The following is a 101,045-nucleotide window of genomic DNA, read 5'->3' as shown; positions in this document are numbered from 1 at the left end:
CGGCGCGGGACGGCCCCTGCGCGGGACGGCCCGGCCGGGAGCGCCGCCGCCCCCGGCTTACCCCAGCCCGGGGATCCGCGCGCCGAGGGGGAAGGCGGCGGCTACCAGCACCGCGGACGCGGCCAGCTCCGCGAGGTCGAGGACCGAGACCCGCAGGTACGCCAACCGCAGCGTGAGCCCGGCCCGGTTCGAGGCACCGTAGGTGAAGCCGCGGGTCTCCAGGGCCTCGACGGTGGTGCGCACGTTCTTCGCGGTGTTGAGCATGATCGGGGAGAACGCGGTGACGGCGAGGACGCACCACTGCCCCGCCACCCGCCAGCCGGGCAGGCCGGGCCGGTCCACCGGCGCGTGCCGCAACCGCTGGCCCCCGAACACCGTCACGTACTCGTCCACCAGGATCGGCAGCATGCGGTACCCGTAGCTGACCCCGAAGGCGAGCGGCTCGGGGGCGCGTAACCACAGGAGCGCGTCGGAGAGTTTCACCGGGTCCAGCGACACGAACGCGGCCATCGAGGCCATCGACACGGCGCCGAGCTTGCCCCCGACCACCGCCACCAAGTCGTCCCGCTCGACCGGGAGGTCGACGTTGCGGAGGGTGTCGCGGTCGGTGCACGGGTAGCGGAAGGACAGGTCCTTGACGCGGATCACGGGCTGCGCCGTCGCGCGGCAGGCGTCGGCCGCGGAGGGCACGGCGTCGGCCGTGGCGGGCGCCGGCGCGGTGGCGGTGATCGGGGGAACGGTCTGCATCAGGGTCTCCGGGAGGGATCGGCGCTCAGGCGCGGTCCGCCGGCTCCCGCGCGGACTGCTGCGAGCGGCGGAAGAGGAGGATCGCGAGTCCGAGCGCCACGCCGATCGCGACGAGGGAGACGACGATGGACCAGTCGCCGAAGCGGTCGATGAAGTCGAGCTCGAAGGCGCCGGCGGAGATGTCGAAGGCCTCGAGGAAGGCGAAGCCGAAGCTCGCCACGGACAGCAGCAGCGCGAAGCCGACGAAGACGCCGGTGGCGGGGGCCTGACCGAGGATCGGCTCGCCAGGGAAGCGGGGACGCATGCCCATGAGCGGCTCGATCTTGCCGTGCAGGGCCGGGATCAGCCACACGGCGGGGATCGATTCCCCCCAGAGTGCGGGGGTTACGAGCGCGTAGGCCGGCAGATCGGGGCGGGAGAGGCCGACGAGGCGACGGTCCGGGCGGCGCGGGAGAGTCCGCACGGCGCGGAGACGTCGCCCCGTGTGACCTGCGCCCGGTCGGTTCGCGCGGGCCCAGGGTCTCGGGTACGCTGTCCACTGCTCTTGATGAGCGCTGGAGGATTCGCCTAGCGGCCTATGGCGCACGCCTGGAACGCGTGTTGGGTGCAAGCCCTCGGGGGTTCAAATCCCCCATCCTCCGCCAGCGGCGAAGGCCCCTCACCTGCGGTGGGGGGCCTTCCTCCTTTCCCGAACCGCCCCCAGGAGCATCGTGCTGATCATCGACGCCACCCCCGCCCACCTCGAGGCCATCACCGCGATCCACAATCACGCGGTCGAGCACACCACCGCGATCTGGGACGAGGACCCGGTGGACGTGGAGGATCGCGCCCGCTGGATGAGCGATCGACAGGCGGCGGGATTCCCCGTGCTGGTGGCGGTCGACGAGGCCGGCGAGGTTCTCGGCTTCGGCAGCTACGGCACCTGGCGCACCCGCTCGGGCTACCGCCGCACCGTCGAGCACTCCGTGTACGTGCGGGAGGACCAGCGGGGCAAGGGCCTCGGGCGTGCCCTGCTCACGAACTTGATCGAGCACGCGCGCGCGGCCGGGATCCACGTGATGGTCGCGGGCATCGAAGCCGGCAACGTCGACTCGATCCGTCTCCATGAACGGTCGGGATTCGTTCTGGAAGGCACGATGCCTCAGGTCGGCGAGAAGTTCGGGCGCTGGTTGGACCTCAGCTTCCTGCTGCTCAGGCTCGACGACGCCCCGAACCCGCCCACCCGCGCCTGACACCCGCCCGGGCACGGCGCAAGCCAGTCCGGTGTCCGGGGGATCACCTGCGGTCCCGCCCGACGACAAACCCCGCACACCCGGGGGAGTGATCGACGTATTCCCCCTAAGTGCAGGGTTTCCGCGCGGCGGCGAAGTGTCCGGTGGCAGGAGCGGTGAGGCGGCGGGGTGATGGTGGCCCGGGAGAGGGTCCGCAGGGGCGAGCGGCGGTGGCCCGGGAGCGGATCCGCGGGGGCGAGCGGCGCGACGGGGTACCGGGTCGCGGAGGGTGCCGGGACGTGGAGGGCACCGGGTCGCGAGGTCTCGACCTCGTATCACTTCCCCGGGACGCTCCCGTGCGCGAAAAGTCCCGGTTAGTCTGCGGTGGCACGCGGCCACGACGACGCAGGGGGAGCACGTGACGAATCCGGGATGGGGCGGGGACGGCTCCGATGCGCAGCACGGGCAGGGCGGTTCGGGCCCGGACCCGTGGGCACAGCCGCCGCAGGGGCAGCAGCCGGGCGAGGGGCAGCAGGCTCCTCAGGCTCCGCCGTACGGGCAAGGCCCGCAGCACGGCGGCGGCGCGCAGGGAGGATGGGGGCCGACGGGCGCTCCCGCCCAGCCCTCCCCCGGATACGGCCAGCAGCACTCCCCGGGGTACGGCAGTCCGGCGGCACCCGGCGGCTACGGCCCGGGCACTCCCGGCGGCTACGGCCAGAGCGCGCCCGGCGGTTTCGGCAGCCCCGCCGCACCGGACGGCTACGGCCCCTCCGGACCCGGCAGCTTCGGCCCCTCCGGCCCGGGCGGCCCCGGCGGCTACGGACCCACCGGCCCCACCGGCCCCACCGGTCAGCAGCCGCCGTCGAAGCGGACGTGGCCGCTCCTCGTCGGCGCCATCGCCTGCATCGGCGCGCTGGTCCTCGCCGTGGCGGGAGGCATCGGCTTCCTCGCCCTGAACAACCGCGGCGGCGGGGACCCCACGGCGCAGGTGACCACCGCCACCTCGGACGCCACCACCGAGGACCCGTCGACCGATCCGACCACCGAGGAGACCTCGGACTTCGAGGTCATCCCCGCCTACGACCGCCCGCCGGGCACGCCCGAGGAACTCGCGGCGATCCTCGCGGACAACCCGCTGACCGGAGGGGAGCTCCCCGACATCGGCACCTGCGAGCTCCCGCCCACGCCGCCGGACGCCACCGCCGAGCAGCTCCAGGCGGTGCTGGACGCGAGCGCGGGCTGCCTGAACCAGGTGTGGTCCTCGGCGAGCTCCGACCGCGGTCTGCCGTGGCGGAACCCGACGGTGACCGTCTACGAGTACCCGACGCTGCCGAACTCGTCGTGCTCCGACAACCCGGACAACTTCGGGGCGGACTTCGCGACGGTCTGCAACCTGGACACCGCGATCTACTGGCCGCTCGGCTACGGCACCGGCACCGCGTTCACCGACGAGAACCAGGTCGCCCAGGCCTACCTGTGGGACCTCTCGTACTCGTACACGAACACCCTCATGTGGAACAGCTCGCTGACCGTGTACTACGTGACGATGATGAACCAGTTCCAGGACTCCGGGGACTCGGCGGCGTACGACGAGGCGTTCATCCGCTGGGACCTCCAACGCAGCTGCCTGACCACCGCCGCGCTCGGCCAGCTGCCGGCGGCCGCCCAGCCCAGCGGCGCCTTCCGCGACGGTCTGCTCGACGAGGCGACCTGGCCCGAGCAGGGCGACCGCCCCGTGACCCCGTCGACCCGCGTGCTGTGGCTGCGCAACGGTCTGGAGTCCGGCGGGGACCTCTCGGCATGCAACACCTGGGTCGCGCCCGTCGAGCAGGTGACCTGACCGGCTGACGCTCCCCGGCCGCCCCCGAGGCCGCGGCCGTCCCCCGAGGCCGTGGCCGTCCCGGGCGGGCGCGGCCCGATTCGCCGGACGCCCCCGCCCCACCGCCCGCCGGGCAGTCCGCTCAGCCGAGCGTCGCGGGCCGCTCCCAGGCCTCGCCGCGCACGTGCTCGTCGAGGAAGCCGACGAAGGTCTCGTACCAGACCTGCGCGTTGCCACGGCCCAGGATCCAGTGGCCCTCGTCGGGGAAGTACAGGTAGCGATGCCGCGTGCGGCCCTCGGCGTCGCGCGGCGTCGCGGAGAAGCGGTGCAGGTCGTACCAGAGGGCGTGCCCCTGCGCGATCGGGACGCGGTAGTCCTTGTCGCCGTGGATGACGAGCATCGGCACCACGATCTCGCGCACGGACGCGCTGGGATCGTGCTCCGGGTTCTGCCGACGCATCGGCGGCTCCCAGCCGGAGTTGTCGGTGGTGCGGCCCATCGTCTCCGTGTCCCACAGGGAAGCGTGGGTGACGATGCAGCGGAAGCGGTCCCCGGTGTGCCCGGCGACCCAGTTCGCCATGTATCCCCCGTAGGAGCCGCCGGCGAAGGCGGTCGCGCCCTCGTCGATGTCGTCGCGGGCGATCGCCTGGTCGGTCAGCGCCATGATGTCGGTGAACGGGGCGCCGCCCAGCTCGTGCTGGCCGCGGTCGATCATCGCCTGGCCGTAGCCGGTGGAGATCGCGGGATCGGGCAGCAGCACGGCGTATCCGGCGGCGACGAAGGGGTTCGGGTTCCAGCGGTAGGTCCACGCGTTCCAGGAGCCCCACGGACCGCCGTGGGCGAAGACGACGAGCGGGTGCGGGCCGTGCCCGTCGGGCAGGCGCAGCCAGGCGCGCAGCGTCGTGCCGTCCTCGGCGGTCGCGGTGACCTCGGTGAGGGAGCCGGTCTGCTCGACCTCGTCGGCCGGGTTCGGCAGGCGGGAGAGGCGACCGTCCGACAGGTCGACGGCGACGGGATACGGGGCGCAGGCGACGGAGGAGGCCGAGGCGATGAGGCGGCCGCCGGCGACGGAGAGGTCCGCGAAGGACAGCTCCTGATCGGGCCCACCGACGACCCGGCGCGGGGCCGGGTCGGTGAGGGCGCCGATCCAGAGCGAACCGCGCCCCTGGTCGTCGGAGGCCGCGGCGAGGGTCTCCCCGTCGACCCACACCGGGTCGACCCAGTGGTCGAGCTCGGGCCAGACGGGGACGGTGGTGCCGGTGGCGAGGTCGAGCAGCTCGACCGCGGAGCTCATGGTCTGGGTCTCGGTCCAGATGCGATGGCGGGAGATCAGCGCGCGGGTGCCGTCGGGGCTGAACGCGCCGGGTCCGTACTCGATCTCGGCGGTGGGCTCGCGCAGCAGGTGGGGCGGCTGCTCGCCGCGCAGGTCGAGCAGGTGCAGGTGGCCGGAGGCGAGGATCTCGCCGTGCGAGTCGGACATCGAGACGAGCGCACGGGCGCCCTGGCGATCGACGGTCCAGGAGGTCAGGCGTCCGGCCGGCATCGCGAGGTGGCGGAAGTGCAGCACCTGCGCGGCGGGGGCGTCGTCGTCGGCCGACGGGTCCGGCTCGGCGGTGGACGATCCGGCCGACGGGTCCGCGGCGGCGGGTTCGCTCGCGGCTCCGGCCGACGGGTGCGGGGCGGCTCCGGCCGACGGCCCGGGCGTCGCCTCGGCGGTCGCGAGGTCCGCCGGCAGCTCGGCGACGGCGAGGACGGTGCGCGCCGGGCCGAGGTCGTGATCCCAGTAGCGGGTGGGGAAGCCGTCATGGAGGGCGGCGCTGACCTTGGCGTCCTTGCGGGCCCGGCCCAGCTCGACGTGCTCGGCCTCGTCGGCCGCCTGCGAGTGGACGGCTAGCTCGGCGATCAGCAGGTTCCCGGCGAGGTGCAGCGCGCCGAAGCCGCCGGGACGCGCCGCGAGCTGGCGGGCCTCGCCGCGCGGGGGCAGGCCCCACAGCTGGGCGTCCTCGGACTCCTCGCCGTCCTCCCCGATCCGCTTCGCGGTGAAGTACACGGTGCCGTCCTCCGCGGCGGCGACCGCACCGATCGAGGAGGCGCCGCGCGTCAGGGGCAGCACCCGCTCGTCCTCGAGCTCGACGAGCGAGGTGACGTAGGCAGTGCCCTTCGCGTCGGGACGGGAGACGGTCGCGAGGATCCTCCCGCCCTCCGTGGTCTCGAGCCGTCCCAGTCGGGCGGCGTCCAGCAGGGCCTCGATGCTCGCGTGTGTCATGGCGCACCATCCTGCCACCCCCGTCGGACCGAGGGTTGCGCTCCCGGGGGATCGTCATGCCTCCGCGATACTCCGACGGACCGGAGCGTCCTGACACCTGTCCGCTGCCGCCTCAGCTGACGGCCGCAGGACTGGTGCGTGGTCAGTGACTGGCGCGTAGCGTTCGGGTACGGAGATATAGCCGTACTGCAACGCCAGACGCCAGTACTCGACTGCACCGTCACGTCGCGGTGTGGAGCAGGAGAATCTCCGGGGTCGCCTGCTGTGGGCGACCTGCCCCGCCGCGAGAAGAGCCGAGGCAGTCCTCGGGATCGCGTTCTCCGCAGCAGCTCGCTCACGTCCTCCTCCAGCTCGACGAGCCGCTCGGCCTCAGCGGTCGCAGTCTCGGGACGGTGCCCCCCGCCAGTCCTTGCCCCCCAGTCCTTGCCCGCCGGATCCGGTTCCCGGGCGTCCCCGGAGCGATCCCGAGCTGCTCGCCCACGCGACAGAACACCCGAGCGGCCGCCGTCACACCGGCTTGCGCTCCCGCGAGACGATAGTTTAAAGTTGAAGCATCTTCCGAGACAGACCGGACAGACCGAGGAGCCTCGCCATGCAGTTCGGAATCTTCACCATCGCCGACATCACCCCGGACCCCACCACCGGGAAGGTGCCCACCGAGAACGAGCGTCTGCACTCGATGATCGAGCAGGGCAAGCTCGCCGAGCAGGTGGGCCTGGATGTCTTCGCGATCGGCGAGCACCACAACCCGCCCTTCGTCACCTCTTCGCCCACCACCACGCTCGCCTACCTCGGCGCGCAGACCGAGCGGATCATCCTCTCCACCGCGACCACGCTGATCACCACCAACGACCCGGTGAAGATCGCCGAGGACTACGCGATGCTGCAGCACCTCACCGGCGGCCGCGTCGACCTGGTGATGGGCCGCGGCAACACCGGGCCGGTCTACCCCTGGTTCGGGCAGGACATCCGCAAGGGCATCGAGCTCGCGATCGAGAACTACGACCTGCTGCGCCGCCTGTGGACCGAGGACGTCGTGGACTGGGAGGGTCAGTTCCGCACCCCGCTGCAGCAGTTCACCGCCACCCCGCGTCCGCTGGACGGCGTCGCGCCCTTCGTGTGGCACGGCTCGATCCGCTCCCCGCAGATCGCCGAGCAGGCCGCGTACTACGGCGACGGCTTCCTGCACAACAACATCTTCTGGCCCATGAGCCACACGAAGCAGATGGTGCAGCTGTACCGCGAGCGCTACGAGCACTACGGCCACGGCAAGGCCCACCAGGCCTACGTCGGCCTCGGCGGCCAGGCGTTCATGCGCAAGAACAGCCAGGACGCGTGGAACGAGTTCCGGCCCTACTTCGACAACGCCCCGGTCTACGGCGGCGGCCCCTCGATGGAGGACTTCACCCGCGCCACCCCGCTCACCGTCGGCTCCCCCGAGCAGGTCGTGGAGCGCTACCTGACCATGGCCGACCACGTCGGCGACTACCAGCGCCAGATGTTCCTCATGGACCACGCGGGTCTGCCGCAGAAGACGGTCCTCGAGCAGATCGAGCTGCTGGGCACCGAGGTCGTCCCCGTGCTGCGCCGCGAGCTCGAGGCTCGTAAGCCCGCCGACGTCCCCGAGGCGCCCACCCACGCGAACCGGGTCGCCGCCGCCGAGGCGGAGCGCGGCGCCTTCGACGACGCCTACAAGTTCGAGACCGGCGACAACTGGACCGGCCTGCGTGCCGAGGACGCGAAGGCGGCGAAGTGATGACGGCTCACACCGCGACCTTCCGGATCCTGGCCCTCTCCTCCGGGCTCTCCACCCCCAGCTCCACCCGCATGCTCGCCGACCAGCTGACCCGCGAGACTGCCGCCGCCCTCGGCGCCGACGGGACGCAGGTCGAAGTGAGCACCGTGGAGCTGCGCGAGTACGCCTACGACCTCACCGATGCGCTGCTGACCCGCTTCCCGAGCGAGCGCCTCGCGTTGGTGATCGAGCAGGTCCGGGCGGCGGACGCGGTCATCGCGGTCACGCCGATCTTCAACGCTGGCCCGGCTGGCCTGTTCAAGACGTTCATCGACGCACTCGACATCGCGCTGTGGAAGGACAAGCCGGTGTTGCTCGGCGCGACCGCCGGCACCCCCCGGCACTCCCTCGCGATCGACTACGCGCTCCGGCCGATGTTCGGCTATCTGAAGGCGGATCTGGTACCGACCTCGGTGTTCGCGGCGTCGGCCGACTTCGGCGCCGACACCGAGCACCAGGCCGACGAGCAGCCGCTCGCCGTGCGAGTGCGCCGGGCCGTGGCCGAGCTCGCGACGATGCTGCAGGTCCGCCGCAGGGTCGCCGCGGGTGCCGACACCGGAGGTGACGGCGCGGGCGCGCAGCCGGCCGACGGCGACGCCGGTGCCGACTCCACCCCGGCCGACGGCGGCTCCGTCCCGACGGGCGAGCCCGCCCGCCCCGCGCTCGACGCCGAGTTCTCGGACTTCGTGCCGATGGGCCAGCTGCTGCGCCGCGGCTGAGCTCATCGGCCCGCTGCCCCCCTGATCCCCTGCCGGCCGCGTCCCTCCTCGGGGCCGGGGCGTGACCGGCAGGACCCCCGGGACTCCCTGGGCAACCGGTCCCGTCGGCCGTAGGCTGAGCGCCCTCGAGCCCCCAGGAGGGAACCCATGAAGTACATGCTGATCATGCGTGCCACCGATGCCGCGCTGCAGGCGTCCCAGGAGATCGACTTCGAGGAGGTCGTCAACGCCATGGGCGCCTTCAACGAGGCGCTGATCGAGGCGGGGGCGATGGTCGCCGGCGAAGGTCTCGCCGACGCCGCCGACGAGGCGAACTTCCTCGTCGACTTCTCGCAGACCCCGCCCGCGGTCACCACGGGCCCCTACGGCACCACCGAATCGCGCTTCGACGGCTGGTGGATCATCCAGGTCGCGGACCGTGCCGAGGCCGAGCAGTGGGCGACCCGCTGCCCGCTCGGCCCCGGGACCACCCTCGAGGTGCGCCGCATCCACGCCGACGAAGAGATCGCGGCCCTGGTCTCCGAGGACAACGAGTACGTGGCCAAGGAGAAGGTCTGGCGCGCCGAGGAGGAGCAGCGCCGCCAGGGCGGCGCCTGAGGCAGCCTCCGGGCGGGCGCCTGAGCGACGTGCCCCTCCCGCCAGCGACGCCTCCGCACCCGCAGCGGCGGCGCTCAGGACGCGGCTACCGGCTCCTCGACGAGCGCGGGTCGACGCCGCAGCGTGAGCAGACCGGCTGCCGCGGCGAGCACGGCGCAGCCGGTGGTGATCACGCCCAGCGGCAGGATGCTCAGCGAGCCGGCGATGCCGACGAAGGGCGCCGAGATCGCGCCGAAGCCGAAGCGCGCGGTGCCCAGGATCGACCCGGCGGTGCCCGCCATCTGCGGGTACTCCCGCAGCGCGAGGGTCGTGCCGGCCGGGGAGGCCAGCTGCGCGCCGCACGCGAGCAGGAACAGCGAGGCGACGACGGCGGCGAGCGGCATCGGCGCGAGACCCGCGAGTAACAGCCCCAGCGCGCCGAGGCCGCTCACGCCGATCCCCGCGAACAGGGCGCCGTGGACGCTCCAGCGCTCGGCGAGGCGCCCACCCGTCCAGCCGCCGAGGACCGCGCCGGTCGAGTTCAGGGCGAAGGCTGCCGCGTAGCCCTGCGGGGACAGACCGTAGATCTCCTGGAGCACGAAGGTGGAGCCCGCGAGATAGGCGAAGATCGCGGCGTAGACGAAGCCCTGCGTGAGGACGGCGCCGACGAAGACGCGGTCGGCGATCAGGACCCGCAGGTCGGCGCCGGTGCGCCCGAGCCCGCCGCTTCTGCGCCGCTCGGGCGGCAAGGTCTCGGTGAACAGGGTCGCCGAGAGGATCAGCAGCACCACGCCGACGACGGCGAGGAAGCCGAACAGCCCGCGCCAGTCGAAGAAGACGTTCAGCAGCCCGCCGATCAGGGGGCCGACGATCGCGGCGGTGGGGCCGGCGACGGCGAGTCGGCCGTAGAAGCGGATCAGCTCGCGGCCGTCGAAGAGGTCGCGGCCCGCGGCCTGGGCGATGACCACGCCGACCCCGCCGGCGAGGCCCTGCACGTAGCGGGCCGCGATCAGCAGCTCGATGCTCGGGCTCAGCGCGCAGAGGGTCGAGAAGACGACATAGGCGGCGACGCCGAGGAGCAGGATGCGGCGGCGTCCGTACTGGTCGGAAGCGGGTCCGGCGAGCAGCTGGCCGGAGGCGAGGCCGAGCAGGCAGGCGGTCACCGTCAACTGGGCGACGGACGTGACGGCGCCGAGCTCGGCGGTGAGGGCCGGGAGCGCGGGCAGGTAGAGGTCCATCGAGATGGGGCCGAAGACGGTCAGCAGCAGGAGGATCCAGGGCAGGACCTTCGGGATGACCGGGGTGGTGGGCGCGGGGAGCGTGGTGGTCACGGCGGGGCGGTTCTTCCTCGGGGGAATGCAGGGCGGGGCGGTGGGGAACGCAGGGAGGGGAGGCGGGAGATGCAGAGCGGGGAGGCGGGAGATGCAGAGCGGGGAGGCGGGAGATGCAGAGCGCGCGGTGGCGGGAGACGGGAGGTCCTCAGTCCACCATCGGCAGGTGGCACGAGCCAGTCCCTCCCAGGGCACCCCAGGACCGGGCACCCCTCGGAGCGGCATCGCCGGACCGCGCACCGCGACGCCACCCCTGGGCTACGCTCGGTGCAATCGCTTTCCACCGACCGGATCCGGAGCTCCGCCCCGGTATTGCGTCGCCGCCTCGAACGGAGGGATCCCCATGATCCGCGCCGGGCTCTGCTCCGTCACCTTCCGCCCGCTGCCGCCCGAGCAGATCGTCGACCTGACCGTCGGCGCGGGCCTGTCCCGCATCGAATGGGCGGGGGACGTGCACGTGCCGCCGGGCGACCCGGGGCGTGCCGGGGAGGTCCGCGCGCTCACCGAGAATGCCCTCCTCGACGTCGCCTCCTACGGCTCCTACCTGCGCTTCGAGGGCGAGGAGGAGCGGGTGCGGGCCGACGGGGAGGCGGTGCTCGCCTCGGCGGTCGCGCTCGGCGCCCCGCGGATCCGGGTCTGGGCGGGCAGCCAGGGATCGGCCGACGTCGCGCCCGAGGAGCGGGCCCGGATCGCCGCTCGCGTGCGCGCCTTCGCGGACCGGGCCGGGGAGGCCGGGGTGGAGGTCGGCCTCGAGTTCCACGGCCGCACCCTGACCGACGAGATCGGCTCGACCCTCGCCCTGCTGGACGAGGTGGGCCGGGAGAACGTGCTCTCGTACTGGCAGCCGCACCAGGACATGCCGGATGCGGACGCCCTCGCGACGCTCCGCGCGACACTCCCCCACGCCTCGACGATCCACGTCTTCTCCTGGTGGCCGGGCTCCGAGCGCCTCCCCCTCGTCGACCGGGGCGAGCTGTGGGAGCAGGCCTTCCAGATCCTCGCCGCGGAGGGTTCGCCCCGTGACGCCCTGCTCGAGTTCGTGCCGGGGGACGACCCCGGGGTGCTCGCCCGCGAGGCGGAGACCCTGCGCGGCCTGATCGCCGCCGGGAAGCGCCGGGCGGCGTCGGCCGCTCCCGAGGAACCGGCCCGATGAGGACGCTGCTGGCCCTGCCCGCCGGCCTGCAGCACCGCATGTTCTCCCTCGGGCAGCTCGAGGAGCTGGCCCGTCTGGTGGAGATCGACACCGAGCGCACCGCGCCGGACCTCACCGCCGTCCCCGACGCGGAGCTCGCGACCGTCGAGGTGCTGGTGACCGGCTGGGGCTCTCCCGCCGTCGACGCCGCGACCCTCGACCGGCTGCCGGCCCTGCGCGCGATCGTGCACACCGCCGGGACCGTCCGCTTCGCCGTCACCGACGCCGTGTGGGAGCGCGGCGGGATCACCGTCACCTCCGCGACCGAAGCGAACGCGGTGCCCGTCGCCGAGTACGCGCTCGCCCACATCCTGCTCGCCGGCAAGCGGGCCCGCGCCCAGGAGGCTCGCTACCGGCGCCGGCGACGCCCCGAGCACGCCGCCGCCTCCGATCCCGGGATCGGGAACCACGGTGCGGTGGTCGGGCTCGTCGGCGCCTCCCGCATCGGCGCGCTGGTCGCCGAGCACCTGCGGCGCTTCGACGTCGAGGTGCTGATCACCGACCCGTACGTCGGCGCGGAGCGGATCGCCGAGCTCGGCGCGACGAAGGTCGAGCCCGAGGAACTGTACGCCCGCAGCGACGTGGTGAGCCTGCACGCCCCGGATCTCCCCTCGACCCGCGGCATGGTCAGCCGGGAGCTGCTCGCGCGGATGCGGGACGGCACCACCTTCGTCAACACCGCTCGGCCCGCCCTCGTGGACCTCGACGCCCTGCGCGACGAGGTGGTCGCGGGACGGCTCGCCGCCGTGCTCGACGTGCACGACGACCTCGCCGCGGACGACCCGCTGTGGGACGCGCCGCTCGCGACGATCACCCCGCACATCGCCGGCTCCCTCGGCAACGAACTGCACCGTCTCGGCGGCGCCGCGCTCGAGGAGATCCGGCGGCTCGCGGCCGGGGAACCGGCCCGCTGGCCCGTGGATCCGAATCGGAGGGATCTCACGGCCTGAGCGAGCCTCCCGGCCTGCTCCGGGAGCACCCGCCTCGTTAAGCTGACCGGGCGGGACAGCGTTTCCCACCCCACCCCGCAGGACCTGCAGAAGGAGACCCGATGCCCGCCGTGCGCCTCAGCGACGTCGCCCAGGATGCCGGGGTCTCCCTGGCAACCGCCTCGCGGGTGCTCAACGGCTCCGCCCGGGTGCCCGGCAAGGCCGTCGCCGACAAGGTCCGCGCCTCCGCGGACAAGCTCGGCTACGTCCCCAACGCCCAGGCCCAGGCCCTCGCCCGCTCCCGCTCGGGACTCATCGGCCTCGTGGTCCACGACATCGCCGACCCGTACTTCGCGACCATCGCCCGCGAGGTGCAGCAGCAGGTCTTCGCCTCGCAGTCGCAGGTGCTGCTCACCCAGACCGACCGCGTGATCGACACCGAGATCCGCGCCCTGCGCGCCCTCATCGCCCAGCAGGTCGACGCCCTCGTGCTGGTCGGCTCGCACCGCTACGGCACCGAGGCCGATGCCGCGATCAGCACCCTGCTGCAGGGCTTCGAGCGCAACGGCGGGAAGGTCGTCGGGCTCGGGCAGTCCCTCGGCGTGGGCCGCACGATCGTCCTCGACAACGCCGCGGCCGCGCATGAGCTCGCGACCTCGCTGATCGTCGAGGGTCACCAGCGTTTCGCCGTGGTCGAGGGCATCGCCGGGATCCCGTCGGCCGGCGACCGCACCGGCGGCTTCGTCGCCGCGCTCACCGAGGCCGGGATCGAGCCGGAGCTGAGCTGCGCCGCGGAGCTGACCCGCGACGGCGGGCACGTGCTCGCGGCCCGGCTCGAGGAGCATCTCGCCGGTCCGGGCGCCGACGATCCGCGGCCGCTGTGCGTCTTCGCGCCGGCCGACGTGATGGCCCTCGGCACGCTCGGCGAGCTGCGTCGGCGCAGGATCGACGTGCCCGGCCGGGTCGCGGTCGCCGGTTTCGGCGGGGTGCCCGGGGCGGCCGACGCGCACCCGACCCTCACCACGATCGCGCTGCCGCTCGCGGAGATGGCGCGCCAGGCCGCGGAGTGGGTGCTCGAGTCCGTCCCCGGCCGGGGCGCCGACGTCGTCGGGTCCGACGACGCGGCGGGGGCTCCGTCGTCCGGCGACGACGAGCCGGCTGCCGGGGCGGGCGATGCGCGCGAGGTGCACCTGCGCGGCGACGTGGTGCTCGGCGAGTCCACGGCGCTGACCGGCCTCGCCTGAGCCGGTCCCGCCCTCGCGCGGAGCGGCCGGGGTCGCTCCCGTCGGAGCGGCCCCGGCCGTCGGCGTCAGAGCGCGTTGACGCGGTCCAGGAACTCCTGGATCTGCTCGCGGGAGAACCCGCCGAAGCCGGTGAGCCGGCCGACGGGGATCTGCTCGAACATCTTGGTCATCTCCGGGTCCTGGAAGAACGGGAGGTGCCCGACGAAGTCCTGCAGCGCCTCGGCGCCGCCGGGGATCGCGGCCAGCTCGAGCGGGGTGGTGGCGAAGGACGCCTCGATCCGCGGCTCGGTGCCGGCGAGCTCGGCCTCGGCCTCCAGGCGCAGGTCGCGGCTGGACGCACCGATCGCCACGCGGTAGGTGCCGCCCTCGACAGCCCACTGACCGGCGCGGACGTCCCAGTACTGCAGCTCCGCTTCCGGCATCTCCACGGTGACGCGGGCGGACTCGCCGGGGGCGAGGGTGACGTCGGCGAAGCCCTTCAGCTCGCGCGGGGCGCGGGCGATGGAGCTGCCGGGGACGGAGACGTAGGCCTGGACCACCTCGCGGCCCTCGCGGGAGCCGGTGTTGCTGACGGTCAGCTCGGCGACGAGGCCGCCGTCGCGTGCGGTGACGGCGAGGTCGGCGTACTCGAAGGTGGTGTAGCTGAGGCCGTGACCGAAGGGGAAGGCGACCTCGGTGCCGCGGGCGTCGAGCCCGCGGTAGCCGACGAAGAGGCCCTCGCCGTAGGTGACGCGGCCGTGCTCCCCCGGGAAGTAAGGCGTGGCCGGGACGTCCTCGAGGCGCAGCGGGATGGTCTCGGCGAGCTTGCCGGAGGGGGCGACGCGGCCGAAGAGGACGTCCGCGGTGGCCTCGCCGCCGGCCTGGCCGAGCAGCCAGGCCTCGAGCACCGCGGGGGCGCTGCGCAGCGTCTCGGAGAGGCGGATCGCGGAGCCGTTGGAGAGGACCACGACGGTGCGCGGGTTCGCGGCGAGCACCTCCTCGAGCAGCCGCTCCTGGGCGGCCGGCAGCTCCATGTCGGTGCGGTCGTAGCCCTCGGACTCGACGTCCTCGCCGAGCCCCAGGAAGAGCACGACGGTGCCCGCGGCGCGGGCGACCTCGACGGCCTCGGCACGCAGGACGTCGTCGTCGGCCGCGCTCTCCGCGCCGCCGGGGACGAAGCCGCGCGCGAAGGGGACCTCGCCGGCGGTCTCGCGGATCGCGTCGAGCGCGGTGGAGAGGCGGTGGGCGTTCACGTGCGAGGAGCCGGCGCCCTGGTAGCGCGGAGTCCGGGCGAAGTCGCCGATGACGGCGAGGCCACCATCCGCAGCAGCGACCTCGGGGTCGAGCGGCAGCAGCTGGTCCTCGTTGCGCAGCAGCACGATCGCGCGGCGGGCGGCCTCGAGTGCGACCTGGTGGTGGGCGTCGACGTCGTAGGTGGCGCCCTCGGACCGGACCGCGGCGGACTTCCGCAGCAGCTCGACCACCTTGGTCGCGGCGCGGTCCACGTGCGCGGGGTCGATCTCGCCGGCCTCGAGGGCGGCGGCGAGGGCCTGCTCGGCGCCGGGGTCGGCGGGCATCTGCAGGTCCAGGCCCGCGGCGACGGCGGCGGGGCGGTCCACGACGGCGCCCCAGTCGGAGACGACCAGGCCCTCGAAACCCCACTGCTCACGGAGCACCTCGGAAAGCAGGAAGGGGTTCTGGGAGACGAGGGTGCCGAGCACCGAGTTGTAGGAGCACATGATCGTCCACGGCTGGGCGCGGGTGACGACGGCGCGGAAGGCGCGCAGGTAGATCTCGTGCAGGGTGCGCTCGTCGACGGAGACGTCGACGCGCATGCGGTCGGTCTCCTGGTTGTTCAGCGCGAAGTGCTTCACGGAGGTGCCGACGCCGCGGTCCTGCATGCCGTTCACGTAGGCGACGGCCATCTCGCCCGCGAGGTGGGGGTCCTCGGAGAAATACTCGAAGTTGCGGCCGCACAGGGGCGAGCGCTTGATGTTCATGCCGGGGCCGAGCATGACGGAGACGCCCTCGGCGATGGCCTCCTCGGCGATCGCGGCGGCGACGGCGGCGGCGGTCTCGCGGCTCCACGAGGCGGAAAGGCCCACGGCCGGCGGGAAGCAGGTGGCGGGGACCGAGTCGTGCAGGCCCAGGTGGTCGGCGTCGGCCTTCTGGGTGCGCAGGCCGTGCGGGCCGTCGCTGGTCATGACGGCCTCGAGGCCGAGGCTCGGTGCGCCGTGGGTATACCAGAAGTCCGCGCCGCCGGTCAGCGCCACCTTCTCGGCGGCGGGCAGGGCGGCGACCTCGTCGCTGCCGCGCAGGAGCGGATGGGTGGGCGCGGTGGTGGCGTGATCCGGGGTGGTGGTGGCGTGGTCCGGGGTGGCGGCGTGGTCCGGGGTGGTCATGGCGAGCTCCTCTGCGTGCTCAAACGGGATGGCGAAAACTTACACGAGTAACCGGCTCGGGGGCGAGGACGTCGGACCCGAGTTCGGGCCGGCGCACGGGCCGTGCCGCCGCCGACGGGACGCGGGTGATGCGATCTGCACATATACGCACCTCGCATCACCGAGCGCCAGGCTGCACCCCACTCCACCCCACCCACACTCGCACCCATCCCCCTCCCCCACCCCACCCGCACCCATCCCTCTTCCCCGCCACCGCTCGCTCCACTAAGGTGAGGCTCACCTGATCGATCGGAGACTCTGTGACAGCCACCCCGTCAGCGCCGCCGCGCGCCAGCTCCCCCAAGCGCGGCCTGACCGGCGCGCTCCTCAAGGCCTGGGGCGGCTCCGACCTGCGCCTGACCGTGCTGGACCGCGAGGACGTCGCGGCCGACTTCGTCCGCCTGCGCGTCGACCTGGACGGACTGCTCGGTCGTGATGACGTCTATCCCACCTACTGGTTGCGCTTGTGGTTCACCACGCCCGCCGGCCGCGGCCATCAGCGGGCCTACACCCTCGTCGACCCCGATCCGGAGGCTGGGACGGCGGGGATCGAGTTCTTCCTCCACGACGGCGTCGCCTCCGATTGGGCGCGCGTCGCCCGGACGGGCGACACGATCGATGCGACCGTCCTCAACGGGAAGGACCCCGTCGCCGACTCCCCCGCGCACCTGCTGCTGGTCGGCGACGGCTGCTCGTACCCGGCGATCGCCGACACCCTGCGCCGCCGCCCCGAGATCCCGGCGACCGTGCTGCTCGAGCACGGGAGCCCCGCGGAGGAGGAGTGGGCGCTGCTGCCCGAGGAGCGCGAGGGACTCAAGCTCCGCCGGCTGCCCGCCGACGGGTCGATCGTCGAGGCCGCACTCGACGCCGCGACCGTGGCCCCGGCCGGCACCCGTGCCGTCGTCGCCCTCGAGGGCGCGCCGACCCGGGCGCTCTCGTCGGCCCTGCGCAGACAGCTGGGCTGGTCGAAGGAGCAGGTCCACGCCCTCGCGTACTGGAAGAAGCGCTAGGCCCCGTCGCGAGCCCTACCCCTCGCGGCGGGCCACGGTCCGGAAGCCGGCGTTGCCCATCGAGGAGTCGGGGGTGTTCTGCGAGCGCGCGGAGTTGCGGTAGCGGTTGCAGTAGGAGAGGTGGCAGAGGTAGCTGCCGCCGCGGAGGACCCGCGCCTGACCGTCCTCGGGGCCCGTCGGGTCGACGACATCCCCGCGCAGGCCGGGCCGACGGTAGGCGGCGGGGTGGAACCAGTCCTCGCACCACTCCCACACATTGCCGACCATCTGCCACAGTCCGTAGCCGTTGGGTGCGAAGGAGCGTCCGGGGGCGGTGGTGAGATAGCCGTCCTCGAGGGTGTTCTCCCGCGGGAAGTCGCCCTGGAAGATGTTGGCGCGCCAGCCGCCCGCGTCGACCTCGGCGTCGCCCCAGGGGTACTTCGCCCCCTCGATGCCTCCGCGGGCGGCGTACTCCCATTCAGCCTCCGTGGGCAGGCGGCGACCCGCCCAGGCGCAGTAGGCCTGGGCGTCGTTCCAGCTCATGTGCACGACGGGATGATCATCGAGCCCGTCGAGGTCGGAGCGCCGTCCACCGGGGTGGCGCCAGTCGGCGCCGCGCACGCCGGCCCACCAGGGCGTGCCGGAGGCCGGGCCCAAGAGGTCCTCGGGCGGAGCGGCGATCGCGAGGTGGAAGACGGCCGAGAACCCGAAGGACTCCGCCTCGGTGACGTACCCGGTGTCCTCGACGAAGCGGGCGAAGGCGTCGTTGGTGACGGTCGTGGCGTCGACCTCGAGGGCGCTGATCGACACCTCGTGACGCGGCACCTCGCCATCGGCCCGGTTCCGATCCCCGGAGGAGTCGCCCATGGTGAAGGTGCCTGCGGGCACGACGACCTGCTCGATCGGATGGCGACCGGTCTCGGCCGACGGGGACGGGCGAGGTGAGGGGACGGCGAGGTCGGGCAGCAGCTGCTCCCGGCTCGGGGTGCCGCAGCCGCATCCGCATCCGCATCCGTTGGTCATCGAGGAGTCTCCTGTCGCCGGTGGTCCCGGCTGGGCCGTGCGTCCCCGGGCCGAGGGCTCCATCCTCCCTCGCCCGGGCCCCGGCGCGGGAGCGCGTGTCGCCCGAGCGAGGCCGGGCAAGACGGCGCGCGTCGCCGTCGGGGGGCGCATGTGGGGGTCGGGACGCGGGTGATGCGAGGTGCGGATATGTGCAGCTCGCATCACCTGCGTCCCGCTGCCCCGGCTCACGCGTGCGGCAGGACCAGCTGTTCGAAGCGCTCGGCGATGATCCGCAGCGCGTCGTCGACGGGGGTGGCCCAGACATCCTCGTGGAAGATCTCCACCTCGATGTCGCCCGTGTACCCGGCGGCGGAGATCTTCGAGGTGATCGACGGGAAGTCGATGTAGCCGTCGCCCATGTAGCCGCGGGAGTTCAGCGGCTCCGCGGCCAGCGGCAGGTTCCAGTCGCACACCTGGTAGCTGAACAGGCGGCCCGCCGCGGCGGCGCGCTCGATCGCCCGCTCGAGGTACGGATCCCACCACACGTGATAGGTGTCCACGACGACCCCGACGGCGGGGCTGCCGGAGGCCTCGGCCATGTCGAGCGCCTGGTCGATCGTGGAGAGCACGGCACGATCGGCGGCGAACATCGGGTGCAGCGGCTCGAGCGACAGCGTCACCCCGCGCTCCTCCGCGTACGGCGCGAGCTGCGCGATCGCCTCGGTGACGCGGGAGCGAGCGCCGACGATGTCCTTGTCGGCCCGGTCCACCCCGCCGACGACGAGCACCAGCGTGGGCGCGCCGAGTCCGGCGGCCTCGTCGATCGCCCGACGGTTGTCGTCGAGCGCCGCGGCGCGGTCCGCGTCCGCGGAGGCGGTGAGGAAGCCGCCGCGACACAGGGTGCTGACCCGCAGGCCGGCATCGTCGACACGTCGGCGGAGGGCGTCGAGCCCCACCTCGGCGACGTCCTGCCGCCACAGGCCCACGGCGTCGATCCCGTGAGACGCGGTGGCCTCGAGGAACTCCTGCACCGGGGTGGTGCGGCAGGTCCAACGGTTGATCGACAGGCGCGGGGTGCCGTGCCCGATCCGCTCGGAGGGCGGGACGTTCATCGGGTGCCTCCCGCGATCTCGTAACCGTTCAGGCGGAGCATCCCGTGCCAGCGCTCGGCGGCGAGCGCCGGGTCCTCGAGATTGCCGGTCGCGGCGGCGAGCTCGATGGTGCGGGAAAGATGCGGCAGGCTGCGCGCCGAGTGCATGCCACCGATCATGGTGAACGCCCGCTGGTGGCCGTTGAGCCAGGCCATGAAGGCGACCCCGGTCTTGTAGTGGTACGTCGGGGCGGAGAAGACGTGGCGCGCCAGCTCCTCCGAGGCGTCGAGGATGCGGCGGGCCTCGTCGGCGTCGCCCGCGTCGAGCGCCTGCACCGCGGCGGAGGCGGCGGGGGCGGTGACCGCGAAGGCGCCGAGCAGCGCGTCGGAGTACGCGCCTCGCACCCTGCCCCCGTCGGCCGGCGTGCCGGTGCCGTCGCCGACGATGAGGTGCGAGAAGTGGAAGTCGTCGCCGGTGAACATCGTGACGCCCTCGGGCAGCCGCTCGCGCACCGCGACCTCGGCGGCATCGTCGAGCAGGCTCATCTTCACGCCGCGGATCCGGGAGGGGTCCTCGCCGATGATGCGCAGCAGGGTCTCGGAGGCCGCGGCGGTGTCGGACGAGCCGAAGTAGCCCTCGAGGTTCGGGTCGAAGGCGGTGCCGAGCCAGTGGAGGACCACGGGCTCGCTCGCCGTGGCCAGCACGCGGCGGTAGACATCCTCGTAGTCGGCGGCGGAGCGGGCCGCGCGGGCGAGGTGGCGGGAGGCCATGAGCACCGCCCCGGCACCGGTCGCCTCGGTCGCGGCGAGCTGCTCGGTGTAGGCGTCGACGATCTGATCGAGGCTCAATTCGGCCTCGGCCCGCTGGTCGGTGGAGACGCCGGCGACGACGAGGTCGCGGACCTGCGCCCCCTCCGGGAAGACGGCCGCGATCTCCGGATCGGCGAGCGCGGCGCGGGCGGCGTCGGCGCTGCGGGCGATCAGCTCGCGGGTCGCGGCGGCGTCGAGGCCCATGTTGCGCTGGGCGGTGTCCATCGCGTCGGCGACCCCGAGGCCCCGACGCCACATGGTGCGGCGGAAGGCGAGGGTGGCATCCCAGTCGATGTCCGCCGGGGCGCCGGGGGTGTTGTCCCCGTGGACCTGCGGGGTCACGTGCACGGCGGCGAACACCGTGCGGGAGCGCAGCGGCGCCGTCGGGGGCGGGAAGGCGGCGGCCTGGCCGAGGTCGACCTCGCGCAGCGAGCCGTCCTCGTCGAGGAGCGTGAGTCGGAGCTGATCCGGCGTCGCGGTCATCGGGCTCACGCCTCGGTGAGCGGGTCGAGGCTGATGCGGCGGCCCTCGGCGGCGGAGCGCAGCCCCGTCTCGGCCAGCCGCACGCCGCGCGCACCGGCGAGCAGGTCGAAGGGGTAGGGGCGGCCCTCGACGTAGTGGCGCAGGAAGTCCTCCCACTGCACCTTGAAGCCGTTGTCGTAGCCGTCGGGGCCCTGGTTGTCGGGGACCTCGATCCAGTCGGCGCGGTAGTCGTGGGGGTCGCGGACGTCCGGGTTCCAGACCGGCTTGGGCGTCGCCTCGCGCGGCTGGATGCGGGCGCCGTGCAGGCCGACGACGGCGGAGCCCTTCGTGCCGTCGACCTGGAACTCGACCAGCTCGTCGCGGTGCACGCGCACGTCCCAGCTGGAGTTCATCTGCACGACCGTGCCGCCCTCGAGGCGGAAGACGCCGTAGGCGGCGTCGTCGGCCGTGGCGGTGTACGCCTCGCCCTTCTCGTCCCAGCGGGTGCCGATGTGGGTCGCGGTCTGGGCGTAGACGTCCTCGATGCGACCGAAGAGGTCTTCGATGACGTAGTTCCAGTGGGGGAACATGTCGGCGACGATGCCGCCGCCGTCCTCGCTGCGGTAGTTCCAGGAGGGGCGCTGGGCGGTCTGCCAGTCGCCCTCGTAGACCCAGTAGCCGAACTCGCCGCGCACGGAGAGGATCTCGCCGAAGAAGCCGGAGTCGATGAGGCGGCGCAGCTTGAGCAGGCCGGGGAGGTAGAGCTTGTCGTGGACGACGCCGGAGACGGTGCCCGCCGCCTTCGCGAGGCGGGCCAGCTCGAGGGCCTCCTCGAAGGTCTCGGCGGTGGGCTTCTCGGTGTAGATCGCCTTGCCGGCGGCGATCGCCTTCTTGAGGTTCTCCACGCGCAGGTTCGTGACCAGGGCGTCGAAGTAGACCTCGTAGTCCGCGTCGTCGAGCGCCGCGTCGACGTCGGTGGTCCAGTTGTCCAGGCCGTGCTTCTCCGCGACGCCGCGCAGCTTCTCCTCGTTGCGGCCGACGAGCAGCAGCTCGGGCAGGAGGCGGTCGCCATCGGCGAGCAGGACGCCGCCCTGCTCGCGGATCGCGAGGAGCGAGCGGACGAGATGCTGGCGATAGCCCATCCGCCCGGTGGCGCCGTTGACGATGATGCCGATGCTACGAGTGGCCATGGAGAACTCCTGGAGGTCGAGGTCGCGAGGTCATGTTCGCGGGGTCGTGGACATGAGGTCGTGGTCGTGGACCCGGGGAGTGCCCGGGCCGGGGGCGAAGGGGTTCGCGGAGAGGACGGTCCTCGGTGATCGTCCGTCACCCCAAAGGGCAACCGCTTTCCTGGGGATCAGTCAATCACGTCCCTGCCGACGGGGCAAGCACTTTCCCTCGGTCGACCCCTCGACGCCGACGGGCCTCACACATAGGATGAATCTCAAGAGATCGGCGCGACCGCCACTCTCGTCGCACCGGCTGCCGCGCCACCCGGTCTGCCCGTCGGCGCCACATCACTACCCTCCTTTCCTCCACTCTCCTCGGGAGATACTCCATGGCATCTTGCACGGACATCCGTCGATCCCGTCCCGCCGACCGCTGGCTCGAAGCCCTCCCTCTCGGCAATGGTCGGATAGGTGTGATGGTCTGGGGCGATCCGACGGCGCCCCGCTTCAGCCTCAACGAGTCGACGCTGTGGTCAGGGTCTCCCACGACCACCGAGCGCTGGTACACCAGCGCCGAGGACGCGGAGGCCGCGCGCTTGCGAGCCTGGGAGCTGTTCCGCCGGGGAGAGGTGCGCGCGGCGCAGGAGGCGCTCGAGGAGCTCGGGGCCGCCTGGTCGCAGGCATACCAGCCCGTCGGAGAGCTCGTGGTGCGCCTCGACGGCGCCGCGACTCCACCGCCGGCCGACTACGAGCGCGTGCTCGACCTCGCGCGGGCCGAGCACGTCGTGCGCGCGAGCGGTGCGGAGCACCTCACCCTGGTGAGCCTCGCCGACGAGGTGCTGGTCCATGCCATGCCCTGCCCGGCGGGCGTCGCGGTGGCGCTCGAGCTCACCTCCCCGCTCGTCGAGGAGCGTCAGAGCGCCGACGACGACGGGCTCACGGTGGTGCTGCGCGCCCCGTCGGACGGCGTCCCCACCCGCCACGCGGAGCTGGCTGAGCTCGCCTGGGACGAAGAGGGCGCGAGCCGCGCCGTCGTCGTCGTGCGCACCAGTCGCGAGAACGGACGCCTGCTGGTCACCTGCGCGATCGGGACCACCTGGCAGGGGCTCGGGCAGCAGCCGGACCGCGACCTGGAGGAGGTGCTCGCCGCAACGACCGCGCAGGCGGAGCAGGCCCTCGCGCAGGGCGAGGCCGAGCTGCGACGCCGCCACCGCGAGACCCCGCTGCCCGGCATCGACGAGGTGTCGCTCGAGCTCGACGGCTCGGAGTCCGCGCAGCTGCTCGCCACCATGGTCGCCTACGGCCGGCACCTGCTCGCCTCGTCCTCGCGGGCCGGCCTGCCGCCGGCGAACCTGCAGGGGATCTGGAACGACCGGGTGCTCGCGCCGTGGAACTCGAACTACACCGTGAACATCAACCTCGAGATGAACCACTGGGCGGCGGGCGTCGCCCACGTGCCCGGAGCGGCCGAGGCGCTCGACGGCTACACGGCGATGCTGCGCCACGCGGGACAGGAGACGGCTCGCCGGCTGTACGGAGCGCGCGGCTGGACCGTGCACCACAACTCCGATCCCTGGGGGTACACCGATCCGGTGTCCGGGGACCCGAAGTGGGCGACCTGGCCGATGGGCGGACTGTGGCTCGAGCGCGAGCTGGACTCGATCGCCTCCTTCAGCGGCGAGGACCCCGTGCTGATCGCCGAGCGCCGCTTCCCCGCCCTGCGGGAGGCGGCGGCGTTCGCGCTCGACCTGCTGCACGAGGCGGAGGACGGCACGCTGGTCACCTTCCCCTCCACCTCCCCCGAGAACGAGTGGCTCACCGAGGGCGGCGAGGCGGTCGCGCTCACCGCGGGCGGCGGGATGGACCGCTGGCTGCTGCACGACGTGCTCGGATCGCTGGTGGCCTCGGCGGAGCTGCTGGGCCGGAGCGAGGACGAGGTGGTGCGGGAGGCAGCCGCGGCGCTCCCGAGGATCCCCGGCCCCCGCCTCGGCGCCGACGGCCGCGTCCTCGAATGGCACCTCGACGGGGTCGGCGAGGTGGAGCCGACCCACCGGCACGTCTCCCACCTGGGCTTCGAGTACCCCGGCGCGACCCCGCAGCCGCCGGAGGTGTCGGCCGCGGTGGTCGCGTCGATGGAGGCGCGCGGCGACGAGGCGACCGGTTGGTCTCTGGCCTGGAAGACGGCGCTGTGGGCTCGGCTGCACCGGGCGGACAAGGTCCAGGATCTGCTCGAGCTGTTCCTGCGCCCCGCCGAGCTGCCTGACGGCTCCGAGCGCAGCGGGCTGTACCCGAACCTGTTCTCCGCGCATCCGCCGTTCCAGATCGACGGCAACATCGGCATCGTCGCCGCGATCGCGGAGTGCCTCGTGCAGAGCCACCGCGGCGAGATCGAGCTGCTCCCCGCCGCGGCCCCGATCCTGGCCACCGGGTCCGTGCGCGGACTCCGCGCCCGCCCCGGTGTCGCCGTGGACATGACCTGGGAGGACGGCACCGTCACCGCGCTCACGCTGCGCGCCGTCGGCCCGGGGGCGCTGGGGCTCCACCGAGTGCGCCACGGGGAGCTGCGGGCCACCGTCGAGCTGCGGGACGAAGCGCCCGTGACGGTGACACTGCACAAGGCGGGGTGACCCCCGGGGCCGCCCCGCCCGGCCGTCGTCCGCTGCGCCGACGAGCCGGGCCGGCCGGGCGCCCTCAGCCGAGAAGCGCGAGCAGTCGCTCGACGGACTCCTCCCCGCGGAACGAGTGACCACCGGGGGTGACCACGAGCGTCGGGGGCTCGGCACGCTGCGCCTCCCAGACGTGCGCGAGGCCGGCATGGGCCGCGCGGGTCGCGGCGATCGGGAAGATCGGGTCCTCCTCCCCCGCCTCGAGGACCAGCGGTCGCGGCGCGATCAGCGCGGCGATGTCCGCCATCTCGAGGTCCGGGAGGAGCCCCGGGATGATGTTGCAGGGGCAGTGGCGGATCGCGGCGATGCTCGCGGCGAAGGACGAGAAGTAGTTCGCGACCAGGGCTCCTGCCAACTCGGGCACCGCCGCGGTGAGAAGCAGCGCGACCGCTCCCCCGCCGGATCCGCCCGCGACGGCGACCCGCTCCGGATCCACGCCGGGCAGGGCACGCAGCGCGTCGGCGGTGGCGGCGGCATCGGCGACACGCTGACCCATCACGGGCCGGCCGTGGAGGAGGAAGCGGGCCGCGTCGATGCCGCACGAGCTGTCGCCCGGGCCGGCCGGCTCGAGGTCGGGGCGGGCGGATTCCGTGCGGCGCCGCCCGAACGAGAGCATCTCGGGGGCCAGCACCGTCACGCCGCGGGCGACGAGCTTGTGCGCGAGCCGGTCGTGGTACTCGTCGGCCGGATCCTCCGCAACGAGCCCATCGATGCCGGGGCCGTGGCCCGCGACGAGCACCACCGCCGCGCCGGTCGCCCGCTCCGGGGCGGGGCGCAGCAGGAAGGCGGGGATCTCGTCGCCCGAGCCGGTGCGCACCGTGACCAGCAGCGGACCGTCGTCCTCGCGCGCGGGCGGGTCGACGAGGCGCCCGGTGGTGGACGGGGCGGGGAGGCCGGAGGCCACGAGGGCGGCCGCGGAGCCGGTGGCCGGGCGGGCGGGGCCGTCGAGGCCGAGGAGGGTGCGGAGCCGGCCGCGCCCCTCCTCGGTGCCGGCGTGGGGGCTGCGGGAACGGGCGTTGTCCATGAGCGACAGTCTTCCTCGATTCGGCCCGGAGCGGCGGTGAGCAGGCGGCGGGAGATGGTCGGCATGATCTTCCCCGATCCCTGCGCGCTCCCGGCCCGGAATCTCCGCAGAGTGGGGGGAATCCGGGCCGGATAACCCCCGAAGTGCGGAGGTTTGCGGTGGTGATCGGACGGGACTCGGGGATCCGGGGGTCGGGCCGGTCGGACGGGGCGACGGGGGCCGACGGGGCGCGGCCGGCAGGAGGCACCTCTCGCCGGTCAGCCCTTCACGGAGCCGATCATCGCGCCCTTGACGAAGTAGCGCTGGACGAAGGGGTAGACGGCGAGCATCGGCAGCGTGGCCACGGCGATGACCGCCATCTTCACGGACTGCGCCGGGGGCACCACGTCGACGACGGTCGCGTCGGCATTCATGCCGCTCGAGACGATCACCACCTGGCGCAGCAGCACCTGGATCGGCCACTTGCTCGAGTCGTTGATGTAGAGGACGGCGCCCATGTAGGTGTTCCAGTAGGTCACCGCGTAGAAGAGGCCGATCGTCGCGATCGACGCCATTGACAGGGGCAGCACCACCCGCAGGAACACGCCGATCTCGGAGCAGCCGTCGATGCGCGCCGCCTCCTCGAGGGAGTCGGGGATGCCCTGGAAGAAGTTCCGCATGATCACGAGGTTGAAGGCGTTCACCGTCGCGGGCAGGATCAGCGACCACAGCGAGTCCAGCAGCCCCAGCTTGGAGACGACGATGAAGGTGGGGATCATGCCGCCGCTGAACAGCATCGTGAAGATGACCAGGAAGTTGATGGAGCGGCGGCCCAGCAGGTACGGCTTCGCGAGGGCGTAGGCCATCATCGCCGTCACCACGAGGCTGAGGAAGGTGCCCACCACGGTCACGAAGACCGAGACGCCCATGGCCCGGAAGATCGTGGGGGTGGAGAGGATGTACTGCCATGCGGCGAGCGTCCACTCCTTCGGGATCAGCACGAAGTTGCTGGTCGCGAGCTCGCCGGGGGTGGCGAAGGAGCTGCCGATGACGTGGATGAACGGGATCAGGCACATGAGCGCGAAGCCGGTCAGCAGCAAGATGTTCACCGCGTTGAAGATCCTCTCGCCGGTGCTGCGGCGGCGCAGCTTGGGCTTGCGCGCCACGAGCTTCGCGGGCTCGACCTGATCCGGCGTGGCGGACGGCGTCGGGACGGGGGTGACGGTCATCGGGGGCTCCCCTCGGGCAGGGGCCGCAGCGCGAACAGCGCCGCGGCGGCGAAGAACAGGAAGGCGACGGGGTAGAGGATCAGCTGGCTGCCCAGCAGGCAGACGCCGCCGGCGGCGAGGAACCACCAGCCGGGGGCGCGACGGGCGGGGCGGGCACGGTGATGGGCGATGCCGCCGGCGGCCAGCAGCAGGAGGACCACGAGGGACATTCCGAGCCAGGCGGCGAGGGTGTCGCCGAGGACCCGCGCCTCCTCGCCGCTGAGTCCCGAGCCCTCGCCCACGAGCGCCGGCATGACGACGGCCTCGAAGGTCTGCTGGTCGATGCGGTTCATGACCAGGGTGAACCCGCCGTGGGCGATGAGCGCGGCGACCATACCCAGCCCCACGAGAGTCATCTCGACGGGCCGGCGCACGCGCCGTGCGGGTCCGGCCGACGGCGTGGTTCCGGCCGACGGGGCACGACGCACTCCGCGGCGGCGGCTCTCGGTCATGGTCATCGCTCCGTCACCTCGCCGACCACACCGGTGCAGTCCTCAGCGAGGAGAAGCGGCCCGCCGGCCCCGCGCACCCGCACCCGAGTGAGCAGCGCGCCGCGCACCCCGCCCAGGCGCAGCCCCTCGCGGGTGACGGGGACGAGACCGTCGGCCATCTCGGGGACACCGGGGCGGGGGTCCTCCGCGAAGGTGACCGAGAGGTCCTCGATCGAGAGGTCCTCGATCGGCGACTCGGGCAGCCCGAAGAGATGGCCGGCGCTCGCATGGACCCGGGTCGCGGTCAGATGCGCGAGGTGCAGACCGCGGATCGCCGGGGTCCCGGGACCGACGGGGCGGGCCGAGCGGTCGCCGACCAGCTCCGTCTTCCCCTCCGGGCCGCAGTGGTAGAAGGAGTTGATGGTGATCGGGCAGGTCACGTCGTCCATGACGATGCCGGTGACGCGCAGGTTCTCGATCAGCCCGCCGCGGCCACGCCGGGTCTTCACGCGGATCCCGCGGTCGGTGCCCTGGAAGACGCACGCGGAGATGACGACGTTGCGCACGCCGCCGGCCATCTCGCTGCCGATCACCACGCCGCCGTGGCCGTGGACCATGGTGCAGCCGGTGACGGTGATGTTCTCGCAGGGCACCCGGGCGGCGGTCGCCTGGGTGCCGGCTTTGATGGCGATGCAGTCGTCGCCCACGTCGATGTGGCAGCCGCTGATGTGCACGTCGCGGCAGGACTCGGGGTTGATGCCGTCGGTGTTCGGGGAGTCCGCGGGATTAAGGATCCGCAGCCCGGCGACGGTCACCTGCTCGCACAGCGAGGGGTGGACGGTCCACGCCGGGGAGTCGCGCAGGGTCACGTCGCGGAGAGTCACGCGGCGGCACTCGTGGAGACCGATCAGGGTCGGCCGGGGATGCTCGAGGGTGCCGTCGTGCTGGCGGTCCCACCAGGGGGCGCCGCCGCCGTCGATCGTGCCGAGCCCGGTGATCGCCACGTCCTCCTCCCCATGGGCGTACAGGCAGGGCGAGTGCACGAGGCCGGTCGCGCCCTCCCAGCGCGCCTCGACCACCGGATACAGCGCGGGATCGGGCACGAAGCGCAGCACGGCTCCGGCTTCCAGGTGCAGCTCGACCCGTGAGCGGAGGCGGAGCGCCCCGGTGCGGTGCTCGCCGGCGGGCACCACCACCCGGCCGCCGCCGCGCGCGGCGGCGTCGTCGATCTCCCGCTGCAGGGTGGCGGTGGCGGGGGCGAGAGCGTCGAGGTCGGCGAGCTCCCGGGGAGGGCTGAGGGTCACGGGTCGTGCCTTTCGGGCGAAGGTGGAGGGGGCGCCGGAGGGGCGCTGCGCCGGTGGGTCCCGGCGGGGCGCGCGGCCGACGGGGGCCGCGCGCCCCGCAGAGGGGGACCGATCAGTTCACGGCCTCGTAGGCCTCGGTGTACTCGGCGATGATGTCGTCGAGGCCCTGCGAACGGGCGGCCTCGATCGCGGCCTCGTAGTCGGCCATCGAGGTCTGGCCGACCATGAAGGTGTTGTACGAGTCGTTGAGCGCCTTCTCGATCGTCGACCACTGCGTGTCGTAGGTCGCCGAGGTGAGGGACTGCGCCGGGTTGGTCACCACGTACTCGTCGTTCTCGGCCATCTTCTCGTTGGCCTCGTTGACGTACGGGTTCGTCGACTTGTAGATCTCCACCTGGTCCGACGGACGCGAGCTCGAGTACGGCTGGACCTGCTGCTCCCACAGCGGCTGGTCGATGATGTTGACCGCGCCGTCGGCGTCGATCTCGTAGTGGGTACCCTCGATGCCGTTGGTCATCAGCTGGAAGGCGGGCTCGTCGAGCAGCTTGTCGATGAGGGTCAGCGCCCGCTTGACGTCGTCCTCCCCCTTGAGCGACTGGGTGTTGAAGGCCATCAGCCCGCCCATGCCGCCCGACGTGTCGGAGACGATGCGGCGCGACACGTCGCCGTAGGTCATGTCGTTGACCAGGGCCCACTGCACCTCGGTGTCCGGGTTGATCGACTCCGCGAGGGACATGTAGTTCTTCGCCTCGAACAGGCCCGTCACCACGATCCCGCCCTTGTCCTGGGCGATGGCCTGCTGCTGGTTCTGCTTCTGGACGGTCACGAACTCCTGGTTGATCAGCTTCCGCTCGAACGCGCCGCGGTACCACTCCATCGCCTCCTTCCACGGCTCCGTGGTGCAGGCCGGGACGATCTTGCCGGCGTCGTCGAGCTGGAACTTGTCGCCCGCGCCGAAGTAGCCAGCGAGGGAGCGGAACCCGACGGCGAAGCTCTCCTGGCGGTCGATGAAGCCGGTGACCTGGGCGCCGGTGCCGGTGGGGTCGCCGTCGACGAAGGCCTGGGCGACCTCGAGCAGGTCGTCGAGGGTGTGCGGCACCTCGAGTCCGAGGCGGTCCAGCCAGTCCTGCCGGACCAGCACGCCGTAGCGGGCGAGCGGCTTCTGGAAGGGGACGCCGTAGAGGGTGCCGTCGAGGCGTGCGGACTCGATGATCGTGGGGTTGATCGCCGCGAGGTTCGGGAACTCGGCCAGGAACGGCTCGACGTCCCAGAACATGCCGGACTTCAGCGGCTCGCGCACCGCTGCCATGCCCTGGTTGAGGGTGTTGATGTCCGCGAGGGACCCGGAGGCGAGCGCCGCGTTGATCTTCTCCTCCTTCGAGGCGTCCGGCACCCACTGGTACTCGAAGTCGACGCCGCTGTGCTCCTTGAGGGCGGCCATGATCGGACCGGCGGCGTCCGGGGTGGTGGGCGTGTGCAGCATCGACATCCAGGTGAGGGTGCCGCCCCCGCCGGACTCGCCGCCCGAGCCGCCGCCGCTCGAGCTGCCGCAGGAGGCGAGGGCACCGGCGCCGGCGAGGCCGGCCGCCGCGAGGGGCAGGGACTTGAGGAGGGTTCTGCGCTGGATCATGAGAGGTCCTTTCATCGTCGAAAAGAAGAGGTCGTGGTGATGGAGGGAGTGGTCGGTCAGGTCTGGAGGTCAGGGACCGCAGAGGCGTCGACGCCCCGAGAGGTCATGCGAGGTGGCCTTCCGTGAGGGGCTGGGATTCGGTTCCGGCCTCGGCGTTCCGGTCGAGGTCGGTGAGGACGGGGCGCAGGATCAGGGCGACGGCGAGGAACGGGAGCACCGCGCCGAGCAAGGGGAACAGGGCGACGGCAAAGCGGAGTATGACCACCTCGGCGAGCGCGACGGCGAGGGCGCCGATGATCGTCCAGTGCAACGAGCCGACGCCGAGCAGCAGCGCACCGCCGATCTGCCGGGGCAGGCCGCGCAGCTCCGTCGCGGCCATGACGAAGAAGACGTAGGCGCCGATGATCAGGAGCACCGCGAGGGCCAGGTGGTTCGCGGCCCGCAGGTACCAGTCGTCGAGGCTCAGGAGGTTCACGCCGATCACCACGCCCACGCCGGAGAGCACCAGGCCCATTCCGATCGAGGCGCCGAGGCGCTCGCGGGCGTCGCGCAGGAAGGTGCGCACGGTGGGCGGGGTGCGGCCGTGGCGGAACCAGCCGTCGAGGTACTTCGCGAGCGCGTAGCTCGCGGGGCCGACGCCGAGCACGCCCAGGCCGAGGAGCGTCACCGCGGTCCACAGCAGGTTCAGCAGGATCAGGCGCCAGAACCCGCCGAGCCAGCGGTTCAGCGTCGCGAACGACTCGAAGGAGAAGAACATCGGTCACCTCCTGACGGCGGCGGCCGTCAGTACACGCCTTCCTCGCCGAGCTTCTTGGCCAGGGAGTTCGCGCCGATCACGAGGATCAGCCCCACGAGGCCCTTGAAGAGGCCCACGGCGGTGGCGAAGCTGAGCTGCCCGTTCTGGATGCCGGCGGTGTAGACGTAGGTGTCGAAGATTTCGCCCACCTCGCGGTTCATCGAGTTCAGCAGCAGGAACATGTGCTCGAAGCCGAGCTCGAGGAAGTCGCCGATCGAGAGGATGAACAGCACGATGATGGTGGCGCGGATGGCGGGCAGGGTGATGTGCCAGGTCTGCTTCCATCGGTTCGCGCCGTCGATCTCGGCGGCCTCGTAGAGGCTCATGTCGACCGCGGTCAGCGCGGCGAGGTAGACGATCGTGCCCCAGCCGGCAGTGCGCCAGATGTGCTGGAAGACGTACATCGGCCGCAACCAGTCCGGATCGGTGAGGAAGCCGATGGGCTCGCCGCCGAGGGCGACGATGAGGTTGTTGATCGCGCCGCCGTCGGTCGTGAGCATGACGTAGAAGATCGACACCACGATCACCCAGGACATGAAGTGCGGGATGTAGATGATCGTCTGCACGCTGCGCTGGAACAGCTTGCTGCGCAGCTCGTTGAGCATCAGCGCAAGGATGATCGGCACCGGGAACGAGATCAGCATCAGCAGGATCGACAGCACCAGGGTGTTCCGCATGAGCATGAAGAACGTGTCCTCGGTGAACAGCCGCACAAAGTGCTCGAAGCCCACCCACGGGCTGCCCATGATGCCCAGGAACGGCTTGTAGTCCTGGAACGAGATGATCAGCCCACCCATCGGCAGGTACTTGAACACCAGGAAGTACACGATGCCGGGCAGCGCCATCAGGTACAGGGTTCGATAGCGCCAGATCTTCTGCGCCAGCGACGACCTCCGCCGCTGCACCGGGGGTCGACCCGAATCGTCCGCGGATTGGGTCTGTGCACCCGCCGCCGCTGCGGTCCGGGTGTCGATCACGGGGTCAGCCACCATGGATGAACCTCTGCTCCTCATCGAGAGTCGGGCGAGAAACCGTTCCCTGGGAAACCGGTTCCTCGCGTTCGCCACAGTCTGGAGGTGACCCCTGCTGCTGTCAACGGTTTCTGCCGGATCTCTTCCGTCGCGATCGGACTTCCCACGCGGAGATCGCACATCATCACAGGTCAGACGTAGGTCACGAAGAGGTCTCGGCAGACGCCGGGCCTGCGCCGCACCGTCGAGGCGGCCTCCTTCCCGACTCCGAGTCCTCCTGCTACGGTGTGCGATCAAGTCCTGAGAAACCGGTTCATCGTTTCTCGCGTTCCTCGACCGGGACGTTCCGGTTTCCCGCGTCCCGGCGCCTCGCGGTCCCGTCGTCCCGGGTCATCCCCGTCCTGCGTTCCTCACCCAGCTCAGCCCAGGAGTCCCCGTGGAGCATCGTTCGAATCCCGTCCTCGACGCGGACTGGCCCGATCCCGACGCGATCCGCGTGGGCGACGAAATCTGGATGATCGCCTCGAGCTTCAACCGCGCGCCCGGCCTGCCGGTGCTGCGCTCGCGGGACCTCGTGGACTGGGAGCACGTCACCAACGCGCTGCCCGCGGTGGTGCCGGAGGACCACTACGCCCTGCCCCGTCGCGGCAGCGGGGTCTGGGCGCCGTCGCTGCGCGAGCACGCGGGCACCTTCTACCTCGTCTATCCGGATCCGGACCACGGCATCTTCGTGCTCACCGCCCCGCATCCGTCGGGCCCCTGGAGCGCGCCGCACCTGCTGCTGGCCGGCCACGGCCTCATCGACCCCTGCCCGCTCTGGGACGAGGACGGCCGCGCGTATCTCGTGCACGGCTGGGCGAAGTCCCGCGCGCGGGTGAAGAACCTGCTCAGTGTGCTCGAGGTGACCGAGGACCTGACCGCCGCCCTCTCCCCCACCCGCACGGTCATCGACGGCGACGCGATCCCCGGCATGGTCACCCTCGAGGGGCCGAAGGCCTACCGCCGTGACGGCTGGTACTGGATCTACGCCCCCGCCGGCGGCGTCGCCGAGGGCTACCAGGTGGTTTTCCGCTCGCGCGACATCCACGGCCCCTACGAGCACCGGATCGTGCTCGAGCAGGGGTCCTCCTCCGTGAACGGTCCGCACCAGGGGGCGCTCGTCGACGACGCCGACGGGAACCTGTGGTTCCTCCACTTCCAGGACCGCGGCGTGTTCGGTCGCGTCACCCACCTGCAGCCCGTCACCGTCGACGACGAGGGCTGGCCCCATATGGGTGAGCCGATCGACGCGGTGCGCGGGCGACCTGTCGACGTCGTCCCCGCCCTCGGCGCGACCGCCGTCGGTCCCGACCTCGACTCCCCCGTCGGCCCCCAGCCCACCTGGTCGGAGCCGCAGCGCTCGGACGACTTCACCACCCCCGAGCTCGCCCCGCGCTGGCACTGGCAGGCGAACCCGCAGACCGACTGGCACCGCACCGGCGACGGCGGTCTCGACCTCGCGCTCGCCCCCAGCCCCCGGGGCGACCTCAGGGACCTCGGCGCGATCCTCGGCCAGCAGCTCCCCGGCCAGCCCTCGACCTGGTCGACCCGACTCACCCTGCCCGCGCCCGCCGGCGCGGCGGAACCCGCCCCGTCTGCCGCGACGGCGCCGACAGCAGCGCCGTCGGCCGCCCCCGCACCATCCGAGCGCGCCGGGATCGTGGTTCTCGGCCACGCCTACGCGTGGGCCGGGCTGCGCCGCGACGCGGAGGGGGTCGCGCTGGTCTCCGGCACGATGGCCGTCGACGCCGCCGCGGAGGAGGTGCAGGTCCACCGCCTGCTCACCGCAGATCCGGGCACCGAGGTCGCTGTCGGCCTCCAGCTCGACGCCGCCGCCGACGGCCGCATCACCTTCACCGCTCACCTCGGCGACGAGCGCCTGCCGCTGCTCGAGGGATGGCCGGCCGTCGAGGGGCACTGGATCGGCGCGGAGGTGGGCCTGTTCGCCACCGCCCTCGGCATGGTGCACCATCGTCTCGAGGATCGCCGCGCCCGCTTCGGGCCGGTGGTCGTGCGACGTGGCGGACGGGAGATCTGATGGTGCGAGGACGTGGCGGGCCCACGATCACGCAGGTGGCCGAGGCTGCCGGCGTCTCTCGGGCGACCGTGTCCCGGGTGCTGAACGAGCACCCCTCCGTCGACCCCCTCATCGGGGCGCGCGTGCGGGAGGCGGCGAAGCGCCTGCAGTACCGGCCGAACGTGATCGCGCGCCATCTCTCCACCGGTCGCACCCGGACGATCGCGCTGATCATCCCCGACCTCGGGAACCCGATGTACCAGTCGCTGCTGCGCGGCATCTCGCGCGCCGCCGAGGCCGACGGGTACAGCGTGCTGGTCGCGGAGGCCGGCTCCCCCGACACCGAGGCGACGCTCGCCCGCGATGCGCGCCGCCAGTGCGACGCGATCATGCTGGTCTCCCCGCGCATGGACGACCTCAGCCTCGAGGAGGTCATCGACCAGGCGGATCCCGTCGTTGTCCTGAACCGTCGGCCGCTGAACCCGCGCACCGGGGTCGTCGCGATCGACTACGCGAGCGGCATGCGGCAGCTCGTGGAGCACCTCCACGACCTCGGGCACCGCGACCTGGTCTACGTGGCCGGGCCTCCGCGCAGCGCCGCCCACCGCGAGCGCCTCGCGGCTCTGCACGCGCTCACCGGCGAGGATCCCTCGTTCACGCTGCAGGTGCTGCCCGGCGGGGCGACGATGTCCGCCGGCTACGAGGCGGCGGAGGCAGTGCTCGCCTCGGGGGCGACCGCGGCGCTGGCCTTCAACGACCTGGTCGCCTTCGGCCTGCAGTCCCGGCTCAACGAGTTCGGGGTGGGCGTCCCGCAGGACGTCTCGGTGACCGGCTTCGACGGCATCGAGCTGTCGCGCTTCGCCGTCCCGCGGCTGACCACTGTCGGCCAGGAGCAGCTCGACGCGGGATCGGTCGCCTGGTCCCTGCTGCGCGCCCGCCTCGACGACGCCGACGGCCGGGCCGGCTCCGGCGTGACCGTCCTCGAGCCTCTGCTGCAGGTCGGCGACAGCACCGGTCGCGTGCCGCCCTCCCGGGTGCCGATCGCCCCCGGCGGCGGCGCTGAGGAGTCGCCGCGCCTCGAGGATCTCGCGAATACTCCCTTCGGCTGGGTCAAGGAGGGCCGCGACTGGACCCTCCTCGCGAGCGGGACCCTCCTGGCCGTGGCCGCCTCAGGCCGTTCCATGCCGCCCGTGCACAGCCCGCGGCCGCATCTACATCCGGTGCGCAGCCTCGCGGGCCGCGCCATGACGGTCACCAATCCCAGCGACCATCGGCATCACTTCGGGCTCTCGCTGACGGTGCCCGACGCCAACGGCACCACCTACTGGGGCGGGCGCACCTACGTCGAGGGCCGCGGATCGACGCTGCTGTCCAACCACGGTGTGCAGGAGTCCCTCGAGGAGTCCGTGGACCGCTCCGGCCACGAGCTCACTTCGCGCGTGCAGTGGCGGGCGCACGACGGCGGCGACCTGCTCCGCGAGCAGCGTCGCCTGGGCACCTACCTGCTGCCCGGCCCGCGCGGCTGGGGGCTGCGCTGGCGGAGCCGGCTCCGGCCCGGCGACGGCCCGGTGACCTTCACCAGCCCCGCGAACCGGGGTCGGCTCGGCGCGGGCTACGGCGGGCTGTTCTGGCGGCTGCCGGACGCCGACGAGGTGCGCGTGCTCGTGGAGGGCGGTCGCGGGGAGGCGATGGCCCACGGCTCCCGCAGTCCCTTCGTCATCGTCCAGCGCCGTCACGGCAACGCCTGGAGCAGCCTGGTGATGGTGCAGGACGAGGAGGCGCAGGGACGCCTCGACCCCTGGTTCGTGCGGGCCTCGGACTACCTCGGCGTGGGCACCAGCCTCGCCTGGGACGCCCCGCGCCGGCTGGACCGCGGGGAGCAGCTGGACGTCGTCATGCGCACCGCCGTCCTCGACCATCCGGTGATCAGCGACGAGGTGCCCGAGCTGCTCGCGGCGATCGCCGCGGCGGAGGGCCCGGCTGCTGCCTTCGACTGACCGGTCCTGCCCCCGATCCGCCCCGAGCCGACCCCTCGTCGGCCCCTACCCGCTGCCCGCTGCCCGTGCGAAGGAGCACCATGACCATCGGCCCCACCCCGTCCCTGGCCCGCGTCGGACGCCGCGCCGGGACCCTGCCCTCGGTGTCCCTCGCCCTCGCCGACCCCGCGGTGCGGGAGATCGTGATCGAGCCCGGCGAGTACGTCGAGCAGATCGTGATCGCGCCGCGCGAGGCGCCGCTGCTGATCCGCTCGGCGACGGGCCGCGCCGCGGACGTGCGGATTGTCTTCGGCCTCCACCAAGGGGCACGGGACCGCACCGGCCTGCCGTACGTGCAGGACTGCGCGACGCTCACCGTCGACGCCGACCGCGTCACCCTCCGCGATCTCACCGTCGAGAACTCCTTCGACAAGCGCCTCCACCCCGACTGGCCGGACACCCAGGCGATCGCTCTGCGCACCCGCGGCGACCGGATCCTCGTCGAGCGCTGCCACCTGCTGGGCCAGCAGGACACGGTGCTGCTGGACGCCCCCGGCTGGGCCTCGGTGCGACGCGTCCACCTGCGGGACTGCCTCATCCAGGGCGACGTCGACTTCCTCTACGGACGGGCGACGGCCCTCGTCGAGAGCGGAGAGATCCGCAGCGTCGGCCCCGGATACCTGCTCGCCCCGTCCACGGCCCGGGAGAACCCGCGCGGGATCCTCGTGCACGGCGCACGGCTCACTGCGTCCGACGGGGTCGCGCCGGGGAGCGTCCGTCTCGGGCGCCCGTGGCATCCGGGCGGGAAGCCCGACGCGATCGGGCAGGCGATCGTGAGCGCCTGCACGATCGGCCCGCACGTGGCGACCGAGCCGTGGAGCGAGATGGGCGGCTTCGCCTGGGAAGATGCGCGCCTCGCCGAGCACGGCAACGACTGGGGCGCGCGGACCAGCACCGGCCCGCAGCTGCCCGACGCGCCCGATCCCGCGACCTGGCTCGACCTCCCCGCCCCTGCCGGCGGGAATCCGCGGGTGATCGTGCTGTCCGACTCGACGGCGAGCGAGTACGGACCCGAGCGGGCGCCGCGGGAGGGCTGGGGCATGCGGCTCGGCGCGGCCACCGGGCTGACGGTGCTCAACCGGGCGGTGTCCGGCCGCAGCTCGGTCAGCTTCCTCGCCGAGGGCCATCTCGATCGGGCGCTCGAGGAACTGCGCGCCGGGGACCTGGTGCTCATCGCCTTCGGGCACAACGACCCCAAGGACGACGAACGCTTCGCGGACGTGCACCTCGCCTACCCGACGGCGCTGCGGCGGATGCTCGTAGGTGCGCGGGCCCGCGGCGGCGTCCCGGTGCTGCTCACCCCGATCGAGCGGCGCCGCTTCGAGGACGGCCGCGCGGTCCGCACCCATGGCGGGTACCCGCAGGCCGTCCGCGCCCTCGCGGCCGAGGAGGCGGTCCCGCTGATCGACCTCTCGCAGCTCACGCTCGAGCTGTGGGAAGCCGACGGGGAGGAGAGCTCGAAGCAGGCCTTCCTCTGGCTCGAACCCGGCCGATGGCCCGGATTCCCGGGCGGCGAAAAGGATGACACCCATCTCAGCACCGCCGGGGCCACCCGCGTGGCAGAGCTCGTCGCCGCGGGACTGCGGGAGCTGGGGCTGCTGGAGCAGGGACAGCGTGCGTCGGGGCAGCTCGAGTCGCGGCTGCTCGGGTCGGGAGGGCTGGGGTCGGGGCAACTGCCGTGAGCCCGTCACCGCTGGTCACGGTCCCGTTCACGACGGAGGGGGCCCTGCTGCGCGGGCTCCGGCTGCCGGGACGAGGGCCGGAGGTGCTGCACCTGCACGGCCTCGGCTGCCACGGCGCGGCGAGCTGGGCGCCCTTCGCGGCGCTGCGCGGTCGGGCCGCCCTGATCCCCGATCTGCCGGGGCACGGACGAAGCGATGCGCCGCACGAGTTCGGGTACACGCTTCCGGAATCGGCCGACGCGATCGCCGCGCTCCTCGGCGCCGAGACCGACGGGCCGCGGGAAGTGCTCGGCCACAGCCTCGGCGGCGCGGTCGCCGTGCACCTCGCGGCGCGGCACCCCGAGCTCGTGGAGCGGCTCGTCCTCGTCGAGCCGGCGCTCGACGTGCCCGCCACCGGCCCCGGCCCGGAGGACATGGCCCTCGAGCCCGAGGAGGAGCTGGACCGCGGCGGCTTCGCGAGGATCCTCGCCCGGGAGGTCCCGTGGCGACGCGCGGAGGTGCGCCTGACCGCCCCGCACGCCCTGGTGCGCAGCGCCCGCTCCCTCCTCGACGAGCACGCTGCCGCGACGAACGACCTGCTCGAGCACCTGCGGCAGCCGGTGGTGCTGGTGCGCGGCGGGCACCGCAGCTACGCCCGGCAGGATCGCTTCGACGCCGTCGGGATCCGCTCCGTGCGTCTCCCCGACGCCGCCCACTTCGTCATGCACGACGCCCCCGACGCCCTGCTCAGCGCGCTGGAGGATGCCGCGCCCTGACGGCGGGGCCCTCATGTCCGAGCTCGGCTCGTCGACATGGCCTGTTTCTCCACCACGTCGGGCCCGCGAAAGGTTGAGAAACAGGCCATTGCTCTCCGTGGAGGCGGGGCGACCCCTTTTGTCACGCGGATCCGGGGCGTCGCAGTCCCGCGCCCGGCCTGCCCCGCCCTCTCAGTGGTTCGTGACCGTCCAGCCCTCGCCGCAGGTGCCGCCCATCTCGGATTCCTCGATGCGCACCTCGCGCCCGTCGGCGTCCAGCAGCGGCTGGTAACTCGAGGCGACCTCGCGGCTGCCCACCGGGATGTAGTGCAGGATCAGCGAGCGGCGGAAGCGGTCCTCGGTGGTGTTGGGCTTCGAGCCGTGCACGAGGCTGCCGTGGAAGATCAGCATGTCGCCGGCGCGCATGTCGGTCTGCACGACCGAGAGGTGCTCGGGGATCGACACGGTGATCGAGGTGAAGGACTCCGCGGCGTCGGCGTCCTCGGGGCACTCGATCTCGTAGCGGTGCGTGCCGGGCACGACGCCCAGCGCGCCGTTGTCCCCGTCGCAGTCGTCGACCGCGATCCACGCGGCGATGCAGGTCTCCGGGTGGGACTGCAGGAAGTAGTTGTCCTGGTGCATCGCCTGGCCGCGGGCGCCCGGGGGCTTGAAGTAGAACATCGACTGCGCCGCCCACACCGGGCCCACCACCTCTGCCACCCGGCCCATCACGCGATGCTCGAGCATCCAGCTGCGGGCCATGCGACCGGGTGCGTGGTCGTCGCGATGCGGCTGGATCATCCGCGGGTAGGCGTGGAGGGGGTCACCCTCGGGGGTCTCGTGGAAGGCGCCGCCGGTGCCGTCGGTCTCGATGTGGGTCGTGAAGGCCTCGCGCAGCTCGGTGATCTCCGCGGCGGTGAGGACGCCGCGGAGGTGCACGGCACCAGCGGTCTCGTAGGCGGCAGCGAGGCGAGCGGGATCCGCGGTGGCGGCGTCGACGATCTCGAGGCCGACGGGGGCCTCGACGGGGTGATCGGCCGATCCCGCGACGGCGGTGTCGGCGGAGGGGCTGGTCTGGAGTGTGCTCATGATGTCAGTCTGGCCACCCCGGTCGGCGTCGACCAGGTGAGGGAAGGGCGGAGACATGGATGATCCTGCTGTTGCGAGGCAGGTCCCGGCCGTCGAGTTCCCGGTCCCCGAGGTGGGCCGGGTGGTCGCCGGGGAACTCGCGCAGGAGGCGGACTACCGAGTGCTGCGCTCCCGCGGCACGCCTGACTGGCTGCTGCTGCACACCGTCTCCGGCGCAGGTCTCGTGCACGGGGCCGACGGGAGACGGCTCCGCACCGTCCCCGGGCAGGCGGTGCTGCTGCGACCCGGCACCCTGCAGGACTACGGCACCGATCCCGCGACCGGCACCTGGCGGCTGCTGTATGCGCACGTCCATCCGCCCGCGACCTGGCTCGCGCTGCTGGACTGGCCGGAGGTCTCCCCGGGCCTGGGCACGGTCACGCTCGGTGCCGACGTGGATGCCCGCGTGCAGCAGGCGCTGCGCTCGGCGGCGCGCGCCACGCGCCTCGCCGTCGGCCGACCGGAGCTGTTCGCCCTCAACGGCCTCGAGGCGGCGCTGCTCTGGTACGACTCGCAGAACCCCCGGCGCCACCGGCTCGACGAGCGGGTGCTGCGGGTGCTCGAGCACATCGACGCCCACCTCGACGAGGAGCTCGACGTGCCGCGACTCGCCCGTCTCGCGCACCTCTCGCCCTCGCGGCTCGCACACCTGTTCGCCGCTCAGGTGGGGACCTCGGTACGCGGCTACGTGGAGGCGCAGCGTCTCGAGCTGGCCGCCCGCCTGCTGGAGATGACCCCGGATCCGGTCGCCGAGGTCGCGCGGCGCGTCGGCTATCAGGACCCGCTGTACTTCTCGCGCCGCTTCCGGGCGGCGCACGGGCAGAGCCCCTCGGCGCACCGGGCTCGGCACCGGGTGGGGTGAGAAGGCGAGGCCAGGGCCCGCCCACGCCGAGAACCCCCGCAGAGTGGGGGGAATACGCGAGGCATTCCCCCCCACTCTGCGGGGGTTTCGAGGCGGGCCCGCGGGGGCGGGGGCGCGGCGGGCTCGGGCGCGCGGAGATGCGCCCGGGACCTCAGCGCGGGGCGACCGCGCGGTCCAGGCGCTGCGAGATGTCGGCGAGGACCTCGTCGACGGGCTGCTCAGCAAGGCTCTTCATGAACGGCTCGACCTTCACGGGCCCGGTGTACCCTGCGGCGTGCACGGCCCCGAGGAAACCGTCGAGGTCGATGACTCCGGTGTCGAAGGGCAGGCGGCGGTCGAGGTCCATCTGCTCGTCCCGCTCGCGGTCGGCGCGGGCGTCGTTGATGTCGACGGAGACGATGTCCGCGTCGGTGAGGCCCTCGAGGTCCGCCGCCGACTCCCCCGCGGTGTACCAGTGGTAGCTGTCGAGGATGAGGCCGATGTTGCTCGCCCCGGTCTCGGCGATCAGCTCGCGCGCCTCGCGGATGCCGTGGATGAAGGGGAAGCGCTCGGCGGACCAGAAGGTCTTCGGGCCGATGTACTCCAGGCCCAGGCGCAGGCCGTGGTCGGCGAGGATCTCGGAGACGAGGGCGAGGCGGCCGGCGTGGAGGCGCCAGTTCTCGCGGTGGTCGAGGGCGTCGTGCATGGGGCGGATCCAGGTGCCGACGGCGGTGACCCCCGCGGCGGTGAGGAGCTCGAGGGCGTCGGGCAGGGCACCGAGCGCCTTCCGGAACTCCTCGGCGGAGGAGTCGAGGCCGATGGGCAGGCCGGAGATGCCCCAGCTCAGCCCCTTGGCCTTGACGGCGTCGCCGTGCTCGACGACGGCCTGCAGGCCCCTCTGCTCGAGGAGGGTGCGGAAGTGGCCGGGGTCAGGGTCGACACCCCCGAAGCCGTGCTGGACGGCGAGATCGATGGCGGCGGTGTGGTCCAGGGTGAGCCCGAGTGCGCCGGGCGAGAGGCAGGAGAACATCCCTGTAGCCTAGGCCCCGAACGTTCCCACGTGGTGACCTGACGCACATAGTCCACGGACTGGGACGGCGTCCGAGGCCGGCGAGATCCGCCTGTCGGGAGCGCTCGCCGAGCCGGCGACCCCGGGAGCCGCAACCCGGGGCGGGCCCGATCGTCGATCCGGATCCCGGGAGTGCGGGACCTGTCCCCTATCCCAGCGTGCTGAGCAGGGCGGCCGATGCGACGGCGTTCAGCCCCATATGGAACGCGAGCGGACCCCAGAGTGACTGGTGGAACGTTCGGAGCCACCCCAGGGCGAACCCGAGCGTGAGGTAGTAGGGCACGAGGACGAGGTATCCGTGCACGGCGGCGAAGAGCAGGGCCGTGACCGCGATGCCCGCACGTCGCCCCCAGCGCTCGGATGCTCCGGCCTGCAGCAGACCGCGGAAGAAGAGCTCCTCCCACAGCGGGGTGAGCACCGCGACGGCCACGAACGCCGCGAGGACGATCGGCGGGGAGGCGCCGATCACGATCGACGACGAGCTCCCTCCCGGGAGGTCATCGCCTCGCACGACCACGAAGAGGACAGCCGCCTGGACCGCGATCGCCGCACCGAGGATCACAGGCATCTGCCAGAGCAGGTGGAGCAGTCGCCACCGCGGCGCCACGATGCCCACATCCCGCAGAGCGATCCGCCGCCACCGGAGGACGGCGAGGACCGCTGCGAGAGCGCCCCCGGAGTGGACCAGCAGTCCCACGGCGGTGACTCCGGGAAGCACGTCCCGAGGCGCGGGGTGGGAGAGCAGGACGCCGACCATGCCGGCGGCCGTCACCACCGTGACGAGGACGAGGGAGCCCGCCGCGATCAGCACGGACCGCATGCCTACCGAGGTCGCCCGGGCCGTCGGCGGAGACGAGGCCATCTGGAGATCTGTCATCCCGCCAGTCTGTCGAGGATCGCCCTGCTGGTCGCACGTCGAAGGTCGATACCGGATCAGCCGGGCGGTCACTGCTCCGCTCTCGTCGCGAGAGCGCTGCCGACGCGGACGGCCCCTCCCGCGCCGCCGCGAGGCGGGCCGGAGGGGCCGTCGTGAGGAACCGACGGCCCGACCGGTCGACGGAGCGACCGTCGGCCCGTCGGTCGGACTCAGGCGTCGATGACCACGGCCATCACCGCGGGCTCGCGGCGGTAGGTGCGGCGCAGGTGGGTGCTGACGGTCTCGACGACGATCTCTTCGATCTTCGCGATGTCGTCGATGCCGTCGGTCCGGGTCTGGACGAGGGCCTTCTCGACCTGCGCGGCGGCGCCCTGGAAGGTCTTCTTGTCGTGGACGAAGCCCTTGGTGAGGAACTCGACCGGCTCGACCGGCTTGTGGGTCTTCGGGTCGATCAGCGCGACCACGGTGACCACGCCGCCGCCGGAGAGCAGCCGGCGCTCGGCGAGGGTGTCCTCGGTGGCGGCGCCGATGGTCTGCCCGTCGACGTACACGAGCCCGGCCTCGACCTTGCCGGAGATCTTCGCCTGGCCGGCGATGAGGTCGACGGTCACGCCGTCCTGCGCGATGACCACGTTCTTCTCGGGGATGCCGGTCTTCCGCGCCAGCTCGGCGTTGGCGTGGAGGTGCTTGGACTCGCCGTGCACCGGCATGACGTTCTTCGGCTTGACGATGTTGTAGCAGTACACGAGCTCGCCGGCGCTCGCGTGGCCGGAGACGTGGACCTTCGCGTTGCCCTTGTGGACGATGTTCGCGCCCAGGTCGGTGAGCTTGTTGATGATCCCGTAGATCGCGTTCTCGTTGCCGGGGATCAACGAGGAGGCCATGAGCACGGTGTCGCCCTCGCCCACCTGGATCTGGTGGTCGCCGTTGGCCATGCGGGCCAGCGCCGCCATCGGCTCGCCCTGGGAGCCGGTGCAGATCAGGGTGACCTTGTGGTCGGGCATCGACTGGATCTTGCGGAAGTCGACGACGAGACCCCTGGGGATGTCGAGGTAGTCGAGGTCGGCGGCGATCTTCATGTTGCGTACCATCGAGCGGCCGACGAAGGCGACCTTCCGGCCGGCGGCGTGCGCGGCGTCGAGCACCTGCTGGATGCGGTGCACGTGACTGGCGAAGCTCGAGACGATGATGCGGCGCGGCGACGTGGCGAACACCCGGTCGATCGCGGGGGTGAGCTCCCGCTCGCTCATGGTGAAGCCGGGGACCTCGGCATTGGTGGAGTCGGTGAGGAAGAGGTCCACGCCCTCCTCGCCGAGTCGCGCGAAGGCCCGCAGGTCGGTGATGCGGCCGTCGAGCGGGAACTGGTCCATCTTGAAATCGCCGGTGCACAGCACGGTCCCGGCCTTGGTGCGGATGAACACCGCGAGGCTGTCCGGGATGGAGTGGTTCACGGCCACGAACTCGAGGTCGAAGACCCCGGCGCGATGCTTCTGCCCCGCCTCGACCTGCACGGTCTTGGGGGTGATGCGGTGCTCCTTGAGCTTCGCGGTGAGGAAGGCGAGGGTCAGCTCGGAGCCGATCAGCGGAATGTCCGCGCGCTCCTTGAGCAGGTACGGGACACCGCCGATGTGGTCCTCGTGGCCGTGGGTGAGGACGATGCACTCGATGTCCTGGAGGCGGTCACGGATCGAGGTGAAGTCCGGGAGGATCACGTCGATGCCGGGCTGGTGCTCCTCGGGGAAGAGCACGCCGCAGTCGACGATCATCAGCTTGCCGGCGTGCTCGAACACCGTCATGTTGCGGCCGACCTCGCCGAGGCCGCCGAGCGGGGTGATGCGCATGCCGTTCTTCGGCAGGCGCGGCGGAGCGGAGAGCTTGGTGCGGGGGGAGGGCATGGAGGAGGTTTCCTTCGACGGAGGGACAGGGACAGAGGTCTGTGGTGGAGCGCGCGGGATCGGGTCCCGCTGCGGCGTCCGCCCCTTCAACGTACGGGGTCTGGGCGCAGATCCCGCCTTCTGGGCCGGAACCGACACGAGAATCACCTTTCGCGGGGCGGATCTGCCACCATGGCGACGGCCGCGGGCCGGGGAGACACCCCGCGCCGCCGCGACGGGAAGGGCGTGAGGCAGTGGGAGCACGACGCACCGGAGGCACCGTTCCGGGGGTGCGGAGCGGCGGGTCGGCCGACGGGGGCACCGGCCCGCTCGTGCCCCGCCCGCTCCTGTCCCGCCGCGCGCTCGCCCGCACGGCGGTCGCGCTCACGGCCGTCCCCGTCCTCCCCGCTCTCGCGGCCTGCACCGAGGACGCCGACGGCTCGAGCGTCGTCTACGTCGCCGACCCGACCCCCTCGACCGTGCTCCCCGCCGCCTCGCCCGCGGCGACGGCGCTCTCGCTGATCGCCTTACTGGTCGAGTCCGCGGAGGTGGTCGCGATCGCCCCCGCCGAGGCGGCCGACGCCCTCGCCGCGCTCACCGGGCCGGCGCGGCTGCCGCTGCTCGTCGGCCCCGACGGGGAGATCACCGAGGAGCAGCTGGGCGAGGAGCTGGACCGGCTCGGGGCGCGCACCCTCGTCGTCCCGGAGGGCCACGCTCCCGGCGTGCTCGGGGAGAGCCGCGACCTGGTCGAGGTGGACCTCGCCGCGGAGGATCCCTCCGCCGACCTGCCGACGGTCACCGTCGGCGCCGCCCCCGAACGACTCACCCTGCTGCTGGACCCGGAGCAGGCCCTGCCCGCCGCGCCGGTCGCGTCGGCCCTGGTCACCGCCGCCGGCGGGACCGTCGCCCAGGTGCCCGGCGGGCAGCTGGGCCGGAGCTCCGATTCCGTGGCCGCGGCCCGTGCCGCCGTCGGCGATGATCCGACGACGGGCGTGCTCGCCCTCGGCGAGAGCTTCGGCGCGAGCGACGGCCTCGCCGGCGCCCTCGAGCGCGCCGCGACGACCCCGGAGCTGCCGGGCGGAGGGCAGATCGCCTTCCCCGGTCGGCGGATGGTCGCGGCCTACGGCTCCCCCGGCGTGCCCTCGCTGGGGATCCTCGGTGAGCAGGGGCTCGACGAGACGATCGCCCGCACGCAGCAGCTCGCCGCCGACTACCAGGGACTCACCGACGAGCTGGTGATCCCCGCCTTCGAGATCATCGCGACGATCGCCGCGGACATGCCCGGCGGCGACGGCGACTACTCGCGGGAGCTCTCCGTGGACTCGCTGCGGGAATGGGTCGACGCGGCGGGCGAGGCCGGGGTGTACGTGGTGCTGGATCTCCAGCCCGGCACCACCGACTTCCTCACCCAGGCGCAGCGCTACGAGGAGCTGCTGCTCGAGCCGCACGTCGGCCTCGCTCTGGACTCCGAGTGGCGGCTGAAGCCCGGCCAGAAGCACCTCGAGCAGATCGGCTCGGTCACCGGGGCGGAGGTGAACTCGGTGGTCACGTGGCTGGCGGACCTCACCGCCGAGCACGGCCTGCCGCAGAAGCTGCTGATCCTGCACCAGTTCACGCTGCGGATGATCACCGAGCGGGAGACGATCGACACCTCCCGGACGGAGCTCGCGATCACCCTCCACGCCGACGGCCACGGCGCGCCCGGCGACAAGCTCGCCACCTGGAACGCCTTGCAGCAGGGCCTGCCGGAGGGGATCTTCATGGCGTGGAAGAACTTCTACGACGAGGACTCCCCCACCTTCACGCCCGAGGAGACCTACGCTGTCGAGCCGCGGCCCTGGTTCGTGTCGTACCAGTAAGCGGGCTCGCCGCGGCGCTGCGGAGAGACGACCGGGAGAAGACCTGACGGCGCCGGCCGCCCCGCGGAGGGGCGACCGGCGCCGTCGGACGTCCGAGCGGCGGTCAGTCCCCGACGGACCCGCTCTCGAGCAGGGCGTCGAGCGTCGAGTACCCCTCGTTCACGCCGACCTCCATGCCGCTCTCGAGCATCGCGGCGCGCGCCTCGAAGGAGTCGAGGAGGGACGTGCTGTGCATGCGGGTCCAGCCGTCGCCGAGATCCTCGAAGGTCATCGTGTCCAGAGAGACGCCGTCGGGGAAGCCGTCGAAGGTGAAGGTCTGCACGAGGCGGTCCTCGCGGACCTCGTGGAAGCAGCCGTGGAAGGAGTACTCCTCCTGCGACTCGCGGTCGATGTTGGTGAAGGCCCAGGAGCCGCCAGTGCGGGCGTCCCAGTGGTCGATGCGGGTGTCGAGGCTCTTGGGGCCGCACCACGCCGCGTAGATCTCGGGGTCGGTGTGGGCGCGGACCAGCTGCGCGGCGCTCGCCCGGAAGTCCCGGGTGATGCGGATCAGGGGCAGCTCGGGGTCGGCCTCGATGGCGGCCGTGCTGAAGCGGTCGGTGGTGGTCATGACGGGGTCTCCTCGGTGTCGGTGCTGCTGAGCTCTGCCAGCGCCTCGTCGAGCCGGGACATCCGGGCCTCGGCGGCAATACGGTGGCGGTCGATCCAGGCGGTCAGCTCCCCGAGCACCTCGGCGTGGAGGTGGACGGGGCGCCGTTGGGCGTCGCGCCGGCGGGTGACCAGGCCGGCGGACTCGAGGACCGCGAGGTGCTTGCTCACGGCCTGCAGCGAGATGTCGTAGGGAGCGGCGAGCTCGCCCACGGTGGCGTCACCGAGGGTCAGGCGGGAGACGAGATCCCGCCGCGTGGGGTCGGCCAGGGCGGCGAAGGCCTTCGAGAGATCGTCGGCGTCCATCACCCTCCCGTTCCTCAACCATCTGGTTGATAACCATCACGGTACGCTCCGTGAGCAGGGTCGTCAACCCCTGGGTTGAGAAAGGGCCGGCACCCCGGGGATACCTCCCCGGAGTGCCGGCCCATCAGCCGTTCCGCCCGTTGGCCCGTTGGCCCATTGGCCCGTTGGCCCGTTGGCCCGTTGGCCCGTTGGCCCGTCGGCCGCAGCCTGCGCCTCAGCCGAGCTGCAGCTGCACCGTCGCCACCGAGTGCGGGGGCAGGGTCACCTCGAGCCCGGACGGGTGCTCGCGCACGTCCGTGAGCGGCGCGGGCGCGACGGCGTCGGGCTGCTCCGGGGTGTTGTGCGCGGCGGTCGAGGCGCCGGTCAGCACGGTCGCGGTGTGGCCCACCACCTCGCGGCCGCGCAGGTCCAGCACCAGGGTGCGGGGCTCGGCGGCGTCGAGGTTCGAGAGGGAGACCAGCGCGGTGCCCTCCTCGGCGCGCAGCGAGGCGGAGGCGGAGATGCGGGGCAGCACCCGCCCGTCGACCACCTCGGACTCCTCGGGCAGGAGCACATGGGCCTCGAGCGCGGCGGCGTCCTGGTGCCCCGCGTTCATGGCGAACACGTGGTAGGTCGGCGTGAGCACGAGCGCGCCGGTGTCCGGGTCGGTGAGGATCATCGCCTGCAGCACGTTCACGGTCTGCGCGATGTTCGCCATGATCAGGCGGTCCGCGTGACGATGGAAGCCGTCGAAATGGATCGAGGCGACCAGGGCGTCGCGCACGGTGTTCTGCTGGTACAGGAAGCCCGGGTTGGTGCCCGGCTCCACGTTCCACCAGGTGCCCCACTCGTCCAGGACCAGGCCCACCTTGCGGTGCGGGTCGTAGCGGTCCATGACGGTGGCGTGGCGGGCCACGTGCTCCTCCGCGCGGGCGGCGCGGGCGAGGGTCAGGTACCACTCGTCCTCGGTGAACTCGGTGGCCGAGCCCTTGTCCGACCACGGCCCCGACATCGTGTAGTAGTGCAGGGAGATGGCCTGGTACGGACCGGCCTTCCCGTCGGCGTGCTCGACTTTCGTGACCGCGCGCATGAGCGATTCGGTCCAGGCGAGGTCGCCGTCGGAGGCGCCGGCCGCGATGCGGGTGACCTGGTTCCCGGCATGGTCACGGACGAAGGTCGAGTACTGACGCGCGAGCGCCGCGTAGTCCTCGGCGCGCATGTTCCCGCCGCAGCCCCAGGACTCGTTGCCGATCCCGAAGAACGGCACCTTCCACGGCTCGTCGCGACCGTTCGCCCGGCGCAGTGCCGCCATCGGCGAATCATCCTCGCGCGTCAGGTACTCGATCCACTCGCTCATCTCCTGCACCGTGCCCGAGCCGACGTTCCCGTTCACGTACGCCTCGGTGCCCAGCAGCTCGACCAGGTCCAGGAACTCGTGGGTGCCGAAGGAGTTGTCCTCCACCACGTCACCCCAGTGGGAGTTCACCATCCGCGGCCGCTGCTCGCGCGGGCCGATGCCGTCCTTCCAGTGGTACTCATCCGCGAAACAGCCGCCCGGCCAGCGCAGGTTCGGGATATGCAGCGCACGCAGCGCCGCCACCACATCGTCCCGGATGCCGCGGGTGTTCGGAATCTCCGAGTCCTCCCCGACGAAGAACCCGCCGTAGATGCACCGACCCAGATGCTCGGCGAAATGGCCATACAGATGCCGGGAGATCGTGGCCCCGGGCAGGTCCAGGTCCACCACGACCCGGGCGGGTCCCGTGGTGCGGCGGGCGCTGGGTCCGGTGGACCCGCCGGCGGGGGTGGTCAGCGCGGAGACGAGGTCGCTCGCGAGGGTGGGCGTGTTCTCGGTCATCGGTGCAGGTGCTCCTGTTCAGGGGCCGACGGGTCAGCGGCGGGCGAGGCGGACGAGGGACCAGGAGATCGCGGGGAGGGAGCCGACGAGCCGGCCGTCCTCGAGCGCGATGGAGTCGTTCGCCGCGGGGACAACGGTCTCCGGGGCGTCCTGGGTGTTGGCGGCGTAGGGGTCCTCGTGGTGGAGGGTCACGGCCTCGACCAGCTCGAGGTCGCCGAAGGAGGAGAGATCGGCGGCGAGCGCGAGCTCCTCGTCGGCCCCGCGGTTCACGACGAACACGCTGAGCGCACCGGACTGCTCGTCCCAGGTGGCGACGGCGTCGCCGGAGGTGCTGCTGCCGAAGCGGGGGTTCTCGAAGCGCGGCGAGCTGAGGCGCACGTCGAGCACCTCGCCGCGGGCGTGCGCGGAGGTGAGGGCGAAGGGATGGAAGGTGGTCTGCTTCCAGGCGTCCCCGCCGGGGGCGGTCATGATCGGGGCGATCACGTTGACCAGCTGGGCGAGGGAGGCGGAGGCGACGCGGTCGCTGTGGCGCAGCAGGGAGATCAGCAGGTTGCCGAAGACCACCGCGTCCATCGCGTTGTAGGTGTCCTCGAGCAGCACGGGCGCGACGGGCCAGTCATCGCCGCTCGGCGGGCGGGACTCGGCGCGGTGCTGGTACCAGATGTTCCACTCGTCGAAGCTGATCATGATCCGCTTCTCGCGCTTGAGCTTCGCGCGCACGTGATCGGCGGTCGCGACGACGGAGTCGATGAAGTGGTCCATGTCGTCGGCCGAAGCGAGGAAGGAGGCCTGGTCGCCGTCCTTCTCCGAGTAGTAGGCGTGGGCGGAGATCATGTCGACGAGGTCGTAGGACTCCGTCAGGACGGTGTTCTCCCAGGCCGCGAAGGTCTCCATCGAGGAGCTGGAGGAGCCGCAGGCGATGAGCTCGAGCTCCGGGTCCTCCTGCTTCATCAGCCGGGCCGCCTCGGTGGCGATGCGCGCGTACTCCTCGGCGGTCTTGTGGCCGGCCTGCCAGGGTCCGTCCATCTCGTTGCCGAGGCACCACATCCGGATGCCGTAGGGCTCCTCATGGCCGTTCTCGGCGCGCTGGTCCGAGAGCGCGATACCGGTGGGGGCGTTCGCGTACTGCAGGACGTCGAGCGCCTCCTCGATGCCGCGGGTGCCGAGGTTCACGGCGTACATCGGCTCGACCTCGGCCTTCTTCGCCCATGCCATGAACTCGTCGAGGCCCACGGTGTTCGGCTCGGTGGAGTGCCAGGCGAGGTCGTGCCGGGCGGGGCGCTCCTCGACGGGGCCGACGCCGTCCTCCCAGCGGTAGCCGGAGACGAAGTTGCCGCCCGGGTAGCGCACGGAGCTCACGCCGAGCTCGCGGGTGAGGGCGAGGACGTCGGCGCGGAAGCCGTCGGCGTCGGCGCTCGGGTGCTCGGGTTCGTAGATGCCGGTGTAGACGCACCGGCCCAGGTGCTCGACGAAGGCGCCGAAGGTGCGGCGGCGCACGGGGGCGACGCGGAAGGCGGGGTTCAGGGTGAGTGCGAGGGTCGAGGCCACAGTGAGGATCCTTCGGGGGCGGGGCCGGGTCGCGACGATGCGACGGACCGGGCCGGGCGGGGCTGAGCGGGCGCTGCAGAACGGGTGGTGCCGCCCGAGTTCTACAACGTTGCAAACAAGCCTGTCACAGGGCGGGCGGCGAGTCAACGGACATTCTCCCCTCGTCCGGCCCGGCAGACCGTCCCCGTCCGCCCCACCCCGACCTCGTCCTCGCCGTCCCCACCGTCCCCACCACCCTGACCCCCGCGGTGAGAACCCCCGCAGACATGGGCTTATTCGGGCCGGATTCCCCCAAGTCTGCGGAGGTTCCGGGCGGCGCACCCCGCCGCGCGAGGTGATCTCGGCCCGGCGCCCGCCACCGCTCCCCCGTCGGTGCGAGAATCATCGCCATGACTCCCCCCGCCCCGCCGACCGGTCGGCATCGCCCGCCGCGTCTGCGCGACGTGGCCGAGCTGGCCGGGGTGTCGATCAAGACGGTCTCCAACGTCGTCAACGACTACCCCCATGTGAAGCCCGAGACCCGCGAGCGGGTGCGGGCCGCCATCGCGCAGGTGGGCTACCGCCCGCAGGTCGCCGCGCAGCAGCTGCGCACCGGGTCCTCGGGGATGATCACCCTCGCGCTGCCGTCGCTGACCTTCACCTACTTCTCCGACATCGCGCAGGCCTTCATCGAGGCGGCCCAGCGGCGGCGGCTGACGATCATCGTGCACACCACGGAGGGCGGCCCCGAGGCGGAGCGCACCGTGCTGCAGGGCTTCGAGCGCGTGCTCGGCGACGGCGTCATCTTCAACCCGCTGCACCTGTGGGAGGAGGAGTTGGCGCGCATGGATCGCACCAGCCAGCCCACCGTCTTCATCGGCGAGCACCTGCCGGAGGCGCTGCCCCGTGGGTCGGACTACGTGCGCATCGACAACGAGGCGGCCGCCTTCGACGCGACCTCGCACCTGATCGCGCAGGGCCGCTCGCGGCTCGGCTTCCTCGGCGCGATCACCTCGCCCCACGGCGAGCAGCCGCACAGCTCCGGCACACTGCGTCGGGCTGGATTCACGCGGGCGCTGCACGAGCACGGCTTGGACCCCGAGCGCGCCGTGCTGCAGGAGGTGCGGGACTGGCATCGCCAGGACGGCTTCGACGGGATGGCGGCGCTGTTCGAGCGCATGCCCGACGTCGACGGGGTGGTGTGCGCCAACGACGACCTGGCGATCGGCGTGCTCGCGCGGCTGCGCCGGCTGGGGCGGCGCGTGCCCGAGAACGTCGCCGTGATCGGCTACGACGACACCCCGGACGCCCCCTTCACCTCCCCGTCGCTGTCCACCATCTCCCCTGACAAGCAGCAGCTCGCCGCCACGGTGCTCGATCTGATCACCGAGCGGATCGCGGGCTACGACGGTCCGCCCCGGACCGTGGACGTGCCCTACACGCTGGTCAAGCGCGACTCGACCGCCGTCGGCCGCCGCGAGTCGATCGACTCCGCGCGGACCGACGTCGAGCCGGCCACCGTCGACCAGACCGCCTTCGAGCCGACCTCCGTCGACCCGATCGTCTTCGACCGGCCCGACTCCGAGACAACCGCCCCCGACCCGTCCGCCGTCGACCTCGAGGAGCTCCCCCGGTGACCACCATCCCCACCCCCTACGAGGACCTGCTGCGCGCGGTGCTCGAGACCGGCGCCGCGAAGGGCGACCGGACCGGCACCGGCACCCGCAGCCTCTTCGGTCGGCAGATTCGCTACGACCTCTCGCAGGGCTTCCCGCTGCTGACCACCAAGCGGGTGCACACCCGGTCGGTGTTCCTCGAGCTGCTGTGGTTCCTGCGCGGCGACACCAACGTGCGCTGGCTCCAGGAGCGCGGGGTGACGATCTGGGACGAGTGGGCCGACGAGAACGGGGATCTCGGCCCGGTCTACGGCGCGCAGTGGCGCTCCTGGCCCACGCCCGACGGCGGCGTGATCGACCAGATCACCCAGGTCGTCGAGCAGATCCGCACGAACCCGGACTCGCGGCGCCTGATCGTCTCCGCCTGGAACCCGGCCGACATCCCCGCCATGGCGCTCGCCCCCTGCCACGCCCTGTTCCAGTTCGAGGTGCACGACGGGAAGCTGTCCTGCCAGCTCTATCAACGCAGCGCCGACCTGTTCCTGGGCGTCCCGTTCAACATCGCGAGCTACGCGCTGCTGACCCACATGGTCGCCCAGCAGACCGACCTCGAGGTCGGCGACTTCGTGTGGACCGGCGGGGACTGCCACATCTACGACAACCACGTCGAGCAGGTGGAGCGGCAGCTCGCGCGGGAGCCGTTCCCGTACCCGACGCTGCGGCTGAACCGTCGGCCCGCCTCGATCCTCGAGTACGAGCTCGAGGACATCGAGATCGTCGGCTACCAGCACCATCCGGGCATCAAGGCGCCGGTGGCGGTGTGAGTGCGGCCGACGACGCCGCGACCGAGGTGCCCGGGATCGGGATGATCTGGGCGCAGGCCCGCGGGGGCGTGATCGGCGCCGGCGGCACGATGCCCTGGCACCTGCCGGAGGACCTGAAGCACTTCCGCCGCACCACCGCCGGCAGCCCGGTCGTCATGGGCCGGCGCACCTGGGAGTCCTTCCCGCCGCGCTTCCGCCCCCTGCCCGGCCGCACCAACATCGTCATCACCCGCGACGACGACCTCGAGCTGCCCGGCGCGGTGCGCGCCCGCTCGCTGCCCGAGGCGCTCGAGCTCGCGGCGAGCGAGGCCGGAGCCGTGGTGACCACCTGGGTGATCGGCGGCGGCACGATCTACGCCGCGGCGATGGACGTCGCCGAGGTCCTGGTGGTCACCGAGATCGACCTCGAGGTGGATGGCGACACCCTCGCCCCCGCGATCCCCGCCGAGTTCCGGCTGGCCGGGGCGGATCCCGCGGAGGGCTGGCACGAGTCGGCCGACGGGCTGCGCTTCCGGGTCCTCACCTACCGCCGCTGAGCGCCCGGTCGACGCCCACGACCGCCCGCCGCGCCCCTGCGCCCCGACACCTCTGCGCCCCGGCACCCCGGCACGCAGAGCGGCGCCTGAGGGAGCATGTTCCGGCGAACGTGCTCCCTCAGGCGCCGCAACCCGTGGGTAACCGCCGAGTGGGGCGGAAGGGGCCAGGGTCCCTCGCCCCACCCGGGCCTAGCGCCCCTCGCCTGCGGTGCGAGGCAGCACCCGCAGCGTCGGCGGGTCGGTGCCGAGGGCGAGCTCCCGCAGGTGCAGGTAGCGGCCCGTGGCCGCCTCGTCCCAGGCGTGGAAGGCGATCAGCGGCCGACCGTCCGGGCCCGTCGTCGCCGAGTTGTGACCCGGGCCGATGAACTCGTCGTCGCTGCGCAGCAGCACGTCCTCGCCCGCTCCGGGCACGGTCCACGGACCCTCCGGCGAGCGCGCCCACGCCCAGGCGGTGCGATAGCCAGGCCCCTGCCAGGACCCGCCCGAGAAAGTCATCAGCAACAGGTCCTCGGCGAGGATGACATGCGGTCCCTCGAGGGTGTGCCAGTCCAGGACCTGCCCGTACATCGGCCGGTCGTGGGCGAAGATCTGCCAGTCGTCGTACGGGGCGAGGACCTCGTGGATCGGGCCGAGGGTGGTGGGCGTGAGCAGCTCGGCTCCCGCGAGGTGGGTGCCGGGCCGCTCGTGGTCGAGCACGTCCCGCGCGAAGAACAGCCACCAGCGACCGTCGGGCAGACGGCACGGCGAGGCGTCGATCGCGAACAGCTCGTCCGGGGTGAGCACGAGACCCTGGTCGCGGAACGGCCCCTCGGGGGCGTCGGCCCGGGCGACCCGCAGCAGGTGCCCGCGGTCGTCGTGGCCGACGGAGAAGTACATCCACCAGGCGCCGTCTCGCTCGCACACCTCCGGCGCCCAGTACGAGTCCCCCGCCTCGGGGTCGAGGGTCTCGAGCACGTTACCGATCCCCTCCCAGGTCACCAGGTCTCGGGAGCGGGCGGCGGGCACGGCCCGGCCGTCTGTCACCGGGCCCGTGCCGTAGGCGATCCAGCCCTCGTCGAGGCGCACGACGGCGGGATCGGCGAGCGGCACGTCCCACGCGGGGACGGCCCGGCTCATCCCTTCAGCCCCGTCGCCGCGATGCCCGCGACGAGGTAGCGCTGGAGCACGAAGAACACGATCAGCACCGGGATCAGGCTGAGCGTGGCCGCCATGAACAGCCCGCCGTAGTCGAAGGTCTGCGCGGTGAGGAAGGAGGACAGGTAGATCTGCACCGTCATCGCCCCGGTCCCGTTGCCCGCCACGACCAGCGGCCACAGGAAGGCGTTCCACGAGCCGATCAGCCCCAGCACCGTCAGCGCGGAGGCGAACGGCAGCGTGTTGGGGAAGACCACCCGGAAGAAGGTGCGGAAGAAGCCGGCACCGTCGATGTACGCCGCCTCCTCCACCTCCCGCGGGAAGCCCAGGTAGAACTGCCGGAACAGGAACACGTTGAAGGCGCTGAACAGCCCGGGGATGATCAGGCCGCGCAGCGTCCCGATCCAGCCGAGGGACGCGACGATGATGAAGTTCGGGACGAAGGCCGTCGTCGCCGGGACCAGCAGCACCACGATGACCAGCACGAACATCGGCTTCGCGGCCCGGTTCGGGATGCGTGCGAGGGCGTAGCCCGCGAGCGAGGCGATGAGGATGGTCAGCGAGGTGGAGACCACCGCCATGATCGCCGAGTTCTTCATCGCCGTGAGGAACATCGGATCGGCGAGCAGCTCCGGGATCCGCTGCCACTGCGGGTCGGCGGGCCAGAACGTGAACTCGCTGGTGTAGATCTCGTCGTTGGTGGACAGCGCCGTCTTGATCATCGCGTAGAACGGGATGAGGAAGATCAGCGCGAGCACCGAGGCGACGACATAACGCAGGGTCAGGCCGAGGCTGCGTCGGCCCGAGCCGACGATGTGGAGCTGGGCGGTCATCGCGCACCCCCGTCGGCGGACCGGCGCTTGCGCAGGAACCCGAAGCGTCGGCGGCGCCCGTCGTCGTTCGAGCCGAAGCCGACGAAGGAGGTCTGCAGCAGCCCCGCGACCACCATGATCGCGGTGAGCACGAGCGCGCCCGCCGAGCCGGCGCCGAAGTCCTGCTGCGAGCCGAGGGCGATGTTGTACAGGTACACGAGCGGGGGCCTAGTCTCGGGATTGTTGCCGGTGAGGTTGTAGAACTCGTCGAACGCCTGGAAGGCGGCGATGAGCAGCAGCAGGAGCACCGCCGCGAAGGTGGTGCGCAACTGCGGCAGCGTGATCAGGCGGAACATGCGGAAGCCGCCGGGGCTGAGCCCGTCGACCGCCGCCGCCTCGTAGAGCTGCGTCGGGATCGCCTGCAGGCCCGCGAGGAACAGCAGCATGTAGAACCCGACCTGCAGCCACAGCCGCACCGAGACCAGCACGATCCACCAGTACGGCGAGGCCGAGAGCCACGCCGCGATCGGGTCCATGCCGAGCACCCCGAGGATCTGGTTGACGATCCCCGACTCGAGGCCGTTGAACAGCGACAGCCGCCACACCACGCAGGCCACGACGTAGCTGCAGGCCGTCGGCAGGAAGAACACCGAGCGGTAGAAGCCTTGGAAGCGCGGCAGACCGTTGACCAGCACCGCCAGGCCCAGGGAGCACACCATCGTGACCGGCACGATGAAGACCGCGAACACGGTGAAGGTGCGCAGCGACTTCAGGAACGCGGTGTCGACGAGGAAGTTGCGGAAGTTCTTGAGCCCCACGAACTCGGTGGGCAGCACCGTGCCGCGGGCCTCGAACAGGCTCAGGGTCGCGCCCCAGAACAGCGGGATGATCGTGAAGATCGCGAGGCCGACGAGGAAGGGCGTGAAGAACAGCCAGAAGGCCACCCCGTTGCCCTTGATGCGGGTGGGGCCGGTGCGGGCGGGGCTCGTCGCCCCGGTCGCGCCGCCGGCCCGGCGCCGGCCCGAGGTGGGGGCCGGCGCCGTGCTCTGCGTGCTCACGATGCGATCGCCCGGTTGCTGGCCTCCTCCGCGGCGGCGAGCTCCGTGGCGGCGTCGGCGCCGTTCTTGAGGATGTTGGAGACGGCATCCGCGCGCGGGGTGTCGATATCGCCGGTCCACTCCGGGGTGCCGGTCACTCCCATCTCCTTCGCCATGGTGGCGATCTCGAGGCCGTTGCCGGACTTCAGCAGTTCGGCCTGGTCCGCGGTCGCGGTGACCGGCGGGATGTGGAAGCCGTAGTTCAGGGACCAGTCGGTCTGGTGCTCGGTCTGGTCGACCCACAGCCACTTCACGAACGCCTTCGCCGCCTCGATGTTCTCCGAGTTGCCGGCGACCTGCGCGTTCCATGTGCCCATGAAGGCGACCTGCTTGCCGCCGGTGCCGACGGCGGGGTGCGGGAAGACGCCGATGTCGTCGTGGGCCGCCTCGAGCACCGGCAGCGCCCAGCAGCCACCCCAGGTGATCGCGGAGAGGCCCGCCCCGAAGGCGGCCGGGTCGGCCCAGTCCGACGGGGCGCCCGTGAGCAGGGTGCCGGCCTTCTGCATCGCGGCGATCGAGCCGAGGCCCTCCGCGTAGCCGGGGGTGTTGTAGTTGACGGCGTCCTTCGCCTCGTTGAGGGGGCTGCCGCCCGCGGCCCACACCATCGCCCACGCGCAGGCGTCGAAATTGTTGCCGAGGAAGAGGCCCTTCTGCGAGTCGGTGGTCAGCTCCTCCGCGGCGGCGACGAGGTCGTCCCAGGTCTCGGGCACGGAGATGCCGGCCGCGTCGAAGAGGCTCTTGCGGTAGTAGAAGTGCTGCGGGTCGAGCAGCATCGGGATGCCCCAGACCTGGTCGCCGATCGTGACCGGGCCCAGCGAGGCCTCGTTGAACTGGCCCTTCACCGGGTCCATCACGTCCGTCAGATCGACGTAGCGGCCCTGCTCGGCCTGATCGACGGCGATGCCGTTGTTCTCGAAGACGTCCACGCCGCCCCCGGAGAGGAGGGCCGTGGAGAGCTTGGTGGCATAGTCGCCGGTCACCCAGTTCACGGTGACCTTCGCGTCCGGGTAGGACTCCGCGTAGGAGGTCGCCGCCTGCTGCGTGCCCTCCTCGCCGTACTGGTGGTACCACTGCGACAGCGCGGCGCCGTCGCCGCCGCCGTCGCTTCCACCGCCACCGGTGAGCCCGCCGGTGTTGTCGCCGCAGGCCGCGAGACCCATGCCCGCCATTGCCGCGCCGCCGAGCGCGAGCATGTTCCGCCTGCTGAACCGAGTGCTGCGTGCCATGACCATCTCCCTTGATGTGTTCCAGCTCGAGGCCCGGGGCGCGAGTGCCCGGGGCCGACGGACGGGTCCTGCGAGCTCCCGCGAGGGGCTCGATGGGGCCCTGTCGGCGAGTCCCGTGGAACCCTCCTGCCCGTCGTCGCGACTGTGCGACAGCCGGAGTCTAACGTTGTAATCCGTGTTGCGCACCACCCGGATGGCAACAAGTCGGTCACGGAGCGAGGCGGCGGGCGGATCCCCAGTCGGCGGCGGCCGGATCCCCGATCACGGCGGCTGAGGGAGCATGTTCCGGCGAACGTTCTCCCTCAGGCGCCGCAACCCATGAGAAACCGATGGGCGGGGCCGCCGCGTCAGGCCCCGGCGATGCCCGTCGTCGAGATGCCCTTGATGATCTGGCGCTGGAAGAACAGGAACACCACGATCAGCGGCAGCGCCGCGAGCATCGCCTGGGCCATGTTCTGCGCGTACTGGATGCCGTAGGCGCTGATCACGGTCTGCAGACCGGTCGGCAGGGTCATCAGGCTCGCGTCGTTGACCACGATGAATGGCCACAGGAAGTTGTTCCAGGCCCCGATGAACACGAAGATCGAGACCGCGCCGAGGATGGGCCGCGACAGCGGCAGCACGATGCTGAGCAGGATCTTCAGCCGGCTCGCGCCGTCCATCAGCGCGGCCTCCTCGAGCTCCCGCGGGATCTGGTCGAAGAACTTCATCAGGATGAACACCATCGGGGCCGCGACCACCTGCGGCAGGATGATCCCCCAGTAGGTGTCCACGAGGTTCAGCCCCAGCATGAGGTGGAACAGCGGGACGATGAGGATCTGCCCGGGGATCATGATCGAGCCGACGATCAGGGCGATGATCGCCTTCCGCCCCGCGAAGTCCATGCGGCTGAGCGCGTAACCGGCCAGCGCCGAGATGACCACGGTGATGACCGTGACCGCGGTCGAGGTGATCAGGCTGTTCCACGCCCAGCGCGGCACCTGGCCGGAGGTGAGCACGGTGATGTAGGCGTCGAGGGTGAAGCCGTTCTCGGGGATGATCGTCACCGGGAACGCGGCGGCCTCCGCCTCGGTCTTGAACGAGGTCAGCGCCGCCCACAGCACCGGCACGAGCCAGAGCAGGGCGAGGACCGCGAGGATCACGAAGGCGACCACGCGCGCCGGGTCGGTCCGGCGCCGACGGCGGACCCCGTCGGCCGCACCCGGGCGGGAGCCCGCGGCTCCGGCGGACCCGACGGCGGCACCGCCGCGAGTGCTGACGGCGGCGGCTGTGGGACTGGTGGGGTTCGCGGTGCTCATGCCTTCACGCTCCGTCGGCTCGAGATGACCATGTACGCGATGGAGATCGCGATGATCAGGAAGAAGAAGATGTAGGAGATCGCCGAGGCGTAGCCCAGCCGGTAGCCGGTGAAGCCGACCTCGTAGATGTAGAGCAGCACCGGGCGGGTCGAGCCGCCGGGACCGCCGCCGGTCATCTGGTAGATCTGGTCGAAGACCTTGAGCGAGGCGAGCAGCTGCAGCACGAGCACCAGCACGGTCGTGGGCGCGAGCTGCGGCAGGGTGATGGAGAGGAACTTCCGCCAGCGTCCGGCGCCGTCGAGCGACGCCGCCTCGTAGAGCTGGTCGGGGATGTTCTGCAGCGCCGCGAGGTAGAGCAGGAAGTTGAAGCCGATGGTCCACCACACGGTGGTCAGCACCACGGCGATCATCGCGGTGTTCGGGTCCTGCAGCCACGCAGGGCCGGTGATCCCGAACCAGCTCAGCACCGTGTTCACGAGGCCCAGCTGCGGGTTGTACATCCAGTTCCAGAACTTCGAGACCACGGTCGAGGCCAGCAGGAAGGGCAGGAAGAAGGCCAGACGCCAGAACCACTGGCCGGGCAGGCCGATGTTCACCAGGATCGCGAGGCCCATCGCGATGAGCACGAGCGGGATGGTGGACAAGATCGTGAACCCGGCGGTGTTGCCGAGCGAGGTCCACACGTTCGGATCGCTGAGCGCCTCGGTCCAGTTGGCGAGGCCGACGAAGTCGGTGTTGGTGCCGGCCAGGCTGGTGCCGGTGAAGCTCATCCACAGTCCGTAGACCGTCGGCCAGATGAGGAACAGGCCGAACGCGGCGAGGAACGGCAGGCAGTAGATCCAGCCACGCAGGTTCTCGGCGCGGCGGCGTCGGCGTCGGGCCTCGGAGCGGTCGGCTCCGCCGGCGGCGGCCGACGAGGGCTGGACGGCGGGTGCGGTCTGGGCGGTGCGGGGACCGCTGGGAGCGGTCAGGCCGTCGGCGGTGGTCATCTCTCGTCTCCTTCGACGGGGCCGGTCACATCGGGCTCGGCTTGGCGAGCAGGTCGTTGATGCGGGCGACGAAGGCGTTCCAGCCCTCGAGCGGGTCGGTGCGCCGCGCCCACACGTTCTGCATGTCATTGCCGAAGTACGTGTGGAAGTCGCTGCCCGAACCGGTGAACCAGGCGGGCGGGTCGTAGACCAGGTGGTCGATCGCGTCGGCGTAGTGGGACTGCGGGACGAGGTCCGCGTATCCGGGGTCCTCGAGCACCGGGGCGTAGGCGGGGATGTGACCCGCTCCGGCCCAGGTGAGAGAGTTCTGGAGCAGGTGGGCGACGAGGCCGTGGACGGCACGACGACGCTCCGGATCGGGGCTGCTCTGGTGCGGGAGCACGAAGGAGTGCGAGTCGGCGAAGGCGGTCGGCTCGCCGAGGACCCCCGGGATGACCGTCATGTCGAAGGGCAGCCCCTCGTTCTTGTAGCTGCCGGTCTCCCAGACGCCGCCGTAGAACGCGCCGCTGCCGCCGGTGGCGAACTCGGAGATGGCGGTGCCGCCGTCGTGGCCGGGATTGCCGACCTCCCCGTCGATGAGGGAGAGGATCCACTCGATCGCCGCGATGACCAGCTCCTCCTGGTAGCCCATGGTCCCGCCGAGCGGGAGCTCGATGGTGCCTCCGAGCTGCGTGTAGTACGTCGAGAACATGCGCCACTGGTTGGAGCCGTCGCCGAGATAGCCCCAGCTGAGCCCGTAGCCGCTGGGGGCCTGCGCGCCGAGCTCGAGGGCGAGGGCGCGGAAGTCCTCGGGGGTGTCGGTGGGCAGCAACAAGCCGTCGCTGCCCAGCACCCCGGCCGCCTCGGCGATCTCGGTGTTGTAGTAGAGGACGAAGGGGTGCGAGTCCAGCGCGATGCAGGTCAGCGTCCCGTCGACGACCATCTTCTCCCAGATCAGCTCGGGGAAGTCCTCCTGCCGTATCCCGAACTCGCCGAGCAGGTCCAGGTCCCAGGGGTCGAGCAGGCCGCCGGGGGCATAGCCGGGCACGCGGGCGGCGTGCATGACGGCGAGGTCGGGGGCGCGGCCGCCCGCGGAGGCCATGGCGAGCTTCGTGTAGTACGGGGCGCCCCAGCCGAGCACGGTCTGCTGCACGCGGGCGGCGCCGTCGGTGGCCATGTAGCCGTCGATCATCTCGCCCAGGGTCACGCCGTCCGGTCCGGAGAGCAGGTGCCAGAAGGCGATCTCCTCGGTGCCGCGGGCGCTGGCCCCGGAGCAGGCGGCGAGCGAGCCCGCCGCGCCGAGGGCACCGATCCCGCCGAGGCCCTTGAGCAGGGTGCGGCGGGTGGGGCCGGGGGTGCGAGCGGCCTTCGTGGGGTTCATCCCGGCGGGGGTTCCGCCGGAAATGGGGATGGAGCCCGGGTCGGGAGTCCCGGGACGTGGGGTCGTCGGCATCATGCGGTCCACCTCTTCGTGGTCGGGGCCGGCTCGCGCCCTGTGCGGCGCGGGGGCACCCGATCGTCGTCCGTCTTCTGCTCGAGAATTTACATCGTTGCAAAGGGTGGGTCAACAGACAGAGTGCCCGGGCATTTCGGGGTCGGTCCGGGACGGGCGGACGGTGGCGGTGACGGATGCCGGGGACGGGCGAGATGCACGGTGCTAACGTTCACATCGACGCACGCCCGGGACCTCCGGGGGCGTGCCCGGTGGTCGCGAATGGACAGTCGGCCCCGGCACGGCCGACTCCTCCGAAGAGTCGGGGTCGGCTCCTCGATCTCGCCGCGACCTGCAGCCGACCTCGCTCCCGCCCGTCTCCCCGGCGCACCCATCTCCTCGACGACCAAGGACGCTCATGACTCCGACGACGCGACGCCCCTCGATGGCGGATGTCGCCGCGCGCTCGGGGGTCTCCTATCAGACGGTCTCGCGCGTGCTCAACGAGCCGGAGATCGTGCGGCCCACCACCCGGCACCGGGTGCAGCAGGCGATCGAGGAGCTCGGCTACACCCCCAACCGCGCGGCACGAGCGCTGAAGACCACCCGCTCCTCCCTGATCGGCCTGCTCACCGACGGGTCCTCGCTGTTCGGCCCCGCCGAGACGGCGACCGCGATCGAGACCGCGGCACGGGAGGCCGGCTACTCGGTGCTGCTCACGACGGTGGGGGCCGCGGCCGACGCGGCGGCGGGCGCGAGCCTGATCGGCTCCGGGGTGGACGGGATCCTCGTCGTCGCCGCGCACGAGGGGATGCTGCCGGTGGTCGCCGCGGCGGCGGCCTCGATCCCGGTGGTCGCGGTCTCGGCGCAGCCGACATCGACGCCGGGAGTCGAGGTGGTCGGCGTCGACCAGCATCGGGGGGCGCGCGAGGTCGTGCACCACCTGGCGCGGACGGGCGTGCGGACCGTCGCGCACCTGCCCGGGCCGCCGGACTGGTTCGACGCCCGTGCCCGGCGCGACGGTTTCGAGCAGGCGCTCGGCGAGCTGGGGATCGACGGCACGACCACCGCCCCCGGCGACTGGACACCCCGCTCCGGCTACGAGCTGACCTGCGGACTCCTCGAGGCCGGCCTCCCCGATGCGATCTTCGCCGCGAACGACATGATGGCGATCGGCGCCCTGCACGCTCTGCACGAGCACGGGCGGCGCGTGCCCCAGGACATCGCCGTCGTCGGGTACGACGACACCGTCGGGGCGGAGTACCTGATCCCGTCGCTGACCACGGTCTCGCAACCCTTCGCCGAGCTCGGCCGGCTCGCCCTGCACCGGCTGCTGGAGGTGCTCGACGGCTCCGAGCCTGCGCCGCACGCGCCGACGACCCTGCCGCCGCGGCTCGTGGTCCGCCGCTCGACCCGCCCCGAGCGGACGCACTGACGGAGAGAGCCCGCGCCTGCCTCGGCTGCAGGCGGTCGACACTGTCGACTCACGAGCCAACGCGGGGCACGATCCGGCTCGCCAGCCGACACTGTCGACCGACCAGCCGCCCAGTCGCCCGCCCACCGCAAATGTGAACGTTGACATCGACCCGCGAAAACTGATGAGATGGTGCCCATGACGCACGCCGAAGTGTCCCCGCCCACCTCCGCCGCCGCCGAGAGGCCGGCGGCCGCAGAGACCATCGCCGCCGGTGACGCCCACCTCGGGCTCGAGCTGGGCTCGACCCGCATCAAGGCCGCTCTGATCGACGAGACCGGCGCCGTGCTGGCCACCGGCTCCCACGCCTGGGAGAACGAGCTGGTCGGCGAGACGTGGACCTACTCGCTGGACTCCGTGTGGGCGGGGATCGCCGACTGCTTCGCCGATCTCGCCCGCGAGGTGCGCGAGACCCATGGCGTGGAGCTGACCTCGCTGCGCGGCCTCGGGATCTCCGCGATGATGCACGGCTACCTGGCCTTCGACGCCGACGGCGAGCAGCTCGCCGAGTTCCGCACCTGGCGCAACACCTTCACCACCGAGGCGTCGGCGCTGCTCAGCGAGACCCTCGGACAGAACATCCCGCTGCGCTGGAGCGTCTCCCATCTCCTCCACGCGGTGATGCAGGGCGAGGAGCACGTCCAGCGCCTCGCGCACCTCACCACCCTCGCGGGCTACGTGCACTGGCGCCTCACCGGGCGCCGGGTGCTCGGCGTCGGTGATGCGAGCGGCATGTTCCCGATCGCCGCCTCGGGCGATGCCTTCGACCCCGAGCTCCTCGAGCGCTTCGCAGCCCTCGACGCGGTCGCCGAGGTGCCCTGGTCGCTGCCGGACCTGCTCCCGGAGGTGCGCCTCGCAGGGCAGGACGCGGGTCGACTCACCGCCGAGGGCGCTGCCCTGCTCGACCCGAGCGGCGCCCTGCAGCCCGGGGCGATCACCGCGCCCCCGGAAGGCGATGCAGGCACGGGAATGGTCGCGACGCAGGCCGTCGAGCCGCGCACCGGCAACGTCTCGGCGGGCACGAGCGCCTTCGCGATGGTCGTCCTGGAGCGCCCGCTGTCCGGGCCGCGCGAGGAGATCGACCTGGTCACGACGCCGGCCGGCGACCCCGTCGCGATGATCCACACCAACAACTGCACCACCGATCTCGACGCCTGGCTGGGACTGTTCTCCCAGTTCGCGGAGCTGATCGGCGCCCCGCAGTCCCCGGAGGACCTCTACGCGACCCTCTTCGGCGCCGGTGCCACCGGGGATGCCGACGCGGGCGGGATCCTCAGCTACAACTACGTCTCGGGCGAGCATCAGACGGGCGTCGCCTCCGGTCGGCCGCTGCTGGTCCGCGAGCAGTCCGCGCGCTTCACCCTCGAGAACTTCCTGCGCGCGCAGCTGTACGGGGCGTTCGGCGCTCTCGCCGTGGGCATGGAGGCGCTGCTCCAGGACGAGGGCGTGCACCTCGACGTCATGTACGCCCACGGCGGCATCTTCCGCACCCGCGGCGTCGCCCAGCAGGTGCTCGCCGACGCGCTCGGCACCCCGGTCGCCCTCGGCGAGTCCGCCGGGGAGGGCGGCGCCTGGGGCATGGCGCTGCTCGCAGCGCACACCGCCCGCACGGCCGACGCGGTCTCCGGTTCCGATGCCAGGTCCAGCTCCGACGCCGGGTCCGACACCGGCTCCAGCGCTAGCTGCGAGTCCAGCGCCGGCCGGTCGCTCAGCGCCTATCTCTCCGAGGTCGTCTTCGCCGATCAGGAGCTGAGCACCCTCGACCCCGACCCCGCGGGCTCCGCCGGGCACGCCACCTGGCTGGCCGGCTACCGCGCCGCCCTCCCCGTCGAGCGCCTCGCGGGCGAGCTCCTCGACTGACCTCGTCGGCCTGCCCGTCGGCCTACCCCGTCGGCCCGGCCGTCGGCCGCTCCCCGTCGGCCCACCCCGTCCGCCGCACCCCTCCGGAAGGAACCCCATGACCCTCGTCCTCGCCGACCTGCCCCGCGCCACCCAGCGTGCGGTGGCCGAGACCCGCGAGCGCGTCGCCGCGCTGCACGCCGAGCTGCCCCGCAACGGGCTCGTCGTGTGGACCGCCGGCAACGTCTCCGAGCGGGTGCCCGCGGTCCACCCCGACGTGCCGGGGCTGATGGTCATCAAGCCCTCGGGCGTCTCCTACGACGACCTCTCCGCGGACACGATGGTGGTCTGCACGCTCGACGGGAAGAAGATCGAGGACGGCACCCCGGCCGTCCTGGTCCCCTCCTCGGACACCGACGCCCACGCGTACGTGTACGCGCACCTCGACCACGTGGGCGGGGTCGTGCACACCCACTCGACCTACGCGACCGCCTGGGCGGCGCGCGGCGAGGAGATCCCCTGCGTGCTGACGATGATGGCGGACGAGTTCGGCGGCCCGATCCCCGTGGGCCCCTTCGCGATCATCGGCGACGACTCGATCGGCCGCGGCATCGTGGAGACCCTCCGCGACTCCCGCTCGCGGGCCGTGCTGATGCAGAACCACGGCCCGTTCACCATCGGCAAGGACGCCCGCGACGCGGTGAAGGCCGCCGTGATGTGCGAGGAGGTGGCGCGCACCGTGCACGTCTCCCGCCAGCTCGGCGAGCCGCTGCCGATCGCGCAGGGCCACATCGACTCCCTCTTCGACCGTTACCAGAACGTCTACGGCCAGCCCGCCGCGGACGCCGCCGACCAGCCCAGCCAGGAGGCCTGAGCCCCATGCAGAACCCCTTCGAGACCCGCGAGATCTGGTTCCTCACCGGCAGCCAGGGGCTGTACGGCCCCGAGACCCTCGAGCAGGTCGCCGAGCAGTCCCGCGGCATCGCCGAGACCCTCGACGCCGCGTCCGACATCCCGGTGCGGATCGTCTGGAAGCCGGTGCTGACCGACCGCGACGCGATCCGCGAGGTCGCCCTGGCCGCCAACGCGGACCCGGCCTGCGTCGGCGTGATCACCTGGATGCACACCTTCTCCCCCGCGAAGATGTGGATCCAGGGCCTCGACGCGCTGCAGACCCCGCTGCTGCACCTGCACACCCAGGCGAACGTCGCCCTGCCCTGGTCCACGATCGACATGGACTTCATGAACCTCAACCAGGCCGCGCACGGCGACCGCGAGTTCGGGTACATCGCCACGCGCCTCGGCGTGGACCGCAAGACCGTCGTCGGCCACGCCTCGGACCAGGTGGTGCAGGAGAAGATCGGTCGCTGGGCCCGTGCCGCGACCGGCTGGGCCGAGATGCACTCCCTGAAGCTCGCCCGCTTCGGCGACAACATGCGCAACGTCGCCGTCACCGAGGGCGACAAGACCGAGGCCGAGCTGCGGCTCGGCGTCTCCGTGAACACCTGGGGCGTCAACGAGCTGGTCGCCGTCGTCGACGCGATCGAGGACAGCGCGATCGACGAGCTGGTCGCCGAGTACGAGCTGCTCTACGACGTGGTGCCCGAGCTGCGCCGCGGCGGCGAGCGCCACGAGTCGCTGCGGTACGGCGCCCGCCAGGAGCTGGGCCTGCGCCGCTTCCTCGAGGAAGGCGGCTTCGGTGCGTTCACCACGAACTTCGAGGACCTCGGCGGTCTGCGGCAGCTGCCCGGCCTCGCGGTGCAGCGCCTCATGGCCGACGGCTACGGCTTCGGCGCCGAGGGCGACTGGAAGACAGCGATCCTGGTGCGGGTCGCCGCGGTGATGGGCCACGGCCTGCCCGGCGGCGCCTCGCTCATGGAGGACTACACCTACGAGATGACGCCGGGGAAGGAGAAGATCCTCGGCGCGCACATGCTCGAGGTCTCCCCCACCCTCACCACCCGCAAGCCGTCCCTCGAGATCCACCCGCTGGGGATCGGGGACCGCGAGGACCCGGTGCGCCTGAAGTTCGCGGCCGACGCCGGACCCGCCGTCGTCGTCGCCCTCTCCGACATGCGCGAGCGCTTCCGGCTGGTCGCGAACGTGGTCGAGGTGGTCGAGCCCGACGAGGCGCTGCCGCAGCTGCCGGTGGCCTGCGCCGTCTGGGAGCCGGCCCCGGACTTCGCCACCTCGGCCGAGTGCTGGCTGACCGCCGGAGCGGCCCACCACACGGTGATGAGCACCGCGCTGGGCCTCGGGGTGTGGGAGGACCTCGCCACCATCGGCGGGATCGAGCTCGCGATCATCGACGCGGACACCACGGTGCGCTCCTTCGCTCAGGAGCTGCGCACCAACCAGGTCTTCCACCGCCTCGCCCAGGGGTTCTGAGATGGCCTTCCGAGCGCCCGGACGCAGCTGGTCCGGGACCGTCGACTACGGGCCGGGGCCGCTGCACGAACCGTGCACCCTCGACGAGCTGCGCGTCCTCGTGGCCCGCTCCCCGCGGCTCCGGGCGCTCGGAACCCGCCACTCCTTCTCCGAGGTCGCCGCCTCGGACGGTCCGCTGGTCACGCTCGCGCAGATGCCCGCCGAGATCGAGATCGACACGACGGCCCGCACCGCGCGGGTCGCCGCCGGGGTCCGCTACGGGGAGCTCGCGCTCGCCGCGCACGAGGCCGGTCTGGCCCTGACGAACATGGGCTCCCTGCCGCACATCTCGGTGGGCGGCGCGAGCGCGACCGGCACCCACGGCTCCGGGGACCGCCTGCGCTCCCTCGCCGCCGGGGTGCGGGCGATCGAGCTGGTCACGGCCGACGGCGACCTGCTCACCCTGTCCCGGGAGCGGGATGCGGAGATCTTCGACGGGGCGGTGCTCTCGCTCGGCGCGCTCGGGATCCTCACGCACCTGACCCTCGACCTGGTCCCCGCCGTCCCGATGCGGCAGACCGTCCACCTCGACTTCCCCGCCGTCGCGACCGAGCAGGAGACGCTCTCGGCGCTCCTCGCGGGCGGCACCAGCGTGAGCCTGTTCCACCACTGGGACGGGACGATCGCGCAGGCGTGGGTCAAGCAGCGCGTCGACGAGGAGACGGCGCCGCCGGAGTCCTGGCACGGCGGCCGACGGGCGCTGCGCGCCGTCCACCCCCTGCCGAGCATGCCCGCCGACTTCTGCACCGACCAGACCGGGGAGCCGGGGCCGGCGCACGAGCGGCTGCCGCACTTCCGGCTCGAGTTCACACCGAGCAGCGGCGAGGAGATCCAGTCGGAGTACTTCGTGGCCCGCGAGGACGCGGCCGCGGCGCTCGCGGCGGTGATGCCGCTCGGCGACCGGATCCGCCCGCTGCTGCACGCCTCGGAGATCCGCACGGTCGCGGCCGACGGGATGTGGCTCTCCCCCGCGCAGCACCGCGACAGCGCCTGCGTGCACTTCACCTGGCAGCAGCGGCCGGCCGAGGTCGCGGCGCTGCTGCCCGAGATCGAGGCGGCCCTCGCCCCGTTCGCCCCGCGCCCGCACTGGGGCAAGGTGTTCACCCTCGCTCCGGACACCGTGCGGGAGCAGTACCCGGATCTCGCCCGCTTCCAGGCGCTGCGCGACCGGCTCGACCCCCAGCGGGTCTTCGCCAATGCCTACGTCGACCGCTTGCTCGGAGAGTGACATGACCGCCCAGACCCCTCCCGCCCCGTCGGCCGGATCCCCCCGCCTGTCGGTCCCGTCCCCGATCCCGCCCCGCGGCTGGAACTCCTGGGACTCCTACGGCACCACCGTCACCGAGGAGGAGGTGCTGGCCAACGCCCGCTTCCTCGCCGAGCACCTGCTGCCGTACGGCTGGGACACGGTGGTTGTCGACATCGACTGGTCGGACCCGTCGGCCCGCTCCCACGGCTACAACGCCGACGCGCCGCTGGCGATGGACGAACACGGCCGACTGCTGCCCGACCCCGGGCGATTCCCCAGCTCCGCGGGCGGGAAGGGCTTCGGGCCGCTCGCCGCGCAGGTCCACGCGCTGGGGCTGAAGCTCGGGATCCACGTGATGCGCGGGATCCCCCGTCGGGCGGTCGCCGCGAACACCCCCGTGCTCGGCACCGCGGTGCGCGCGGCCGACGTCGCCGATCCCGAGAACTCGTGCGAGTGGAACCCGGACATGGTCGGGCTCGACCACTCGGTCGATGGCGCCGGCGCCTACTACGACTCGGTGCTCGCGCTGTACGCGGAGTGGGGCGTGGACTTCCTCAAGGTCGACGACATGCTCTGGCCGTACCAGGCCGCCGAGATCGAGGCCTTCGCCGGGGCGATCACGCGCTGCGGCCGGCCGATGCAGCTGAGCCTCTCCCCCGGCCGCGACCTGTCCCTGACCCGGCTCGAGCACCTGCGGGAGCACGCCACCATGTGGCGGATCTGCGATGACCTCTGGGACCGGTGGGAGGACGTCGCAGCGAACTTCGCCCGCTTCGCCCGCTGGGCCCCGCACGCCGGGCCCGAGGGCTGGCCCGACGGCGACATGCTGCCACTGGGCCGGATCGGGCTCCGCGCCGAGCGCGGGGAGCCGCGGGACTCGTTGCTGACCCCGGACGAGCAGGTCACGCTCATGACCCTGTGGGCGATCGCCCGGTCACCGCTGATGGTGGGCGGGGACCTGCCCACCTCCGACCCGGCCACGATCGCGCTGCTGCAGAACGCCGACGTGCTCGCCCTCCACGCCGGCGCGACCGCGAGCCGCGAGGTGTTCCGCGAGGACCCGCTGATCCTGTGGACCGCCGAGGACGCCGACGGTCGACGTTACGTGGCCGCGTTCAACGTGGGCGAGACGTCGCTGGACGTGGCGCTGGACAGCCAGGACGTCGGCCTGCCGGCCGCGCTGACCGGCGAGGTGCGGGAGCTGTGGACGGGCGCTCCGGTCCCGGCTCGTCCCGTGGCCGTGCAGTCCGATGCCGCGCGCGGCGTCGCCCCCGGTTCGACGGCGATCGACGTGCGGATCGCGCCGCACGGGGCGGTGCTGCTGCGGGTCGGGTGAGGCGGGGCGCAGGCGACCGCTGCGGCCGCCGCCCACCTCCCGCTCACGACCACCGCGCCGTGAAGGTCGTGATGGACCGGGGCGCCAGCCGCGTCGTGCCCCGGGCGATGCCGTCGCTGTCGCGCTGCAGCCGCCACTGGGATCCCCGGGCGAGCGACTCGGTCTCCGAGGTCCGGTGCGGGGTGAGGACGAGGGTCTTCGAGGGGGTCGGCACGGCGAGCTCGATCTCCTGCTCGGTGGCGGCCTCGTTGAGGGCGACGACGACCAGGTTCCCGGTGTCCTCATCGAGGTAGGCCGAGGCCAGCACCTCGATCCGGGTCGCGGGGGTCCACGCGAGCGCCTCCGCCTGCGTCATCCCGTCGGGGACGAGGAGGTCGAGGATGTTGGGGTCCTCGTGCCCGTCGGATCCCCCGCCGAAGTTCCAGTCGGAGCCCTCCCTCCGCACCTCCCGCACGCGCAGGGAGTCCGACTCCATGTTCCCCTCCGAGCCGGTGACGATCACCTGGATCGCCCAGCCGGGCTGGAAGTCCCCGAGGAAGCTCCTGGGGACGCGGACCGTGAGGGTGTCACCGGCCACCGACTGGTCCTCGGTCAGGGCGACGAACAGCGCCTCGCGCATCTCCGCCGACACCTTCGCGGCGACGTCCGAGGCGATGACATCGGTCCGGCCGGACGCGAGGATCGCGCGGTCCCAGGCGAACTCGTCGGCCACCAGGGCGCGCCGCCCCGGCAGCAGCTCCGTGAACCCGCCGTCCGCACGCGTGTCGACATAGATGTCGATGTTCTGGAGGTCGTAGCCGACGGGGCTCCCGTTCCACGGATCCTGGAGGTCGGCGCCGAGACGGATCGCGAACTCGACATGCTCCCCGGCGTCGGTCGCCTCCACCGAGAGCAGGTCGAAGCAGCCCGGGACGAAGACGGGATTCGAGGGATAGGTGAAGGTCCCGGGCCCCGTGTCGTCCCCGGCACGGTCCTCGAGGCGGAAGATCCGGTCTCCGACGGTGGTCCCCGTCGCGATCTCGGGCACCACGAAGGGGATGCGCGCCATCTCGCCCTCGGTCGGGGACTCCGCCGCGACGGCCAGCTCGATCCGGCGCGCGCCGGGGCGCAGGAAGCGGCTGTAGTTCCCGAGCGCCCACAGCCGCCGCGTCTCCTCGAAGGTCTCGGGATCGCCCTTCTCGACGTAGTCCGTGTAGATCAGGCCGTCGCGGTAGTCGTACCTGCTGACGGCGATCCAGTACTGCCAGGTCGTCGTCCGCGCGAGGGTGAGATCGGCGTGGACGGTCCGGGCGAGGGTCAGAGCGGAGTCCATCCCGTAGTCGCGCCCGTTGACCATCTCGCACCACTCGGTCGTGCCGAGCCGGACATCGGGGTACCTGCTCATGACCTCGGCGGCGAGCGTCCGCTGCTCGTCGGTGGACCAGTAGGAGTGCGTGGCGAGCTCGCCGATCCCTTCGCGGATCATCGGGTCCTCGAGCAGCAGCTCCGCGTACTTCTCCCCCGAGTACAGCGCCTTGTACTCCCCCGACTCCGGCGCGGAGACCGTCGTCTCCAGCCCACTGCCCGCGAAGGCCTCGATCACCGCAGCGGTGAGCTCCCGCACCTGCTCCGGCTCGTAGTGGCATCCTTCCTGCCCGGGGCCGTCCCAGCCCCACTGGGGCTCGTTGATCGGGCTGATGGTGCGGAAGTCGATCCCTTCCTCGTCGCGGAAGTGTCGGACCACGTCGAGGAGGTAGTCGATGAACGGTTCGTGGTCGACCTCGGCGAGGTTCGAGGTCCCCGGGTCGCCGTAGGTGTGGCCGTTCACCGTCAGGTGCCGCGGCGGGGAGTTGACGAAGGCGATGAAATCTTCGACGCCCCGCTGCTTCGCCGCCTGGAGGAACCAGCGCGCCGCCTCGTCCCGGCTCCAGTCGTATGTCCCGTCGCCGAGTGCGAAGGTCTCCGCAGTGCGCCACGGATCGGTGATGGTGTCGTCGAGCCCGCCGCCGACGTTGTAGCGGAACTGGGACAGGCCGATGCCCTGGGTCCGGGAGAAGAGGAGCTGGGCGATCGCGGTGCGGCGCGAGCGACTCCAGCTCCCGAGCTTCTGGGACCACCAGGACCCGGAGGCGCCGAATCCCTCGAGGGTCTGGTGCACCGTCCCGGGATCGACGGCGAGGCGGTACCGGGGCGCGTCCGCCGGGGAGCCGTCCGCGCGGGCCGCGCTCGGCGCGGAGGTCGCGAGGACTGCTCCACCCGCGGTACCCGCGACGACGCTCGCGGCGAGGACGACGCGTCGGGACGGCGTCGCACGCGGGTTCGGGGTCCCGCTGTGCGGGGCAGGAGAGGACAGCGGATTCTTGGACATGGCGACCTCGTCTCGGAGGGGCGTCCTCGTCGACGCCCTTTCTTCACCCCTTACCGTAAGCACAACCGTTAGCGGATGACCAGAGGATCCGCGAACTTGCTCCGCCCCCTTCCGCCGCGGCCGGGGCTCCGCTACGGTCGACGCACCCCCTTCTTTCGAGGGGTGTGAAAAGAGCGGTGAGACACCGCCCGACGATCCGGCACCGACGCCGATCCATCCGACGCACGACTCGACGAGGAGTCCCCTGTGCCCACGAATCCCCCCACCGCGCCCCGCCGACGGAGCATCCTCGCGGCCGCTCTCGCCGCGCCGCCCTTCGCGATGCTCGCTCCGTCTCTCGCCCACGCCGAGGGCACGCCCTCCCGTCAGTCCTTCACCCCCGGGGAACCGTGGCTCGACACCGACGGGAAGGTCATCCAGGCCCACGGCGGCCAGGTGGTGATCTCCGAGGACGCGGAGGGCACTCTCTACTACTGGTTCGGCGAGGATCGCAGCAACGGCTACGCCGCCACACCCGGCGTGCACGTCTACTCGTCTCGAGACCTCTACAACTGGACCGACGAGGGCCTCGCGCTGCGCACGCTCACCACCGCCGATCAGATCGACACCGACCCGTACTTCACCGCTCTGTACGGCGACTACTCGGAAGCGCAGAAGTCCGCGGTGATCCGCGACCTGCTCACCGTGCCCGAGGCAGGCAGCGGCATCCCGGCCGCGATCCTGGAGCGCCCCAAGGTCCTCCACAACGCCGCCCAGGGCACGTGGGTGATGTGGGTGCACGCCGACGGCCCGTCGGAGACCTCGACCGCCCAGTACGCGAAGGCGAATGCCGGTGTCGCCGTCTCGGACTCCCCCACCGGCCCCTACCGCTGGATCGACAGCTACCGCCTGCACCACGCCCCCGAGGGCGAGCCGAACTGGCAGCCCGACAATCCCGGCATGGCCCGCGACATGACCGTCTTCCTCGATGACGACGGCACCGCGTACATCATCTACTCGAGCGAGGAGAACTACTCCCTCTTCATCTCCCGGCTCGACGAGGACTTCACCGATCTGGCGACTCCCCCGGACCAGGCGGTCCAGGGCGTCGACTTCATCCGTCCCTACATCGGCGCACATCGCGAGGCGCCGGCCCTGTTCAAGCGGGAGGGGACCTACTACCTGATCACCTCCGGGGCGACCGGCTGGGATCCGAACCCCGCTCAGTACGCCACGGCGACGGAGATCCTCGGCGACTGGACCGATCACGGCAATCCCGTGACCGGCGACGGCGCCTCCGACACCTTCCGCTCGCAGTCCACGAATGTCATCCCCGTCGACCCCGAGCGCGGCACCTACGTGTACATGGGCGACCGCTGGACACCCTCGGACCTGAAGCACGCCCCCTACGTGTGGTTGCCGCTGCGGTTCGGCGAAGGCACCCAGATGTCCCTCGTCTGGGAGGACTCGTGGCGCTGGGAGGACCAGCCCCTGCAGCCCGCCTACACCGTCGACGTGAAGCTCCCCAGCTCGGTCGGTCTCGGCGAGATCAACAAGCTGCCCCGTCGCGGAACCGTGCGACTCTCCGACGGCACGACCGAGAAGCGGAGCATCAGCTGGGAGGCGCACCTCGACCGACCCGGGATGGTCGAGGCCGTCGGAACGCTCAGCGGTCCGGAAGCTCTCACCGTTCATCGCGAGGTCCTCGTGGTCCCCCGCCACATGGTCTACCTGGTCAACGCCGGCGGAGCCGAGACGAGCGACTACCTCGCTCTCCGCGAGCACGCGCAGGGTCCGGCCCTGAAGAACTCCGTCGCCGATCAGCCGTACGGGGCGGACCCGGCGACCAGTGCGGTGTGGGGCTACCAGGGCCGCTCGAAGCCCGCCGGATCCGAGACGGACTCCCTCGACCGCTCGCTCCGGTACGCGACCGATCACGACGATCTCACTTACCGCTTCGCGAACCTCCCGTCGGGCTCCTTCACCGTGCACGTCGGCTACTACGACCCCTGGCCCTGGGCCAACCGAGCCGCCCGCGTCTCCCTGAACGGGTCGGTGGTCGCGGAGGAGCAGCTCTTCACCGGGATCCCCGAGGCCGTCGCCTACGGCGGCATCACCCCCGGGCCGTCCGGCGAGATCACCCTGACCCTGCACCCGACGAGGTCACCGGACATCCAGGTCAGCTGGGTCGCCGTCGTGAAGGAGTGAGCACCCTCTGATGGCGGGCCCGGTTCCGCCCCGCCGCGGCAGATCTGCTGTCGTGTAGACCTGCTTACCTGCTGTCCACCGAAGGGATCACAGCGGCACGTGGCCTGCATATAGCAGGTCTCGTGCCGCTGGCGTCCCGCCCGTGGACAGCCGGCCGGGCCCAGCAGACTGCGTCCCCGCGCGCCTGGTCGAGGCTGTCGGGCGACCCCGCCGCACGGACCCCGCCGATCTCGATCCGGCCACGTCCCTCGCCCGCGCGGGGCGCGTGGGCTAGCGTCGGTCCCAGGCTCGGCGACTCTCGCCCGATCCGGTGCTCGGCAACGACGCTCATCCACTGGAGGCTCCCTTGTTCACTCGTCGTCAGACCCTCGCCCTGCTCGCCGCCGCGGGCTCGATCCCCGTCCTGGCCTCCTGCGGCCCCAACTCCGGCGGGTCCGGAGGCGGGGGCGGCGGTGAGGGCGGCGGCGACGTCCGCATCTACTGGTGGGGCGGCGACCTGCGTCTCGGTCTCACCCAGGACGCCCTCGCGATCTTCGCGGAGAAGAACACCGACTTCGCGGTCTCCCCCGAGTACAGCGAGTGGACCGGCTACTGGGACAAGCTCGCCACGCAGACCTCGGGCGGCGACGCCCCCGACCTGATGCAGATGGACGAGGCGTACATCGACTCCTACGGCACCCGCGGGGCGCTGCTCGACCTCGAGACGATCACCGACGTCCTGGACCTCTCCGCGATGGAGGCGAATATCCTGGACACCGGACGCCTCGCCGACGGCACCCTCGTCGGCGCCCCGCTGGGCATCGGCATCTTCTCCGTGGGCGTCAACGAGGACCTCCTCGGCGAGTCCGGGGTCGAGCTCCCCGCGGACACCGAGTGGACCTGGACCCAGTTCGCCGAGGCCGCAGCCGCGATCAGCGCATGGGGCGCGGACCAGGACATCGTCGGTATCGACATGTTCGGCCAGGGCGCCGCGGAGTTGCACGCCTGGGCGCGGCAGTCCGGGGAGCAGGTCTTCCCCAAGGAGGGTGACACCCTCGTGACGCTCGAGACCATCCAGGGCTGGCTCGAGTTCTCCAAGTCGCTCATCGACTCCGGCGCGGCGCCGGGGGCCGACGCACAGATCGAGGACTTCGGCGCAGGTGTCGAGGGTGGCCGCTTCGGCACCGGCAAGGCCGTGTTCCACTTCCAGTTCCACACCCAGGTGCAGACCTTCGCGAGCGCCTCCGGGGCGGCGATGAATCTGCTGCGGCTGCCGGCGATCACCGCCGGGGACCACCAGATGGTGAACAAGGCGTCGATGTACTGGTCGATCGCCGCGGCGAGCGAGGTCACCGAGAATGCAGGCGTGCTGATGAGCTTCCTGCTCACCGACCTCGACGCGGCGAAGGTGCTGAAGATCGAGCGCGGTGTGACCGCCTTCCCCGAGGTGCAGACCGCGATCGAGGGCGAGCTCAACGACATCGAGCGCATCTGCCTCGACTTCGCTCGCGACATGCAGGCCGAGGTCGCCCCCGCGCCGCGCGTCACCCCCGCGGAGGGCGTCGGCTTCGGCACCGAGGTGACCCGCATCAGCCAGGAGTTCTACTTCGGGAACACCGACGCGGCCGCGGCGGCGCAGCAGATCCTCACCGCGATCGAGGGCATGCAGCCCGCGGACTGAGCGCTGCGGGGGCCGCTGGGCCGTCGCCCGCCGCGTCCGCCTCGGGCGCACGTCGCGCGTCTCATGCCCCACCGCCCCGCTGCCCCGGCGACGCGGCGACGCGGTAGTACGTGTCGGTAAGAAGCAACTTACCGAAAAGTATTACCGCGTCGCCCGAGGGGACCGACGCCGACGAGCGCGTCGTCGGCGTCGGCCCCTCTCAGGAGGCTTCCTCGAGGCCCTTCTCGTAGTCGGCGCGCATCCCGTCGCCCGCGGCGGACCGCCATGCGCTGACCAGCGACTCGAGGTCGGAGATCGGCTGGCGCCCCTGCACGATGGCGTTCCAGCCATCGGTGAAGGCCTTGTCCGCCGCGGGATTCTTGTTGGCCTTGGTGTCCGAGTAGATTCCGAAGGCCGGGTTGTCCACGGTCGAGGCGAGCACCGTGGTCTGGTAGGCGTGCTGGACGTCCGCGTCGTCCGGCCGACCGGGCTGGAAGACCGTGTACGGCGAGTCCGCGAGGTACCGGATCGGGACCACGGTGTTCGCGACGCCCTCGGGGGTGAGGGTCGGGCTGCCGTCCACCATCGTGTGCTCGCGCCCTTCCTCGCCGAACAGCCGGTACTTGTACTCCTCGGTCCCGAAGGGGGCGGCGAGCCAGTCCAGCACGCGGAGGATCAGCTTGATCCGCTCGGGATCGTCCTGCTTCGAGATCCCGGTCAGCGAGTAGTAGCCCTGCCCCACGTGCCACGGGGCCAGCTCGGAGCCATCGCGGGTGTAGACCGGCATGAGCCCCAGCTCGAAGTCCGGGTTGCTGGCGTTGTCGGCGATGTACTGCGCCCAGCCCGGGTAGCCGTCGTGGAGGTTCAGGGAGACGGTGCCGGCGTTGAAGAGCTGCTTGAACGGCTGCGTCGCCGAGAAGGCGTCGGGGTGGACGACCCCCGCCTCCCACAGCGTGACCATGTCGGCGAGGGTCTGGGCGAACTCCTCGGTCTCGTAGGCGTGGACCAGGGAGCCGTTCTCCTCGCGCCAACCGTTCGGCTCCTGGTTCAGGCGCGCCAGGTACTGGCGCATCTGCCCGGGGAGGGAGAGGGCCCAGCGGCGCTCCTTCGCATCGGTGAGCCCCGTGCACAGCTCGAGGAACTCGTCCCATCCCTTGGGCTCCGGGTTCAGCCCGCGGGCGTCGATGATGTCGCGGCGGATGAAGTTGTAGTTGCCGACGCTGCCGCGCGGGATCGGGATCCCGTAGATCGCCCCGTTGTAGCGCGAGGCGTTCTTCCAGTGCACCGTCGGAATGTTCGCCAGGTTCGGGTAGTCCTTGATCGCGTCGCCGGCGAGGTACTCCGAGAGGGGCTCGAACCGGTTCTCGAGCAGGGCCGGGTAGTTGGCCACGTCCAGCAGGCGGATCACGTCCGGCAGGTCGTCGCCGGCGATGACGGTCGGGAATTTCTGGGCGTAGTCGGCGTTGCCGACCATCTGCATGTCGAGGTCGACGCCGAGGCGCTCGTTCAGCCCCGCCCACCAGGCGTTCCGGTCGGGGCCGGGCGGCACGGCGTAGTAGATGTCGGCCATGCCGGTGATGGTCGAGCCGTCCCCGGGGACCTCGGCGACGGAGGCGGGGTTGTCGGCGGGGAACGAGCGGAACGCCGGATCGACGCCGGTCTCGGGATCCCCGGGGAAGTCCGGCTCCAGGCCCTCGTACGGGATGTACGTGGGCAGCTCGACGGTCGCGTTGACCTCGGCCGCCTTCTCCCCGCTGGGGGTGCTGTTGCCGCAGGCCGAGAGCAGGCCGGTGCCGGCCAGGGCGGTGACGCCCGCTCCGGCGAGGACGGAGCGTCGGGAGACGCCATTTCGGGGTGTTGCAGACATGTCTGTTCCTCCTTGAACTGTGCTGCGGTGAAGACTTCGGTCGTGCGTCTTGCGGAGGTCCCGTGCCGTCGAGTCGAGCGGGTGGGACCTGGCTCTCGTGCTCCTCTCCCCGAGTGGGGAATCGCCGGGCGATGTCGCCCCGGCGAGGTCCTTCACCCCTTGACCGCGCCGATCATGACGCCCTTGGCGAAGTGACGTTGGAGGAAGGGGTAGACGACGAGGATCGGGACGATGGCGACCACGAGGATGGCCATCTGCATGGGGAGCTGCGGGGGGATCGCCTCCGCGTTGGCGCCGATCTGGTCGCCGCCGATGGTCGTCTGGTTGACCACGAAGGTGCGCAGCACCAGGGCCATCGGCCACTTGTCGCTCGACTGGATGTACAGCAGGGCGTTGAAGAAGGCGTTCCAGTAGGCGACGGCGTAGAACAGCCCGATCACCGCGAGCACCGCCTTCGACAGCGGCAGGACGATCCGCACCAGGACCGTCAGGGCCGAGGCGCCGTCGATCTCCGCGGACTCGAACAGCTCCTTGGGCAGCTCCTGGAAGAACGCCCGCATGACGACCACGTTGAAGGCGTTGACCATCACAGGCAGGATCAGCGACCACCACGAGTCCAGCAGGCCGAGCTCCTTGACCAGGAGGTACGAGGGGATGAGGCCCGGGGAGAAGAGCACCGCCCCGAGGACCAGCAGCAGCACGGGCTTTGCGAAGGCCGCCCCGGGCCGCGAGAGCCAGTACGCCAGGCCCGCCGTCGTGGCGAGGGAGAGGAGCGTGCCGATGACGGTGATGCCGACGGAGACGAGCACCGCGCGCGTGACCACGCCGCCGGAGAGGATCGCCTCGTAGGCCGCCGTGCTGAATCCGGAAGGCCACATGACCATCCCGCCACCGGAGGCGTTGATCGTGGCCTGGTCGGCGAGGGAGGTGGCGATCACGGCCCAGAAGGGGATGATCACCAGCAGCACGGAGATCCAGAGCGCCGCACCGCGGAGGATCCGCATGACGGGGTTGGGCTTCTCCATCCAGGCCGGTCGCCCGGTCGCGTGCCGCACCCTGGGCTCGCTCGCTCCGACTGTCTTGGTCTCGATGCTCATTTGCTGTACACCCCCGCCTCGCCGAGCAGATGGGCGAGCTTGTTCGCCCCGATCACCAGCAGCACCCCGACCACGCTCTTGAAGAGCCCGGCCGCGGCCGACAGCCCCCAGTCGCCCTGGATGATGCCCTTGTTGTAGACCCAGGTGTCCAGCACCTCGCTGGCCTGGAGTCCCACCGGTCCCTGCTGCAGGATGATCTGCTCGAAGCCGACGGAGAGGCTGTTCCCGAGCCGCAGGATGAGCAGCAGGATGAAGAGTCCCTTGAGGGAGGGCAGCGTGATGTGCCACAGGCGACGCCAGGACCCGGCGCCGTCGACCGCGGCCGCCTCGTACTGCTCCTGATCGATCTGGCTGATCGCCGCGAGGAAGATGATCGTGCCCCAGCCGGCGTCCTTCCAGATCGCCTGGGTGGTGATCAGGGCGACGAACATGTCGGGGACGCCGATGATCTCCAGCATCGGCAGATCGTTCTGCAAGAGGAAGGTGTTCAGCGCCCCGGCGTTGCCGAGCATCTGCTGGAAGAGCGCGACCACGATCACCCACGACAGGAAGTGGGGGAGGTAGAGGATCGACTGGGTCAGTCGCTTGAGCCGCTCCCCGGCCAGGCTGTTGAGCAGCAGCGCGAGGAACAGCGGGACCGGGAACACGATCACGGTCTGCACGAGGGTGAGCACGAGGGTGTTGCGCAGCGCGTTGAGGAACTCCGGGTTCCCGTCCCAGAGGAAGGAGAAGTTCTCGAGTCCGACGAACGGTGCCTCGGAGATCTCGAGATAGGGCTGGTAGTCCTGGAAGGCGATCACGTTCCCGAGCAGCGGGACGTACTGGAAGAGGATCAGGGCGATCGCGCCGGGGAGCCCGATGCCGATCAGCAGCCCGTCCCGTCTGAGGCGGCGCCGTCGCCTGTCCGATCGCTCCTGGTCGGAGAGGGGAGGCCGGGCGGATCGCGCCTCGGCTCGGGGACGTCGCCCCGGAGTTTTCGCTGCCGCGTCAGTGCGTGCAGTACCTGTCGCCATGTCATCTGCCTACGTGGGAAGGAGTGGGGAGGACTCGGCAACCGCCGCGTCATCGCGGCGGTGGACGGGGTGCCGCCGCCGACGCAGAAGGGCGCGGGGGCGGGAGAGGAGGACTCCGGGGGCGCTCACCGACACTGGTGGGCGGGCTCGGAGTCGACGGACCGGTCGGGCATCAGGGGATCGATGCGGCGCCGGGGGGCGAGAACTGCTTCCTTGCTGGTCCTGCGTGGTGCGGGAGAGTGAACAGGCGTGCGCCAGGGAAGTCAACCGCTTTCCGACGGTTGCATCGGGACGTTATCTGTCCGTGATGTCCGGGTCAGACGGCGCCGCTGCCTCGCAGCACCCAGGCACCGCGGTCCGCAGTGCCGGAGGTCCTGCCGGCGCGCGGCGAGGAGCTGCCCCCGACGACACCGGCGGCCCCGCCGTCCGCCCCGGCGCGGCTGCCCGCGACGACCTCCAGGCCCGCCGTCGGCTGCACCCCCGGCTGGCTCGACGCGCTCGGCAGTCCCACCTGCTCGAGGAAGCCCTCGAGGGCCAGGACGGCCATGCCCAGGCTGACCCCCTCGCCGTCGGCGGCGGTGAACTCGAGGCTGAGCCCGGAGGCGGGGCCGGGCAGGCACTCCTGCGGGATCCTTTCCCGCACCCGGTCGCGCAGCTCGGAGCCGGCGTAGTTGGTGATCCAGCCGAGCACGGAGACGTGCTCGGGATTGACCAGGTTGACGAGATTGCCGATGCCCGCGGCGAGGTAGTCGCCGGTGCGCAGCAGCGCGGCCTGGGCGGAGGCGTCCCCGGTGGCCTCCGCGCGCGTGAGCCGCTGGATGAAGTCGCGGTGGTGCTGCACCTGGACCAGCTCGTGACCGGGGTCGATCTCGGCGAGGGTCGAGCGGATCCCCTCCACCCCGACGTACGCCTCGACGCACCCGGCGCGGCCGCAGCGGCAGGGCCGCCCGTCCCAGACGAGCGCGGTGTGGCCCCATTCGCCGGCGGAGTTGCCGGGTCCGCGCAGCAGCTTGCCGTCGGTGATGATCCCGGCACCCACCCCGGTGCCGAGGTTCACGGCGACGAAGTGCTCGTACCGTTGCCCGGCCCCGAACCACAGCTCTCCGGTGGCGAGCGCCATGAGAGGGTTGTCGATCCGCACCGGGACGGGCAGCGCGGACTGCAGGGCGTCCATCAGCGGCACCTCGTGCCAGCCCCAGTTGGGGGCGAAGACGTCCACGCCGCGGGAGGGGTCGACCTGCCCCGGCAGGGAAACTCCCGCGCCCAGCACCTGCCCCGCGAGCTCGGGGTGGCGATCCAGCAGCAGTTCGGCGCAGCAGCGGATCCGCTCGGCGACCGTCTCGATCGTCTGCGCACCCGGCGCGAGCTCGATGCGCTCTTGGTCGAGACGGGCGAGGGCGGTGTCGAACAGGTCCACGCGCACATAGGTCTCGGCGACGTCGACGGCGAGCAGCGCGCCGCGGCCGGGATTGGCCTGGAAGGTCGCGGTGGGGCGGCCGCCGCGGGAGGAGATCTGGCCCGCCTCCCGCACCACGCCCTCCTCGAGCAGCTCGCCGACGAGGGTGGTGACCGTCGCGGCGCTCAGCCCCGTCTGCGCGCTGATCTCCGCCCGCGAGATGGTGGTCCGGGCATAGATCGTCCGCAGCACGAGGAAGCGGCTCTCGTGCCGGATCCCCTGCGAGGTCTTCGTGGCCATGGTGCTCCTCCCGCCCCGACGGCTCGACGTGCCGACGGTCGGCGACCGTCGCTCGAGTCCTAGCGGAGCGTCTCCGCCCGCCGGATGGGTCCGAACCTACCGTCCGCAGCCGTGAGCGGCTCGACGAGCAGCAGCACGTCGGCGCCCTCCCGTCCTGCAGAGTGCTCACGTCCGGCGGACTCGTCCTGTCCTGCGGAGTCCCCGGCCCAGCCGGCCGGAATCCAGGACCGTGCGGGGTCGCCGCCGGAGACGGCCGGTTCGCCGAGCACGTGGCGGGACACGCGCCGGCCCCCGCACAGCACCGTGATCTCCACGTCCTGACCGGTGAGGTCGAGCAGGACGCCGCTCGCACCGCCGGCCGGTTCCGCGAGGCGCACGAGAGCGGGCGCGGCCACCCGCTGTTCTCCCACGGGGAGACCGTCCCAGCTCAGGCTCGGATCCGCGGCACGGCCTGCGAGGGCCGACGCGAGCGCCGCCTCCCGCTGGGTGCGCAGCTCCCGCACCACCGGTCGGCGCGCGCGGAGCAGCTCGGCGCCGTCGCCCAGACCTCCGGGGACGTGCGGGGCGAGGATCTCCAGGTCGACGCTCTCCCCCGGGCCCTCGAGCACCAGCACCGGCGCCTCGGGGACCAGCAGTCGCTCCGCTCCGCCGTCGAGACGGACGCGGAGCGGGTGGGTGAGCCCGTGCAGGCGCAGCACCGCGATCTCGTCCCCGCCCGGCAGCGGCAGGCTCCGTCCGTACACCGTGGTCTCGCCGGGTCGGGCGCTGGACCAGCCGCCGAGCGGGCGCAGCGGCGGGGCGGCGAGGGGACCGTGGCCGCGCCGGTCGGGGATCTCCCGCACCTCCCACAGGTCGCCGACGTCCTCGCTGCCGAGCACCTCGAGCACGGTGCCGAGGCCGCGTCCGGCGCCGAGGCGGAGGGCCGGCCGACGGGCGTCGTCGAAGTTGGCGCGGCCCCAGATCTCGGCAGTGAGCCGTGCCCGCTGCACGACCCCGGGGATCAGCGGATGGCTGATCGGGGCGCCGTGCGCGACGCTCACCCCGAGGTCACGGCCATCGATCTCGCCGCGCACGAGGTCCGCCGCGCCGAGCAGCAGCAGCTCCTGCGCCGCGGCGGAGAGCTCGATCTCCGCCTGCAGCCGGCCGTCGGCCAGTCCCAGCGCCTCGGCGCCGGGCAGGGCCCCGACAGGGAGCGCGCCGCCGGCAGGTGCCCCGTCGGTGACGCTCTCCCCCGTCGGCAGACCCGCGGCGCCGAGCACCGCGACCTGCCCGGTCGCCCGCTGCCGCACGGGCTCGGGATCGGCGACCGGCGCGGCGGGACCCTGGATCTCCACCCGCACCCCGGCGCCCTCGCGCCCGGCACGGGCCGAGCCCGGTCCGACGAGGTGGAGGGTCTCGGTCGAGCCGCCGCCCTCCCCGCCCCCGAGGCGCACCCGCACCTGCGCCGTCGGGCCGCCCGCGACGACCAGCACGAGGTCGGCGCCGTCCGTGGCGGGCCGCACCCCGACCAGCTCGCCGGTCGCGACCTCGAGCGTGCCCTCCGCGCCCCAGGGCTGCAGCGGCACGTCGACGGCGAGGAAGGGGCAGGTGCCCGGGGCGATCACGGCCTCGACCGGCGTACCTGCGGACGGCTCGAGCCGCACCGCGAGCTCGACGTCGTCGAGGGCCGCTGCACCCACCAGGTGACCTCCGCCGGGCAGCGCGAGCGCGCCGCCCGCGAGCGTTCCGCCGTCGGCCGCCGCGACCGGGGCCTCGCCGAGCGGGATCGGGGTTGCCGCCGCGAGCCGCTCGCCCCAGGCGGCGAGGGTCGTGGTGAGCGCGATCGCCTCGTCGTACTCGGGGCGGCGCAGGCCCTCGGGGCTGAGGTAGCCCGCGAAGTCGTAGTCGTGGGTCATGAGGTTCCCGGGATCGCCCCAGTTGCCCGCGGAGGGCAGGACCAGGTGGTCGAAGCCGGAGGTCTGCAGGTAGGGGGCGACCAGGCGCGCCCCGGCGAGGATCTCGCGGCGCAGCGTGCGGTGGAGCCGGTTGGTCTCCGTGACCATCAGCGGCAGACCACGCTGCGCGAGGCGCTCCGCGTAGGCCCGCGCCTCCGCGTCGAAACTGGTGGAGGCATCCGAGGGGTAGAGGTTCACGGTGGGGACCACGCCGTCGGCGTCCCCCGAGGCCCCGGCCAGATCACCCTGCCCCGCGCACGCGATGATCGGCACCTCGATGCCCGCGGCGCGTGCCGACCGAGCCAGGTGGTCCATGTACTCGGCCGGATCGGGGCAGTCGAAGAAGTCCAGCTCGTTCTCGATCTGGACCAGCGCGACCGGGCCGCCACGGGTGATCTGCGCGGCGGCGAGCACCGGCATGACCGCGGCGAACCAGCGGTCGACGGCCGCGAGATAGTCCGGGTCCGAGGTGCGCAGCGCCGACGGGGCGTGCGGGGAGTCGCCGTGGAGCCACCAGGGCAGTCCGCCGCCGTCCGTCTCGGAGCAGATGTAGGGCCCGGGGCGGGCCATGACCAGCAGGTCCTGTGCCGCCGCGAGCTCGAGGAAGCGGGCCAGGTCCCGCTCCGGGGAGCTGAGGTCGATCCGCCCCGGCTCCTCCTCGTGGAAGCCCCAGTGCACGTAGAGGTCGATCATCCGGTAGCCGGACGCGCGCACCAGACGCAGCCGGTCCTCCCACTGCGCGGCGGGCAGGCGGAAGGGGAAGACCGAGGAGCACAGCAGCACCGCGGGCATGCCGTCGAGACGGAGCTCGCCGGGACCGAGCTCGAGGGTGGTCAGCGGATCGGACATCAGGCGGAACCTTCCAGGGGCGGGGAGGAGGGCAGGGCGGGGCCGAGCGGGCAGGGTGGGGCGGGGCGGGGCGGGCCGGTCAGGAAGGGCCGGTCAGGACTGGTCAGCGCCCGTGTAGCGGGCGAGCACCCGCCGCAGCAGGAGGGCGTTGACGCAGGCGATGCCCGAGAACCCGGCGAGCAGCCAGAACAGGCCGTAGCCGGCGAGCGCCGGGTCGGTGACCGTGACGGCGAGCGGCAGCACCAGCACTCCGGTCATCCCCATCGCGGCCAGCGGGTGGCGGGCAGACATCTTCCGGGCGTTGGAGATCACCTCGCGGGTGGAGCCCTCGAAGGTCGCGAAGTAGGGGAAGAGGAACAGCAGCACCGCGATCAGCCGCAGTGCGAGCAGCACCAGCGCGGCCCACAGCAGCACGCCGGCGAGCGGGCCGGCGTCGACCTGGGTGAGCACCACGGCCCAGGCGACGAGCACGGCGACCGCGACGGCGGCCACCGCGAGCACCCCGAAGGACTGACGCAGGTTCTGGCGGAAGGAGCGCAGGTAGGCGTCGGCCGCGGACTCCGGACTGTCCTCCACGAGGCGCAGCGCCGCGAAGTTCAGCGCGGTGAGCGAGGCACCGAGCGTGATCAGCGGCAGGGAGGTGACGAGGAAGAGCAGGTTCAGGATCATCACGTCGCCGACGCGTCCCAGCACCCGCTGCAGCGGCGAGTCCGCCGCGAACAGTCCCTTCATCATGCTCTCCTTCCCGGCCCGGGGCCGACGGGGTGGTCGCCGCGTGCGGCCGACGGGGGTGGTGTTGTCGTCGGCCGCCCGACGACGGGACCCGGGGCGCGCGGGCGGGAGCCGCCCGCGCACCCGTACGGATCAGCCCAGGCCGTGCTCCGCGGCCCAGGCGTCCATCTGCTCCTGGACGGAGGCGATGATGTCGCCGATGCCCGCGGACTCGAGCTCCGCGCGCATCTCGTCGACCGCGGCGCCCGGGTCGTCGAACTTGCCGTACTGCAGCTGCGGCAGGTACTCCGAGAGCACGCCGCTGACCGCGGAGAGCGACGGGGCGAAGGGGTTCTGGTCGATCACGAAGGTCTCGTACGGGTACTCCTTCGCGATGCCGTCCAGCTCCTCGTAGAAGTCCCACTTGTTCGGCGCATCCGTGACGCGGTCGAGCTCGTAGTCGTCCATGCGGCCGTACCAGAAGTTGGCGCCGAGCCCGTCGGTCGAGGGGTCGTAGCCCTCGGGGAAGTCGAGCTTCCCGTCGGTGAGGACGTAGTCCGTGCCCTCGATGCCGAAGTTGATCAGCTTGTAGCACTCCTCGTCGTTGCGCAGCAGGTCGTAGACGGCGAGCGCCTTCTCCGGGTTGGCCGAGCTCGCCGCGACCGCCATGGCGCCGTGGGTCTTGAGGTCCTTGAAGAAGTTCCCGTTCTCGAAGCCCCAGTAGAAGAAGCGCGGATCCGAGTCCGGCTGCTTCGTCGTCATGTTGTTGACGATGCCGGTGAGGAAGGTCTGGGTGTGGTGCTGATCCGCGCCGGAGAGACCCGCGTAGAACAGCTCGCGGGTGTCGCCGTCGTAGTTCAGGGCGTCCTCGCGCCACACGCCGATCTCGTTCCACTGCTTCGCGATCTCGGCGGCTTCCTTGAGGACGTCGCCCTCCATCAGCCACGAGGTGACCGTGTAGGGATCCGCCTCGGTGGTGTGCAGCGGGAAGTAGATCCCCGCGGCGATGCCCTGGATGGTCTGGAAGTCGGCGTGGCCGGCGATGTACCCGTCGAGCACGGCGCCGTTCGAGCCGGCGACGTCCCACGGGTACGCCTCGGGCTGGTTGTCCTTGACCCACTGGAAGTACTGCGTGAAGTCCTCGAACTTGGTGATGGTGCCGTCGGCGAAGCCGGCCTGGGTCGCCCAGTCGCCGCGGTAGAAGAAGCCGTGGTTGGTGAACTGGGTGTAGTTGTCCTCGGGGGCGAAGTAGATGGTGCCGTCGAGCTTGCACAGGTCCCAGTGGCCGTCGGCGTTCACCTGCTCCCAGGTCTTCGGGGCGTTCTCCTGCAGCAGCGCTTCGTCGAGCTCGAGGAAGGCGCCCTTGCCGGCGTTGTCCCAGGCGTACAGCCAGTCGGTCGCCGTGCCGATCAGGTCGATCGATCCGTCGCCCGCGAGCAGCTGCACGTTGTACTGGGTCTGCCAGTCTGCCCACTCCACGTAGTAGAGGTCCAGCGTCGCGCTCGCCTTCTCCGTGAGGAGGGCGTTGAGCTGCTCGAGCATCGCTTCGACGCGGCCGTTGGTGGGCTTGTCGCCGAGCACGAGCATGGTGATGGTGGGGGTGCCGCCACCGCCGCCGCTGCCTCCGTCGGTCCCACAGCTGGTCAGCGCGGTGGAGACGAACAGGGCGGGGACGGAGGCCGCGCCGATCTTGAGAAGGGTCCTGCGTTCCATGGGGTGTCCTCAGCTTCCTCGATGAAGTCAGGGGCGGGTGGTGGGCACTGCAGTCGGTCGGGCCGCGATGGGGTCGGGCGTCGGGAGGGGCGGGGTTCCGGGGCTGGTCCGGGAGGCTCGCGGGCGGTGGCCCGAGAGCCTGCCGGGATCCTGTCCGGGGGCTCAGCCCTTCACGGCGCCCACGGTCAGACCGGAGACGAAGTACTTCTGGACGAAGGGGTAGAGAAGGACGATCGGGCCGGTGGCCACGACGGCGCTGGCCATCTTCAGGGTGTTGGTGGGCAGCTGCGTCACCGTCACGTTCGCTCCAGCCACCGAGTTCTTCAGGGCGTTGGCGGTGTTGATGACGTTGTAGAGGTAGTACTGCAGCGGTTTGAACTCGACCGCGCTGCCCAGGTAGAGCGAGGACAGGTACCACTCGTTCCAGTAGCCGAGCGCGAGGAACAGGCCGACGGTGGCCAGCGCGGGCTTCAGCATCGGGAAGGCCAGCTGCCAGAAGATCCGGAAGTCCCCGGCGCCGTCCATCTTGCCGCTCTCGACCATCTCCCACGGGACGGAGCGGGCGAAGTTCTTCATCAGGATGATCAGCCACGGCGTCATCAGCAGCTGCAGGAACACCGCCAGGTAGGAGCCCTTCAGGCCGAGCACCTGGGTGACCCACAGATAGGTGGGGGCGAGGCCCGCGGAGAACAGCGTCGTGAAGTAGATGAAGAACGAGATGTGGTTGCGGTACGCGAAATCCCGGCGCTGCAGCGCGAATCCCGTCATCGCGATGATGAACAGTCCGATCGCGGTGCCGGCCACGGTCATGATGATCGTGACCGCGTAGGAGCCGATGATCGCCCGCGGGTAGCGGAAGATGAACTCGTAGGCCTCGAGCGAGAATCCCTTGGGGAACAGGCCGAAGCCTTCCTTCATGATCACGGCCTCGTCGGAGATCGACGCCGAGAGGATCAGCAGGAACGGGAGCGCGCAGAAGATCGTGAAGATCGTGACCGAGAGGTAGGAGATGGTGCGGAGCACGATCTCGCCGCGGTCGAGCTTGATCCTCACCGGCTTGGTGCGGGGGCGGGGCGCCGTCGGGTCGCCGACCTGGGGGATCTTAGTCGCGGCGAGGGCGCCGGGGGCGGGTGCGGTCATGGTGGTCCTCCGTCCGCTCAGAACAGCGCGTAGTCGGGGTTGATGCGGCGCACGATCCAGTTGCACAGGAGCACCAGGAACAGCCCGAACAGGGACTGGTAGAGACCGACGGCGGTGGAGGCCGTGAAGTTGTTCTGCGACATGATCATCCGGTAGACGGAGGTCTCGATGATGTCGGTGGTCCCGTACAGCGCGGAGTTGTTCCCGATGAGGTTCCAGAACAATCCGAAGTTGCCGCGCATGATCCCTCCGAGCGAGAACAGCAGCAGGATGATGAAGGTGGGCTTGAGGCTCGGCAGGATGATGTGCCGGATGCGCTGCCAGGCCGAGGCGCCGTCGATGGCGGCGGCCTCGAACATCGAGTTGTCGATGCCCATGATCGCGGCGAAGTAGACGATCGAGCCGTAGCCGGTGGACTGCCACAGGTGGAACAGCACGATGATGATCGGCCACAGCCCGGCGGTGCTGTAGATCTTGATCGGGTCGCCGCCGGTGGCGCGCAGCAGTGCATTGATCGCGCCGGTGTCGTAATTCAGCAGGTTGAAGGCGATCACGCCGATCAGCACCACGGAGATGAAGTACGGCAGGAACATCACCGCCTGGCTGATCTTCTTGAAGTACCGGTGGCGGACCTCGTTGAGCATGATCGCGATGGCGATCTGGAGGATGTTCCCGATCACGATGAACGCGAGGTTGTACAGCAGCGTGTTGCGGGTGAGCAGCCACAGCTGCCCGGACTTCGCGAGGAACTCGAAGTTCTTCAGTCCCACGAACTCGCTGCCGAAGATCCCGTCGCGGAAGTTGTAGTTGGTGAAGGCGATCCAGCTGCCCGGGAGCGGGCCATAGCTGAAAACCACGAAGAAGATGATCGCCGGCAGGCACATGATCAGCAGCGCGCGGCTCTCCCAGAGCCGGTGCTTCCAGGATCGGCGCCTGCCGAGCGCGGTGGCGGTCCCGGTCGAGGTGTCCTCGACCGTCCCGACGGTCTTCACGGTCATCCTCGGTCCCCTTCCCCACGGTGGTGGCGCGCGACGACGGGAGTCGGCGCGGCGGATGCTCCGACGGCGGGACGCGCGGCGCGGCGACCGGGGTGCGCGGAACGGATCCGGGCAGGGGGCGGTGCAGGACGCATGGGCCTACCTCTCGTCGGAACGCAGCGACGGCCTGCGGAGCAACGATGCTCCGACCGGCTCTGGGCTGCTCTGCCCACGCCCTGCGATGGGACTTAACGTAACCCTTGAGATAAGAGGTGTCGAGCGTTACGGCGGTCACGGAATGGTCACGGTCTGGCGGTGCGCGGGCGGGGAGCGCCGACGCGGCACCGCGGTGCGGAGCGGTGGTGGGGCGCGCGGGCTCGGCCGCGGGTCAGAGCGGTGCGTAGCGGGAGCGCAGCACGGCGTAGACGCCGTAGAGCATGAGGCCGATGCCGACCACGGCGAGCAGAACCACGCCGGCGGGCAGCGCGGCCATCGCCTGGAAGGCCCCGTCCATGCCGGTCGCCTTCTCGGGATCGGCGCCGATCGCCGCCCACCCGAAGAGCGCGCCGACGGCGATCAGCGCCACGCCCTTGGCGACGTAGCCGACGATGCCCGTGACGGTCACGGCCAGGCCGATGCGCTGGTCCCCGGTCGGGCGCAGGTCATCCTCGAAGCGCCGTGAGATGCCCTTGACCAGGTGATATCCCCCGATGGCGATGACCGCGAGGCCCAGCACCACCACGGCGATCCGACCGCCCGGCGTGCTCATGACCCCGGCGGTGAGCTCGGAGGTCTGCTGGCCGGAGTCGCTGCCGCCGCCGGCCGCGAAGCGCAGCGCGGTCGCGCCGAGGGCCCCGTACACGACGGCCTTGCCGAGCGTCTTCACCACGTGGGCGGCCCGCTTCGTGGAGTCGCGCTCCCACTTCGCCCCGAACCAGGTCTCGGCGAGGTGCCAGATCGTCAGCGCGAGCATCGCGAGCCCGCCGATCCACAGCAGCACGTTGCCTCCCGGGGCGGCGGCCACGGCGCGCAGCGCTCCGGACTGGTCCGCGTCCTGCCCCGGGTCGCCGAGGCCGACGCGCAGCGCGAACCAGCCGATCAGCACGTGCACGAGCGCGCTCATCACGAAGCCGCCCCGCGCGATTCTCTCGAAGACGGGGTGCTCGGTGACGGTCTCCGCGGCGCGTTCGACGTTCTCGGCGCCCTCGTGGGCGGAGCGACGGGCATCATCCAGGGGGCTCATGCCCGCACTGTACGGCGCGACGGGGCAGTGGTGCGGCGCGGCTGGGCGGCAGCGCGATCGGAGAGCAGGGCGGCGACCGGCGGGGCGGCGGCACGCCCCGCCGATCGGGCCCGACGCCGCCGGGCTCCTCCCCCGACCTCAGACAGCCGGGTCCGCCGCGCGCACCGCCGCGAGTGCCGCGCGGCCCTCGACGGCGATGTCCTCCCACGTGAAGCACTCGATCGAGACGTGCCCGGCGTAGCCCCCGTCGCGCAGCGCGGTGAGGAACTCGGCAAGCGGCCAGTCGCCCTGCCCGGGCGGGCGGCGGTCGGTGTCGGCGATGTGGGCGTGGCCCACGCGACCGGCGAGGCGCTGGACGGTCTCGAGGCTCTCGTCCTCGAGCATGACGTGGAAGAGGTCCGCCACCATCCGCACGTCGGACAGGTCGTGGGTGTCGAGGAAGGCGGCCCCCTGCTCGAGAGTGTTCACGAGGTCGGTCTCGCCCTGGTGCAGGGGCTCGAGAAGCACCTCGAGCCCCTGCTCGGCGGCGAGGTCACGGGCGAGGCGCACGGAGCCGGCGAAGCGCTGCTCGCCGTCGGCGCGGGAGACGCCCTCCGGGATCCGGCGCGCGGCGCCGCTGCCGAAGACCACGGTGGCGCCAGGACGTGCCCACGGGGCGATCGCCGCGAACGCCGCGCGCAGGTAGGTCTCGGTCTCGGCGAGGGGCACCGCGGGGTCGGAGACGCGCATCGTGCCGGGGCAGAGCATCGCGAAGCTCGGGGCGGGAGGCACCGAGGCGAGTCCGGCGGCGGGGCCCCACTCCCCCATCGGCTGCTCGACGAGGAGCGAGCCGACGACGGACTGCTCGAGGTAGTCCGAGCCGGCGGCGGCGACCTCGTCGGCGCGGGCGTGGGCGGCGATGATGCCGTGCTGGGCAGGGATCGGGGTGCTGGTCATGGCGGGTCCTTCCGGAGGACGGGCAGCTGGGCGAGCGGGTCAGCGGGGCGCGCCCGCCACCGGGGCGGGCGGCTCGGCAGGGGCGAGCAGGTCAGCAGTTCGGGCAGGTCACAGCGCCGGGAGCGGCCCCGGCAGCGGCTGCACCCCCTCGACGCGCGCGCCCCAGGCGGCGGGCAGACCGGGCTGCGGCGGGCCGCCGTCCCAGCCGGCCGCCATCAGCGCGGCGGCGATCAGGGTGCCGCCGTTGGCGGGCAGGTAGACGGGCAGCGTGTCGCGCTGGAAGCAGTGCCCGGCCGCGTCGAAGCGGTTCTTGGGGGTGTCTCGCAGGAGCAGGTCGACGGCCTGCTCGGACCGTCCCAGCCGGGTCGCGGTGAGGGCCGCGGCAGGGCAGTCCCAGCCCCAGGTGCTCTCCCAGTCCCACTCGGCGAGGGCGTCGTCGAGCGCCTCCCCGGCGGCGGCGTCGGGGATCGTGCCGGTCGGCGGGACGAGGCCGTAGGCGAGCAGGTGGGCGGGGTGGTCGGACCGGGTCATGGCCGGGCCGACGCGGAAGGTGCGCAGGCGCCCGTCGGCCCGCAGCGGGGAGTGCACGCGCGCCGCGAGCGCGCTCAGCTCCCCGGCCCGCGGATCGCCACGGCGCTCGCGCCAGGCGTCGGCGATCCGCAGCGCCCAGGCGGTGTAGGCGAGCTCGAAGGCGGGGTCCTGCAGGCGGGCACGATCTGCGACGTGCCGCTCCTGCGCGCCGACGAGGGGCGGGCCCAGCCCGAGCCGCCCGTCGGGGTCCTCGCGGAGCACCGCGGCGAGGAACACGGCGGACTCCTCGACGATCTCCTGCAGCATCCCGTCGCCGCCGAGGGCGGGGTCGGCGCGACGGCACAGCTCGGCGAGGTGGATCGGGTGCGGCTGCTGCCACAGCAGGAAGGGGCCGATGTCGCTCGGCGACTCGCGCAGGTCAGGGCCGATCTGCTTGGGCCAGCGGGCGCCACGAAGCCCCTGCTCGCGGGCGGTCGTCCGGGCCGACGGCAGCAGCGCCGCATAGGTGCCGAGGCCGCGGAGCAGGGAGTCCGCGTCGCCCCAGAGCGGGAAGGGCGCCGCATGCCACCAGTGCATCTCGAGGTGTGCGCGGCCGCGCCAGGAGTTCTGCAGCAGTCCGGTCTCGGCGGGCGGGAAGACGCCTGCGGCATGGACCCGTTGGATCTGGCGCGACAGGATCACGCGGCGCTCGAGTTCGTGCGCGCGGGGATCGTCGGCCGCGGAGAGGTCGAGCGCACCCGTGCCCTCCCAGTGCTCGCCCCAGAAGCGGCCCGATCGGTGCCGGATCTCGGCCGCGTCGCGCGGGAGGTCGGTGTGCCCCGTCGGCCGGGCGGTGAGGGCGAGGTGCGGGGAGCGAGTGGGGCGGAGCAGCAGCGCGACATCGAGCGGCCCGGTTCCCGCCGCGTCCGGTCGGGCTCCCCCGGCGTCGGAGGCGTCGAGCCGCACCCGGTGCGCGCCGACCTGGCGCACCCGGGCGCCGGTCACGTCGACGCGGTAGGCGAGGTCGTCGAGCTCGCGGTGGATCGTCGGCCCGTCCACGGCCGTGGTGTGTGCGCCCTCCCGCTCCCAGTCGGCGGAGCCGTCCCAGGCCTCGCTGCCGTAGGGGAACCGCAGCTCGAGGGCGAGGTCCCCGCCGCTGACGGCGAGCGCGAGCGCGTCGGCCTCGGGGTCGGCGGCGGTGAGTACCGTGATCTCGTCGCCGCGATACCGGAAGCGGCTGGTGACCAGGCCCGTCCACAGGTCCAGCTGCTGCTCGACGTCGGTCACGGCGGCGGGGTCGAGGACCCGGCCGCCGTCCCGCTCGACGAGCACGAGCCGCAGCAGGGAGACCTTGTGCGGGTTGGCGCGGAACCAGGTCGCGCGGCCCTCGTCGGCGCCCGCCTCGGAGGGGCCGACGAGATCCATGTAGGTCGCGGGACCGTGCGGGGAGTCGTAGACCCGCCGGTGCTCCTCCCAGGTCGCGTCGTCCCGCTGGGGCACGCTGTGCCAGCCCCATTCGGCGAGCGCCGTCGCCTGCGCGGCGCCGGTCACGGCGGGCAGGGTGTGGGTCCCGGTGCGGTCCAGGCCGACGGCGAAGCGGCCGTTGCCGACCGAGAGGACCGCGGTGCTGCCCGCATCGAGCCGTGGCCGGTGCCGGTCGACGAGCGCCCGCCGGTCGATCATGAGCCGTCGATCGCCGCGGTGGCCTCCTCGAACCAGGCGGCGGCGGCCTCGGCGGGGGTCATCCGTCCGAACAGGACCTCCTGCTGGTTGCGCGGGGTGATCTCCTCGACCGCGGTGGAGCCGGCCGGACCGATCCACGTGGGCTTCAGCTCCATCGCGGAGAGCTGGTCGATGTAGGCGACCTCGGCCTGGGCGGTCGCGGACAGCTCGGGGAGGATCGCCTCGCGCTGGGCGGCGACGGCGGGGACACCGCGGTCGGTGAGCACGAGCCGACCGGCGTCGGGGTCGGTGAGCAGGAAGCTGACGAAGCTCGCGGCGATCTCGGGGGCGGCGGTGCGGTTCGAGATCGTGTACATCTGCGAGGGCTGCAGCCAGGCGCCCGGCTCCTGGCCCTCGCCGGGCAACGGCACGAGCTGCAGCTCGGTCGCGGCGACCTCGCTGAGGGAGGTCAGCGAGCTGGACCAGGTGGCCATGAACGCGGCCTGCCCGGTGCCCATGAGGGTCTGCTCGTTGGAGACCTCGGCGAGCTCGACGAGGCGGTCCGCGCTCGGGGCGGCACCGGTGTCCACGAGGTCCTTCGCCAGCTGGAAGAAGCCCTCGACGGTGCCGACGTCGAGTCCCAGCTGTCCGTCCTCGGTGTAGAGGTTCTGGCCGTGCTGGCGGGCCCACAGGTCGAGGGAGTCGTGGGTGAGGGTGGTGCCGGAGCCGAAGGTGCCCTCGGGGCTCGCCGCGGTCACGGCGGCGCAGATCTCGACGTACTCGTCCCAGGTCCAGGTGGCGGTGTCAGGCATGTCGATCCCGGCGGCCTCGAGCACGGCGGGGTTCACGATCATGGCGGGGGCGTTGATGCCGGTCGGGACGGCGACGACGGTGCCGTCGACGGTGCCGGGCGAGAGCGCGGACTCGTCGAAGACGCTCAGGTCCAGCTGCTCCCCCATCGACCCGAGGTCGAGCAGCAGGCCGCGCTCGGCGTACTCGGCGGGGTAGGCGCCGCCCATGGTGATCACGTCCGGCTCGTCGCTCGCGGCGACGGCCGTGTTCAGCCGATCCCAGTAGGAGGAGATGTCGCCCGGCTCGGTGGTGATCGTGACGTCCGGGTTCCGCTCGCGGAAGAGGGCCACGATCTCCTCGGTGGTCGCCTGCCGGTCCGTGTTGCCCCACCAGGAGAACCGGATCGCCTGGTCGCCGCCGCTGCGCTCCGCGGCGTTCGGGTTGCAGGCGGCGAGGGCCGCGCCGCCGACGGCGAGGATCGAGGCGCCGGCGAGCGCCCGGCGGCGGCTGAGCGAGCGCACGGACAGCGGGGTGGACAGGGGGCGGGGGTTGCGGGACATCGGGATCCTCCGAGTCGGTAAGGGGGTCAGAGTTCGCCGAGGATGGCGGCGAGGCGGTCGAGGGACTTTGCCGCCTCGGGCAGGCCGACCTTGTTGAGGTGGCCGTGGGTGACGCCCTCGCGCACCACGTACTCGACCTCGACGCCCGCCTCGGCGAGCTGCTCGGCGTAGCGACGGGCGGAGAGGCGCAGGTGGTCGTATTCGTCGGACTCGAGATAGGTGCGCGGCAGCACGGCCAGCTGCTCGGGGGTGCCGAGTCCCGGGAAGTCGTGGGCGGTGGCGCGCTCGAGCGGCCCGCCGAGATAGTTCTCGGCCATGCGCCGCATCTTGTCCGGGGAGAACCCGAACTGCTCGGGCAGCTCGGCGAGCGCTGCGGACTCCTCCGCCGTCGGCTCGGGGTTCAGCGGATGCGTGACCGGGTACATCAGCAGCGACGCGGCGGGGGCGCGGCCCGCTTCGGCCAGGCGCAGGCTCGCGGCGGCGGCGAGGTTGCCGCCGGCGCTCGCCCCGCCGAGGGCGAGGCGCTCGGGATCGACGCCCAGCTCGTCGGCGTGCGCGCGGGTCCAGTCGACGGCGGCGATCACGTCGTCGCAGGGGATGGGGGCGCGCACGTCGAGGTCGGGGGCGGTGCCGGGGATCCGCCGGGCGGGGCTGCCACCGGGCGGCTCGTCACACAGCCGGTAGTCGACGGAGACGACGACGGCATCGGCCCGGCCGGCGACGCCGCGCGCGGTCGCATCGCCCTCGGGCATGTCGAGGTCGCCGTGCTGGAAGCTCCCGCCGTGGCAGAAGACGAGCACGGGGCGGGGCCCGGTCGCCGCCGCGGTCGGGGTGTAGACGCGCACGGGCACCGGGCCGTGCGGTCCAGGGGCCTGCGCATCCTCGACGCGGAGATCCCACTCCTCGCGGGGGCCGTAGGGGGCGTTCCAGGCGGCGTCCTGCTCCGGGGTCGGGCCGCCGTCGGCGAGGGCGGCTGCGAGGACGCGCAGGCGGCGCGCCATGTCGCCGAGCTGCGCGGGGGAATCGGTGGTGGTCATGGGGACCTCTCGGGGTGGTGCGGGCGTAGCGGGGCGGCGGGCCGCCGAGTGCGGGCGTGACGGAGCCGACGGGGGCGGTCTCAGCGGGGCCGGGAGGCGAGCACGACCTCGCAGTCGAAGCGCTGTGAGGAGTCCATGTCGCCGCGGAACCACAGCAGGTGCTCGGTCGCCGGATCGCCGGGGGCGAGGATCGGGCGCAGGTTGTCGACGGCCGAGTCCTCGGTGATCGGGGTCCAGGACCAGGTCAACCCGCCGTCGGCGGTGCGGCCGCGGAACAGCTCGCGGCGGGCGAGCGTGCGGCCGTCGCGCGGGTCGATCGGGGTGGAGACCACTACGGCGTCGGCGTCGTAGGGGTCCAGGGCCGCGAGACCGCTGTAGTCCTGCTCGTGGGGCAGCAGGCCGGGGCCGGCGGCGGCGAGCGGGGAGACGGTCCACTGCCCGTCGGCGCCGAGCCGGGCGTAGACGAGCCGCAGGTCGGGAACGGGGACGTCGTGGTTGTTCGCGTCCCGCACCGCCTCGGGGCCGGAGATCGCGGCGCCCTCGGGCCAGCCGGGATGGTCTGCGCGGGCGGTCATCACGGCGCTGACCACGCCACTCGCGACCCGCAGGTCGGTGGTCCAGGCGTGGGTGAGGCGGGCCCCGCCCACCTCACTGCCGGCGGCGAGGACCGTGGTGAGCAGGTCCTGGTTCACGGGCGGGTCGACGAACAGCTGCTGCTCGAGCGCGCGACCGGTCGAGTCGTGGAGGCGGCCGCCCGCGACCACACCGTGGTAGATCGAGTTGTCGTAGTCGCGCGGATGGTGGTCGGTCGCGACCACGTGCAGGCCGTCCGGGCCGTCGGCATAGCGGGCGTAGGCGTTGACGTAGCCGATCTTCTCCCGCTCGAAGAGCTTGCCGGCGAAGGTCCAGCTCTCCCCGAGGTCGTCGGAGACGAGTGCGCAGGGGTCGTCGTTGATCGCGCGCACCAGGCAGTACAGGCGCCCGTCGATCTCGTGGATGTTCGAGTAGGTGACGCGGCGGCCTTCGGTGAGATGGGACCAGTCGAAGACCCGCTCCTCGCCCCAACGCGTGGGGTCGCCGACCTCGCTGATCCGCCAGTAGGTGTTGTCGTCGGTCTTGTGGCGGGCGTAGACGGCGAGCCAGCGGCCGTCGGGGCGGAGCCAGAGGGCGGGGACGTCGTGGTCGTCGGACTCGAACCCCTCGTGCAGGGTCACGACCTGCACCTCGCCGGTCCCGAGGTCCACGACGTTCAGGTCGAGGTCGCCGCCGCGGCGGTCCCCGTCCTTCCCCGCGACCGAGGCGATCGAGCCGACGACGAGCAGCTGCCGGTCGGGGTCGACGAGGGCCCGCTCGTCCTGGAACCAGCACCAGGCACCGTTGTCGTTGAGGATCTGCGGGGCGGGTTCGGGGGTCGACATCGAGTCTCCTCGGAGGGGGTGAGCCGCCGCGGCACGGCCGCGCGGGGGTCGACGCGTCGGTCACGCCTCGGCGCGTGAGGGTCCGACGATGGTCGTCCTCCCATCCTTGACGGCCCGGCCCACGAGGTCAAGCGCTTTCCGCCCCTCGGCTCCCGCACGCTCGGTCGCGGGAGTCCGTCGGACGGCCAGCCTCTCCGCGGAGGCAGCAGCGCGGCGATCAGGCGAGGTGGAAATACTGCGGGAGGATCTGCTTCTCGCCGCCGCCGGGGGCGAAGTACTCGGCCATCGCCGCCTCCCAGCGGGGGCTGATGGCGGCGCGGGCGATGGCGTCCTGCGCGGCGTCGACGTCCTCGGATTCGAAGTATCCGACGACCATCCCGTCCTCGGGCCGCAGGAAGAGGGAGTAGTTGTGCCAGCCCGCCGCGGACAGGGCCTCCCTCATCTCGGCCCACACGTCCTGGTGCGCGGCGACGTACTCCGTCAGCTTCTCGGGGCGCACGTGCAGCAGGAAGCAGCAGCGATGCGGGCTGCGCGCGGTGGACGCGGCGAGAAGGTGGTCGAGGTCGGGGTTGGTCATCGGGGCTCCTGGGCGGTGGGGGCCGACGGGGCGGCAGGATCGGTGGGGCCAGTCTGGTCCGTCTGGTCCGTCGGGCCGACGGACTTCGTCGCGTCGGGGTTCAGCCCGCCGCCGCGCGGGTCGCCGGCGGCGAGGCGGTGGCCGTCGCGGCGCTCGATCGCGCGGAGGCTCCAGCCGACGAACGCGGCGATCTTGTCGGCCCCGCGGCGCTGGAAGTGCGTGTCGTCCACGAGCCCGTCGGGCCAGGTGCGGTGCAGGCCGCGCGGGTAGTGGCTGAGCAGCGAGCGGGAGTCCTCGACGCCGAGGTCCTCGTACAGCCAGCTGGTGAAGACCTGCAGGTCGATGAGGGGGACGTCGAGCTCGTGGGCGAGATCGCGCACGGTGTCCGGGTAGTCGCCGTGGCTGGGCTCGAGGCGGTCGCCGACGAAGCGGCGGCGCTCCACGGAGGTGCACAGCACCGGCTGCGCTTCCCGGGCGCGGACCTCGGCGACCATGCTCCGCAGTCGCTCCGCGTAGCCGGTGCGGGCGCCGAGGAGCTCCGGCTGCTTCTGGTCGTTGTGCCCGAACTGGATCAGCACCGTGTCGCCCGGGGCGAGGCCCGCGAGCAGCTCGGGCCAGTAGGTCTCCCGGCAGGACTCCGTGGTCCCGCCGCCGACGGCGAGGTTCCGCACGGGGGCGTCGACGTGCGCGTCGAGCAGCGCGCCCCAGCCGGACATGGGGAACTCGGCGGGCGGGCACGCCGCGACCGTGGAGTCCCCGGCGAGGTGGTAGGTCATCGCCGCCCCTCCCCCGCGGACGCGATGGCCGCGGCGCCGTCATCGTCGTCACCGACGTCGTGACGGTCGAGGTACGGGATCCGCGCGGGCAGGTGCTCCCCGATGAGGGCGAGGTTCGCGATCGCCGAGAGACCGTACTGGGCGGCCCCGTTGGTGCCGAGGAAGTCGGCCTCGAGGACGGGCTCGAGGACCGACGGGCCGTCGACGCTGGTCAGCGACCAGTCGGCACGGGCGACCATCGAGTCGGAGTTGACCTGGTCGCCCTTCCCGAGCAGGAAGGCGTCCCAGGCCCGCGCGGCGAGCTCCGGGTCCTCGGCGGAGGCGGCGTGCTGGGCGAGCAGGCGGCTGTAGGCGGGGATCAGCGAGATCCCGGTGAGCGGGGCGCCGAAGCGTTCGGTCTGCTCCTCGGGGGTCGCGAGGTAGTAGCGGCAGTACTCGTCCCACGCGCGGGCGAAGCCTTCGTCGTCCACGAGGTCGAGCAGCTCGGGGACGATCTCGGCGAGGCCGAAGACGGCGGCGAGATGGGAGACCTGGATCCGCTCGCGGGTGGTGTCGAAGCGGCGGGCCTCGAGGTCCCACAGCGCCTCTCCGGTGAAGAAGCCCTGACGCAGAGCGCCGATCCCGGCGAGCGCCCCGCGGATCTTCTCCTCCGCGTCGGCGTCGCCGTGCCGCTCCCAGGCGGTCAGCCAGGCGCCGAGCAGGGCGCCCAGGTCGGTGCCGAGGCCGATCGCGAGCGCGGCGCGGTCGGGGGCGTAGACGTCGGTGCGGACCTTCCGCGTCGCGTCCACCCGCAGCAGCGCCTCCTCGGAGGCGGCGACCTCGTCGATCAGCTCGCCGACCCGCTCGTCGGCGGTGAGGAAGAAGTGGTGGCGGCGGTAGACGGCGCTCGAGACCCGCAGCTGCTTCGCGCTGCAGCCGAAGTGCTGCACGTTGTGCCGGGTGCCGAGGCCGACGAAGGGGCCGGCGTGGTACTGGTCGACCTCGCCCGTGTGGCGGCTCATCGCCTCGGCGAGGCGGAACACGGCGGCGTCGCCGCTGCGCAGGAAGTCGGTCCACAGCCACAGGTCGGGGGACAGCTCAGAGTTGTCCCAGGCGTAGCCGCCCACGTCGTAGCGCCAGGTGTGCCGGTCCCGGTCGTAGGTGTGCATGACGTCGCCGTAGTCCCAGAAGCCGTACCAGCGACGCTGCTCGACCTCTCGCAGATAGTGCTCGCGCAGGAACAGCAGCCGGTCCTCGAGGTGGGCGCGCTGCGGGGTGGAGCGGTCCACCGGGGCCCAGATCCCGAACACGCCCGCGGCACGGATCCGCTCGGGCGAGGCGGCGGGCTGCGGCGGGAGGGCGCAGGCGGCGGCGAGCGCGGAGAGCTCCTCGGCCGACGGGGTCGCGGGGAAGGCGTCGAGCACCAGCTCATGGGTGCGGGCGATGCCGCGGGCGTCCCCGAAGCCGGGCTCGTAGTCCTCGTAGGTGATCTCGAGGGCCTCGAGCTGGTCCTCGAAGGTGTCCTGGCCGAGGCCGTCGTGGAAGAAGCGCAGGTCCATGGGTTCCGCGGCCGGCGAGTACATCCACACGGTGAGCGTCGCGGCGTCGCCGCGGGCTCCCTCGACGTCGAGCTGGGTGGGGTGGAGCTTCCAGAAGTCCCGCAGGCCGGCCCCGATGCCGCCGTGCACGTCGCCCACGTATGCGTAGCCGCGGGAGCGGGTGTCGCCGGGGGCGGTGATCCACGGGTGATCGGCGTCGGTGCGCTTGGCGACGGTGTAGCCGTCCGGGGAGAGCTGGCGCAGGGTCCAGGCGTCCCAGCAGGGAACGAAGCGCAGCCGAGAGGAGACCGTCTCCGCCCACTGCTCGAGGGGCGGGGTGGGGCGGCCCTCGACCTGGGCGCGGCGCACCTCCTCCCCCGGGTCGCGGCGCAGTCCCGTCACGCCCTGCACCGCCTCGGTGAGGAAGCCCCCGGCGCTGCCCGCAAGGCGCACGTGCCGGTCGTGGGGGGCGGCGCGCAGCGGGACGTCGATGCGCAGTCCGAGGGAGGTCAGAAAAAGTCGCTCCGGGTCCGCGTCCCACACGATCGAGTGCACGATCCGCACGCGCGGGGAGCCGGCGGTGACGTAGAGCCGCAGGACGACGGGCAGGACGCGCTCGCCGTCGACCTCGTGGTGTCCCGCGAGGCGGACCACCGCCTGCCGCTCCCCCGCCCGCTCGACGCGCACATCCTCGATCAGCACCCGGTGCTCGCGGCGCGGGGCGCGGGGGTCCGCGGAGGCGGCCGACGAGGCGACCAGCCGCCCCGCAACCCCCACCTCGCGCCCCGCGACCTGCAGGGACCGGATCGGCGCGGCCCCGGGGCCGACCTCGAGGGTCAGGCGATCGGAGACGACGCGGATCCCCCCATCGGCCACGTGCTCGATCCGCACCCGTGCGGACTCGGGGACGCTCGCGCCGATGCCCGCACCCGCGCCGGGTCGCGGGAGCAGCCGCCCCTCCCCCGTCGGCGCGAGGCCCGCGTGCCCCGACCACTTCACCGTGCCGTCGGGCCAACGGGCGGTCACCCAGCTGTCGACCGGCGCGGCACCGTTCTCCGTCACGAGGTCGAGCGCGGGCAGCTCCCGCACCGCGCCGCGGGGCCAGGGCACGCCCCACTGGGCGGGCACGGCGGCACTGCCCTCGCGCGGCTCGAGCAGGCGGATCCCGGTGTCGGGAAGGGAGGTCATGGGGGTCCTCTCGGAGGGGTGGTGCGGGGACGCGGCGGGACGGGGCCGGGACGGCCGACGGGGGGGGGGGGGGGGGGGGG

Annotated in this window: 77 protein-coding genes and 1 tRNA gene; 28 read left to right on the top strand and 50 right to left on the bottom strand. The window is 72.2% G+C overall.

The annotated features are described in order from the left end of the window. Positions 1 to 57 precede the first annotated feature (57 nt). Both ACZCAH_RS12690 and ACZCAH_RS12685 read right to left on the bottom strand, forming a co-directional pair. Complete coding sequence (locus ACZCAH_RS12690) at positions 58 to 747, bottom strand: CbiQ family ECF transporter T component (RefSeq protein ID WP_464341420.1); 690 nt, start codon at positions 745 to 747, stop codon at positions 58 to 60. Positions 748 to 772: 25 nt separating this feature from the next. After that, positions 773 to 1,210, bottom strand: a complete 438-nt coding sequence (locus ACZCAH_RS12685; protein ID WP_464341419.1) for a DUF8171 family membrane protein — start codon at positions 1,208 to 1,210, stop codon at positions 773 to 775. 93 nt (positions 1,211 to 1,303) lie between these two features. Here ACZCAH_RS12685 and ACZCAH_RS12680 point away from each other — a divergent pair. The 3 genes from ACZCAH_RS12680 to ACZCAH_RS12670 all read left to right on the top strand — a co-directional run bounded on the left by ACZCAH_RS12680 (position 1,304) and on the right by ACZCAH_RS12670 (position 3,798). Then, a tRNA-Ser gene (locus tag ACZCAH_RS12680) sits at positions 1,304 to 1,391 on the top strand. Between the two features lie 66 nt (positions 1,392 to 1,457). Continuing rightward, positions 1,458 to 1,979 carry an N-acetyltransferase family protein gene (locus tag ACZCAH_RS12675; protein ID WP_464341418.1) on the top strand — a complete coding sequence of 174 codons (522 nt, stop codon included), beginning with the start codon at positions 1,458 to 1,460 and terminating at the stop codon, positions 1,977 to 1,979. 397 nt (positions 1,980 to 2,376) lie between these two features. Next, positions 2,377 to 3,798, top strand: coding sequence for a hypothetical protein (locus tag ACZCAH_RS12670; protein WP_464341417.1), 1,422 nt, complete (start codon positions 2,377 to 2,379; stop codon positions 3,796 to 3,798). 121 nt (positions 3,799 to 3,919) lie between these two features. Here the strand turns inward: ACZCAH_RS12670 and ACZCAH_RS12665 are convergent, their stop codons facing one another. Then, a complete protein-coding gene (locus tag ACZCAH_RS12665; protein ID WP_464341416.1) occupies positions 3,920 to 6,043 on the bottom strand; it encodes a S9 family peptidase in 2,124 nt (707 codons plus the stop codon). 592 nt (positions 6,044 to 6,635) lie between these two features. Here ACZCAH_RS12665 and ACZCAH_RS12660 point away from each other — a divergent pair. The 3 genes from ACZCAH_RS12660 (at position 6,636) to ACZCAH_RS12650 (ending at position 9,154) form a co-directional block, all read left to right on the top strand. Then, complete coding sequence (locus ACZCAH_RS12660; protein ID WP_464341415.1) at positions 6,636 to 7,799, top strand: LLM class flavin-dependent oxidoreductase; 1,164 nt, start codon at positions 6,636 to 6,638, stop codon at positions 7,797 to 7,799. Then, positions 7,799 to 8,557: a CE1759 family FMN reductase gene (locus ACZCAH_RS12655; protein WP_464341414.1), complete on the top strand. Its 759-nt coding sequence runs from the start codon at positions 7,799 to 7,801 to the stop codon at positions 8,555 to 8,557. Before ACZCAH_RS12660 ends, ACZCAH_RS12655 begins: the two co-directional genes overlap by 1 nt. Before the next feature lie 147 nt (positions 8,558 to 8,704). Beyond that, on the top strand, positions 8,705 to 9,154 hold the full coding sequence (locus ACZCAH_RS12650; RefSeq protein WP_464341413.1) for a YciI family protein: 450 nt from the start codon (positions 8,705 to 8,707) through the stop codon (positions 9,152 to 9,154). A 74-nt stretch (positions 9,155 to 9,228) separates the two neighbouring features. On the opposite strand, the gene ACZCAH_RS12645 is transcribed toward ACZCAH_RS12650, so the two are convergent. Beyond that, positions 9,229 to 10,464 (bottom strand): multidrug effflux MFS transporter, encoded by a 1,236-nt coding sequence (locus ACZCAH_RS12645; RefSeq protein WP_464341412.1) that lies wholly within the window; start codon positions 10,462 to 10,464, stop codon positions 9,229 to 9,231. A 343-nt stretch (positions 10,465 to 10,807) separates the two neighbouring features. On the opposite strand from ACZCAH_RS12645, the gene ACZCAH_RS12640 reads away from it, so the two are divergent. From ACZCAH_RS12640 to ACZCAH_RS12630, 3 genes are all read left to right on the top strand, one after another. Then, on the top strand, positions 10,808 to 11,617 hold the full coding sequence (locus ACZCAH_RS12640) for a sugar phosphate isomerase/epimerase family protein (RefSeq protein WP_464341411.1): 810 nt from the start codon (positions 10,808 to 10,810) through the stop codon (positions 11,615 to 11,617). After that, the gene (locus ACZCAH_RS12635) at positions 11,614 to 12,606 is read left to right on the top strand and encodes a hydroxyacid dehydrogenase (RefSeq protein ID WP_464341410.1); all 993 of its coding nucleotides are present in this window, start codon (positions 11,614 to 11,616) and stop codon (positions 12,604 to 12,606) included. The genes ACZCAH_RS12640 and ACZCAH_RS12635 overlap by 4 nt, the downstream gene beginning before the upstream one ends. Before the next feature lie 101 nt (positions 12,607 to 12,707). Next, the gene (locus ACZCAH_RS12630; RefSeq protein WP_464341409.1) at positions 12,708 to 13,829 is read left to right on the top strand and encodes a LacI family DNA-binding transcriptional regulator; all 1,122 of its coding nucleotides are present in this window, start codon (positions 12,708 to 12,710) and stop codon (positions 13,827 to 13,829) included. Positions 13,830 to 13,894: 65 nt separating this feature from the next. On the opposite strand, the gene ACZCAH_RS12625 is transcribed toward ACZCAH_RS12630, so the two are convergent. Further along, positions 13,895 to 16,210 (bottom strand): glycoside hydrolase family 3 C-terminal domain-containing protein, encoded by a 2,316-nt coding sequence (locus ACZCAH_RS12625; protein WP_464341408.1) that lies wholly within the window; start codon positions 16,208 to 16,210, stop codon positions 13,895 to 13,897. Between the two features lie 299 nt (positions 16,211 to 16,509). On the opposite strand from ACZCAH_RS12625, the gene ACZCAH_RS12620 reads away from it, so the two are divergent. Next, positions 16,510 to 17,259 (top strand): siderophore-interacting protein, encoded by a 750-nt coding sequence (locus ACZCAH_RS12620; protein WP_464341407.1) that lies wholly within the window; start codon positions 16,510 to 16,512, stop codon positions 17,257 to 17,259. 15 nt (positions 17,260 to 17,274) lie between these two features. Here the strand turns inward: ACZCAH_RS12620 and ACZCAH_RS12615 are convergent, their stop codons facing one another. From ACZCAH_RS12615 to ACZCAH_RS12600, 4 genes are all read right to left on the bottom strand, one after another. After that, positions 17,275 to 18,261: a formylglycine-generating enzyme family protein gene (locus ACZCAH_RS12615; RefSeq protein ID WP_464341406.1), complete on the bottom strand. Its 987-nt coding sequence runs from the start codon at positions 18,259 to 18,261 to the stop codon at positions 17,275 to 17,277. A gap of 224 nt (positions 18,262 to 18,485) precedes the next feature. Then, positions 18,486 to 19,352: a sugar phosphate isomerase/epimerase family protein gene (locus ACZCAH_RS12610; RefSeq protein ID WP_464341405.1), complete on the bottom strand. Its 867-nt coding sequence runs from the start codon at positions 19,350 to 19,352 to the stop codon at positions 18,486 to 18,488. Beyond that, positions 19,349 to 20,623, bottom strand: coding sequence for a DUF993 family protein (locus tag ACZCAH_RS12605; protein WP_464341404.1), 1,275 nt, complete (start codon positions 20,621 to 20,623; stop codon positions 19,349 to 19,351). The genes ACZCAH_RS12610 and ACZCAH_RS12605 overlap by 4 nt, the downstream gene beginning before the upstream one ends. A gap of 5 nt (positions 20,624 to 20,628) precedes the next feature. Further along, positions 20,629 to 21,792 carry a Gfo/Idh/MocA family protein gene (locus tag ACZCAH_RS12600; RefSeq protein WP_329746198.1) on the bottom strand — a complete coding sequence of 388 codons (1,164 nt, stop codon included), beginning with the start codon at positions 21,790 to 21,792 and terminating at the stop codon, positions 20,629 to 20,631. Positions 21,793 to 22,160: 368 nt separating this feature from the next. Between ACZCAH_RS12600 and ACZCAH_RS12595 the strand changes: the two genes are divergently transcribed. After that, positions 22,161 to 24,398 carry a glycosyl hydrolase family 95 catalytic domain-containing protein gene (locus ACZCAH_RS12595; protein ID WP_464341403.1) on the top strand — a complete coding sequence of 746 codons (2,238 nt, stop codon included), beginning with the start codon at positions 22,161 to 22,163 and terminating at the stop codon, positions 24,396 to 24,398. A gap of 64 nt (positions 24,399 to 24,462) precedes the next feature. Here the strand turns inward: ACZCAH_RS12595 and ACZCAH_RS12590 are convergent, their stop codons facing one another. The 7 genes from ACZCAH_RS12590 to ACZCAH_RS12560 all read right to left on the bottom strand — a co-directional run bounded on the left by ACZCAH_RS12590 (position 24,463) and on the right by ACZCAH_RS12560 (position 31,861). Further along, positions 24,463 to 25,461 carry an alpha/beta hydrolase family protein gene (locus tag ACZCAH_RS12590; protein WP_464341402.1) on the bottom strand — a complete coding sequence of 333 codons (999 nt, stop codon included), beginning with the start codon at positions 25,459 to 25,461 and terminating at the stop codon, positions 24,463 to 24,465. 257 nt (positions 25,462 to 25,718) lie between these two features. Next, complete coding sequence (locus ACZCAH_RS12585; protein WP_464341401.1) at positions 25,719 to 26,669, bottom strand: carbohydrate ABC transporter permease; 951 nt, start codon at positions 26,667 to 26,669, stop codon at positions 25,719 to 25,721. After that, on the bottom strand, positions 26,666 to 27,160 hold the full coding sequence (locus ACZCAH_RS12580; RefSeq protein WP_464341400.1) for a hypothetical protein: 495 nt from the start codon (positions 27,158 to 27,160) through the stop codon (positions 26,666 to 26,668). Before ACZCAH_RS12580 ends, ACZCAH_RS12585 begins: the two co-directional genes overlap by 4 nt. 2 nt (positions 27,161 to 27,162) lie before the next feature. After that, positions 27,163 to 28,443 (bottom strand): glycoside hydrolase family 28 protein, encoded by a 1,281-nt coding sequence (locus tag ACZCAH_RS12575; RefSeq protein ID WP_464341399.1) that lies wholly within the window; start codon positions 28,441 to 28,443, stop codon positions 27,163 to 27,165. A 112-nt stretch (positions 28,444 to 28,555) separates the two neighbouring features. Then, positions 28,556 to 30,073: an extracellular solute-binding protein gene (locus tag ACZCAH_RS12570; protein WP_464341398.1), complete on the bottom strand. Its 1,518-nt coding sequence runs from the start codon at positions 30,071 to 30,073 to the stop codon at positions 28,556 to 28,558. A 103-nt stretch (positions 30,074 to 30,176) separates the two neighbouring features. Continuing rightward, a complete protein-coding gene (locus ACZCAH_RS12565) occupies positions 30,177 to 30,830 on the bottom strand; it encodes a DUF624 domain-containing protein (RefSeq protein WP_464341397.1) in 654 nt (217 codons plus the stop codon). A gap of 26 nt (positions 30,831 to 30,856) precedes the next feature. Then, positions 30,857 to 31,861, bottom strand: a complete 1,005-nt coding sequence (locus ACZCAH_RS12560) for an ABC transporter permease (protein WP_464341396.1) — start codon at positions 31,859 to 31,861, stop codon at positions 30,857 to 30,859. Between the two features lie 415 nt (positions 31,862 to 32,276). Here ACZCAH_RS12560 and ACZCAH_RS12555 point away from each other — a divergent pair, with 415 nt between their 5' ends. From ACZCAH_RS12555 to ACZCAH_RS12540, 4 genes are all read left to right on the top strand, one after another. Further along, positions 32,277 to 33,917: a glycoside hydrolase family 43 protein gene (locus ACZCAH_RS12555; RefSeq protein ID WP_464341395.1), complete on the top strand. Its 1,641-nt coding sequence runs from the start codon at positions 32,277 to 32,279 to the stop codon at positions 33,915 to 33,917. 35 nt (positions 33,918 to 33,952) lie between these two features. Then, the gene (locus ACZCAH_RS12550) at positions 33,953 to 35,893 is read left to right on the top strand and encodes a DUF6807 family protein (RefSeq protein WP_464341394.1); all 1,941 of its coding nucleotides are present in this window, start codon (positions 33,953 to 33,955) and stop codon (positions 35,891 to 35,893) included. Positions 35,894 to 35,973: 80 nt separating this feature from the next. Continuing rightward, positions 35,974 to 37,614: a pectinesterase family protein gene (locus tag ACZCAH_RS12545; RefSeq protein WP_464341393.1), complete on the top strand. Its 1,641-nt coding sequence runs from the start codon at positions 35,974 to 35,976 to the stop codon at positions 37,612 to 37,614. Then, positions 37,611 to 38,369 carry an alpha/beta fold hydrolase gene (locus ACZCAH_RS12540; protein WP_464341392.1) on the top strand — a complete coding sequence of 253 codons (759 nt, stop codon included), beginning with the start codon at positions 37,611 to 37,613 and terminating at the stop codon, positions 38,367 to 38,369. Before ACZCAH_RS12545 ends, ACZCAH_RS12540 begins: the two co-directional genes overlap by 4 nt. Positions 38,370 to 38,540: 171 nt before the next feature. On the opposite strand, the gene ACZCAH_RS12535 is transcribed toward ACZCAH_RS12540, so the two are convergent. After that, entirely contained in the window at positions 38,541 to 39,437 is an 897-nt protein-coding gene (locus tag ACZCAH_RS12535) for a phytanoyl-CoA dioxygenase family protein (RefSeq protein WP_464341391.1), read from the bottom strand. 55 nt (positions 39,438 to 39,492) lie between these two features. Between ACZCAH_RS12535 and ACZCAH_RS12530 the strand changes: the two genes are divergently transcribed. Then, complete coding sequence (locus ACZCAH_RS12530) at positions 39,493 to 40,338, top strand: helix-turn-helix domain-containing protein (RefSeq protein WP_464341390.1); 846 nt, start codon at positions 39,493 to 39,495, stop codon at positions 40,336 to 40,338. Positions 40,339 to 40,489: 151 nt separating this feature from the next. On the opposite strand, the gene ACZCAH_RS12525 is transcribed toward ACZCAH_RS12530, so the two are convergent. The 3 genes from ACZCAH_RS12525 to ACZCAH_RS12515 form a co-directional block, all read right to left on the bottom strand. Next, positions 40,490 to 41,347, bottom strand: a complete 858-nt coding sequence (locus ACZCAH_RS12525; RefSeq protein ID WP_464341389.1) for a sugar phosphate isomerase/epimerase family protein — start codon at positions 41,345 to 41,347, stop codon at positions 40,490 to 40,492. Between the two features lie 187 nt (positions 41,348 to 41,534). Then, complete coding sequence (locus tag ACZCAH_RS12520; protein WP_464341388.1) at positions 41,535 to 42,263, bottom strand: lysostaphin resistance A-like protein; 729 nt, start codon at positions 42,261 to 42,263, stop codon at positions 41,535 to 41,537. Between the two features lie 209 nt (positions 42,264 to 42,472). Then, complete coding sequence (locus ACZCAH_RS12515; RefSeq protein ID WP_464341387.1) at positions 42,473 to 44,158, bottom strand: ribonuclease J; 1,686 nt, start codon at positions 44,156 to 44,158, stop codon at positions 42,473 to 42,475. Between the two features lie 311 nt (positions 44,159 to 44,469). Between ACZCAH_RS12515 and ACZCAH_RS12510 the strand changes: the two genes are divergently transcribed. After that, a complete protein-coding gene (locus ACZCAH_RS12510) occupies positions 44,470 to 45,996 on the top strand; it encodes a hypothetical protein (RefSeq protein WP_464341386.1) in 1,527 nt (508 codons plus the stop codon). Between the two features lie 103 nt (positions 45,997 to 46,099). Here ACZCAH_RS12510 and ACZCAH_RS12505 read toward each other — a convergent pair whose 3' ends face one another. The 4 genes from ACZCAH_RS12505 to arfA form a co-directional block, all read right to left on the bottom strand. Continuing rightward, positions 46,100 to 46,603, bottom strand: a complete 504-nt coding sequence (locus tag ACZCAH_RS12505; protein WP_464341385.1) for an SRPBCC family protein — start codon at positions 46,601 to 46,603, stop codon at positions 46,100 to 46,102. Beyond that, complete coding sequence (locus ACZCAH_RS12500) at positions 46,600 to 46,947, bottom strand: ArsR/SmtB family transcription factor (protein WP_329746190.1); 348 nt, start codon at positions 46,945 to 46,947, stop codon at positions 46,600 to 46,602. The genes ACZCAH_RS12505 and ACZCAH_RS12500 overlap by 4 nt, the downstream gene beginning before the upstream one ends. Positions 46,948 to 47,161: 214 nt before the next feature. Beyond that, positions 47,162 to 48,784 (bottom strand): alpha-N-arabinofuranosidase, encoded by a 1,623-nt coding sequence (locus ACZCAH_RS12495; protein WP_464341384.1) that lies wholly within the window; start codon positions 48,782 to 48,784, stop codon positions 47,162 to 47,164. Positions 48,785 to 48,817: 33 nt separating this feature from the next. Beyond that, the gene (gene arfA / locus ACZCAH_RS12490) at positions 48,818 to 50,332 is read right to left on the bottom strand and encodes an arabinosylfuranosidase ArfA (RefSeq protein ID WP_464341383.1); all 1,515 of its coding nucleotides are present in this window, start codon (positions 50,330 to 50,332) and stop codon (positions 48,818 to 48,820) included. A gap of 389 nt (positions 50,333 to 50,721) precedes the next feature. Here arfA and ACZCAH_RS12485 point away from each other — a divergent pair, with 389 nt between their 5' ends. The 3 genes from ACZCAH_RS12485 to ACZCAH_RS12475 are packed head-to-tail and all read left to right on the top strand — an operon-like array spanning position 50,722 to position 53,287. After that, positions 50,722 to 51,948 (top strand): LacI family DNA-binding transcriptional regulator, encoded by a 1,227-nt coding sequence (locus ACZCAH_RS12485; RefSeq protein WP_464341382.1) that lies wholly within the window; start codon positions 50,722 to 50,724, stop codon positions 51,946 to 51,948. Further along, on the top strand, positions 51,945 to 52,751 hold the full coding sequence (locus ACZCAH_RS12480; RefSeq protein WP_464341381.1) for a thymidylate synthase: 807 nt from the start codon (positions 51,945 to 51,947) through the stop codon (positions 52,749 to 52,751). The genes ACZCAH_RS12485 and ACZCAH_RS12480 overlap by 4 nt, the downstream gene beginning before the upstream one ends. Positions 52,752 to 52,792: 41 nt before the next feature. Continuing rightward, the gene (locus ACZCAH_RS12475; RefSeq protein WP_464341422.1) at positions 52,793 to 53,287 is read left to right on the top strand and encodes a dihydrofolate reductase; all 495 of its coding nucleotides are present in this window, start codon (positions 52,793 to 52,795) and stop codon (positions 53,285 to 53,287) included. 189 nt (positions 53,288 to 53,476) lie between these two features. Here the strand turns inward: ACZCAH_RS12475 and ACZCAH_RS12470 are convergent, their stop codons facing one another. From ACZCAH_RS12470 to ACZCAH_RS12440, 7 genes are all read right to left on the bottom strand, one after another. Beyond that, complete coding sequence (locus tag ACZCAH_RS12470; protein ID WP_464341380.1) at positions 53,477 to 54,403, bottom strand: glycoside hydrolase family 43 protein; 927 nt, start codon at positions 54,401 to 54,403, stop codon at positions 53,477 to 53,479. After that, positions 54,400 to 55,254, bottom strand: coding sequence for a carbohydrate ABC transporter permease (locus tag ACZCAH_RS12465; protein ID WP_464341379.1), 855 nt, complete (start codon positions 55,252 to 55,254; stop codon positions 54,400 to 54,402). The genes ACZCAH_RS12470 and ACZCAH_RS12465 overlap by 4 nt, the downstream gene beginning before the upstream one ends. After that, positions 55,251 to 56,291, bottom strand: a complete 1,041-nt coding sequence (locus ACZCAH_RS12460) for a carbohydrate ABC transporter permease (protein ID WP_464341378.1) — start codon at positions 56,289 to 56,291, stop codon at positions 55,251 to 55,253. The genes ACZCAH_RS12465 and ACZCAH_RS12460 overlap by 4 nt, the downstream gene beginning before the upstream one ends. Continuing rightward, the gene (locus ACZCAH_RS12455) at positions 56,288 to 57,556 is read right to left on the bottom strand and encodes an ABC transporter substrate-binding protein (protein WP_464341377.1); all 1,269 of its coding nucleotides are present in this window, start codon (positions 57,554 to 57,556) and stop codon (positions 56,288 to 56,290) included. Before ACZCAH_RS12455 ends, ACZCAH_RS12460 begins: the two co-directional genes overlap by 4 nt. Before the next feature lie 347 nt (positions 57,557 to 57,903). After that, a complete protein-coding gene (locus ACZCAH_RS12450; protein WP_464341376.1) occupies positions 57,904 to 58,854 on the bottom strand; it encodes a carbohydrate ABC transporter permease in 951 nt (316 codons plus the stop codon). Beyond that, positions 58,851 to 59,843 carry a carbohydrate ABC transporter permease gene (locus ACZCAH_RS12445; protein ID WP_464341375.1) on the bottom strand — a complete coding sequence of 331 codons (993 nt, stop codon included), beginning with the start codon at positions 59,841 to 59,843 and terminating at the stop codon, positions 58,851 to 58,853. Before ACZCAH_RS12445 ends, ACZCAH_RS12450 begins: the two co-directional genes overlap by 4 nt. A gap of 25 nt (positions 59,844 to 59,868) precedes the next feature. After that, positions 59,869 to 61,203, bottom strand: coding sequence for an extracellular solute-binding protein (locus tag ACZCAH_RS12440; RefSeq protein WP_464341374.1), 1,335 nt, complete (start codon positions 61,201 to 61,203; stop codon positions 59,869 to 59,871). A 469-nt stretch (positions 61,204 to 61,672) separates the two neighbouring features. Here ACZCAH_RS12440 and ACZCAH_RS12435 point away from each other — a divergent pair, with 469 nt between their 5' ends. The 6 genes from ACZCAH_RS12435 (at position 61,673) to ACZCAH_RS12410 (ending at position 69,579) form a co-directional block, all read left to right on the top strand. After that, positions 61,673 to 62,689 carry a LacI family DNA-binding transcriptional regulator gene (locus tag ACZCAH_RS12435; protein ID WP_464341373.1) on the top strand — a complete coding sequence of 339 codons (1,017 nt, stop codon included), beginning with the start codon at positions 61,673 to 61,675 and terminating at the stop codon, positions 62,687 to 62,689. A gap of 177 nt (positions 62,690 to 62,866) precedes the next feature. Next, positions 62,867 to 64,588: a xylulokinase gene (locus ACZCAH_RS12430; protein ID WP_464341372.1), complete on the top strand. Its 1,722-nt coding sequence runs from the start codon at positions 62,867 to 62,869 to the stop codon at positions 64,586 to 64,588. A 97-nt stretch (positions 64,589 to 64,685) separates the two neighbouring features. Next, on the top strand, positions 64,686 to 65,441 hold the full coding sequence (locus ACZCAH_RS12425) for an L-ribulose-5-phosphate 4-epimerase (RefSeq protein ID WP_464341371.1): 756 nt from the start codon (positions 64,686 to 64,688) through the stop codon (positions 65,439 to 65,441). A 5-nt stretch (positions 65,442 to 65,446) separates the two neighbouring features. Continuing rightward, positions 65,447 to 66,955, top strand: coding sequence for an L-arabinose isomerase (gene araA / locus ACZCAH_RS12420; protein ID WP_464341370.1), 1,509 nt, complete (start codon positions 65,447 to 65,449; stop codon positions 66,953 to 66,955). A 1-nt stretch (position 66,956) separates the two neighbouring features. Then, on the top strand, positions 66,957 to 68,222 hold the full coding sequence (locus ACZCAH_RS12415; protein WP_464341369.1) for a D-arabinono-1,4-lactone oxidase: 1,266 nt from the start codon (positions 66,957 to 66,959) through the stop codon (positions 68,220 to 68,222). A 1-nt stretch (position 68,223) separates the two neighbouring features. Next, the gene (locus tag ACZCAH_RS12410) at positions 68,224 to 69,579 is read left to right on the top strand and encodes an alpha-galactosidase (RefSeq protein ID WP_464341368.1); all 1,356 of its coding nucleotides are present in this window, start codon (positions 68,224 to 68,226) and stop codon (positions 69,577 to 69,579) included. 43 nt (positions 69,580 to 69,622) lie between these two features. On the opposite strand, the gene ACZCAH_RS12405 is transcribed toward ACZCAH_RS12410, so the two are convergent. Then, positions 69,623 to 71,926 (bottom strand): glycoside hydrolase, encoded by a 2,304-nt coding sequence (locus ACZCAH_RS12405; protein ID WP_464341367.1) that lies wholly within the window; start codon positions 71,924 to 71,926, stop codon positions 69,623 to 69,625. Positions 71,927 to 72,172: 246 nt separating this feature from the next. On the opposite strand from ACZCAH_RS12405, the gene ACZCAH_RS12400 reads away from it, so the two are divergent. Further along, the gene (locus ACZCAH_RS12400) at positions 72,173 to 74,113 is read left to right on the top strand and encodes a family 43 glycosylhydrolase (protein ID WP_464341366.1); all 1,941 of its coding nucleotides are present in this window, start codon (positions 72,173 to 72,175) and stop codon (positions 74,111 to 74,113) included. A gap of 346 nt (positions 74,114 to 74,459) precedes the next feature. Next, positions 74,460 to 75,773: an ABC transporter substrate-binding protein gene (locus tag ACZCAH_RS12395; protein ID WP_464341365.1), complete on the top strand. Its 1,314-nt coding sequence runs from the start codon at positions 74,460 to 74,462 to the stop codon at positions 75,771 to 75,773. A 199-nt stretch (positions 75,774 to 75,972) separates the two neighbouring features. Here the strand turns inward: ACZCAH_RS12395 and ACZCAH_RS12390 are convergent, their stop codons facing one another. The 18 genes from ACZCAH_RS12390 to ACZCAH_RS12305 all read right to left on the bottom strand — a co-directional run bounded on the left by ACZCAH_RS12390 (position 75,973) and on the right by ACZCAH_RS12305 (position 100,965). Further along, on the bottom strand, positions 75,973 to 77,619 hold the full coding sequence (locus ACZCAH_RS12390) for a type 2 periplasmic-binding domain-containing protein (RefSeq protein WP_464341364.1): 1,647 nt from the start codon (positions 77,617 to 77,619) through the stop codon (positions 75,973 to 75,975). A gap of 152 nt (positions 77,620 to 77,771) precedes the next feature. Further along, entirely contained in the window at positions 77,772 to 78,716 is a 945-nt protein-coding gene (locus ACZCAH_RS12385; protein WP_464341363.1) for a carbohydrate ABC transporter permease, read from the bottom strand. Beyond that, positions 78,713 to 79,729 carry an ABC transporter permease gene (locus tag ACZCAH_RS12380; protein WP_464341362.1) on the bottom strand — a complete coding sequence of 339 codons (1,017 nt, stop codon included), beginning with the start codon at positions 79,727 to 79,729 and terminating at the stop codon, positions 78,713 to 78,715. The genes ACZCAH_RS12385 and ACZCAH_RS12380 overlap by 4 nt, the downstream gene beginning before the upstream one ends. A 316-nt stretch (positions 79,730 to 80,045) precedes the next feature. Continuing rightward, complete coding sequence (locus ACZCAH_RS12375; RefSeq protein ID WP_464341361.1) at positions 80,046 to 81,425, bottom strand: ROK family transcriptional regulator; 1,380 nt, start codon at positions 81,423 to 81,425, stop codon at positions 80,046 to 80,048. Between the two features lie 59 nt (positions 81,426 to 81,484). After that, entirely contained in the window at positions 81,485 to 84,208 is a 2,724-nt protein-coding gene (locus ACZCAH_RS12370) for a beta-galactosidase (protein WP_464341360.1), read from the bottom strand. 93 nt (positions 84,209 to 84,301) lie between these two features. Next, positions 84,302 to 84,943: a DUF624 domain-containing protein gene (locus ACZCAH_RS12365; protein WP_464341359.1), complete on the bottom strand. Its 642-nt coding sequence runs from the start codon at positions 84,941 to 84,943 to the stop codon at positions 84,302 to 84,304. Between the two features lie 129 nt (positions 84,944 to 85,072). Continuing rightward, positions 85,073 to 86,632 (bottom strand): ABC transporter substrate-binding protein, encoded by a 1,560-nt coding sequence (locus tag ACZCAH_RS12360; RefSeq protein WP_464341358.1) that lies wholly within the window; start codon positions 86,630 to 86,632, stop codon positions 85,073 to 85,075. Between the two features lie 162 nt (positions 86,633 to 86,794). Further along, positions 86,795 to 87,772, bottom strand: coding sequence for an ABC transporter permease subunit (locus ACZCAH_RS12355; RefSeq protein WP_464341357.1), 978 nt, complete (start codon positions 87,770 to 87,772; stop codon positions 86,795 to 86,797). A gap of 17 nt (positions 87,773 to 87,789) precedes the next feature. Then, a complete protein-coding gene (locus ACZCAH_RS12350) occupies positions 87,790 to 88,770 on the bottom strand; it encodes an ABC transporter permease (RefSeq protein ID WP_464341356.1) in 981 nt (326 codons plus the stop codon). A gap of 367 nt (positions 88,771 to 89,137) precedes the next feature. After that, positions 89,138 to 89,992: a DUF1206 domain-containing protein gene (locus ACZCAH_RS12345; RefSeq protein ID WP_464341355.1), complete on the bottom strand. Its 855-nt coding sequence runs from the start codon at positions 89,990 to 89,992 to the stop codon at positions 89,138 to 89,140. 138 nt (positions 89,993 to 90,130) lie between these two features. Then, complete coding sequence (locus ACZCAH_RS12340) at positions 90,131 to 90,928, bottom strand: sugar phosphate isomerase/epimerase family protein (protein ID WP_464341354.1); 798 nt, start codon at positions 90,926 to 90,928, stop codon at positions 90,131 to 90,133. Between the two features lie 108 nt (positions 90,929 to 91,036). After that, positions 91,037 to 93,121, bottom strand: a complete 2,085-nt coding sequence (locus tag ACZCAH_RS12335; protein ID WP_464341353.1) for a hypothetical protein — start codon at positions 93,119 to 93,121, stop codon at positions 91,037 to 91,039. Beyond that, the gene (locus ACZCAH_RS12330) at positions 93,118 to 94,452 is read right to left on the bottom strand and encodes an ABC transporter substrate-binding protein (protein ID WP_464341352.1); all 1,335 of its coding nucleotides are present in this window, start codon (positions 94,450 to 94,452) and stop codon (positions 93,118 to 93,120) included. The genes ACZCAH_RS12335 and ACZCAH_RS12330 overlap by 4 nt, the downstream gene beginning before the upstream one ends. A gap of 26 nt (positions 94,453 to 94,478) precedes the next feature. Then, positions 94,479 to 95,489 carry an alpha/beta hydrolase gene (locus tag ACZCAH_RS12325; RefSeq protein WP_464341351.1) on the bottom strand — a complete coding sequence of 337 codons (1,011 nt, stop codon included), beginning with the start codon at positions 95,487 to 95,489 and terminating at the stop codon, positions 94,479 to 94,481. A gap of 80 nt (positions 95,490 to 95,569) precedes the next feature. Beyond that, positions 95,570 to 96,907 carry a BNR-4 repeat-containing protein gene (locus tag ACZCAH_RS12320; protein WP_464341350.1) on the bottom strand — a complete coding sequence of 446 codons (1,338 nt, stop codon included), beginning with the start codon at positions 96,905 to 96,907 and terminating at the stop codon, positions 95,570 to 95,572. A 217-nt stretch (positions 96,908 to 97,124) separates the two neighbouring features. Beyond that, positions 97,125 to 97,484, bottom strand: coding sequence for an L-rhamnose mutarotase (locus tag ACZCAH_RS12315; protein ID WP_464341349.1), 360 nt, complete (start codon positions 97,482 to 97,484; stop codon positions 97,125 to 97,127). Continuing rightward, complete coding sequence (locus tag ACZCAH_RS12310; protein ID WP_464341348.1) at positions 97,481 to 98,260, bottom strand: rhamnogalacturonan acetylesterase; 780 nt, start codon at positions 98,258 to 98,260, stop codon at positions 97,481 to 97,483. The genes ACZCAH_RS12315 and ACZCAH_RS12310 overlap by 4 nt, the downstream gene beginning before the upstream one ends. Further along, positions 98,257 to 100,965 carry an exo-rhamnogalacturonan lyase family protein gene (locus tag ACZCAH_RS12305; protein WP_464341347.1) on the bottom strand — a complete coding sequence of 903 codons (2,709 nt, stop codon included), beginning with the start codon at positions 100,963 to 100,965 and terminating at the stop codon, positions 98,257 to 98,259. The genes ACZCAH_RS12310 and ACZCAH_RS12305 overlap by 4 nt, the downstream gene beginning before the upstream one ends. Positions 100,966 to 101,045: the final 80 nt, after the last annotated feature.

The sequence above is a fragment of the Brachybacterium sp. B718/18 genome (assembly GCF_055454375.1).
Note: the sequence above shows the minus strand (reverse complement) of the source record. Positions and strands in the feature narration are given on the sequence as shown.

Excerpts from the sequence above, each read along its gene's own strand:
- ACZCAH_RS12380 (WP_464341362.1), bottom strand. The coding sequence starts at position 79,729 with ATGGCGACAGGTACTGCACGCACTGACGCGGCAGCGAAAACTCCGGGG.
- ACZCAH_RS12405 (WP_464341367.1), bottom strand. The coding sequence starts at position 71,926 with ATGTCCAAGAATCCGCTGTCCTCTCCTGCCCCGCACAGCGGGACCCCG.
- ACZCAH_RS12530 (WP_464341390.1), top strand. The coding sequence starts at position 39,493 with ATGGATGATCCTGCTGTTGCGAGGCAGGTCCCGGCCGTCGAGTTCCCG.
- ACZCAH_RS12585 (WP_464341401.1), bottom strand. The coding sequence starts at position 26,669 with ATGACCGTCACCCCCGTCCCGACGCCGTCCGCCACGCCGGATCAGGTC.
- ACZCAH_RS12385 (WP_464341363.1), bottom strand. The coding sequence starts at position 78,716 with ATGAGCATCGAGACCAAGACAGTCGGAGCGAGCGAGCCCAGGGTGCGG.
- ACZCAH_RS12375 (WP_464341361.1), bottom strand. The coding sequence starts at position 81,425 with ATGGCCACGAAGACCTCGCAGGGGATCCGGCACGAGAGCCGCTTCCTC.
- ACZCAH_RS12595 (WP_464341403.1), top strand. The coding sequence starts at position 22,161 with ATGGCATCTTGCACGGACATCCGTCGATCCCGTCCCGCCGACCGCTGG.
- ACZCAH_RS12690 (WP_464341420.1), bottom strand. The coding sequence starts at position 747 with ATGCAGACCGTTCCCCCGATCACCGCCACCGCGCCGGCGCCCGCCACG.
- ACZCAH_RS12345 (WP_464341355.1), bottom strand. The coding sequence starts at position 89,992 with ATGAGCCCCCTGGATGATGCCCGTCGCTCCGCCCACGAGGGCGCCGAG.
- ACZCAH_RS12335 (WP_464341353.1), bottom strand. The coding sequence starts at position 93,121 with ATGATCGACCGGCGGGCGCTCGTCGACCGGCACCGGCCACGGCTCGAT.
- ACZCAH_RS12580 (WP_464341400.1), bottom strand. The coding sequence starts at position 27,160 with ATGACCGAGAGCCGCCGCCGCGGAGTGCGTCGTGCCCCGTCGGCCGGA.
- araA (WP_464341370.1), top strand. The coding sequence starts at position 65,447 with ATGCAGAACCCCTTCGAGACCCGCGAGATCTGGTTCCTCACCGGCAGC.
- ACZCAH_RS12430 (WP_464341372.1), top strand. The coding sequence starts at position 62,867 with ATGACGCACGCCGAAGTGTCCCCGCCCACCTCCGCCGCCGCCGAGAGG.
- ACZCAH_RS12465 (WP_464341379.1), bottom strand. The coding sequence starts at position 55,254 with ATGACCGCCCAGCTCCACATCGTCGGCTCGGGCCGACGCAGCCTCGGC.
- ACZCAH_RS12360 (WP_464341358.1), bottom strand. The coding sequence starts at position 86,632 with ATGGAACGCAGGACCCTTCTCAAGATCGGCGCGGCCTCCGTCCCCGCC.
- ACZCAH_RS12355 (WP_464341357.1), bottom strand. The coding sequence starts at position 87,772 with ATGACCGCACCCGCCCCCGGCGCCCTCGCCGCGACTAAGATCCCCCAG.
- ACZCAH_RS12650 (WP_464341413.1), top strand. The coding sequence starts at position 8,705 with ATGAAGTACATGCTGATCATGCGTGCCACCGATGCCGCGCTGCAGGCG.
- ACZCAH_RS12640 (WP_464341411.1), top strand. The coding sequence starts at position 10,808 with ATGATCCGCGCCGGGCTCTGCTCCGTCACCTTCCGCCCGCTGCCGCCC.
- ACZCAH_RS12415 (WP_464341369.1), top strand. The coding sequence starts at position 66,957 with ATGGCCTTCCGAGCGCCCGGACGCAGCTGGTCCGGGACCGTCGACTAC.
- ACZCAH_RS12505 (WP_464341385.1), bottom strand. The coding sequence starts at position 46,603 with ATGACCACCACCGACCGCTTCAGCACGGCCGCCATCGAGGCCGACCCC.
- ACZCAH_RS12445 (WP_464341375.1), bottom strand. The coding sequence starts at position 59,843 with ATGACCACCGCCGACGGCCTGACCGCTCCCAGCGGTCCCCGCACCGCC.
- ACZCAH_RS12310 (WP_464341348.1), bottom strand. The coding sequence starts at position 98,260 with ATGACCTACCACCTCGCCGGGGACTCCACGGTCGCGGCGTGCCCGCCC.
- ACZCAH_RS12330 (WP_464341352.1), bottom strand. The coding sequence starts at position 94,452 with ATGTCCCGCAACCCCCGCCCCCTGTCCACCCCGCTGTCCGTGCGCTCG.
- ACZCAH_RS12570 (WP_464341398.1), bottom strand. The coding sequence starts at position 30,073 with ATGATCCAGCGCAGAACCCTCCTCAAGTCCCTGCCCCTCGCGGCGGCC.
- ACZCAH_RS12455 (WP_464341377.1), bottom strand. The coding sequence starts at position 57,556 with ATGGCACGCAGCACTCGGTTCAGCAGGCGGAACATGCTCGCGCTCGGC.
- ACZCAH_RS12615 (WP_464341406.1), bottom strand. The coding sequence starts at position 18,261 with ATGACCAACGGATGCGGATGCGGATGCGGCTGCGGCACCCCGAGCCGG.
- ACZCAH_RS12340 (WP_464341354.1), bottom strand. The coding sequence starts at position 90,928 with ATGACCAGCACCCCGATCCCTGCCCAGCACGGCATCATCGCCGCCCAC.
- ACZCAH_RS12545 (WP_464341393.1), top strand. The coding sequence starts at position 35,974 with ATGACCATCGGCCCCACCCCGTCCCTGGCCCGCGTCGGACGCCGCGCC.
- ACZCAH_RS12500 (WP_329746190.1), bottom strand. The coding sequence starts at position 46,947 with ATGGACGCCGACGATCTCTCGAAGGCCTTCGCCGCCCTGGCCGACCCC.
- ACZCAH_RS12410 (WP_464341368.1), top strand. The coding sequence starts at position 68,224 with ATGACCGCCCAGACCCCTCCCGCCCCGTCGGCCGGATCCCCCCGCCTG.
- ACZCAH_RS12605 (WP_464341404.1), bottom strand. The coding sequence starts at position 20,623 with ATGACCGCGACGCCGGATCAGCTCCGACTCACGCTCCTCGACGAGGAC.
- ACZCAH_RS12560 (WP_464341396.1), bottom strand. The coding sequence starts at position 31,861 with ATGGTGGCTGACCCCGTGATCGACACCCGGACCGCAGCGGCGGCGGGT.
- ACZCAH_RS12315 (WP_464341349.1), bottom strand. The coding sequence starts at position 97,484 with ATGACCAACCCCGACCTCGACCACCTTCTCGCCGCGTCCACCGCGCGC.
- ACZCAH_RS12525 (WP_464341389.1), bottom strand. The coding sequence starts at position 41,347 with ATGTTCTCCTGCCTCTCGCCCGGCGCACTCGGGCTCACCCTGGACCAC.
- ACZCAH_RS12600 (WP_329746198.1), bottom strand. The coding sequence starts at position 21,792 with ATGGCCACTCGTAGCATCGGCATCATCGTCAACGGCGCCACCGGGCGG.
- ACZCAH_RS12320 (WP_464341350.1), bottom strand. The coding sequence starts at position 96,907 with ATGTCGACCCCCGAACCCGCCCCGCAGATCCTCAACGACAACGGTGCC.
- ACZCAH_RS12610 (WP_464341405.1), bottom strand. The coding sequence starts at position 19,352 with ATGAACGTCCCGCCCTCCGAGCGGATCGGGCACGGCACCCCGCGCCTG.
- ACZCAH_RS12450 (WP_464341376.1), bottom strand. The coding sequence starts at position 58,854 with ATGAGCACCGCGAACCCCACCAGTCCCACAGCCGCCGCCGTCAGCACT.
- ACZCAH_RS12485 (WP_464341382.1), top strand. The coding sequence starts at position 50,722 with ATGACTCCCCCCGCCCCGCCGACCGGTCGGCATCGCCCGCCGCGTCTG.
- ACZCAH_RS12440 (WP_464341374.1), bottom strand. The coding sequence starts at position 61,203 with ATGAACCCCACGAAGGCCGCTCGCACCCCCGGCCCCACCCGCCGCACC.
- ACZCAH_RS12365 (WP_464341359.1), bottom strand. The coding sequence starts at position 84,943 with ATGATGAAGGGACTGTTCGCGGCGGACTCGCCGCTGCAGCGGGTGCTG.
- ACZCAH_RS12590 (WP_464341402.1), bottom strand. The coding sequence starts at position 25,461 with ATGGACAACGCCCGTTCCCGCAGCCCCCACGCCGGCACCGAGGAGGGG.
- ACZCAH_RS12565 (WP_464341397.1), bottom strand. The coding sequence starts at position 30,830 with ATGTTCTTCTCCTTCGAGTCGTTCGCGACGCTGAACCGCTGGCTCGGC.
- ACZCAH_RS12630 (WP_464341409.1), top strand. The coding sequence starts at position 12,708 with ATGCCCGCCGTGCGCCTCAGCGACGTCGCCCAGGATGCCGGGGTCTCC.
- ACZCAH_RS12535 (WP_464341391.1), bottom strand. The coding sequence starts at position 39,437 with ATGAGCACACTCCAGACCAGCCCCTCCGCCGACACCGCCGTCGCGGGA.
- ACZCAH_RS12655 (WP_464341414.1), top strand. The coding sequence starts at position 7,799 with ATGACGGCTCACACCGCGACCTTCCGGATCCTGGCCCTCTCCTCCGGG.
- ACZCAH_RS12515 (WP_464341387.1), bottom strand. The coding sequence starts at position 44,158 with ATGCCCTCCCCCCGCACCAAGCTCTCCGCTCCGCCGCGCCTGCCGAAG.
- ACZCAH_RS12350 (WP_464341356.1), bottom strand. The coding sequence starts at position 88,770 with ATGACCGTGAAGACCGTCGGGACGGTCGAGGACACCTCGACCGGGACC.
- ACZCAH_RS12665 (WP_464341416.1), bottom strand. The coding sequence starts at position 6,043 with ATGACACACGCGAGCATCGAGGCCCTGCTGGACGCCGCCCGACTGGGA.
- ACZCAH_RS12325 (WP_464341351.1), bottom strand. The coding sequence starts at position 95,489 with ATGACCACCACCGATTCCCCCGCGCAGCTCGGCGACATGGCGCGCCGC.
- ACZCAH_RS12470 (WP_464341380.1), bottom strand. The coding sequence starts at position 54,403 with ATGAGCCGGGCCGTCCCCGCGTGGGACGTGCCGCTCGCCGATCCCGCC.
- ACZCAH_RS12660 (WP_464341415.1), top strand. The coding sequence starts at position 6,636 with ATGCAGTTCGGAATCTTCACCATCGCCGACATCACCCCGGACCCCACC.
- ACZCAH_RS12370 (WP_464341360.1), bottom strand. The coding sequence starts at position 84,208 with ATGTCCGATCCGCTGACCACCCTCGAGCTCGGTCCCGGCGAGCTCCGT.
- ACZCAH_RS12305 (WP_464341347.1), bottom strand. The coding sequence starts at position 100,965 with ATGACCTCCCTTCCCGACACCGGGATCCGCCTGCTCGAGCCGCGCGAG.
- ACZCAH_RS12635 (WP_464341410.1), top strand. The coding sequence starts at position 11,614 with ATGAGGACGCTGCTGGCCCTGCCCGCCGGCCTGCAGCACCGCATGTTC.
- ACZCAH_RS12435 (WP_464341373.1), top strand. The coding sequence starts at position 61,673 with ATGACTCCGACGACGCGACGCCCCTCGATGGCGGATGTCGCCGCGCGC.
- ACZCAH_RS12425 (WP_464341371.1), top strand. The coding sequence starts at position 64,686 with ATGACCCTCGTCCTCGCCGACCTGCCCCGCGCCACCCAGCGTGCGGTG.
- ACZCAH_RS12625 (WP_464341408.1), bottom strand. The coding sequence starts at position 16,210 with ATGACCACCCCGGACCACGCCGCCACCCCGGACCACGCCACCACCACC.
- ACZCAH_RS12475 (WP_464341422.1), top strand. The coding sequence starts at position 52,793 with ATGATCTGGGCGCAGGCCCGCGGGGGCGTGATCGGCGCCGGCGGCACG.
- ACZCAH_RS12520 (WP_464341388.1), bottom strand. The coding sequence starts at position 42,263 with ATGACAGATCTCCAGATGGCCTCGTCTCCGCCGACGGCCCGGGCGACC.
- ACZCAH_RS12495 (WP_464341384.1), bottom strand. The coding sequence starts at position 48,784 with ATGACCGAGAACACGCCCACCCTCGCGAGCGACCTCGTCTCCGCGCTG.
- ACZCAH_RS12390 (WP_464341364.1), bottom strand. The coding sequence starts at position 77,619 with ATGTCTGCAACACCCCGAAATGGCGTCTCCCGACGCTCCGTCCTCGCC.